The following is a 112,096-nucleotide window of genomic DNA, read 5'->3' on the forward strand; positions in this document are numbered from 1 at the left end:
ACCCCCTTAATGGAGGGTCCAGAAATCCAGTTCGCCGAGGCCGTTATCGACAACGGCCGCTTCGGCTCCCGCACCATCCGCTTCGAGACCGGCCGCCTTGCCAAGCAGGCCGCCGGCTCCGCGATGGTCTACATCGACGAAGAGACCGCGCTGCTCTCGGCAACCACTGCCGGCAAGCACCCGCGCGAGGGCTTCGACTTCTTCCCGCTGACCGTGGACGTCGAGGAGCGCATGTACGCTGCCGGCCGCATCCCGGGCAGCTTCTTCCGCCGCGAAGGCCGTCCGTCGACCGAGGCCATCCTGGCTTGCCGCCTGATGGACCGCCCGCTGCGCCCTGCCTTCGTCAAGGGCCTGCGCAACGAGGTCCAGGTGGTTGTCACCGTTCTGGCCATCGATCCGGACGAGCTGTACGACGTGGTGGCCATCAACGCCTCCTCGATGTCCACCCAGCTCTCCGGCCTGCCATTCTCCGGCCCGATCGGCGGCGTGCGCGTGGCCCTGGTGGACGACGGCAACGGAGCCCAGTGGGTTGCCTTCCCGCGCCATTCCGAGCTGAAGAACTCGGTCTTCAACATGGTTGTCGCCGGCCGCATCGCCGGTGACGACGTCGCCATCATGATGGTGGAAGCCGAGGCTACCGACAACGCTTGGGAACTGATCAAGGAACGCGGCGCCGTGGCTCCGACCGAAGAGGTCGTCGCCGAGGGCCTTGAGGCTGCCAAGCCGTTCATCAAGGTATTGTGCGAGGCCCAGGCCGACCTGGCTTCCCGCGCCGCCAAGGAAACCGTCGAGTTCCCTGTCTTCCGCGACTACGAAGAAGATGCCTACGCAGCAGTCGAGGCCGCCGCTTCGACCCGCCTGGCGGAGATCTACACCATCGCCGACAAGCAGGACCGCGACAACACCGCCAGCGAGTACAAGGACGAGATCCTTGCCGAACTGGCAGGCGAAGGCAAGGCCTTCGAAGGCCGCGAGGGCGAAATCTCCAAGGCCTTCGGCGCTGTCACCAAGCACATCGTGCGCCAGCGAATCCTGACCGAGCAGGTCCGCATCGACGGCCGCGGCCTGGCTGACATCCGCCAGCTGTCCGCCGAGGTCGAGGTCCTGCCTCGCGTGCACGGTTCGGCCATCTTCGAGCGCGGCGAAACCCAGATCATGGGCGTCACCACCTTGAACATGCTGAAGATGGAGCAGCAGATCGACTCGCTGTCCCCAGTGAAGTCCAAGCGCTACATGCACAACTACAACTTCCCGCCATACTCGACCGGTGAGACCGGCCGCGTGGGTTCGCCTAAGCGCCGCGAAATCGGCCACGGCGCACTGGCAGAGCGCGCACTGGTTCCAGTGCTGCCAAGCCGCGAGGAATTCCCGTACGCCATCCGCCAGGTCTCCGAGGCGCTGGGCTCCAACGGCTCGACCTCCATGGGCTCTGTCTGCGCCTCGACCCTGTCGCTGTTGAACGCCGGCGTGCCGCTGAAGGCAGCCGTTGCCGGCATCGCCATGGGCCTGGTTTCGGACACCGTTGACGGCGAAACCCGTTACGCTGCCCTGACCGACATCCTGGGCGCCGAAGACGCCATGGGCGACATGGACTTCAAGGTTGCAGGTACTTCCGAGTTCGTGACCGCGATCCAGCTGGACACCAAGCTGGACGGCATCCCTGCCTCGGTGCTGGCCGCCGCGCTGACCCAGGCCCGCGAAGCACGCCTGCACATCCTGAACGTGCTGAACCAGGCCATCGACGCTCCGGACGAGCTGAACGTCAACGCTCCGCGCATCATCTCGGTGAAGATCCCGGTTGACAAGATCGGCGAGGTCATCGGCCCTAAGGGCAAGATGATCAACCAGATCCAGGAAGACACCGGCGCGGACATCTCGATCGAGGACGACGGCACCGTGCTGATTGGCGCAACCAACGGCGAATCCGCCGAGGCTGCCCGTTCGGCCATCAACGCCATCGCCAACCCCCAGGTTCCTGAGGTCGGCGAGCGTTACCTGGGCACCGTCGTGAAGCTGACCACCTTCGGTGCGTTCGTTTCGCTGACCCCGGGCAAGGACGGCCTGCTGCACATCTCCGAGCTGCGCAAGATCAACGACGGCAAGCGCGTGGAGGACGTCGAAGACGTCGTCGGCGTTGGCCAGAAGATCCAGGTCGAGATCACCAAGATCGACGACCGCGGAAAGCTGTCGCTGGCACCTGTTGTCGAAGGCGAAGACGAGGCCGCAGCCGTCGAGTAATCTCGCTGGCTAGTCTCCGAAAGGCCCCGTTCCACCCAAGGGTGGGACGGGGCCTTTCCCGTCCCCGGAGGGCAGCAAACGCGACGGTGCCCCGCCGGACAAAGCCGGCGGGGCACCGTTGCAGGGTAGCCGCACTGGAGCTAGTCTGCGACGAGCTCCTCGTCCGTACGGGCCACGCGAGGCTGGGCCTCGGTGATGCGCGGCGGGATCAGTGCGACGGCACCAGCCGCAATCACGCCGACGACGGCGAAGAAGATGAAGTTGAACTCGAAGCTGACCCCGGTGGCGGCGATCCAGCCGCCGATGATCGGCCCGGAGATCGCGCCGATGCGGGCGAAGGACAGCGCCCAACCGGTTGCGGTGCCGCGCTGCGCCGCAGGGTAGTAGTCGGCGATGTAGCCGGTCAGCACCAGCGACGTGGAGATCGACCCGATCCCGGCGAATGCCACGAGGCACAGGTTCACGAACATGGAATTCGGGAACATCAGCAGCAGGATGCCGCCGGCGCCGAGCAGGTAGAACACCACCAGGATGATCTTCTGGCCGTACTTGTCGGCGAGGTAGCCGAGGATCAGTCCGCCAACTGCGGAAGCCAGCGAGAAGACCAGCAGGAAGGTCAACGACGAGCCCAGGTCGTAGCCGGCCTTGCGCATGATCTGCGGGAGCCAGGTGTTCAGGCCGTAGACCAGGACCATGCCGCAGAACAGCGAGATCCAGAAGAACACGGTTGAACGCAGGTACTTGCCGGAGAACATCGCACCCATGACTTCGCGCCAAGGCACCTTCTTGCCCGGGGCCTTGGGAGCCTGCGGCTGGTAGTCGCGGACGTTGAGTTTTGCTGCCAAGGATTTCGCTTCGGCAATCCGCCCCTTGGACACCAGGTATTCGAGGGATTCGGGCAGCATCCAGGCGATGACCGGCAGGATAAGCACTGGTAGGGAACCGACGGCGATGACCCAGCGCCAGCCGAGCACCGGCAGCAGCGCCATGGCGACAAGGGCTGCGGCCACGATGCCCAGCGAATAGCCCGAGTACATGATGCCGTAGTTCAGCGAGCGCTTCTTCGGCGCCGAGTATTCAATGGTCAGGGCCGCGGCGACCGGGATGATGCCGCCCATGCCCAGGCCGCCCAGCAGGCGGAAGAGCCCGAAAAGCTCCGGGGTGGGGGCCAGTGCCGCGCCGGCTTGGGTGATGGTGAAGATGACCATCGAGGCGAGCAACATCTTCTTGCGTCCGATGATGTCGCTGAGCGTTCCGATGAACAGTGCGCCGATGAGCATGCCGACCAGCGCGTACGCGCCCAACCCGCCGAGCTCCAGGGGAGTCAGCGACCATTCCTTGTATTCCGCGAGCGCAGGAAGCACTGCTCCGAGCACACCCACGTCGTAGCCTTCGGCCAGGATGGCCAGCCAGCAGGCGAACAGCACCAGCCCCGTGGTGCGTTTGGGAATGTTCCATTCCTCGACATTGTTGACTGTCGCCATGTTGCTCCTCGTTGACATGCAGTGCGAAATTGTCTGATTCACATATTATGGCGTTAATGTGACGGGCGTTACAATAGTTCGAGAGATTAAGTTTTTCGGGACCAGGGAGTGCGAAATGGGCGATACGGGACAGGCACAGCGAATTGAAGATGTGGTCGCAGACTGCCTCGCGGGAGCGGTGGCCGGAACTGCGAGCGAGCGCATCATCGAGTGGGTGGACACCGATGCGGCCGGCCATCAGCACAACTCGGTCATCATGAGATTCGTCGAAGCCGCGGAATCGAAACTGTTCCGCGAACTTGAGCTTCCGGAATACTTTCCCATCGCGCCACGCGTGCGCCAGGAAGTCGACTACAAGGCCAAGCTCTTTTTCGGGCAGCATGTTACTACCGTGCTGCGCATCGATCGGCTGGGGGAGAAATCCCTGAGCTTTTCGTTCAAGGTTTTCGGCCATGAGCACGAAGGGCGGCCAATCGTTGAAGCCGCTTCGGGCAAGTTCGTCACCGCATGCGTCCCGCTGGGTGCGTTGTCTTCGGCTCCCTGGCCAGACAACGTCCGCCATGCAATTCTGGGCGGCTAGGGGACGCGCTAGCTTCCTTGTCCTCGCAGGGACGCAGAAGGGGAAACACCGAATTGGTGCTTGTAGCTCTGCGCGAAGCGCCCCAAGTGGGCGAACCCGCAGTCCTGGGCAATCTGCGAAACATTCGCCGACTGCGGGTCGGCCGCAATCAATAGATCACGCGCCCGTTCCAGCCGCGCCTTGCGCAGCTGGGCGGACGGCGTCGAATTCAGCTCCCGCGCCACGGCTACCTGCAAGGTCCTCGCCGCGACGCCCAGCGCCTCCGCCATATCCGAAACCGTGAGATCCTCCGCGGAATGGGCCCGGAGCAGGGTGAGGAATTCATTGACCAATCGCGAGGAATAACCATTGGCAGTCGGGGCATTCCATTGCTCCATGCTTTGCGCGAGATTCGAGCGATTGGCCATAAGCCAGCGAGCCAGGACCAGCTCGTGCTGCAGCCTTCGTGCGTAATCGCTGTGCCTGCCGTTTTTCTCATTGAGCATGTCATGCAGTTCAAAGATTGAACGCATGAATGCCTGTCCCTCGGCACTGGACAGATCCATGGACGGTGCCAGTCGCAGCGTGCCGTCGATCTGCGCCCCGTAGAGGCTCTGCGCCGCGGATTCGAGCGCCGCGCGCGGCGCGGTCAGAATCACCTGCGGGGTATTTTTCTCCCAATTCATGGAGAACTCGGCATCAATCGGCGGCACCGAGGCGATCTGCGGCGTGGAATCCACCTGCTGGCGACCGATTTGGAGGTCAGCGCGCCCCGAGAGCGGAATCTGCACCATGTAGAAAGTCTTCAGAGCCTCGGGGCTGATTTTCACGGACGCGCCGTAATCCAGCAGGTGCAGGCCGACGCCGGCGCCAGTTGAACGCAGATTCATCTTCAGTGTGCCCTGGGAAGCGCCCTTCTGCAGCTTGTGCGGGCAGAAGAGCGTGCCAATTTTCTCCCGCGCCTCGTGCAGGTCCGCGGTGGCAAGGGTCGGCAGCTGATCCAGAACGCGGGTTGAAGCTGGGCTCGCAAGAGGCTGGCTGAGCATGACGTGCGCTCCTTCGGGTGTCCATGCGTCCTTTGGATATCTGCTGCGTGCAGCGGATAGTACGCACCCCTGAAGCGGAGTAAGTTCTATCCAGAACACCAATTATGACATGCATCACAGCATGGGAAAGCCGAGGGGTGCAATGGAAGAACTGCAGGATCGCGTCGTTCTGGTGACCGGAGGGGCCACCAAGGTAGGCGTGGGAATCGTCCAGTGCTTGGCACGCTCCGGAGCGCACGTCATCGTCGTGGACATCGACGCCGAGGGCGGAGCGCAGCTGACCGAGCAGATTCCGCAGGTCGAATTCCACACCCTGGACATCACCGACGACGGCGCCATCGGCTCGCTGATTGACTCCGTGTCGCAGCGCTTCGGCAAGCTCGACGGACTAGTCAACCTGGCCTGCAGCTACCTGGACGAAGGCGCCGACTCGCCGCGCGCCGACTGGCTGACGGCATTGAACATCAACGTGGTCTCCGCCGTGGTGCTGGCCAACGCGGCACGGCCGCTGCTGGCGGCTTCCGGGCATGGAGCCATCGTCAACTTCACCTCGATCTCCAGCTCCGTGGCGCAGACCGGCCGCTGGCTGTACCCGGCCAGCAAGGCGGCGCTGGTGCAGATCACCCGCTCCATGGCGGCCGACCTCGCCGCCGACGGCATCCGGGTAAACTCGGTCAGCCCGGGCTGGACCTGGTCCAAGATCATGGACACGCTCAGCGGCGGCAACCTGGAAAAGACCGACTCCGTGGCCGCGCCGTTCCACATCCTGGGTCGGGTTGGACGCCCCGAGGAAGTCGGCGAGGTCGTCGCCTTCCTGCTCTCGGACAAGGCATCCTTCGTCACCGGCGCCGACTGGGCCGCCGACGGGGGCTACTCCGCGCTGGGTCCGGAACGCAACGAACCTGCCATCCCGCTGCTGGCCGCCGAGTAGCACCACACCACCACGACGCTTCATCCACCAAAAACCACGAAGGATCTCCTGATCATGGATTCACGACACATCACCATCGTCGGCGCCGGACAGTCCGGCCTGCAGCTGGGTATCGGCCTGCTGGATGCCGGCTACCAGGTCACCCTGATTTCCAACCGCACCCCGGAGCAGATCCGCGACGGTTCCATCGCCTCCAGCCAGTGCATGTTCGACCAGGCGCTGGGACATGAACGCGCCCTGGGCCTGGACCTCTGGCCGGATGCACCGGTTGTGGAAGGCATTTCCTTCACCATTGCCCCCACCGAAGCACCGGGTGTGAAGGCCATCAGCTGGGACCACCGGCTTGACGCCACGGCGCAGTCCATCGACCAGCGAGTCAAGTTCCCTGCCTTCATGGCCGAATTCGAGAAGCGCGGCGGCACCTTGGTCTTCGAGGACGCCGGCATCGCCGAACTGGAACGCTACGCGGAAAACAGCGACATGGTCCTGGTTGCCGCCGGCAAGGGCGAAATCGCCCAGCTGTTCACCCGCGACGACCAGCGCAGCCACTACGCTGCCCCGCAGCGCGCGCTGGCCTTGACCTACGTGAACGGCATGACCCCGCGCGAGGAATTCTCCGCCGTGAACTTCAACGTCATCCCGGGCGTCGGCGAATACTTCGTCTTCCCGGCGCTGACCACCACCGGCCCCTGCGAGATCATGGTCTTCGAAGGCCTGCCCGGCTCGGACATGGACTCCTGGAAGGGGCTGACCCCGGCAGAGCACCTGGAGAACTCGCTGCGCATCCTGCGCACCTACCTGCCATGGGAATACGAGCGCAGCGCCAACGTCGAACTCACCGATCCCAACGGCGTGCTGCAGGGTCGCTTCCCGCCAACCGTCCGCCACCCGCTGGCCACCCTGCCCTCGGGCAAGACAGTGGTGGGCATGGCCGATGTGGTGGTGCTCAACGACCCGATCACCGGCCAGGGCTCGAACAACGCCTCCAAGTGCGCCGCCAGCTACCTGGCCTCGATCATCGGCCACGGGGACGCCGCATACGACGACTCGTTCAAGACCTCGATGTTCGAAGAGTACTGGAAGTACGCGCAGCACGTGGCCCGCTGGACCAACACCATGCTGGCCCCGCCGGCCGAGCACGCACTGGGCCTGTTCGCCGCCGCGCAGCAGAACCCCGCCATCGCCCAGCGCTTCGCCAACGGCTTCGACTACCCGCCGGACTTCGGCTCGTGGTTCCTGGACGCCCAGGGCGCCGCAGACTACCAGGCCTCGTTCAACACCGTGGCCTAGATCCGCCAAGGAGCAACATCATGCGAAAAATTGCAATCGTCGGCGCCGGCGAATCCGGCGCCCAGCTGGCCCTGGAACTGCAGCGGCTGGAACACGAAGTCACCTTGTTCTCCGACCGCTCCGCGGCCGAAATCCGCAGCGGAACGATCACCTCCAGCCAGTGCGTCTTCTCCTCCGCGCTGCGGGTCCAGCTGCCGCTGGAAATCCCCGGCGCGGACAGCGAGAGCATCGGCATCACCGGGATGACCTTCAACATCAAGCCCGATGACGGCGAAGCCATCTCTTGGCACGGATCGCTGGAAAACCCTGCAATGTCCGTGGACCAGCGCGTGAAGTGCGCGCACTGGATCGAGCAGTTCATCACCCGCGGAGGCGACTTCCGCATCGAGAAGCTCAATGTGAAGCGCCTGGAGGAATTGGCGGCGATCTACGACCTGGTGGTCGTCTGCACCGGCAAGGGCGAACTCGGGCAGATCTTCTCCACCGACAAGTCGCGCAGCCCCTACGACCGTCCGCAGCGCGCCGTCGCGGTGACCTACGTGAAGCCGGCCCAGAACAGCGGGCCGGAGAACACGAACGAAATCCGCATGAACATGCTCCCTGGCGTCGGCGAATTCTTCACCTTCCCGGGTTTGAGCACCGAAGGCGCCTGCCAGATGATGGTCTTCGAGGGCATCCCGGGCGGGCCGATGGATTGCTGGGACACCGTCTCGGATGCCGACGGGCACTGGGGGACCTCCATGTCCATCCTGCGCGAGCACTTCCCGGCTGAATACGAGCTGTTCAAGGACAGCAAGCTCAACGATCCCGGCGCCTGCCTGCGCGGGCGCATCACCCCGGTGGTGCGCCATGCGGTGGGCAGCCTGCCCGGCGGGCGCTCCGTGCTGGGCCTGGGCGACGCCATCCTGCTCAACGACCCGGTGACCGGCCAGGGATCCAACAACGCGACCCTCGCGGCCGACCACTACGCCCGGGCGATCCACATCCACGGCGACGCGCCCTTCGACGAGGCATGGATGACGCGGACCTTCGACGAATACTGGCGCGGCTGGGGCCAGTTCTCCACGGTGTGGACCAACTCGATGCTGCGCAGCAAGGACGGATGGCAGCTGGAGGTGCTGGCCAAGGCCAGCGAGCACCAGGCGCTCGCCGACTCCTTCGCCAACGGCTTCGACGACCCCCGGACGCTGTTCCCCTGGTGGTTCGACCGCCAGGAAGCCTCGGGCTTCGTCGAGCGGATCGTCGCCGAGGAAGGCGCGGCCTTCGACCTGCGCGATTTCCGCACCACCCTGGGCCAGTTCGCCACCGGAGTGACAGTGGTGACCACCCGCACCCCGCAGGGCGCGAAGGTCGGCATGACCGCCAACTCCTTCACCTCGGTGTCGATGGATCCGCCGCTGGTGCTGTGGTGCCCGAGCAAATTCGCCCCGTCGCTGCCGGACTTCGAGGCGGCAACGCACTTCGCCATCAATGTGCTTGAATCCTCGCAGCACGTGCTCTCGCGCCAGTTCGCCACCCCCGCCGATGACAAGTTCGCCGGAGTGAGCATTTCCGAGGGCGTCGCCGGGCTGCCGCTGCTCGACGGTTCGGTGGCCACGTTCGAATGCCGGACAGTGGCTCGCCACGAAGCAGGGGATCACGTAATTTACGTGGGTGAGGTGGAGAAGTACTCCCGGGCCGACGGGGACCCGCTGGTCTTCCACGCCGGGGCCTACCACAGCACTGAGCTTCATCCGGATTTCAAGTAGACCAAAGCGCCTGCGCCTTTTCGGCGCAGGCGCTTGGGCAACCAGAATTGCAACAGTAGGGGAGAAGATGCACAGCGACTACGTCATCATCGGTTCGGGAATCAATTCCCTGGTGGCCGCCGCGGAACTGGCAGGCGCTGGGGCCTCGGTCACGCTGCTGGAGCAGCACGAGAAGATCGGCGGGTTCATCGATTCCGGGGAATTGACGCTGCCCGGATTCATCCACGATACGTATTCCTCCTGGCATCCGCTGTTCGTCTCGGGACCGGGTTATGCGGCCCTGGGCGAAGACCTCCACCGCCATGGCCTGCGCTACCGCAACACCGAGGACGCCGGCACACAGTGGGTGACCGCCAGTATCGGAACCGACGCCGAAGGCAGGCGGCTCACGTCGATGGCCACCCGCGACCCGAAGGCTACCGCGGACCTGTTCGAAAATGACGGCGACCGGCTGGCCTACCTGCAGATGATGGAGGAGTTCGGCGCCCAAGCGCCTGTGGTTTTCGGAGCCTTGGGCAGCGAGATGACCTGGCCGGCCCTGGCCAAGCTCGGATTCAAGGCGCTGCGCATGGGGGTGGGCAACGCGCAGAACTTGGTGAGGCAGGCGCTGATGAGCGGGCGCAACTACACCCGGAGCCGTTTCGCGGGAACTGAAGCAGACCAGCTGTGGGCCCCGTGGCTGCTGCACGCCGGGTTGGGCCCGGAACAGGCCAGCGGCGGCATCATGCTCCCCGTGATGGCCGCCAGCATGCACCAGTTCGGGCTTCCGGTGGTTGAAGGCGGCGCCGGGAACTTCCTGAAGGCCTTCGAAGCGCTGCTGATCGAACGCGGGGTGAAGATCCATACCGGAACGAAGGCGGAGAAGATCGGATCCCTGAACGGCGGGGTTCGGACAGTGTCCACCGATCGCGGGGACTTCACCGCACAGCATGCGGTGCTGGCTTCCGCCTCGGTGCCCGGACTCTACGAGGATCTGCTGGGGGAGCAGGACAGTGCGAAGACCTTCCCCCTCGGCACGGGCAGCTACCTTCCCGGGCGGGCCGCGATGCAGATCCACCTCGCGCTAGATGCACCGGTGCCGTGGAGCGACGAGCGGCTGGCATCAACACCGCTGGTCCATTTGGGCACCGGCTCGAACTCCACGGCGATCGCCTGCGCCCAGGCCGAGGCGGGCCTGCTTCCGGCCGAGCCGACCATTGTGGTGGGCCAGCAGTGCGTGTTGGATTCGAGCCGTGCCCCGGAAGGCAAGGCAACGCTGTGGATCCAGTTGCAGGAAGTGCCCTTTGCCCCGAAGGGGGACGCCGCCGGGGAACTGGATACGTCCCAAGGCTGGAGCGATGAACTGGTGGACCGGTACGTCGACCGGGTGCTGGCGCGCATTGAGGCATACGCCCCGGGCTTCAAGGACCTGGTCCTGGCCCGCAAGGTCATCAGTCCCGCGGCGCTGGCACAGGCCAACCCGAATGCCGTGGCCGGCGACCCCTACGGCGGATCTGCGGAGCTGTTCCAGAATCTGCTGTGGCGCCCGATGCCCGCGGCGGGCCGCGGCCGGCAGCCGGTGAAGGGCGTCTGGCATATCGGCGCGGCAAGCCATCCCGGTCCGGGACTGGGCGGCGGCTCCGGCCACCTGGCGGCGCAGCAGTTGATACGCGCAGCCAAGCGCCGCAGGAAATAGTCGGTCATTGACTGCCGAACTCTTCCCAGCGCAAACTACGACTGATAGATTGTGCTCATGCAAACTTCGTGACGATCGTCACGAATATTCCATATATGATTCTTTCCCTTTTCATGGAGGCGTAATGACTCAACTAACCCACGTGCTGACGTCGCTGGCTGCCGGATCGGTGACGGTCCAGGACCTCACCGCTCCGCTGTCCAAGGACACCCCAACGCTGGTTCTGCCGGATCCCTTCTCGAACCTGATCGACTTCAGCCTCGAAGAGGTGTCGGCCTACAATGAGCCCGGCCCGTTCTGGAAGCACCACAACATCCACACCGGTGAGCACATCGGAACCCACATCGATGCCCCGGTGCACTGGATCTCGGGTCGGGAGGGCAAGGACGTATCCCAGATTGATCCGCAGCGTCTCGTTGGACCCGCGGTGGTGCTCGACTTCAGTGCGGAAGCAGCAGCCGACCCCGACTACCTGATTAGCGTCGAGGATCTGAAGTCTTGGCAGGAGGCGCACGGAGAATTTCCGGCCAATGCTTGGCTGCTCTTCCGCACCGGCTGGGACCAGTACGGCGAGGACCGTGCCGCCTTCCTGAACTTGGACGACAATGGATCGCATACACCGGGGTTCACCGCCGAATGCGCCCGGTACATCGCCGAGGAGCTCGACATCTCCGGGGTCGGCGTGGAAACCGTGGGTATCGATGCGGGCAACGCGGCCCTGCTCGACCCGCCGTTCCCAATGCACAATTTCTTGCTGGGCAATGACAAGTACGGCATCACGTCGCTGAAAAACCTGTCCAAGCTGCCCATGTTCGGCGCGATGATCGTTGTCGCGCCGCTGCCCATCGTGGGCGGCACCGGTGCGCCGACGCGAGTGCTGGCGCTGATGTAGCGGCCCAGCCCGCGCTCCAAGCAAGGATGAGCGCGGGCCGCCTCGACCATCCTGGACCAGCCCCGGCCGCTGCGGCCCGAACCCGGATCTGCCAGCTATCGGCACCCCGGCACGATAATAAGGAAACATCCATGAATGTTGCAGAACTAGTAGGAAAAACCCTCGCGGAGCTCGGCGTGGGTCATGCCTTCGGAGTTGTCGGCAGCGGAAACTTCACCATTACCAATGCCCTGATCGAACACGGCGTGCCCTACACAGCCGCCCGCCACGAGGGCGGAGCGGCGACGATGGCCGACGCCTACTCGCGCACCAGCGGCGAAGTCGGGGTGGTATCGGTGCACCAGGGCTGCGGGCTGACCAATGCCGCCACCGGCATCGGGGAAGCGGCCAAGTCTCGAACGCCGATGATCGTGCTGGCAGCCGAGGCCGCTCCCAGCGCAGTGTACTCCAACTTCGCCATGGACCAGGACTCGTTTGCGGCCTCCGTCTACGCGGTCTCCGAGCGGATCCACAGCGCGCAGAGCGCGGTGGCCGATACGGTGCGCGCCTACCGCACCGCAGTCAACGACCGCCGGACAGTGGTTCTGAATCTTCCGCTGAACGTCCAGGCCCTGCCGGCCCCGGAAACAACAGAGCAAATCGAGATCGTGCCGCGCGAACCGATCCGCCCTTCGCGCGATGCCGCGCGGGCCCTGGCGGTCCTGTTGGAAAATGCCCAGCGTCCGGTATTCGTTGCCGGCCGCGGAGGCCGCAACGCGAAGCAGGAGATCCTTGCACTGGCCAGCCATACCGGCGCACTGGTGGCTACCAGCGCCGTGGCCAAGGGACTGTTCAACGAGGATGAATTCAACCTGGGCATTTCCGGCGGCTTCTCCTCCCCGCTGGCCGCCGAGCTCATCTCCGGCGCGGACCTGATTGTCGGATTCGGTTGCGCACTGAACATGTGGACCATGCGCCACGGGCACCTGATCGGACGCGGTGCCAAGGTGGTCCAGGTGGATTTGGACGAACCGGCCTTGGGCGCGAACCGACCGGTCGACCTGGGCATCGTGGGGGACAGCGCCGAATGCGCCAAGGACGTGCTGGAGCTGCTGCTGGCCCAGAAGACCGCGCCGCACCGGGGCTACCGCACCGAGGACGTGAAGGAACGCATCGGTTCCCAGGCCCGGTGGCAGCAGGTCGGCTACGCGGACCTGTCCACCGGATCGTCCATCGACCCGCGGACGTTGACCAAGGCACTGGACGAGATCCTGCCGGCTGAACGCGTGGTGAGCGTGGATTCGGGCAACTTCATGGGATACCCGAGCCAGTTCCTGGATGTGCCGGACGAGCACGGCTTCTGCTTCACCCAGGCCTTCCAGTCCATCGGCCTTGGCCTGTACACGGCCATCGGCGCGGCGCTGGCGCAGCCAGAGCGGCTGCCGGTGCTGGGCACCGGAGACGGCGGCTTCCACATGGCCATCTCCGAACTTGATACCGCGGTGCGCCTAAAACTGCCGCTGGTATGCATTGTCTACAACGACGCGGCCTATGGTGCAGAGGTGCACCACTTCGGAGAGGCCGAAGAGGCTCCGGACATGGGCTCGGTGGTATTCCCAGAAACCGATTTCGCCGCTATCGGGCGCGGGTTCGGGGCCCAGGGGATTACGGTGCGTTCGGTGTCGGATTTGCAGGCGGTGCAGACATGGCTGGATTCAGACCCTCAGGGGCCGTTGGTCATCGACGCGAAGATCGCCTCGGACGGCGGCGCCTGGTGGCTGGCCGAAGCCTTCAAGGGGCACTAAGCCCATAGAAGTGAAACGAAGACCTGCGGAGGCACGCCTCCGCAGGTCTTCTGAGCTGGTCAAGTTTCTGAGACACGATCTTTAATCTCTTCTAAATATCCTCAAGCCGCAAGGGCCAGAGAATTCCTTTCCCAATACGAGTCCAGCGCCGCCTGAGGACTGAGCCCGGCATTAGTTGTATGCGGGCGCTTCCGGTTGTACCAGACCTCGATGTACTCCATCACCGCGGTACGCGCTGCCATCCTGCTGGTGAAGGCCTGGTGATGATACATTTCGTTCTTGATCGTCGAGAAGGTCGACTCAGCGACGGCGTTATCCCAACCCCCGGTGCGGCCCATCGACTGGTGCACGCCCTGCACGGCGCACCATGCCTGGAACGCGTACGAGGTGTACTGCGTTCCTCGATCCGAGTTAAGCCGATATCGGCTTAACTCAGATAACGGGGATGCCCTGATTCCAATCCGCCGGGGCATCACCAGCGAACTGGTCGCCTACGCCAACAGCCTGGGCGTCGCCACGATCACCGGCAAACCGTATAGGCCCACGACCCAGGGGAAGAATGAGAGGTTCCATTCGACTTTGTTCAAGTGGCTGAAGAAGCGGCCGTTCGCCAAGGACCTTGCCGAGCTGCAAGCTCAGGTCGATGTCTTTGACCAGGCCTACAATACCCAGCGTGGCCACCAGTCCCTGGAGGATCGCTGCACGCCACAGGAAGCATAGGATGCCACGCCGATTCCGCAGCCGCTGGCGCCAGGTGAATGGGTGAAGCTGAGCACCACGCCCAGCTCCACCATCGCCGAAGCAGCCCTTGCCACCCTTGCCGAGGCCCGGGCCAAGCCCCGGCTGCGGTTCCGGAGGTGGCGCCGGAACCGGTGAAGCTCAGCGCCACGCTGCGGGCTGATCAGATGGAACCTGCAGGCAGCCAGCTGATGAAAGTGAATAAGAACCGGTGCATGAAGGTGGCCGGGGTTCAGCTCTATCTGGGCAAGTTGCTGCGCTCCACCCACGTGAAGGTCATCTGGGATGCCGAGGAGCTGATGGTGGTTTCGATGGATGGCGAGCTGGTCACGAAATATGATTTCCCGTTTCCTGACGGGGTCACGTATTTGAGTTTGCGGCATGCGAAGGCGAAGTTCCAGAACATGCCTGAGGAGGGATAAGTCACCGATGTGATGAAACAGGATTGTTACCGCTGTGTCGAGACATCACACATTCTTTTAAAAAGTCGTTCTCCCGTTTCACCTCCAACAGTTCCTTGCGCAGCAACTTGTACTGGGCCCATTCCACCGGTCCGCGTTCCTCTGTTTCCGCTTCAGGATGCTCGGCGCGGTAGGCACGGACCCAATTGCCCAGGATTCCCTCGTAAATGCCCAGGGAAGCTGCGACCTCGACCAGGCTCTTCTGGGACGAGATCGCCAGTTCGACTGCTTCGGCACGGAAGCCCGGGGGTGAATTTCTGACGTTTGGACATGCGCTCATTCTCCTACGAACGCGTATCTCACAACATCATGACAGCTCATTCCTTTGCTGTTGGTAGTCGGTTCCGATAGCGTGATCCGCACCGAGGGCAGCAAACACATGTCGTAAGTCATTTGAAACTTTGCCACCTGCAGGGGCGCTTGCCGTGAATGAACACGATTCTCCGTAGCGAACTGGAGAACACTTCTCCAAGACTCAGCAGGCTCTGAGCCAACCGCAATGAGTACTGGAACAACCATTGCGGATGTTCTATTTGAACGCCCGAGTTCGTGGATGAAGTGGGCTGTGAACGAAACATCCCGACAGATTATCTCCATTGCCGTTGCCAGACCCGGGAAAGAAATAGGGCCATTCTCCCAGGGTGCTTGCATAGAAGACGAGTAGCAGTTGCGGGCTGACTTGCTCAACGGCCATCCCAGAGCACACATATATTGATCGATGCATGCACACGTGCCACCTAATGCCTGAGCGATCGTTGAAACGCAGCTCGTTGGCTTTCTGGCCAGGCTTTGGTGTCAATGGCTCGGTGGAGTCACTGCGACAATAAACCCGACACCTTCCTCCGTGTCGTTCACGAAGCGATGGGGAATTCGGGAATTGAAGTGGCAGCTGTCGCCCTCAGATAGCTCTAGGCGTTCGCGGTCAGTCTCAATCACGAGCCGGCCACGGGTCACCACGATGCATTCCTCCGCTTCGTGGCTCCATACAGTCTCGCGCGAGACGCCGCCCGGTAGCAGTTCCCCTGCAAGTACTTCGAGCTGCTTTCCGACCGTCGACTTACGACGGTACTTCAAATCCCCGGAGCTTGTTGTAAGCGTCATCTCGTCACCTGCGCGCAAGACGTGCATCTGCTCGCGGTCAACCTCTGGAACGAATAGTTCGAACAGCGGAACATCCAAGACCTGAGCAATCTGGCGCAAAGTCTCGAGGCTCGGGTCAACAAGACCCCGTTCAACCTGGCTGAGCATGGAAGCTGAGATTCCTGCCGACTCAGCGAGTTCATTTGCTTTTAGCCCTTTAGCCTGGCGGAGTCGTCGCACGCGCAACGGAAAGCTCATATTTCGTCCTCAACGATTGCAGGTTATGAAAAATGTAGTGCAATTTAAAAAAATTTACGTATACTAAAGTAACGGGCGTCACAGAAGCGAGATATTGACTCGATTGGACAAGGCCCTTTCAACCCTAGTTATCCAACAATCCTACTTCCTAGGAGTGTCTCTACGATGTTCGTGAAACCAACTGCCGAGCCACCCCACCGCGTCATGGTCCTAATGGCCTGCCGCGATTCATGGTACGAGGCGAGCGACGATGAACGTAACAACGTCGCACTACCAACCTTGCAGCATCTCCTCGAAGACTGGGAGGCGCTTGGGTTCGAATTATTGCATTCATTTGACGACGATTTCTTCCTTGTCGGTCAGCCGGGGTCTTTGCAGTTTCCAATCACGATTCTTGGCATGGTGCCGTCGCTGGACACTGTCGTTCAGATGATGAACCGTGCACGCACCACCGTAAATGGTGAGCGTGCAGATCGTTATTACCGGTTCGAAAGTCGTCTAGGACGCAAGCTATTCCTACTTCCTAGATGAGCCAGGATCCTCGCTAGGCATTCATATTCCGCTTCATCCGATCAAGAAAGGCGCCATCAACTTGAATACCAACAAACCACTTCAATTCCGAGTTGGCACTTTCGGTGCGTTTATCGCTCCAATCATCTTTATCGCAGGCGCAGTCGTATACTTCGTTGTATTCAAAGCGTTTGACACGACGGCACTTACAACCGCTGGCATCGTCGGCATTATAGTTGCCGGAGTTTTCGCCAAGGAGTACACCCGATTCTGGGACAGCGTGATCGCGGGCCTAGCGAACACTATTGCGATGACTGTAGTGATGATCTTGTTTGTCGTCGGTCCTTTGTCGTCTTTGCTTGAATCCACAGGAGTTTCAGAAGGCTTTGTCTGGCTTGCTGCCGAATTGAACGTGACAGGCGGCCTATTCATCGCCATCGTCTTTCTTGCGTGCTGCGCCATGTCGATGGCGACTGGAACCTCCCTGGGAACCTTGTTCACTGCGTTCCCGATTTTCTATCCTGCTGGTGCTAGCGTCGGTGCGGATGCACTGTTGCTCGCGGGTGCGATCTTTTCCGGTGCTATGTTCGGCGACAGCCTTGCTCCGATATCTGATACCACAATTGTTTCGGCATCCACGCAACGCTATCGTCGACGTAAAGGTAGTGCTGAAGTAGCCGGGGTGGTTGGCACGCGTGCTAAATACGCGCTGACTGCCGCTGGGATCAGCGCGATCTTGTTCCTGGTACTGGGTAATATTGCCGCACCACCAGCCGCGGGTGGCTCGGTCGACGCCAGCGGATACTCACCGCTCGGACTTGTCATGTTGCTTCCGGTCGTCGCACTCATCGTGGTCGCGTTTTGGAAGCGAAATCTTTACCTTGCCATCACAGTCGGCGTCGTCAGCGGTACCGTCGTCGCTCTCATCGCAGGACTGATCACGCCGAAGGACATCATGTTCGTTGCGGACGGCGCTCCGACAGGCTTCCTTTTTGACGGTGTCAATGGAATGCTGCCTCTGATCGGCCTGTCGATAGCGGTCTTCGGGATGATCGGGATCGTACGTGAAGCGGGCATATTCGAAATTATCATCAATGCGCTATCGCGCCGACCTTGGACGCAGAGTCCTCGTGGTGCGGAAACCGCCATTGCAGTCGGCCAAACGATCACAACCACCATGTTTGCCGGGGTTGTGGGCCCTTCGATCGTTCCGTTCTCCGCTATCGCCGATGAAATCGGCGCTCGTGCGAAGCTTCATCCGTATCGGCGGGCGAATGTAATGGAGGCGTTTGCCGCGGGTATTGCCTGCATCGTCCCCTCTTTCAGCGCGTTCCTTTTCATCATCAACCAGCTGACAACGGGTGTCGAGGGTATGCCAGTGATATCTCCCATCACCGTGGCGTTTGTATCCTTCTATCCCATCTTGTTTAGTGCAGTAATGATCTTCTCGATTATTACCGGTTGGGGCCGACGTTTCGAATCGGCCGACGGGGCCCCGGTAAAGCGATTCGAAGACATAGTTCCTGAGGCCCCGAACGAACTTGCAGATTCCACCGAAACAGAGCTAGCTCCCGCACCGCGCGGTTAGAAGACCCACCATCGACCACAGAATTGAGGAAATCATGACACTAAACGTCACTTCACGAGTTTCACTTACGCCCGAGCAGTTCCGTCGGAATTTTGCGCAGCTCGATAAAGCCCCGCATTTCGCGAGTTGTAGCCAAGGAGCACTTTCCGACCACTTGACGCAAACGATGCAGCGCATGACTGGATCACTCGTCGATTCCCAGGCACCTTGGGACGTGTGGGTAGGCGTTGTGGAGCAATACAGGGCTAAGAGCGCAGCGTTCCTCGGTTGTTCGAGCGATCAGATTGCAGTGATTTCATGTGCGAGCGAAGGTGCTTTCCAGACAGTCTCCTCGTTTGACTGGTCCGGTGAAAGGAATCGCCTTGTCACCTCCGATCTTGAGTTTCCATCGGTCGGCAACGTCTGGCGTGCTCAGCGTGAAGGCATTGAAGTTGTCAATGTGCCGGGTATCGAGGGAGCACTCCTAGCTGAAAACTGGATCCCGCACATCGATGAGCGCACAAAGCTGGTCTCGGTTCCGCTCGTGAGCTACATAAATGGCACGAGGCCGGAGATTGACCGCATCATCGAACATGCTCACTCGGTCGGTGCATTGGTTTTCGTCGATGCATACCAAGGTGCGGGCGTAGTTCCGTTCTCGGTTGACGAGCTCGAATGCGACTTCCTGGTCACGGGCAATCTGAAGTACTTGTTGGGATTGCCGGGTATCGCATCGCTGTATGTACGCGAACCCGAGAAGGCCGAACAAGACGCGATTCTGACCGGTTGGTTCGGGCGTGTTAATCCGTTTGCGTTCGATCCGGAGCTCGTTGACTACCCGAACAATGCGCGTCGTTACGAGACCGGTACCTACGCAATCCCCTCAGCGTATGCCGGAGTGGCAGGCTACGAAGTTCTCGAACAAATTGATATTGCCAGCTGCTGGCCGCATGTCGAAGCACTGCGGGAATCGCTAGCGGGGGAACTGCTTGCGCTCGGCTACGAGCTCGATTATCCCGAGAACCCAGCCCACCGCGGACCAGAAGTAGCAATCGTATGCGAGGACCCAGACGCACTTGCAGCTAAGCTCGCCGAGTTCCGTATCGGAACCTCACCCCGTGGTTCACGCTTGAGATTGTCTCTGCATGCGTATTCAGCTCAGAGCGACGTTGATGCACTTGTCAGGGCCCTGAAAACACTTTAGGTCCAACGCCATATACACAACGCGTCTCAGATACTCTTGCTTATTCATGACACATCGTGGAAAAGCACGGCCTGAAGCAGCGACAACAACCAGTCAAGGCAACTTGCCTCGGTGATGTAGCCGCGGAAATTGCAAAAATTGCCAAGGGGAGCGCAGTGTTGGGAACACACACGCTTGTAGCTCCTGCTAGTCTCGGCTTCCCAGTGCATGCACGGCCGTGACCTGTGGTTGTATTGCTTTAGATGCCAGGAACCCCGATTCACCGGGGTTCCTGGCAACTTTCGTTATTCGGGTGCGGGGTGCTTCTCGCTTTTAGACTTCCAGCGTCAAGCGGTACCCGTATGAAGGCGTCTTTGCTGTCCCCGCCTCCGGCGGGGTAGTTCATTGCAGTCTGGATTTCCAAGGACTGGGGGGACCCGACAACATGGCCAAAATGGCCTTAGGATCAAGGTGGGCCGGCGGTGGGTAGTTGTATCGGCGGGGAGGCCACCGTATTCGGCCGCCGGAGGGGTGGATCTTTCAATTCCCGGTGTTCAGCCGGCGGTAGACAGCGCCGAGAACGGCGCCAGCGGCAGGATGTCCGTGGCCTGGGTGGCAAGCTGCTGGTCCAGGGCTACCAGCGCGTCTGCCTGCAGCACACCGATGGCCAGGTATTCGGCCCTGCCCAGTGATGCCCATCCGTGCTTGCGGGCGAGCTTCCAGGCGGTGCCCCGCGAACCCCTGTCGCCCAGGGTGCGGATCTTCACCGCCGTCATTGCATCGTGCAGCTCCAGGGCGGCGGCTTCTGGCATTGTTCCTGCCGCAACCTCGGTTAGCAGCAGTTCCATGGCCTCGACGCGGACGGCGTGCGGGGCTACGAGTTGGTGGTCGGAGTGGATCGAAACGCCTTCCTGCGCAATCGCCAGGAGCACAGGCGGGTCAATAAGGAAACGGGTCATGCGCCCCATGCTACGCCCGCACGAATCGTCTGTCAGCGGACTTCGGGTTGAGCGCCACCCGGAATTGCAACGAAGCGATCGGGCAACCTGGCCCGGAGTGCTCCGCTTCTCCCGCCCCGGCGGAGGTGCTGCGGGCATGCCCCAGGCACGACGAAGACAGGGAGCGCTGCGGGCGGTTTCCCGCTGATCGCAACACTCCCTGTCGAGCCTGGCCGTGCCAGGCGAGTCTAGGCGTTCGAGGCGATGGCCTCTGGCTCCTGGTCCCTGGCCGGGGTCCAGCGCAGGTGGACCTGCTCGTCGACCTCGGCCTCCTGCAGCAGCGACAGGCGCGGGCGGACCGCGTCGGTGCGTGCGCTTGGCGGCTTGCGGCGTCCGGCCTTGAACGGCAGCGGCCAGGTGGCCCCGGCGCCCACGTACTCCTGTTCGGCGGCGGCCTGCAGGGTCCACTGCGGGTTGTACAGGTGGGTACGGCCCAGCGCTACCAGGTCGGCACGTCCCGCCAGCAGGATCGAGTTCACATCGTCGTAGGAGCTGATGGCGCCCACGGCAATGACCGTCACCCCGGCGGCCGCGGCGACCTGGTTGCGGATCTTGTCCGCAAACGGGGTCTGGTAGCTGCGGCCGAAGGCAGGGCGCTCATTGCGCACGATCTGGCCCGAGGACACGTCGATCGAGTCGATGCCGTGGGCGATGAACGCCTTGGCGATCTCCAGCGCGTCGTCCTCGGTGTTGCCGCCCTCCGCCCAGTCGGTGGCGGAGATGCGGGCGCCCAGCGGCTTGTGCGCCGGCCAGGCGGCACGCACCGCGTCTAGGACCTCCAGCGGGTAGCGCAGGCGGTTCTCCAGCGAGCCGCCGTATTCGTCGGTGCGCTGGTTGGACAGCGGGGAGAGGAACGACGAGAGCAGGTAGCCGTGCGCGGCGTGCACCTCAAGCAGGTCGAAACCGGCCTCGTCGGCGCGCTTGGCGGCGGCCACGAACTGCTCGCGGACCTCATCCATCTGGGCACGGGTGATTTCCACCGGAACGTGGCAGCCTTCGCCGTACGGCAGCGCCGAAGGGGCCAGGACTTCCCAGTTGCCCTCTTCCAGCGGCTCGTCGAGGCCTTCCCACATGAGCTTGGTGGAACCCTTGCGGCCGGAGTGGCCGATCTGGGCGCCGATCTTCGCCTGCGAGTTGCCGTGCACGTACTGCGTGATGCGCTTCCACGCGGCGCCCTGCTCATCGGTGTACAAGCCGGTGCAGCCCGGGGTGATGCGGCCGATGTCGGAGACGCAGACCATTTCGGTCATGACCAGTCCGGCGCCGCCCATGGCCTTGGAGCCCAGATGGACCAGGTGGAAGTCGCCGGGCACGCCGTCGACCGCCGAGTACATGTCCATGGGGGAGACCACCACGCGGTTGACGAGCTCCAGCTCGCCGATCTTGTGCGGCTGGAACATCGCCGGGGCCACCACATCGGATCCGTTCAGGCGTGCGAAGTCCTCATCCACCTTGGTGGCGAACTCGGTGTCGCGCAGCTTGAGGTTGTCGTAGGTGATGCGGCGCGAACGGGTGAGCAGGTTGAAGCAGAACTGGACCGGATCCTGGTCCTTGTACTGGCCGATGTTCTCGAACCATTCCAGCGATGCCTGGGCGGCACGCTGGGTGGATTCGACCACCGGGCGGCGCTCGGTCTCGTAGGCTTCAAGCGCCGCCTCAACCGAGTTGTGCTCGTGCAGGCAGGCGGCCAGGGCCAGGGAGTCTTCCATGGCCAGTTTGGTGCCGGAGCCGATGGAGAAGTGCGCAGTGTGCGCGGCATCGCCCAGCAACACGATGTTCTCGTGGCGCCAGTGCTGGTTGCGCACCGTGGTGAAGTTGATCCACTTGGAGTTGTTGGTCAGCACGTCGAAGCCGGCCAGTTCGTCCGCGAAGATCTCCTTGACCTTGGCCACGGATTTCATGTCGCTCACGCCTGGAGGGAAGACCTCGTTTTCGCTCTCGTCGAAGCCGGCGGCCCGCCACACGTCCTCGTGCATTTCGACGATGAAGGTGGAGCCCTCGTCGGAGTACGGGTAGCCGTGGATCTGCATGGTGCCCGCGTCGGTTTCCTTGACGAAGAACTTGAAGGCCTCGAACACCTGGTCGGTGCCCAGCCACATGTACTTGGAAGCTCGCGGATCCAGCGAGGGCTTGAAGGACTCGGGGAACTTGGCGCGGACGGAGGAGTTCAAGCCGTCGGCCGCCAGCACCAGGTCGTACTGCGCCATCAGCTCTTCCACCGGCGGGGCGACGGTGGAGAAGCGCACGTCAACGCCCAGCTCGATGCTGCGGCGCTGCAGCAGCTCCAGCAGCTCCTTGCGGCTCATGGCCGCGAAACCCTGGCCGCCGACAGTGTGCATGGCGCCGCGGAAGTGGATGTCGATGTCGCTCCAGCGGGCGAAACGGCGGGACATGTACTCGGCGATCACCGGGTCGGCGTTGCCGATGCCGCCCAGGGTCTCGTCGGAGAACACCACGCCGAAGCCGAAGGTGTCGCTGGCGGCGTTGCGCTCCCAGACCGTCACCTCGTGCGCCGCGTCCAGCTGCTTCATCAGGGCGCCGAAGTACAGTCCGCCCGGGCCTCCGCCAATCACTGCGATTTTCATGGTCTTAGTCCTTTCACCAGTCCCCGTGGGCACTGCGGTCAAAAATTTGCTGGGGTGGGCTGCCGGTTAGGACAGCGAATCGGCGTTCAGCGCCTCGCGCAGCTTGAAGTGCTGCAGCTTGCCGCTGGGATTGTGCGGCAGCTCGTCCACGAAGTGGATTTCACGCGGGTACTTGTAGGGGGCGATGGTTGCCTTCACGAAGTCCTGCAGTTCCTTAGCCTTGGCCTCGGACTGCTCGGCCCCGTCGACCAGCACCACGAACGCGCACACGATGGATCCGCGGTTCGGGTCCGGGCGGGCGATGACCGCGGTCTCCAGCACCTCGTCGTGCTGGTTCAACGCGTTCTCCACTTCCGGAGCCCCGATGTTGTAGCCGGAGGAGACGATCATGTTGTCGCTGCGGGCCTGGTAGATGAAGTAGCCCTCCTCATCCTTCATGAACACGTCCCCGGTGACGTTCCAGCCGCCGCTGATGTAGTTCAGCTGGCGTTCGTCGTCCAGATAGCGGCACCCGGTCGGGCCGATGACCGCGAGTCGGCCGATCTCGTTCGGGCCCAGCTCCTTGCCATGCTCATCCAGGATGGTGGCGCGGAAACCGGGGATCGCGGTGCCGGTGCGGCCGGGACGGATGTCCTTGCCGGCGGCCGAGATGAACACGTGCAGCATCTCGGTGGAGCCGATGCCGTTGACCAGTTCCAGTCCGGTGGCCTCGTTCACCTGGTGCCAGGTTTCAGCCGGCAGGTGCTCGCCGGCCGAGACGCCGACGCGCAGCGAGCGCAGCAGGTCGGCCTTGCCGTTCTTGAGGATCGCCCGGTAGGCGGTGGGCGCGGTGAACAGCACCGTCGCCCCGGCCTGGTGCGAGAGCTCTGCCAGTTCCACCGGGGTGGCCCGCTCGGTCAGCAGCGAGCTGGCCCCGAAACGCAGCGGGAAGACAACCAGGCCGCCGAGCCCGAAGGTGAAGGCCAGCGGGGGAGACCCGGCGAACACGTCGTCCTTGGTGGGCTTGAGGATATGGCGCGCGAAGGTGTCCGCGTTGGCCAGGATGTCGCGGTGGAAGTGCATGGTGATCTTCGGCGTTCCGGTGGTGCCGGAAGTCGGGCCCAGCAGCGCCACGTCGTCGGCGGCGGTGTCCACGTTGGTGAACTGCCCCGACTTCGCCGCGGCCAGCTGCACCAGGTCGGATTCCCCGTCGCCGCCGAACGCCACCACCGGGTAGGCGTCGTCGGCGGCGAGCACCATGTCCTCGACGAAGCGGTGGTCGCACAGGGCCACGGAAGGCTTGGTCAGCTCCGCGATGGTTGTGATCTCCTGGGCGCGCAGCGCCGCCATGGTGGTCACCGCGACGGCGCCGGCCTTGAGCACACCCAGCCAGCAGGCGACCAGCCAAGCGTTGTTCGGTCCGCGCAGCATGACCCGGTTGCCCGGGACGATGCCGAAGTCCTCCACCAGCACCTGCGCCACCTGGTTGGAGCGGGCCAGCAGCTGGCCGTAGCTGAGGGTGGTTCCGTCGGGCGCCAGCAGGGCCGGACGGTCCGCGCCGAAGGCGGCGACGGCGTCGTCGATCAGCACGGTGGCCGCGTTCATCCGGTCCGGGTACTGCAGTTCCGGCAGGGTGAATTCCATCGTCGGCCACTGTTCCTGCGGCGGCAGATGGTCGCGGGTGAACGTGTCAACGTGGGACGAGGGTGATAGAGGCATGTCGTATCTCCAGTGGTCGTTTCGCCGTATACGGTGTGGTGAAGGATTTCGGGCGGTGCACTAGCCGCGTGGGCCGCGGATCATGCCCTCTTGGGCAACGGTGGCCAGCAGCTTGCCGTCCCGGGTGTAGAACCGGCCCAGGGCCAGTCCGCGGTTGTTCTGGCTGGAGACTGCCTCCTGGACGTAGAGTACCCAGTCGTCCACCCGGCCCTCGCGGTGGAACCACATGGAGTGGTCCAGGCTGGCAGTGGTCAGGCCCTCGGTGCGCCATGGCAGGTTCAGGCTGCGCAGGATCGGTTCCAGGATGGTGTAGTCGCAGACGTAGGTCAGCGCCGCCCGCTGGATCACCTTGTCGTCCGGCAGCGGGGAGAAGGCCTTAACCCAGACCGCCTGGTGCGGCTCGGTAGACCCTTCCACGCTCAGGTACACCGGCGATGGCACATGGCGCATTTCGAAGCTGCGCCCGGTGGACCAGTACTCGGCATCCGCGCCTTCGGCGCCTTCCAGCGCCTGGGCGGCGCTGTCCAGCGACTCCGGATTCAGGTCGAAGGAGCCTTCCGGAGCATCCTTGAACAGGTCCGGGCCCTGCTCGGGCACGTGGAAGGAACCCAGGGCGGAGAAGACCGGCTTGCCGTTCTGGAATCCACGCACCTGGCGGGTGGAGTATCCGCGGCCGTCGCGCAGGTGCTCCACCTCGTAGCGCACCGGCTCGTGCATGTCGACGGGGCGCAGGAAGTAGGAGTGCATTGAATGCAGCTCGCGGTCATCGCCCACCGAACGCATCATGGCCATGGCCCCCTGGGCCACCATGTCGCCGCCGTAGGCCTTGGGCCACGGAGCGTACTGCGGGGTGGCGTTGAACGCCTGGTCGAAAACCTCCGGCGCGGTCTCCATCAGATCGATGGCCTTCAGGAAGATCTGGGAGTCGAGGGTCTGGGCGCTCATGCTCGGCGGTATCCTTCCAGCGATGCGTCGTCGACGTCTTCGAGGTTCACCACGATGTTTTCCGGGGTGCGGGCGGTGAGCCAGACGAGCTCCTCGGTGACCGACATGTTGGCTTCGACGTGAGGCATGAACGGCGGAACGAAGACCCAGTCGCCTGCGGTCATGTCCAGGTACTGCTCGTAGTTCTCGCCGAAGTAGATGCGGCCGTGGCCGCGCAGCACGTAGCCGCCGGTTTCGGCTTCGCCGTGGTGGTGCGGCAGCGAGCGGTAGCCCGGGGTATTGGAGACCTGGCCGAACCAGATCTTGGTGGCTGGGGTGTGCTGGATGCTGACGCCCGAGACGCGTACGCAGTCGCCGGACTGCGCGGTGTTGGTGTCTTCCTGACCGGCACGGGTGACTACGGGGACCACAAAACCGTCGGCGCCGGCGTACATCGAGTTGTCGCCTTCGGTGCGGTAGACCATTGGTGTTTCAGTCATGGTTTTTCTCCTTTGGAAGTGTGAACTGGAGTTCTTGTTGAGGTGAAGTTTGCTGGCGGATTAAGCGTCGGCCGGGATCCGCAGGGTGAACTTGTTGGACAGTTCGCCGATGCCGGGAACCTCCGTGGACAGCACGTCGCCCGATTGCAGGAAGCGCGGAGGGGTCATGCCCACGCCCACGCCTCCCGGGGTTCCGGTGAGCACCACGTCGCCGGCCCGGAGCGTGGTGAAGCTGGAAATGTAGGACAGCAGGGCGGCCGCCGAGAAGACCAGGGTCCGGGTATTTCCGCGCTGGACCTCTTCGCCGTTGACCTTGCAGATGACCTCGACGCCGGCGACCGGGTCGATCTCGTCAGGGGTCACCAGGTACGGGCCCAGCGGGGTGGTGCCGTCGAAGGCCTTGCCTTGGAACCACTGGAGGGTGCGGCGCTGCCAGTCGCGCATCGAGACGTCGTTGGCCACCGTGTATCCGGCGATCGCCGCGAGCGCTTCGTCTTCGCTGGCATGGCGCAGGGTGGAGCCGACAACCACTGCCAGTTCGGCTTCCCAGTCGACGGACTCGGAATTTTCGCTGGTGATCTCGGCATTCGGATCGGTCAGGGTATCGGCGAACTTGGCGAAAAGCGTCGGGTATTCGGGCAGTTCGCGGCCCATTTCCAGGATGTGCTCGGAGTAGTTCAGCCCGCAGCAGATGACCTTGTTCGGGGCGGGGACGGGGTTCAGGATGGTTGCATCGGCGGTGGCGATGAATTCGGCGGATCCGGAGGCAAGAGCTTTCCGGGCCAAGTCCTGCCACTGCTCGTTGTCGAGGAGCTCACTGAGATTCTGGGCATTCAGCGGAGCAAAGCCGCCGTCTACCGCCACGGCTGCCATGCGCTGTGTTTTGTACTGAATCGAAGCGAGTTTCATGGTGTGCTTTCTCCCGGAGAACTATGTGTCGACTTTTTTACCGCCGTCACGTATGCTCAATGTAGCACGCATCACAATTTGTGCGCTAGACCTAATTTTTGGATATCGCATCGAATCTCTGAAAGGGATCACCATGGCCGAAACCGCAGTCTTCGAAAACCTCACTGTCAACCCGGAATCCCTGCCCAAGCCATCCGGCTATGCGCATGGAATGCGTGCTGGAGACACCGTTTACCTCGGCGGCCAGACCGCCCTGGACAAAAACATGCAGATCGTTCCCGGCGGCATCGTGGAACAGTTCAAGCAGGCTTTCGGCAACGTCTTGACCACCCTTGAGGAAGCCGGCGGCAAGCCGGAGGACCTGGTGACCGTGACCATCTACCTCACCGACGTTGACGACTACATGGCCAACGGCCGTGAGATCGGCAAGCTGTGGCGCGAGATGGCGGGCAGCAAGTACCCGGCCATGGCCGGCATCGGCGTCACCCGCCTGTGGCAGAAGGAAGCGCTTATCGAGATCCAGGGCGTCGCCGTTATCCAGAGCCGCTAGGGATTTACCGGGCAGCAAAACAACAATAAGCCGCAGGCCAGTTCGCATGAACTGGCCTGCGGCTTATTGTTGGCCGGGCAGGCAGGCAGAAGCCTCGGAGCTAGATGCGGGCGTCGCTTTCCTGGGCGCTGATGGCGCGTTCCGCGTGCCGGGACGCCCTGAACCCGATGATTTCGTGGAGTTGCTGGAACAGGTCGGAGGCCGCGATGGCGTTCCACCCTTCTGGCAGGAGCTCGGCAGGGAGACCCGGGTCGGAATACGGCAGCCGGCGCCACTGGGTAATCAACACGAGGTAGTCGGCAAACGCCTCGGCGTCGAGGTCCTCCGACTCTTGCGCGGTTGGAATTCCCGTCCATTTCTCCAGCAGCGGCCGATTGGTTTCCAGGAACTCGGAATAGAGGGAATCCAACGATTCGAGGTCCCACCAAATGCCCATGTTCTTGGCCAGGTCATGGCTGCCCACATGCTCCGCCAGGAAGAACTCGAAGTAATCCGCCATCCCGTGTCGGTCGAAGTAGGACAGGGCCTCGTCCTTGAGGTGCTCCGGGGCAATCCACAGCCCGGGTGCGACGGCGCCGAATCCCATGCGGACCAGGGTCGAGCGGATCTTGTGCCGGATGCTGCGCTGCGATTCGGGCACCGTGAACGTGGCCAGCAGCCAGCGGCTGTCGGCGGTCGCCCGGCGGGGAGTGAAGATGCGTTCATCGCCTTCCGCGAACGCGGACAAGGCCGAGGGCGACAGCGCGTAACCGTTCCGGTTGTTGACCTTGACGCTGTCGATGACGCCGCGCTTCTTGAGCCGCGAGATCGAAGAACGCACGCCGGCCGACTCGACGCCGAGGTCGTGCATCAGCGAAATGATCGTGGACACCTGCAGCTCGCCCCCGTGCGCCCTGGCGTAGAGGCCGAAGAGGGAAATGATCAGCTGATGGTGGCGCAGCGTCGAATTTTCGCTGCCACCTGATGGTTGCTCGGTCCGTGGCGTCATGCGCTCACTGTATCGAATCCCAGGTCGATTAGACCAAGCGGCAGTTTGGACGCCGACCGTGTCGATCCCGTCCGGCCTGATCCCGGCGGGTTGGCAATGGCCAAGAACAAAGGGCAAGGGCAGCGTCCGGGTATCGACCCGCGGCGCTGTCCCTGCCCTCGGTGCGGTTGACGCTAGGCCAGGTTCTTTTCGTAGAACTCGCGCAGCTGCACGCTCTTGGCCTTGGCGATGTCGTCCCATTCATCGATCGACGCCGAGTCGTCCGCGTAGTCCGAAGGGATCTTGAAGATCTGCAGCGGCACGTTGAAGCGCTGACAGATGCTGGCGTACGCGTAGCCTTCCATGTCCACCAAGGAGGCGCCCAAGCCGGAGATGTGCACGCGCTGCTGGTCGTCGGAGACGAAGACGTCGCCGGTGGCCATGGTGGCCTGGAAGCCGGGGAGCAGGATTTCGCCGGTTGGCTCGACGTCTGCCGAAGGCAGCGGGAAGTCGTGCTGGATCAGCTTGGTCACTTGGTAGATGGTGTCGAGGCTCGGGCGGTCCTCGCCTGCATGGCCGACCACGCCGGCGGTGCCCAGCACGACGACGCGTTCGATATTGCCTCCGGCCAGTTCGCCGGCCAGCGCCACGGCCGCATTGACCTTGCCCACACCGGAAATCAGGTGCTCGACATCGGCGAATGCCACGGCCTCGTCGCTATGAGCGAATACGAGCAAGGTCTTCTTGTCCGACATGAAGTTCCCTTCTAGGAAGTAAGTTCAGGGTCCGCTGCTGCGCCCCGAAGTCTCACAAAATTCTATCGGTTACGCCTCATTAACCATCATCGCGTCGAGGCCAAGTGAGCGGATAGACTCTTGGCATGAGTGATATTGAACTTGCAGAAGTCGAGAGCTTCGCGCTGGACCACACCAAGGTCAAGGCGCCCTACGTGCGCAAGATCGGCGTCGAGCACGGCCCCAAGGGCGACGCCATTTCCAACTACGATATCCGCTTCGTCCAGCCGAACCACGGCGAGATCCCGACCGCCGGGCTGCACACCATCGAGCACACCTTGGCCGGGCTGATCCGCACCCGCTTCGAGGGCCTGATCGACTTTTCGCCGTTCGGCTGCCGCACCGGATTCCACCTGATCGCCTGGGGCGAGCCGACCCCCGAGCAGGTGGCCGCGGCCATCAAGACCTCGCTGGAGGACCTGGTCCAGAAGGTGACCTGGGATGACGTGCCGGGCACCGAGGCGGTCAGCTGCGGCAATTACCGCGACCACAGCCTGCACTCGGCCAAGGAATGGGCCAAGGTGATCCTGGAACAGGGCATCAGCCTGGACGCCTTCGACCGTTCCCGCATCGCCTAGCCGCAGCACCCTGCGGCAGAGGATCCCGGCCCCGCCCGTGTGCGTGGCCGGGATTTTTCGCGCTCCGGGCACGGCCGGCGCGTGCTTGAAGCAACCCAGCCAATACCTATGTTGCATGGGTAGCATGGCAGGTATGCGAAAAGTTCTGTCCTCGGCCGCTGTACTGTCGATCATCACGCTGGCGGCGGCCGGCTGTACGAACTTCGACGCCGCGGCGACCTCCCCGGTCAGCGACACCTGCAGCGCGGCCATCCAAACGCAGAACGAGGCATGGTCCAACCCCGAGTCCTCGAACGAGCAGCTGCAGGAAGCCGAGCTGCGCGGACTGCAGGACTGCAAGAACATCGACGAGTGGAGCACCGCGGTGTCCTACAACCCCGGGTCCATGGGCTACGACGTGCTGAGCACCGAAGAAGCCGCCAACCTGGTCTACATGGCCTGCGAAAGCGGGGACGCGGAGAACCTGACCCCGGTCTGCGCGGACGCCGCAGGCCGCGGCTACCTGAACTAAGCCGCCGGGCGGAGCGGAATTCCGCACCCCAGACGGCACGCGGGACTGGCATGCTTCGCCACGCGGCGCCCCGAGACCCAGTTTTTCGGTAGTCTTGCATGAAACGCCAAGCCACCGAGCAAAAACTCCTGGGAAGTCCGCCCCGTGCTACTGACAATCACCCTAGAATCCGCCCCCGGGTCGGGGATCGACGCCACCGCCCTGTCGCATCTGCTGCGCAAGCATCCAGGCAAGGTACAGTCCTTCGACCTGGCGGTGGGCCAAGCCCACGTGTTCTATCCCGAATATTCCAAGCAACGCGCCACCGCGGCCCTGCTCTTAGAAGTCGACCCCGTGGGGCTGGTGCGCAGCAAGCGCTTCCGCGGCGACGCCGGGGCCCTGGACTACTACGTCAACGACCGCCCGTACGCCGCGTCGAGCCTGATGTCAGTGGCCCTGGGCAAGGTGCTGCGCAGCGCCATGACCGGAACCAGCGAAAGCTACCCGGAGCTGGCCGCCGCGCCGCTGCCGCTGCGCCTCGAGCTGCCCGTGCTCTCCACCCGCGGGCACGCGGGCCGGGACCTGGCCAAGCGGCTGTTCGCGCCGCTGGGCTGGAACGTCGAGCAGACGCCCATCGCCCTGGACGAGCAGCATCCGCACTGGGGCGATTCGCAGTACAGCGCGCTGGCGCTCAGCGGAGAGGTCCGCTTGGACCTTGCGCTGCGCCAGCTCTACGTCCTGCTGCCGGTGCTGGATGACTCGAAGCACTACTGGGTCAACGACGACGAAGCGGAAAAGCTTGCCCGGCAGGGCGAAGGCTGGCTGGAGGACCACCCCGACCGGGAGCTGATCGCCCGTCGCTATCTGGCCCACCAGAAGGACCTGGTGGCGCTGGCCGAGGCCTGGATGGATTCGCCAGCCGTCCCGGAAGCCACGGCAGGCCCGGGCATTTCGGAGCAGGCGGGCGGCGAAGCAGCCGTCCCGCTGCGGGTGCAGCGTGCCATGGATGTCATCGCCGCGCTTAAGGAATACGGAGCCCACCGGGTGGTGGACCTGGGCTGCGGGCCCGGTGCGCTGCTGCGCCGACTGCAGGCGGACCCGTTTTTCACCCGTATCGTCGGCACCGACGTCTCCGCGCGATCCCTCGAACAGGCGGCCGCCGCGCTGCGCCTGGAGGAGCGCACGGACGAGCAGCAAGAACGCATCAGCCTGCTGCACAGCTCCGCGGTCTACCGCGACGACCGGCTGGCCGGCTACGACGCGCTGGTGCTCATGGAGGTCATCGAGCATGTGGACGCCTCGCGGCTGCCGGCACTGCAGGACGCGGTGTTCGCCGGCGCCGCCCCTCGCATGGTCGTGATGACCACTCCGAACGTCGAATACAACAGCAAGTACCCGGACCTGGAACACGGCTCCCTGCGCCACGACGACCACCGTTTCGAATGGACGCGTGCGGAATTCCAGGCCTGGGCCGGGGCCGCCGCCACGGACTACGGCTACGCCGTGGAGTTCCGCGGCATCGGGCCGGTGGACGGCTCAGCGGGCACGCCCACCCAGATGGCTATCTTCCGAAAGGACGCGGCATGAACGAATTCTCCATTCCCGAGTCAGGGCTGGTGGTGCTCATCGGCGTCTCCGGATCCGGCAAGTCGACTTTCGCCGCCAAGCACTTCGGCCGCTTCGAGACGCTGTCCAGCGACTACTTCCGCGGCCTGGTGGGCAATGACGAGACCGACCAGTCCGTCACCGCCGCGGCCTTCGACGCGCTGCACTACGTGGCAGGCAAGCGGCTGGAAGCCGGCCTGCTGACCGTGGTGGATGCCACCAGCGTCCAGCCCGCCGCCCGGCAGAGCTTGATCGAGCTGGCGCGCAGCCACGACGTGCTGGCCACCGCCATCGTGCTGGACGTCCCAGTCGAGGTGTGCCTTGAACGCAACGAGACCCGCGGCGAGCGCCGGGTGCCCAAGTCGGCGATCGACCGCCAGCACCAGCAGCTGCGCCGGTCGCTCAAGATGCTGCGCCGCGAGGGCTTCGCCCGGGTCCACGTGCTCTCGTCCTTGGCGGAGATCGAGGATGCGGTCATCACCCGGCACAAGCTGCTCAATGACTTCAGGGACCAGCACGGCCCGTTCGACGTCATCGGGGACGTGCACGGCTGCCTGGACGAGCTGGTGCTGCTGCTGGAGAAGCTGGGCTACGAACTGGTCCGCGACCGGCAGGGGCGCGCCGTCGACGCCTTCCACCCCGAGCGGCGGGCAGTCTTCGTGGGCGACCTGGTGGACCGCGGCCCTGATTCGCCCGGCGTGCTGCGCTTGGTGATGGGCATGGCCGCCGCCGGGCACGCGCTGGCGGTGCCAGGCAACCACGAGGACAAGCTGGTGCGCGCCCTGCGCGGGGCCAAGGTCACCCTGGGCCACGGCCTGGACAAGACCCTGGAACAGCTGGAGGCCGAAGGCCCGGAATTCACGCGCGAGGTGCAGGACTTCGCCCGTTCCCTGGTCTCCCACCTGGTGTTGGATGACGGCAAGCTGGTGGTGGCGCACGCGGGGCTGATCGAGAAGTACCACGGGCGGGCCTCCAAGCGGGTGCGGGCCTTCGCCCTCTACGGGCAGGTCAGCGGCGAGAAGGACGAGTACGGCCTGCCGGTGCGCTATCCCTGGGCCCGGGACTACCGCGGTGCGGCCGCCGTCCTCTACGGGCATACCCCGGTCACCGAGGTCGCCTGGATCAACAACACCGCCTGCCTGGACACCGGATGCGCCTTCGGCGGCCAGCTCAGCGCGCTGCGCTACCCGGAACGGGACGTCGTGGCCGTGGACGCGCTGGCGCAGTACGCCGAACCGCTGCGGCCGCTGGAATCCCCGCACGGGCCGCAGCGCGAACCGGGCGTGCTGTCCATGGCGGACGTCACCGGCCCGCTGCACCTGAAGGCCGGCGAGCGCGGCACCGTGAAGCTCAGCGCCGCGCAGGCCGCCGGCGCCCTGGAAACCATGAGCCGCTTCGCCACCGACCCGCGCTGGCTGCGCTACCTGCCGCCGACCATGTCCCCGGCGGAGTCCTCGGCGCGTCCGGGGTACCTGGAGCACCCGGACGAGGCCTTCGCCTACTTCCGCAAGCACGGGATCACCGAGGTCGTCTGCGAAGAGAAGCACATGGGCTCGCGCGCGGTGCTGCTGCTGGCCCGCAATCCCGGGCGCTTCGACGCGCCCGAGGGCTGGCTCGGCGCCCTGCATACGCGCACCGGGCGCGATTTCCTGGCTCCGGAGGTGGAGCGCGCCCTGTTGCTCCGCGCTCATGAGGCCGTGGAAGCGGCGGGCTTGTGGGAGGAACTGGGCTCGGACTGGGTCATCCTGGACGGCGAGCTGCTGCCCTGGTCGCTGAAGGCCGAATCACTGATCAAGGACAACTATGCTTCGGTCGGCGCCGCCGCGGTGGCAGCCACCTCGGCAGCCGTCGACCTGCTGGAGAAGGCTGCTGGGACCGGGCTGGAGTTGACCGCGCTGCTTGAACGCACCCGTGAACGCAGCGGGAATGCGCTGGCGTTCCGCGAGTCCTACCGGCGGTACGTGGGAAACAAGGACGAGATCCGCTTCGCCGCATTCCAGGTGTTGGCCTCCGAGGGCAAGACCCATGAAACCCGCGACCACGGATGGCACCTGGGCATTGCGCGGCAGCTGGCGGTGCAGGCGCCGGACCTGTTCAAGGACACCGCCTGGATGCGGGTGTCACTTGACTCCGGGGAGTCGACGGACCAGGCGGTGCGCTGGTGGGAGGAGCTGACCATGGCGGGCGGCGAAGGCATGGTGGTCAAGCCGTGGCAGAACCTCACCCGCGGTCCCAAGGGCTGGGTGCAGCCGGGCATCAAGGTGCGCGGGCGGGAATACCTGCGCATCATCTACGGCGCCGACTACCTTCAGGAAGAAAACCTGCGGCGCTTGAAGCAGCGGGCCACCGACCGGAAGCGTTCGCGGGCCATGCAGGAGTACCTGCTGGGACTGGAAGCGCTGCGGCTGACCGCGGTGGGGGAGCCGCTGTGGAAAGTTCACCAGATGGTGTTCGGTGTGCTCGCGCTGGAATCCGAGCCGCTGGACCCGAGGCTTTAGGCCGCCGGCCGCGGGTTCCTAACCCGCGGCCACGAATCCGCCACTCCAAATTGAGTAGTTTTGATACATAATAAATGATCAAAAACATCGTGGACAGTACATTGTACTGCGTCACATAATGAACACCAGACCAACTGATGTCATGCGACGAGTACTGAGGAGCAAGCGATGGCGCGCCAGAAAAGTGAATGGGATCTCGAATACGATGTGGTGGTTCTGGGGACTGGGGCCGGCGGCCTTGCCGCCACGCTGACCGCCGCGGCGCACGGCGCCAAGGTGCTGACGCTGGAAAAGACCGAGTACCTCGGCGGCACGACCGCCTACTCCGCCGGCACCTGCTGGGTGCCGGACAACAAGTTCCAGCGCGAGCAGGGAATACTGGACGACTACGAGAAAGCAGTGCGCTACCTGGACCTGGTGGTGGGGGACAAGGCGCCGCGCGAGGCCCGGCTGGGATACCTCGACGCCGCGCCCAAGATGCTTGATGAACTCGAAGAACTGGGTGTGCGCTTCCTGCATTCGCCGGCCGTTGTCGACTACCACTCCGAGCTTCCCGAAACCGGGAAGACCGGCCGCGCGCTGGAACCCGAGCCCTTCGATGGACGCAAGCTCTCAACCACCGAATTCCGCCGCATCCGCCGCCCTGTTCCCGAATTCGCGCTGATGGGCGGCACCCTGATGCTGCGCCGCCCGGACGTTGCCGCGCTGCTGAAGCTGTTCACGGGCAGCGCCGCCGAGCGTGCGAAGGCCGTGGGCCTTGCCGGCAAGCTGGGGCTGCAGTGGGCGCGCGACCGGGTCACCCGCCCGCGCGGTACCCGGCTGGTGATGGGCAATGGCTTGGTTGCCTCCATCTACCACCAGTCGCTCCAGCGCGGAGTGGACTTCCGCTTCAGCGCCCACACCACGGAGCTGATCCGCGGCAGCGAACGCATCGAGGGGCTCGTGGTGGTCCACGAGGGCAAAACCCTGAAGATCCGCGCCCGCCAGGGTGTGGTGCTGGCTGGCGGCGGCTTCTCGCAGAGCCCCGCGCTGCGCGAGCAATACATGCCCAAGCCCACCCCTCAGTTCTCCCGCGCCGGCGAAGGAGCCACCGGCGATACCTTGGCGCTGGCCGCCGGGGTCGGTGCGGCGCTGGGGCAGGACAACGGCGAAAACGCGCTGTGGTTCCCCAGCTCCATCGGGCGCCGTGCCGACGGTTCCCAGGTCGTGTTCCCGCATATCTGGGACCGCGCCAAGCCCGGTGTGATCGCGGTGGGCAGCGACGGCAAGCGCTTCGTCGACGAGTCCTGCTCCTACCACCGCTTCGTGCGCGCGATGTACGCCACCGACGGCCGTGCCATCCCGGCTTGGCTGATCGTCGACTCGCGCACGCTGGCCAAGTACGGGCTGGGCATGATCACCATGCCGCACCTGCCGCGGGCCGCGCTGCAACGCTACGTGAAGGATGGCTACCTCTACGAATCCGAGACGCTGGCCGGCCTGGCCGCGCAGATCGGGGTGGACTCCGCGGGCCTCGAAGCCACCGTGCGGCGCTACAACGGCTTCGCCGAAACAGGCAAGGACGAGGACTTCGGGAAGGGCGACCTGCTCTTCGGCCAAGTGGCCGGAGACCCCGAGCATGGGCCCAACCCGAACGTCGGGCCGGTGGCCCGTGCGCCGTTCTACGCCATGGCTTTGGTGCCTACCCCGTTGGCCACCGCCTTCGGGGTGCTCACCAACCCGCAGGCCCAGGCGCTGGACGAGCGCGGCGAGGCCATCGCTGGCCTGTACGCGGTGGGAAACGACGCCGCCTCCGTGATGGGCTCGGAATACCCGGGAGCCGGCGTGCAGGTCGGCTCCGGCCTGGCCTTCGGTTGGGCCGCCGCCCGCCACGCCACCGGGAGCCTGCCGCGCCCCGGTACGCTGGAGGAGTTGACGACCGACTAGGGAAAAGCGGGTAGGCATGGAAATCAGGTGGCTTGAGGCATTCATCGCGGTGGCGGAGGAGCTGCACTTCGGCAATGCGGCCTTGCGGTTGCGCATGGCGCAGTCGCCGCTGAGCCAGACCATCCGCAAGCTGGAGCGCTCGCTGGGCACCGAGCTGTTCGTGCGCAGCACCCGCTCGGTGGAGCTGACCGCCGCCGGCCATGCGCTGCTGCCGCACGCGCGGCAGGTTATGGAGGAGCTGACCATCGCCGCCCAGGCGGTGAAGGTGCCGCAGGGGAAGGTCTACGGAAAACTCTCGCTGGGCTTCACCGGCGTGCTCAACCAGCTGGCCCTGCCGCCCATGACCCGCGCGCTGCGCAGCACCCACCCCGACATCGAGCTGACGCTGGTGGGCCGCGTGATGACCCACGACGCGGTGCACCAGCTGGAAGCGGGCTCCCTGGACCTGGCGTTCGTCGGCCTGCCGGTGGATTCCGCACGCATCAATTCGCGCCTGCTGGCCCAGGAAGCCTTCGGCATGGTGCTGCCGCAGGAGCACCCGCTGGCCGACCGTGAGGGTGTCGAGCTCGCCGCCTTCGCCGACGACTCATTCATCACCCCGCCGATCTCCGCGGGGTCCGCGCTCTACCAGTCGACCATTTACGCCTGCACCGACGCGGGGTTCTATCCGACGGTGTCGCAGGAAATCACCGACCCCTACATGACCATGATGCTCGTGGTGGCAGGGGTCGGTGTCGCGTTCATGCCCGAGGGCATCGCCCATGTGGTGCCTCCGGGCGCCGTCTTCGTCCCGCTGCACGGCAAGCAGTACTACATGAACCACGGCCTGGCCTGGTCGGTGCGCCCCGGCTCGCTGGCCCGCGACGCATTCCTCGAATTGAGCGAAGAAGTGCTTCCGTCGCCCACGAGAATTATGTAGTTAATACACATAGATAATGTGCAATTAGGTCGTGGACATAATAAGTTAGGCGGGTCACACTAGATGATGTTCCTCTCGAAGAGGAGAAAGGACTCATCATGCGATCTGCAACTTCTTCCCCGGATGCCCTCCAGGCTCCCGCCCGTCCACAGGCCCGCCGCGCGGCCGTGTCCGGCTTCCTCGGCAGCGCCCTGGAATACTACGACTTCTTCATCTACGGCTCCGCCGCCGCCCTGGTTTTCTCCCACGTCTTCTTCCCTGAAGGCGGTGCCAACTCGGTGCTCCTGTCGATCTCCACCCTGGGCGTGGCCTACGTGGCCCGCCCGCTGGGCGCGGTGCTCTGGGGGCACCTGGGAGACCGTTTCGGACGCCGCAACACCCTCATGGCCTGCCTGCTGCTGATGGGCATTTCGACCTTGGCGATCGGCCTGCTGCCGACCTATGAGCAGATCGGCATCTTCGCACCGATCCTGCTGGTGGTCCTGCGCCTGTTCCAGGGTCTGTCCGCCGGCGGCGAATCGCCGGGCGCCGCTTCGCTGTCCATGGAGCACGCCCCGGAACGCCGCCGCTCCTTCTTCGCCTCCTTCACCATGAGCGGCGTGATGTTCGGCATCGTGCTGGCCACCGTGGTCTTCATCCCGATCGCCAGCATGCCCGACGAGCAGATGCTCAGCTGGGGCTGGCGCATCCCGTTCCTGGCCAGCGTGGTGCTGACCGTCCTGGCCTTCTTCATCCGCCGCCACCTGGACGAGCCTGAGGCCTTCACCGAAGCCAAGGAAAACAACGAGGTCGTCAAGGTCCCGATCCTGGAGCTCTTCGCCCGCCACTGGACCTCGGTGGTGCGCGTGATGCTCTCCTCCACCTTTGCCATGATCAACACCATCGTGAACGTCTTCGCCCTGGCCTATGCGGTGGAGCACAACGGCATCGAACGCACCACCATGCTCGCGGCCATCGCCGCGGCAAACCTGGCCGCGGTCTTCACCCAGCCGATCTATGGGATGCTGGCCGACAAGATCGGCCGCAAGCCGGTATTCATCGGCGGCGCCCTGGGCGCCGGAGCCATGGTCTTCATGTTCTTCAATGCCATCAGCACCGGCAATGTCGCGGTCATCTTCGTCTCAGCGATCATCCTGATCGGTGTCTTCTATGCGGCCCCGAACTCGACCTACATGGCAGGCTTCCCGGAGCAGTTCCCGGCCAGTGTGCGCTACTCGGGCATGGCCATCGGCCTGATGCTGGGCCTGCTTGTCTCCGGCTTCACCCCGGCCATCGGCACCCTGATGACCTCCGGCGACACCGCCAACTGGATGCCGGTCGCCTGGATGTGCATGGGCTTCGCCACCCTGTCCGCCATCGCCTTCGCCACCGGCCCGGAGACCTACCGCACCCCGACCGCCGAACTGGGGCTGACCAAGCTGCAGGTCCAGGCGCTGCGCGAGATGCAGGAGAAGAAGTAACATGCGCCGCACCGCACACCGCATCGGCCTGATCGGCAACGACCTGGGCGGCTCGCTCTCCCCGGCCCTGCACCAGGCCGAGGCCCACGCGCTGGGCCTGCCCGACTACAGCTACGAGCGCATCGACCTGGAGGGGCGGACGGACGTCGACCTGGGACAGGTGCTGCGCGAGTCGCTGGCGCAGGGCTTCACCGGGTTCAACGTCACCCACCCGCACAAGCAGGCCATCATGCCGCATTTGGACGAGATCGCCCCGGACGCCGCCGCCATCGGCGCGGTGAACACCGTGGTGCTCCAGGACGGACGGCTGATCGGGCACAACACCGACCGCACCGGCTTCCTGGCCGGGCTGCGCCGGGGCTTGGCCCGCGACGCGAAGCGCGCCACCGTCACCCTCTTCGGGGCAGGCGGCGCCGGCTCCGCGGTGGGCGCGGCGCTGCTGGACTTCGGCGTGGCGGACCTGCGGATCATCGACACCGACGCCGGGCGCCTGGCCCAGCTCAAGGACCTGCTCACCGCCTCCCTGGGCGCTGGGCAGCAGGTGTCCACCGGCACCCCGGAACAGGCCCGCGGCTGGATCGCCGCCTCGCAGGGCGTGGTCAACGCGACCCCGCTGGGCATGGAAGGCATCGGCGGCACGCCCTTCGACACCTCCTGGCTGGCCGCAGACCACTGGGTGGCTGACGTGGTCTACCGCCCGGTGGACACCGAGCTGCTGCGTGACGCCGCGGCGCACGGCTGCACCACCGTGAAAGGCACCGAGATGCTCGTCGAGCAGGCGGCGGACACCTTCGCCCTGCTGGTCTGCACCGCCCCGGACCGCCGGCGCATGCGCAGCTCGCTGCAGCACCTGCTCGCCGCCGTTTAACCGCCGCGGCCCGGCCTGGCCCGGGCGCACAGCTATCGAAGCACATCGAATCCAAGGACCCACAACATGCCAACACCGCCACGCACCGCCACCACCGACGCACCCCGCTCCCTGCGGGTGGGCATCGTGGGCTGCGGCAACATCAGCGCCAACCACCTCGAAGCGTTCCAAGCCCTGGACTCGGTCACCGTGGCCGCGCTCTGCGACGTGGACGGGGCCCAGGCCGCAGCGATGGCCGCCGAATACTCGGTGGAGCACGCCGTCGATTCGGTAGAGCGATTGCTGGAACTGGGTCTGGACATCGTCTCGGTGTGCACCCCGCACCCCACCCACCAGCAGGTGGTGCTGGCCGCCGCGGCGGCCGGGGTGCATGTGTTGTGCGAGAAACCCATCGCGGTGGACGTGCCGGCGGCCGAGCAAATGGTGCAGGCCTGCGCCGAGGCCGGAGTGAAGCTCGGGGTGCTGTTCCAGCGCCGCTTCTGGCCGGCGGCCGCCGAACTGCGGGCGCAGATCGATTCGGGCGCACTGGGCACCCCGGTGCTCGGCCAGGTCTCGGTGCTGCTGCACCGCGAGCACGAATACTATTCGGCCGCCGGCTGGCGCGGCACCTGGGCTGCGGACGGCGGCGGGGTGCTGATGACGCAGGCGATCCACTACCTGGACTTGCTGCAGTGGTACCTCGGCGATGTGGCCCGCGTGCAGGGCGAAGTCAATACCTACAAGCACGGCGAGCACATCGAGGTGGAGGACTCGGCCACCGCGCTGATCACCTTCACCAGCGGAGCCATGGCCACGGTGCTCGCCAGCACCAGCGCCGACCCCGCGCTGGGCGTGCAGATCCGCATCACCGGCTCCAACGGGGCCAGCGCTGAACTGAGCGAATTCCCCGAAGGCAGCGACGGCCGGCTGACCCTGCAGGCATCCGAGCACAAGATCGCCGCGCGGCCGGTGCACCCGGCTGGCGTTGACGCGAACGTCGAGCTGTCCCGGATCAACGGGGCGCTGAAGGACCACCACCGGGCGCAGATCACCCAGTTCGTGGCCGCGGTCCGCGAGGACCTGGAACCTGCGGTCACCGGCCGCGAAGCGCTGAAGTCCCTGCGCATCTTGCTTGCAGTCTACGAATCCGCCCGGACCGGACGCCCGGTCGACTTCGCTCCGGCTTCCAACCAGCGCACCATCGTCCCGCCGTCCGTCGCCGACCGGCTCTACACCACCGCCCGCGCCTAGAATCTTTCGACCACCAAGGACCCAGCATGAACACCACCACCCAGGAACTCGGACTGGCCCAGCTTTCGCTGCTGGGCAGCTCCCCGGCAGAACTTGTCTACCTGGCCGCCGACACCGGCTTCGACTTCGTCGGGGCCCGCGTACGCCAGGTGACCGAGGAGGAAAAACCCTACAACCTGCAGCCCGGCTCGCCGCTGCTGGCCAAGACCCTCAAAGCGGTCAAGGACACCGGCGTACGGGTGCACGACATCGAATTCATCCTGTTGGACGGCGCCAACCAGCGCGAGGCATGGCTGCAGATGCTCGACGCCGGGCAGGCGCTGGAGGCCAGGACGCTGACCGTCGCCGCCTCGGACGGCAACCTGCAGCGGCTCACCGAGAACCTGGGACTGATGACCGAGGACGCCCAGGGCTTCGGCATCGTGCCGACCTTGGAAGTCATCTCCTACCAGAGCGTGAACACCCTTGAACTGGCCGGCGAGCTGGCTCAGGCCAGCGGATGCCGGATCGTCGCCGACACCCTGCACCTGAGCCGCATCCAGGCCAGCCCCGCCCAGCTCGCGGCCCAGGCCCGGCACGTGGCCATGCTGCAGCTGTGCGACGCGCCGGCCCAGCGCCCGGACACCCGCGAAGGGCTGGTGCTCGAATCGCGCAGCGAACGCATGGTTCCCGGACAGGGGGCCGTGCAGCTGGCAGAGTTCGTGGCCGCCCTGCCGGCCGGAACGCCGCTGAGCGTTGAAACCCCCTCCGACTCGACCGTCGCCCGCATCGGCGCCCGCCGCTGGGCCGAAGAACTCAAGGCCGGGGCGGAACAGGTCCTGGCGCGGGCCCGCACCCTGCGCACCGCCGCGGTCTAAGCCGCAGCACCCACCGAACCGCCAAACACGAACCACCAAGCAAGAACACCCAAGAAACGGATGATTTCCATGAGCACCGCAACCCTACGAAGCGCAACCGCCGACACCGCCGCCGATGTCGTGGTCGTCGGCTCCGGCGCCGGCGGGCTGTCGGCGGCAGTGGCCGCCGCCTACCACGGCCTGAAGGTCATCGTGGTGGAAAAGGCCAAGGTCTGCGGAGGGGCGACCTCCTACTCCGGCGGCTGGGCCTGGGCCCCGGGCAACCCGCTGGCCAAAGCCGATGGCGTGGACGAGGACCGGGAAGAATTCCGCACCTACCTGCAGCACCGGCTGGGGGAGTACTACAACGCCGACCGCGTGGACGCCTTCCTCGAAGGAGCCCCGCAGATGGTGGACTTCTTCCACAACCACACCAGCTTGCAGTTCACCCCCGGCGCGCAGATCAAGGACATCTACGGCAACACCCCGGGCGCCGGCACCGGCCACCGCTCGGTGGGCCCGGCGCCCTACGACGCCCGCAAGATCCCGCGCGAACTGCGCGCCAAGATGCGCCACCAGCTCTACGCCACCAGCTTCCTGGGTATGGGCATCATGGCAGGCCCGGACCTTTCCAAGTTCCTCTCAGCCTCAACCGGCAGCATCCCGGGTCTCATCCACGCCGCCAAGCGCGTGAGCACCCATATGCTGTCCATGGCCGTCTACCGCCGCAATATGCAGCTGGTCAACGGCACCGCGCTGACCGGGCGCCTGATGAAGTCCGCCGACGACCTAAGAGTCGACATCCGCGTGTCAACGTCCGCGGACGAACTGCTCACCGATTCCACCGGTCGCATCACCGGGGTCAGGGTCAGCAGCGGCGCCACGAGCTACACCATCACCGCAGCGCGCGGCGTGGTGCTGGCCACCGGAGGCTTTCCGCAGAACGCCCAGCTGCGCCGGGAACTGTTCCCCAAGACCCCGACGGGCAAGGAACACTGGACGCTGACCCCGCCGGAAGCCGACGGTGCCGGCCTGCGCCTGGCCCAGGCGGTGGGCGCCCGCTTCAACACCGACGTCGCCTCCCCGGCGGCCTGGTGCCCGGTCTCGCTGATCCGCTACCCCAACGGCAGCACCGGGACCTTTCCGCACATCATGGACCGCGCCAAGCCCGGCAGCATCGGCGTGCTGCCCAACGGCAAGCGCTTCGTCAACGAGGCCAACGGCTACTACGACTACGTCACCGGCATGCTGGAAGCCACCCCGGAGGGCCAGCCGGTGGTCTCCTGGCAGATCGCCGATTCGCGCTACGTGCGCCGCTTCCCGCTGGGCATGGCCAAGCCGCTGCCGGTGCCGCTGACCCCGTACCTGCGCAGCGGCTACCTGGTCAAGGGCGACACCCTGGCGGAGCTCGCCGCCAAATGCGGCATCGACCCGGTGCAGCTTGAAAAGACCGTCGAGGACTTCAACGCCAACGCCGCCAAGGGCATCGACCCTCAGTTCGGCCGCGGCGAAACCCCGTTCAACCGCTACGGCGGCGATGCCAAGAACACCCCCAACCCGACCCTCGGCCCGATCCAGAAGGGCCCGTTCTACGCGGTCAAGGTGGTTCCGGGCAGCTTCGGCACTTTCGCCGGGCTGGATGTGGACGCCAAGGCCCGGGTGCTTGACGAGCAGGGCGAGGCCCTGCCGGGGCTGTTCGCCGTCGGCAACGACCAGGCCAGCGTCATGGGCGGCCACTACCCGGCCGGCGGCATCAACCTCGGCCCGGCACTGACCTTCGGCTACCTGGTGGGCCGCGACCTGGCCACGGACCCCTCTGCCGAAAACCCTTCCAGCGAGCCGACTTCGCGTTCCGCCGCCCGCAGCTAACCCGACCATCGAACAAGGAGCATCAAGCATGAACTTCTACGCCATCACCTACACCTACTCGCCGGCCACCAGCAACGCACGGGACCGTGTCCGCCCGACCCACGTCGAATTCCTGCAGCAGCGCTTCGAGAACGGCGAGCTGCGCGTGAGCGGACCGGTGGACTCCGGCGCCGGCGCGCTGCTGGTCATCGGCGCCGAATCCGAGCAGGCGGCGCTGGCGCTGATGGACCAGGACCCGTTCGCCCGCGAAGGCCTGATCGAGCAGCGCGAGATCCGCCGCTGGGACGTCTTCTTCGGCAAGGACAAACTCTAGGAACCCCGGCGGCGGCCCCGAGCCGCCGCCACGGAAGGACAGCACCATGCTCACCGCCACCACGACGGCCAAGCGATGCATTGAATACCGCGAAGTCCCCGCTCCGGCCCCGGCGCCCGGCCGCGCTCTGGTCCGGGTCCGGCACGTGGCCCTGTGCGGCACCGACGCGCACATCTGGGACGACGACTACCCGGCCGAGTTGCCGGTCATCCAGGGCCACGAATTCGCCGGAATCATCGAGCAGATCGATCCCGGCGCCGTTGACCCGCGCAGCGGGTTGCCGCTGGTCCCCGGGCTGGAAGTGGCGGTGAGCCCCATGGTCTACTGCTCCCACTGCCCGCCGTGCCTGGACGGGCGGTACAACGTCTGCGAATCGATCTCCTGCCTGGGCTGCTACGAGGACGGGGCGCTGGCAGAAGTCGTCAGCGTCCCGGTGGACAAGCTGCATCCGCTGCCCCAGGGGCTGCCGCTGCATCTGGGCGCGCTGGGGGAGCCCGGATCCATCGCCATGCAAGCGGTCAACCGGGGCACCCCGGTACCCGGAGAAACCGCGCTGGTGCTCGGTTGCGGCCCCATCGGCCTGCTGGCCACGCTGTTCCTGGCCGAACGCGGGGTCCGGGTCATCGCCTCGGACCTGTCCCGGGCACGCATGGATTTGGCCCGCGACTTCGGCGCTGTGGCAGCCTTCGCACCCGGTGGCGGGATCCCGCGGGAGGCCTGGGGAGCCGCCGCGGGACCGACCCTGGTCATCGAGGCCACCGGCGTCCCCGCGTCCTTCGAAACCGCTGTCCGCCTGGCCGCGCCGACCGCACGCCTGGTGCAGGTGGGCATCTCCACCCGCCACGCCTCGCTGTCCCTGCGCGATATTCCCTTCAAGGAGCTGGACATCCGCGGCAGCCGCAACAGCCTGAACCTGATCCCCGACGCGCTCGACGTGCTCGCCCGCCATCAGCAGCAGGCAACGCGGCTGGTTACCCACCGCTTCGCCTTCGACTCGCTGGGCCAGGCCTTTGAAACCATGCTCGACTCCAGCCAAGCCGTCGGCAAGATCGTCATCGACCTGCCTGTCACTGGAGCAGGCATCCCACCGCAGGCCGGCACTGCCCGCCTGGAAAGGAGCACCGCCAGATGAGTACGACCCCCGAATCGACTCGCAACCCGCTGACCGCCATTCAGGAGCTGGATTCAGGCTACGACCTGGTGGTTCTCGGTTCCGGAGCCGCGGGACTGACCGCGGCGGTCCGGGCCGCCGCGTCAGGAGCCAGCGTGCTGGTGCTGGAGAAGGCCGGCAAGCTCGGCGGCACCAGCTCGGCCGGTGGCGGCGTCATCTGGGCGCCGAACAACCACCTGGCCAAGCAGGCCGGCTACCGGGACAGCGCCGCGGCCGGCGCCGCCTACCTGAAGGCCGCGGCCGGCCAGGTGATGAGCTCGGAGGAGATCGACTGGTTCGTGGACACCAGCGCGCAGGCGGTGGAATTCCTGGACACTCATACCCGGGTACGGCTGGTGCCGCTGGGGCGCCCGGACTACCACATGGAATGGCAGGGCGCGGCGTCCGGCGGGCGCAGCCTGGACAACGTGCCGTTCACCACCGAGGACTATCCGGGTCTGGCCGATGCGCTGCGCCAACCCACCTATTTCCCGCTGCTGAGCATGATCGAACGCGACGAGCTCAACGGCCGCGCCCCGGATCCGGAACTGCTGGCCCGGCGCAAGGCGTCGGGGGTGCGCACCATGGGCGGCGCGCTGGTCGGCTCGCTCGCGGCGAGCGCGCTGGACCGCGGCGTGCAGCTGGCGCTGGATGCAGAAGTCACCGGCCTGCGGCGGGAACAGGACGGCTGGATCCTCGAAGTAGCCGGCAAGCGGCAGGTCAGCGCCGTCAGCGTGGTCATCGCCTCGGGCGGATTCGAATGGAACCCGAGGCTGCGCGAGACCTACCTGTCATTCGATGTGACCCCGATCAGCGCGCCGTCCAACGAGGGCAGCGGCCTGGAGCTGGCGTTGGCCGCCGGCGCCGCGGTCAAGGACATGACCGCGATCTGGGGTGTGCCGGTGATCGCCGCTCCGGACGCCGAGTACGACGGCAAACCCTCCGGACGCATGGCGAATGTCGAGATGACCCTTCCGGGATCCATCACCGTCAACGCCTCCGGCCGGCGGTTCGTGAACGAGGCACTGAACTACCACGATCTGTGCCGGGTCTTCGGCAACATCGACCCGGTCAGCTCGGCCCTGCAGAACAGCCCAGCCTGGCTTGTCTTCGACGCTGACTATTTCGCAAAGTACCCGGTGGCCGGTTCCACGCCCGGGGTACGGCCCGACTGGATGCACAGCGCGCCGACGCTGCGGGAGCTGGCCGGGGAAGTGGGCATCGACGCGGCGGCACTGCAGGAGAGCGTCGAACGCTTCAACATCGGCGCCCGGGCGGGTGCGGACCCCGAGTTCGGCCGTGGCGCCACCGAGCAGGACCGGCATCTGGGGGATGCCTCGAATGCGCCCAACCCGTGCCTCGCCCCGTTGCAGCGGGGGCCGTTCTACGCGGTGCCGATCCATCCCGGCGTGCTGGGAACCTCGGGCGGGCTGTCTACCAACGAGCATTCCCAGGTGCTGGATCGCCACGGCGAACCGATCACCGGGCTGTATGCGGCGGGCAATGCCTCGGCAGGGGTGTTCCGCAACAACTACCCGGGCGGGGGCGCGACCCTGGGCTCGGCCGTCACCCGCGGCTACGCGGCCGGCGCCCACATTGCCGGCGCCCATGCGGCCCGGGAGCAGGCCGCAGCGGCACTGGTGGAGGCTGGCAAATGACGGATCAGGCATTAGCTGGCGTCCCCGGGCAGTTCGTTCCCTGGGAGGGGCGCTTTTCCGGGCGGGTGGTGCTGGTCACCGGGGCGGCCGGAGGACTGGGCGCCGACGCGGTGCGACGGCTGGCAAAGGAGGGAGCCACCGTGGTGGCCACCGACCTCGTCAAGCCACGGACCCCGCAGGCGGCGCTGTCCCTGGATTTGGACGTCGCGGACCCGCAGGCTTGGCAAGCGGCCGCACACAGCATTCGCGAGGCCTACGGCCGGCTGGACGGGGCACTGTTCTGCCACGGCATCCAGGGCCCGGAATATGCGGTGCAGGATGTGCCGGCGGCCGGGTGGAAGAAGACCCTTGAAATCAACCTGGACGGCTGCTTCTACGGTTTGCAGGTGGTTCTCCCGCTGATGAAGCAGGCGAACTACGGGCGCATCGTGATGCTCTCCTCCATTGCCGGGCGCGAAGGCAACGAGAACATGAGCGCCTACGCGGTGTCCAAGGCAGGGATGATCACCCTGGCCAAGGCAGTGGCCAAGGAAACCGCTCGCTTCGGGATCACCATCAACTGCATCGCTCCTTCGATGTTCAATACCCGGCTGCTCGAAGACCTCAGCCCCGAACGCAATGCGGCGCTGCTCGCGCGGGTTCCGATGAAACGCGTGGGGGAGCCGCAGGAATTCTCGGCGCTGGCCCTGTGGCTGCTCTCGCCCGAAGCCAGCTACATGACCGGGCAGGTGCTGGACCTCAGCGGGGGCCGCAACACCGCGTAAACACCAGGAGACAGGGACGCAAAGTTGATGCCCGGAGCCGCAGCCAGCATCGTGGCCGCGGCTCCGGGCATCCGCGTGTTTTCCGGACCGGCTAGAAGTCCACGGCCTCGCGCGAGAGCGGATTGGTCATGCAGTGCCCGCCGCCGCGGCCGCGTCCAAGTTCTGCTCCGACAATCGTGATGACTTCCACGCCTTCCTTGCGCAGCAGCGCATTCACATGCGTGTTGCGGTCGTAGGCGAACACCACGCCGGGCTCCACCACTACCAGGTTGTTGCCCGAGTCCCACTGCTGGCGCTCGCCGGCATACCATCCGCCGCCCGGCTTGATGGCGCGCAGCTTCTTCAGGCCCAGCGAATCGGCCACCACGTCCACAAACGGATTTTTCTCCTCGAAGACCGCCACCGATCCGTTGTCGGCAGGGCGCAGCGAGAAGGTGTGGATGCCGTCAACGATGTCCGGGACGTAGGGCACCACATCGCGGTCGGCGAAGGTGAACACGGTATCCAGATGCATGGCGGCGCGCAGCTTCGGCATCCCGGCAACTACCACGCGTTGCGCGGCGCCGGCGGCGAAGAGGTTCTGTGCCACCTGGGTGATGGCCTGCCGGCTGGTGCGCTCACCTATGCCACCATCCGCCAGCGGGGACAAGCCACAGGACGAAGATTTGGCTCAGACCGGTATCGCTGCAGCGGCACTGATGGGACTTGCAGGCGTGCTGATCCTGCTGGGAACCATTGCGGTCCTGGCGAGAAAGCGCCGGGCTCACTAATCAAGTTGAATTGATGCACCGATGGTGCCAGTCGGAACCGACTGGCACCATCGGTGTTTTTGACCGAACACACTTTCCTGCCGCCGGTCGGCCGGTGCCAGTTGCCAACACTTTTCGCCCGCTGTGCGAGAATTAATGAACGATTGCCAGCATGGTGCTGGCTGACTTCGAGCGATCTAAGGACGTACCCAGTGGTCATGATTCCGTTGCCGTTGCATTCGGTGGAGGATCAGCAGTTTTCGCCTCTCGACCCCGCGGACCTCACGCTGGTTCACCGCGGCGAGGGCGGTTCGGAAGTTCGCCGCAGCATCCTGCCCGGCGGCGTCCGCGTCTTGACCGAAGCCATGCCGGGGCAGCGCTCGACCACCGTGGGGTTCTGGGTTCCGGTTGGTTCGCGTGACGAGGAAGCCGGGCACTACGGCTCGACCCACTTCCTGGAACACCTGCTGTTCAAGGGCACCACCAAACGCAGCGCGCTGGAAATCGCCCAGTCCTTCGACGCCGTCGGCGGCGAATCCAATGCGGCCACCGCCAAGGAATCGACCTGCTACTACGCGCGGGTCCTGGACACCGACCTGCCGATGGCCATGGAAGTCATTGCGGACATGGTCACCTCGGCCGTCATCGACCCGCATGAGCTGGAGCAGGAACGCGGTGTCATTATCGAGGAACTGGCCATGGACGCCGATGACGCCACGGATGTCGCGCACGAGCACTTTGTCGCCCGCGTCATGGGCAACCACCCGCTGGGCCGCCCCATCGGCGGCAGCCCTGAAGAGATCATGGCGATTTCCCGCGAGGCGGTGATGGAGCACTACCGCGCCCACTACCGTCCGAGCGAACTGATCGTCACCGCGGCAGGCTCGCTGGACCACGAGGAACTGTGCTCCATGCTGATGACCGCGCTGAGCGACGCCGGATGGGAACTGGACCCGCTGGCCGTGCCCGAGCCGCGCCGCAACCCGGAGCCGGCAAAAATCACCAGCATCCCCGGACTCGAAGTCATCAACCGCCCGGTGGAACAGGCAAACATCATCATCGGGTGCACCAGCATCACCGGGCACGACGACCGCCGCCAGGTGCTGGCGGTGCTCAACGCCGTGCTCGGAGGCGGCATGAGTTCGCGGCTGTTCCAAGAAATCCGCGAAAAGCGCGGCCTGGCCTACTCCACCTATTCCTTCTCCGCGGCGTACACCGACGCCGGCTACTTCGGCATGTACGCCGGCTGCGCTCCCGGCAAGGCCGCCGAGGTCATCGGGCTGCTCGGCGCTGAACTTGACCGGCTGGCCCAGCAGGGCATCTCTGCCGAGGAACTGTCCCAGGCCAAGGGCCAGCTGGCCGGTGGCACCGTGCTGGCGCTGGAAGATCCGGGAAGCCGCATGTCCCGACTGGGGCGCGCGGAAATGATCACCGGAGAATTCCAGGACATTGATGAAGCCCTGTCCCGCGTGCATGCCGTGACTGCCGAGCAGGTCCAGGCGCTGGCACAGGAACTGGCCGCCCGGGAACGGGTCATCACCGTTGTGGGGCCGTTCGAAAACGAGGCGGCGCTGGGCCTGTAGGAGGATGTGGCCCTGCGGTCAGGCAGCTTCGGCCGGAACCGCGGGGACCCCAGCTGCATGGCCGGCTGCTCCGGCCCGCCGGATGATTCCTGCCAGCTCCGGCGCATGGGAGAAATTGAACCCATGCGCGGCCTGGCGCAGGATCGTCAGCTGGGACCCCGGGGCCTTGGCGGTGAGCCGCAGCCCGAATTCCGGCGGGGAGAGCGGGTCTCTGGTGCCGCACACGACATCCACCGGGCAGCGGACCGTGCCCAGCAGGTCGATGGTCGGATAATCCAGCATCTCCCGGCAGCTCTTGGCCCACCACGGGATGCCGCAGCGCAGGTAGTCCACCGCAAGGATTGCCTTGACCGAATTCAACTCGTTCGGGAAGTCCTCCAGCAGGCGCCGGGTCTGCCGGAACAGGGTGTCCTCCCGGTCGTTAACTGCCGGTGCGGCGACAACCAGGTGCTTGACCAGACCAGGCCAGGAGCGCGCGATTTCGATGGCCACCTGGGCTCCCATTGAGTGCCCTACCAGCACCACGTTCTCGGCCTTGAGCTGGCGCAGCGCCAGGGCTACCTCGTGGGCAAACCTGGCCACCGTGACCGGTCTGCCGTCGTCCATGTTCTTTCCATGCCCCGGCAGTTCAGGAACGATCACGCGGTGGTCGGCGGCGAGCAGGTTGGCCAGCGGGGTGAAATACCGGCTGGACGCGCCGAGCCCGTGGATCAGTACCACATCGGGTCCCTGTCCCGCCATGCGCACCGACAGCCGGGTTTTCAGGGACTCGGGCAGTACTCCGAAGTATTCGTGCCTCACGGTGGCCTTTCGTGGTGTCAGAAATGACGGGGCTGGGTTGTGCGGCACTCAGGCTCCGCGGTGGCGCTGTTCGAGCGCGGACCACAGGTCCTCGGGAAACATCTCGTGCACGTCTTTGAGGTACCGGTCGCCGTCTTCGGGTTTCTGAACCGTGTCCTCGGTGATCTTGAACGGGAAAGAGGCGGCTTGGGTGGCGGGCGCGGGGCCCGGGCCCTGCGTCTCTGTGCAGGTTGCCCAGCCGAAGGTGGCGGGATCCCCGATGCGGAAGACCTCGACCTGGCACGACGGCGCGGTGAAGTCAGTGCCGTGATCCTGGACCAGGTCGACGATGGCCTGCTGCTGGTCATCGGCCAGGGCGTCAGGTTCGCTGGCAGCCCCGCAGGCGGTAGTTCCACATGCCAATACCAGCACCGAAAGCGCGCTGAATCCGATTCGCTTGATTGTTTGCCCCACTGAGTCCATGCCTGTCGATCGTGATGTGCCTGCACTCATCTTGGCCTAGCCTGCGCGGGAAAACCAAGCAACCCCACCGCACGGGCCCGCAGTGTCCGCAGAAACACAGCGGCAGCGCCCTGCGGTGCATCCAGTTGAGCTGCGCGTCACGCAAATCCATCGCACACCTTTGTTGGCGATAGGGTTAAAGGCATGAGTGCACAGATCAAGGTGGCCGTGCTCGGCGCGGCCGGACGTATGGGCTCGGAAGCGGTCAAGGCCGTCACCGACGCAGCAGATATGGAACTGGTAGCGAGCCTGGGGCGAGGGGACGACCTCCAGCAGATCATCGATGCCGGAGCCACCCACATCGTTGATCTGTCTGTCCCCGCCTCCACCGAGCAGAACGTGCGTTTCGCCATCGAACACGGGCTGCATGCGGTGGTCGGCACCACCGGGTGGAGCGACGAGCGCCGCGCTGCGCTCGAAGCGCTCCTGGCCGAGCACCCCGAGAACGGCGTGCTGATCGCCCCGAACTTCGCCTTGGGATCCGTGCTGGCCAGCGCGTTCGCGGCCACCGCCGCCAAGTACTTCGAATCGGTGGAAATCATTGAATTGCACCACCCGAACAAGGTCGACGCACCCAGCGGCACCGCCGTGCGCACCGCCGAGCTGATTGCCAAGTCCCGCGAGGCCGCAGGCGTCGCTCCGAGCCCGGATGCCACCGAAACCCAGCTGGACGGCGCTCGCGGAGCCGAGGTGGATGGCATCCACGTGCATTCGGTGCGCCTGCGCGGCCTGGTCGCCCACCAGGAAGTCCTGCTCGGCGGTCCGGGCGAGCAGCTCACCTTGCGCCATGATTCCTACGACCGCGCCTCGTTCATGCCAGGCGTGCTGCTGGGCTTGCGCACCGTGGCCTCGCGCCCGGGACTGACCTATGGGCTGGACGGTTACCTGGAGCTGGGCCAGTGAAAACAAAACTTTGGGTCGGCGGAATCCTCATTCTCTTCGCCCTGTATATCGGCATGGCATTCACCCAGGCGTTCCGCTTCATGGGTACCGATTCGCTGACGGCAAAGATCATGGGTGTCGCCATTCTGGTGGTTCCCGCGTTCGGCGTCTGGATCCTGATCCGCGAAGTCCTGTTCGGACTGCGCACCGAAGCCATGGGCAAGACCCTGGCCACGCTGGGCGAACTGCCCGAGGACCTGCCGCGCATGCCGTCGGGACGGTTCGTGCGTGAAGCCGCGGATGCCGACTTCCCCAACCACCAACGCGATGTGGAGGAAAACCCGGAGTCCTGGAAGTCCTGGTACCGTCTGGCCCTGGCCTACGAGGCCTGCGGCGACAAGCGCCGGGCGCGCAACTCGATGCGCACGTCCATCGGCTTCTGGCGCCAGGAGCAGAAGACCGGAGCGGTCTAATCCTGCGGCGCATTGCCTACGACAGCACAGGTCCCCGTCCTCCTCGACCAAGGAAGGCGGGGATCTTTTGGGTGTTCGTCGGGAGCCGGCGCCACCGGCTCAGCGGGACGGCGGGGCCGAAGCGCCCCTGCCGGGTGGCTCGGAGTCGGCGCCGCTCAGGACCCGCACCACGTATTCCAGAGGGCCGGTGGACTTGGTGAATCCGAGCCAGAGCCCCAGCGCCGCGGTAGCCGCGCACAGGATCCACCAGATCGCCATCGGCGGCAGGTAGTCCTGCATCAGGGGCAGGACCAGAATATGCCCCGCGTACAGCGTCAACGGGGCCCGTCCCGCCCCGGCAAGGAACCAGCCCACCAGGCCCAGCAACGGAACGACCAGCTGCATCAGGCCGATCGCCGTGACGGCGCAGGCGGCCGCATGGAGGGTGAAGACCAGTGAGGTGCTGTGCGCGGTGGGCAGCCAGATGTAGGAGGGGTCCGCCAACAACGGATCCAGGCTGACTCGCGGCAGACGGCCGGCGGCCACCAGTGCGCCCACGTCGTCCAGGGGGATCCGTACGGCGGCTGCGATCTGCTCGGTAAACCGGCTCGTAGCCGCCCAGCCGAGCGCGAGCGTCGTAAGGGCCGCCGCCGCCCCGCCTGCGGCGAGCTTTGCGGCGGTCGCCGGCGAAGCCAGGCACGTGCGCCCCAGCGCGATGCCCAGCAGCCCGAATCCGACCCAGACCATCAGCGGGTAGTAGCCGGTGACCAAGATGTCCTTGAGCAGCAGCTCTGGGGTGAGCAGGTCGAGAAAGGTCGGGTTGTGCCCGAGCGTCTGGCCCTCCCAGGCGTGCGCCAAGGGCCGCCACAGTATAGGCATGATCAGCAGCCATAGGGCTGAGACTACCCAAATTGTTGTTCTTGAGAGCCTCAGGGCCAGAGGAAGCAACAGGAAAAGTAGGCCATAGTGAACCAAAATGACCGCAATGCCTTCATTTGACGGTCCAATCAGCATTCCGAGCACGGCAATAATTGATGCTCTCAGGGCAAGGACTGAGTAAACCTTGGGGTTGGAAAAGCCCCTGCGCGCTAGCGAACGCGTCAGCAGCGTCAGCGAAACTCCGGCCAAAACCATGAACAAAACCGAAGCCCGCCCCGCGGCTACAGCCCCGGTAAACGTAGGGGAGTAGGCCCCTTCGGGCCCCCTTTCGTACAGGCTGAAAATGTGGGCCGCGAACATGCCTAGGATGGCGGCAAGACGTGCCGCATCCACCCCCAGCAGCCGTGACGGTTTGCTCGATTGGTCCATGGAGTTATCGCATCACGGAATTGTCGGAAGATGCCATCGCAACATGCGCGAGTGTAGATTTAATCCCATGGCTACAAGTGCAATTGATAATCAGGCGTTCCCCTTTGGCACGGTGCTGACCGCGATGGTCACGCCCTTCACCGACGCTGGTGAGGTCGATTATGAAATGGCCGCCAAGCTGGCCGCCAAGCTCGTGGACGATGGCTGCGACGGCCTGGTCGTCACCGGCACCACCGGCGAGACCTCGACCCTGACCGACGAGGAAAACGTGGGCCTGTTCCGCGCAGTAGTCGCGGCCGTCGGAGACCGCGCCGCGGTGCTCGCCGGATCCACCACGAACGACACCCGCCACTCCATCGCACTGTCGCTGGCCGCCAAGGAAACCGGCGTTGACGGCATCCTGGTCACCACCCCGTACTACAACAAGCCGAGCCAGGCAGGTGTCATCGCCCACGTGAAGGCGATCGCCGAAGCCGTGGAACTGCCCATCATGCTCTACGACATCCCCGGCCGGGCCGGCATCTCGCTGGCCCCGCAGACGATCATCGAACTGGCGAAGATCCCGCAGGTGATCGCGTTGAAGGACGCCAAGGCCGATTACCAGTCCACCACCACCGTGCTGGCCAAGACCAACCTGCATGTGTACTCGGGCGACGACGGGCTGACCCTGCCGCTCATGGCCGCGGGCGCCGTCGGCGTGGTTTCGGTCTCCGCTCACGTCGCGGCCGCCAAATACCGTACGCTGGTTAATGCAATGCATGCCGGGGATCTGGCCACTGCACGCGCTACACACTTCGAGCTGGACCCGATCCAGCGCGGCATCATGAGCCACATCCAGGGCGCGGTCGCCGCAAAATATGGACTTCACTGGCAGGGTGTCCTGCCGAACACCGTCGTCCGACTGCCGCTGCTGGCACCGTCGGACGCAGAACTCGATGCCATCCGCGCGGACCTACGTGAAGGCGGATGGGATCTGTAACGAAAGGGTATAACCGCATATGACTGAGAGTTCAGTAGGAAAGGCCGATTCTGCGCGCATGCAGACCCCGGCCAAGGTGAAGAAGGGGACCATGCGCATCGTCCCCCTCGGAGGCTTGGGCGAAGTCGGCCGAAACATGACAGTGTTCGAGCTCGACGGCAAGCTGTTGATCGTGGACTGCGGCGTGCTCTTCCCCGAGGAGCACCAGCCTGGCGTGGATCTGATCCTGCCGGACTTCTCATACATCAAGGACCGCCTGGACGACGTGGTGGGCCTCGTGCTCACCCACGGCCATGAGGACCACATCGGTGCGGTGCCGTACCTGCTGCGCCTTCGCGAAGACATCCCGCTGTACGGGTCCAAGCTGACCCTGGCCTTCGTCGAAGCCAAGCTGGCCGAGCACCGCATCAAGGCCAACAGCAACATCGTGGTGGAGGGCGAGATCGCCCAGGTCGGCAACTTCGAATGCGAATTCGTCGCGGTCAACCACTCCATCCCGGACGCCCTGGCGGTCTTCCTGCGCACCGAGGCCGGCACCGTGCTGCACACCGGCGACTTCAAGATGGATCAGCTGCCGCTGGACGGCCGCATCACCGATCTGCGCCACTTCGCCCGCCTCGGGGAGGAAGGCGTGGACCTGTTCCTGCCGGACTCCACCAACGCGGAGGTGCCGGGCTTCACCGTCGCCGAACGCGAAATCGGCCCGGTGCTCGAAGCCAAGTTCGCCCGCGCCCGCCGCCGCATCATTGTCGCTTCCTTCTCCTCGCACGTGCACCGCGTGCAGCAGGTGCTGGACGCCGCGGCCATGCACGGACGCAAGGTGGCCTTCATCGGCCGCTCGATGGTGCGCAACATGGGCATCGCCGAACGCCTGGGCTACCTGGACATCCCGCCGGGCGTACTGGTCGACCTGAAGCAGATCGACCAGCTGCCGGACCACAAGGTCGTGCTGATGTCCACCGGCTCGCAGGGTGAGCCGATGGCCGCGCTCTCGCGCATGGCCAACGGCGAGCACAAGGTGCAGATCAACCCGGGCGACACCGTGATCCTGGCTTCCAGCCTGATCCCGGGCAACGAGAACTCGGTCTTCCGCGTGATCAACGGCCTGATGCGCTTGGGCGCCGAGGTCATCCACAAGGGCATGGCCAAGGTCCACGTCTCCGGGCACGCCTCGGCCGGCGAGCTGCTGTACTGCTACAACATCCTGCGCCCGAAGAACGTGCTGCCGGTGCACGGCGAAACCCGCCACCTGATCGCCAACGGCCGCCTGGCCGCGCAGTCGGGTGTGCCGGAGGAGAACGTGCTGCTGGCCGAGGACGGCTCGGTCATCGACCTCAAGGACGGCGTGGCCAAGCTCGTCGGCCAGGTCGAATGCGGCTACGTCTACGTTGACGGCTCCAAGGTCGGCACCATCACCGACGACGACCTGAAGGACCGCGTCACCCTGGGCGAGGAGGGCTTCATCTCGGTCATCACCGTGATCAACCGCCAGAACGGCACCATCATCTCCGGCCCGGACATCCACGCCCGCGGCGTGGCCGAAGAGGACTCGGTCTTCAACGAGATCAAGCCGAAGATCGCCGCCGCGATCGTGGAGGCGGTTGCGAACAACCCGAACCACACCACGCACCAGCTGCAGCAGATCACGCGCCGCGTGATCGGCTCGTGGGTTTCGCGCAAGCTGCGCCGCCGCCCGATGATCGTACCTGTGGTGCTCGAAGCCTAGGCTTCTGGAACACCGAACCGCGGAACCCTGCCCCCGGGCGGGGTTCCGCTGTTTAACCCTGCGTTGTGCGATCCGCGGGTCGCCCGGTCCGTCGCGCGGCAAGGGCCGCACCCCAACGATTTATTCGTGATGTCGAGCCAGGGCGAAATATTCCGGCGAAAACCAGTAAAAATGTCCGATGCCTCCCATATGCTTTGTTGAGCTCGATGTCGCAACGGCATCGCACTCACACGCATTCTGGGGGACCTCATGAGGAAAACTGCACTATCACGCGCCATGGGCGCGCTGGCAACGATGGGCCTGGTCGGGGCCCTCACCGTGGCCGCGGCTCCGGCGCAGGCCAGCGAACGCCCGATCGACATCACCGGCTATTCGGTGTCGTCGATCACCGTCGGGGACTCGAACTGCCGCAATATTCCGGTGTCTGCCAGCACCAAGATCAAAGGCGACTACGTCGATTCCTATGGGATTATCGACGTCACGCGAAACGGCGGTGTGGTTGATGCCTTGTGGATGGAGGGACGTCGCGTATCGGACAGGGCCTCTGTCTGCCCGAGCCTTTACGGCTTGGGTGCCTACAAGGTTGGACCGGCTGACATCTTCGCCGAGTACGACTACTGGGATTCGTACTTCGGCGAATACTTCTCCGACTACAGCGATTACACCGACTACAGCAGCAAGACGTTCTATGTGCGGGGCAAGACCAAGAGCACGCTGAAAGCGACCCGCTCGGGTAGCAAGGTCACCTTGACGGCCACGGCACAGGTTTATTCGCCGGAGAAGTACCGCTACGCCCAGTACAACGGCAAGAAGGCCAAGTTCCAGGTGAAGTCGGGCAACACCTGGAAGACCTTGAAGACCGTTGACCTCAAGAAGGGCACGGCGAAGATTACCGTGAAGCAGCCGAAGAAGAAGAGCTACAGGCTGACGATCCCGACAGCAACATGGGCCGCGCCCACCACAACCAAGACCGTGACCAAGTAGTCTTATCCGCGATGCCGTAGCGGACCGGTTGCTCAGAAGCCTGCATCGTCCCGCCAGCCAGGGGAAGATGCAGGCTTTGCGCCGTCCGCAGGCCTCGTCGAGTCGAATCTGAGCAGGTTTGCGGAACAAGGCGTCATCTCCGGATTCCTCGGCGTCGACCGCGAAGCCCCCGGGCTAGGATTGGCCTATGATCCGTCAACGAGCACGCGACCTCGGCACCATGGGCAAACGGCTGTTCTGGACAGCCGCGGGCCTCGGGGTGCTGTCCGGAACGATTTCCGTCGCCGCTTGGTGGGGACCCCAATTCATCGGGACAGCAGCGGAGGAGATGCTTGATGGCGGCTACCTCCTGGATCTGGCATTGGTGGTGCTTCCGGCCGCGATGCTCAGCGGCTTGGCGCTGGGAATACTCTCGTGGTCTGCGACCTATGCGGCCTTGGGAATCCTCGAAGCCCGACGCCCGAAAGCGACGGCACTTCAGCAAGCAGCCGCCGGTGGCATGGGCTCAATGACCGGCGGGCTGATTCCCGCAGTGCTGATCTTCTCAACCGTTCTCAGCGAGGAACCAAATCTAGGATTCGTCTACGCCACCACCTTCGGCCTGCTGGCGTGGTGCTTCATCTTGGCTTTCGGAACCCTGCTGGTGTTGAACCGCGCGGATGCCAGCCAAGGGCCCGCGACATGACAGCCCGTACCAGCAAATTATTTGCCCAACGAAAGGTTCTGCCCACGTGTCACACGCTCCCGCACCGGAAGTTCAACGGATTTCACTTCGCTTAGTGGCTGGAACGGTGCTTGTCGGCGCAGTGCTCGGCGCTTTGCTGGGAATACTGAACCACTGGGGTCTACTGGTCGAAACGTTGACAACCTCGGGACGACTGACGGATTCGTTCGCCATAGCTTTCGGCGCACTGGCCAACGGAGCCATGCTCGGCGCCGGCGCCGGGCTGATTCCCGGGTTGGGCGCCCTCGCTGGAATGGCGCTCCAGGCTCGTCGCCGGAATCCGGGCAGTGCGGCAACCCCGCGGGGTGCAGCGGCCACCGGGGCCGCCGTGGCGACCCTGCTTGTTTCCGGCGCCGGATTGCTGCTTCTCTTGCCGGGCGCACCTGCAGGCTTCTGGATCTGGAGTGCGGCAGGGTACCTCGCACTGTCCGTGTCAAGCGTTTGGATGATCACGCCAAGGTTGTCCGGACGCAATGCCGAATCGGCGGCCTGAGAGGCCAACCCGTTGTGAATCCATGCGTAGTTGGTAGGAGATGCCGCTATTCACTAGTGTGGATCCCGAGGAATCTCTAGATCAGTTGTGCTTAAACATTGGTCTCCCATCCTCATTGAGGCCCGCGCCTCACCACCATCAACCGCATCGCGAGGATTCCTCATGTCAGTTCCGCCAAACCCGCCGAATTACTACGCCAACTCCACCAGCTCGTATCCGTCCAACCCTTACGAGCAGCACAACAACGGTGAAGGCCACAAGAGCTTCATTGCAACGTGGCTGCTCTCGTGGTTCCTCGGAGGTCTGGGCATCGATCGCTTCTACCTCGGGAAGATCGGCACCGGAATCCTCAAGCTGATCACCCTCGGCGGTTTCGGCATCTGGCTCATCGTGGACATCATCTTGATCCTTGCCGGCGGCATGCGCGACAAGTACGGCTACCGTCTGGCCGGGTACGAAGAGCACAAGAAGACCGCATGGATCATTTCGATCATTCTGCTGGTCCTCGGAATTGGTTTCGGCAGCGTGAACGCCCCGGACTACCTCGATCAGTGGCAGTCCTTCTAAAGAGCTGTCGATGACCCCGTGAAATCTCGCAGAGAATTTCGCGGGGTCATTCTTTTGCGATCACTTATACGTTCCTGATCTGGGATGACAAACTGAACTAATGCTGAAGATTTGCGAGCGGGACTGTGCAGGAAGCCTCGGATTAGGCAGAATGGGGCAAATGAACGCCTTGACGAATCCCCTGAGGCCAGCGTCGCACCGTGCGCTGCAGATCCAGGATGCGGACGGTGTCCGCCCATGATCGAATTCGACGCAGTCAGCAAGAGCTACCCGGGCGGCACCACGGCGGTCAGCGATTTCTCCCTCGAAGTGCCAGCGCACCGCACCACGGTGTTCGTCGGATCCTCCGGGTGCGGCAAGACGACGCTGCTGCGCATGGTCAACCGCATGGTCGAACCCTCCGCCGGGAGCATCAGGATCGATGGGCAGGACATCGGCTCCGGGTCCCCGGTCCAGCTGCGCCGCAGCATCGGCTATGTCATGCAGAACGCCGGGTTGCTCCCGCACTTCACCGTCGCGGAGAACATCGCCACGGTACCCAGGCTCAAGGGAACTTCCCGCGGCAAGGCCCGCAACCGGGCACTTGAACTGATGGCGACGGTGGGACTGGATTCCGGCTTGGCCGACAGGTATCCGCACCAGCTCTCCGGCGGCCAGCAGCAGCGCGTCGGCGTCGCCCGGGCGTTGGCCCCGGAACCGAACATCCTGCTCATGGACGAGCCCTTCGGCGCGGTGGACCCGATCGTGCGCACCGAACTGCAGCAGGAGCTGCTGCGGCTGCAGCGGGAGCTGGGCAAAACGATCATCTTCGTCACCCACGACATCGACGAGGCGTTCCTGCTGGGGGACCAGGTGGTCATCCTCTCCGAGCAGGCCCGGAAGCTGCAGGTGGGAACCCCCAGCCAGATCATCGAATCGCCGGCCAACGATTTTGTCGCCTCGTTCATCGGGGCCGAACGCGGGCAGCGCGCCCTGCGCCTGAAGCAGACGCCTACCGGCACGGTGCTGGTGGACCCCCAGGGCAGGACCCAGGGACGCCTGATCGACGAGAACGACCTGGACCGGGCATGAACTGGATCCTGGAGAACCTCGACCTGATCGGGACGCTGGCCATGGAGCACCTGCGCCAAAGCCTGTGGGCGATCGCCGCCGGCTTCCTGGTCTCGCTGCCCCTGGGCTGGGCCGCCTGGCGCTACAAGGCGCTACGCGGACTGGTGGTGACCGGCACCGGCCTGCTCTACACCATCCCCTCGCTGGCGCTGCTCATGATCCTGCCGGTCGTCACCGGAATGAGCGCCATCAGCGAAGCGAACCTCATCGTGGCGCTGACCATCTACGCGCTGGCCATCATGGTCCGCTGCGTGGTGGACGGCTTGGACTCGGTTGATCCGCAGACCCGCTCGGCCGCCACGGCCATGGGCTACGGCCCCGGCCGGCGCTTCGCCGCGGTGGAGCTTCCGCTGGCCGGCCCGGTGATCCTCGCCGGGCTGCGCGTCACCTCGGTCAGCACCATCTCGCTGGCCACCGTGGGCATCCTGGTCGGCGTGACCAACCTGGGTTACTTGTTCACCAACGGCCTGCAGCGGCGCATCATCCCCGAGGTGCTCGCCGGCGTCCTCGCGGTGGCGCTGATCGCGCTGATCATCGACTTGCTGCTGGTGCTGGCCGGGCGCTGGCTTATGCCATGGACCGCCGCGCAGCCGCGGCGCGCACGGCGCGCACGCCGCGCACGGAACCGCGCCCCGCAGGCGGTGGGCACCCGATGAACCTGCTGCGCGAAGCCTTCACCTGGCTCACCGACCCCGCCCAGTGGAGCGGGCCGAACTCGCTGCTGCTCCTGCTCGGACAGCACCTGATGTACACGGCGCTCGCCGTCGCGATCGCCGCGGTCATCGCCATCCCCGCCGGCTGGGCCATCGGCCATACCGGACGCGGACGCGAAATCGCGGTGGCTGTCTCCGGGCTGGCCCGAGCCGTTCCCTCCTTCGGACTGCTGATCCTGCTGGTGCTGCTGGCCGGGGTGCTGCACAAGCCGGAAGCCGCGCTCATCACCTTCGTGCTGCTCGCCATCCCGTCCATCCTGGCCGGCGCCTATACCGGGCTTGAATCCATCGACCGCAAAACCATCGACGCCGCCCGCGCCATGGGCATGACCGAACGCGAGATCCTGGCCAAGGTCGAGATTCCCTTGGGCCTGCCGCTGCTGGTGGGCGGCCTGCGTTCGGCCATCTTGCAGGTGGCAGCCACCGTCACCATCGCCGCCTACGTCAACCTCGGGGGACTGGGCCTGCCGATCATCACCGGCCTGAACCTCAGGCGCTACGACATGGTGCTCGGCGGCGCGCTCTTGGTCGCGGCGCTCGCGCTCATCCTGGAGCTGCTGATGGCCCTGGCCCAGAAGATGTCGGTTCCCCGCGGGCTGCGCAGCACCCGTGCCGGGGACCGCGACGCACCCGGCGGGCACGGCGCGGGTGACGGAAACACCCTTGAGTTACAGATAGATCGCCCCGTTGAAAGGACGCGAACATGAAGTTCCCAATGCATAAGGCCCGGGCGGCCTCGGTCCTGGCGCTGGCCGGAATGCTGGCGCTGGCCGGATGCGGTTCCAGCGATCCGCTGGCCAACGAGCCAAGCGCCGGAGCCTCCGGGGAATCGGACAAGAGCGTGGTCGTGGGCTCGCAGGCGTACTACTCGAATGAGATCATCGCGGAGATCTACGCCCAGGCGCTGGAAAAGGCAGGCTTCACCGTGGAACGGAAGTTCAACATCGGGCAGCGCGATGCGTACATGCCGCAGCTGGAGAACGGCAGCATCGACATCATGCCCGAATACACCGGCAACCTGTTGCAGTATTTCGAGCCGAAAACCTCAGCCCGCGCGTCGGAAGACGTGTATGACGAGCTCGGCAAGGCGCTGCCCGACTCCCTGGCGGTGCTGGACCAGGCCCAGGCCTCGGACCAGGATTCGTACACGGTCACCGAGAAGTTCGCCAAGGACAACAGCGTCTCGTCGATCGAGGATCTGGCCAAGGTGTCGCAGAAGCTCACCCTCGGAGGTCCGCCGGAGCTGGCCGAGCGGCCTTACGGCCCGAAGGGCCTGAGCAAGACGTACGGAGTCGACGTGGCATTCTCGGCCACGGGAGACACCACCGTGGAAGACCTGAACGCCGGAACGGTGAACGTGGCCAACGTGTTCACCGCCGACCCGCGGATCAAGACGGACAAGCTGGTGGTCCTGGACGACCCGAAGGCGCTGTTCCTCGCCTCCAACGTGGTCCCGGTGGTCGAAGCCGACAAGTCCGAAGAGCTCGCGGCAGTGATCAACCCGATCAGCGCCAAGCTCTCCGCCGAGGAACTGGTCAACCTGAATGTCCAGAGCACCGTGGATCAGAAGTCCGCGCAGGACATTGCCAGCGCGTGGTTGGGTAGCAACGGCTGAGCCTGCCCGACGGGGCGTGATTATTCTCTAGCGCCGAGGGAGCACCGGGTTCACGTGTAAATTCGGTGCGTTCCCAGCGGAGGGCGATACCCTAGAATCATGGCCCCACGTACCCAGTCTCAGGGGGCGAAGAAGCCAACGACGCGTAAACCCAAGGCGTCCGGCACCTCGTCCTCCAAGAAACCCACCGAAAATCCGGAACAGGAACTGCCCCTGCCGCTGCGCATGATCCGCAGCGTGTGGATGGGCATCGCCCGGATCTTCGGTGGCGCCTTCCGACGCATCGGCGGCACCGTCAAGCCCGAGTACGAGCTGCGGCGCGACGGCACGGGACTCTTCCTCGCCCTGATCGCCATCGTCGTGGCGATCATCGAATGGTGGGGGCTACGCGACGCGGGCTGGTTCGGAACCGGAGTGCACGCGGTGGTCGGCGGAACGCTCGGCTTCATGGCCGTGCTGCTGCCGATCATCCTCTTCGTGGGCGCCTTCCGCCTGTTCCGCTACCCGGAGGCGGTGACCGAGAACAACCGCATCGGCATCGGCCTGCTGATCATGACGCTGTCCGGGTCCTCCATCGCTTCGCTGGCCAATGGCTCGCCGGCGGTGTCCGAGGACTTCGACGTGCTCTGGAATGCCGGCGGCATGGCCGGTTCCATCCTGGGCACCCCGTTGGGTCTGCTGATTTCGGTCCCCGGAGCCATGGCCGTCTTCATCTTCCTAGTGTTCATGTCGCTGCTGATCGTCACGGCCACTCCGATCACCCAGATACCGACGCGCATCCGCGCGGGCTACAACCGGCTGCTGGGCCAGGACCCCGATGCCGAACGCCCGGCCCGCGCTTCCTCGCACGCCGGCGCTCGCGGCGGCGGCGAGCTGAACGCCGAGACCGAGGACCACGACCAGTCCTACCTCTACCCGCAGGAAGAGGAAACTCCGGCGCCGAAGAAAAAGAAGCCCGGCTTCTTCGAGCGCCGCGCCGCGGCCCGCAAGGTCACCGAGGTCTACGACGTGGACGGCCACGAGGACTCCGAGCGCAGCGGCGACGTCGCCTACGACAAGGCGGTCATCGACGAGGACTCGGCCGAGCCGGCCGAAGCCGCCACCACCTCGCTGCCAGCGGTCCACCGCAACCGCTCCTCGGAGGTCTTCGACGCCGACGAGGCGGCCACCCAGGCCTTCTCGCGGGAGCAGCTGGCCTCCGAGCACCCGACCGTCGCGCACCGCGCGGTGGACATCGAACCGGACCAGGACGCCCAGCCGGATCCGCAGACCCCGCCTCCGGGCGTGAAGCGCCCGACAAAGGCCGAGGCCGAGATGGCCCAGATCATGGAGAGCATCGGGCTGAAGGCCGAGCCTGAAGCCGCCACCAGCGCCATGGACCAGGTCTCCTCGCGCGCTGCCGGGCTCTCCGGCACCCCGCAGCCGCCCATCCCTGCGCGCACCGAGCAGCTGCAGCTTTCCGGGGACATCACCTACACCCTGCCCTCGGCAGACTTCCTGCCGCCGGGCCCTCCGGCCAAGGAAGCCTCCGAAGCCAACCAGGTCGTGGTCGACGCGCTGACCAACACCCTGCAGCAGTTCAAGGTCGACGCCCAGGTCACCGGGTTCTCCCGCGGGCCGACGGTGACCCGCTACGAGATCGAGCTGTCCCCGGGCACCAAGGTGGAGAAGGTCACCGCGCTGTCCAAGAACATCTCCTACGCGGTGGCCTCCTCCGACGTGCGTATCCTGTCCCCGATCCCGGGCAAGTCCGCCATCGGCATCGAGATCCCGAATACCGACAAGGAAGTTGTGGCCCTGGGCGACGTGCTGCGCAGCCAGAATGCGCGCAAGACCGAGCACCCGATGGTCATGGGCGTGGGCAAGGACGTCGAAGGCGGGTTCGTCGTGGCGAACCTGGCCAAGATGCCGCACCTTCTGGTGGCAGGCGCCACCGGTGCGGGCAAGTCCTCGTTCGTGAACTCCATGATCACCTCGATCCTGATGCGCTCCACCCCTGACCAGGTCCGCATGGTCATGGTGGACCCCAAGCGCGTGGAGCTGACCGCCTACGAGGGCGTGCCGCACCTGATCACCCCGATCATCACCAACCCGAAGAAGGCTGCCGAGGCGCTGGGCTGGGTCGTGCGCGAGATGGACACCCGCTACGACGACCTGGCCAACTTCGGCTTCAAGCACATCGACGACTTCAACAAGGCGGTCAAGGCCGGCAAGGTGCACCCGCCCGAGGGTTCCAAGCGCGTGCTCAAGCCCTACCCGTACCTGCTGGTGATCGTCGACGAGCTCGCCGACTTGATGATGGTCGCCCCGCGCGACGTCGAGGACTCGATCGTCCGCATCACCCAGCTGGCCCGCGCCGCCGGCATCCACCTGGTGCTGGCCACCCAGCGCCCGTCCGTGGACGTGGTCACCGGCCTGATCAAGGCCAACGTGCCATCGCGCATGGCGTTCGCGACCTCCTCGGTCACCGACTCCCGCGTGGTGCTCGACCAGCCGGGCGCGGAGAAGCTGCTGGGCCAGGGCGACGCCCTGTTCCTGCCCATGGGCACCTCCAAGCCGATGCGCGTGCAGGGCGCCTGGGTCACCGAGTCGGAGATCCACCGCGTGGTGGAGCACGTCAAGGCCCAGCTGCAGCCCGAATACCGCGACGACGTCATGCCGGTCGCGGAAAAGAAGAAGATCGACGAGGACATCGGAGACGATCTGGAGCTGCTGCTGCAGGCCACCGAATTGGTGGTCACCAGCCAGTTCGGTTCCACCTCGATGCTGCAGCGCAAGCTGCGTGTGGGCTTCGCCAAGGCCGGCCGCCTGATGGACCTGATGGAGTCGCGCGGCGTAGTGGGCCCGTCGGAGGGCTCTAAGGCCCGCGACGTGCTCATCAAGCCGGACGACCTGCCGATGGTGCTGGCCGCCATGCGTGGCGACGATCCGTCCAGCACGCAGGCCACCGCCGCCGAGCAGGCGCTGGTGGACGAGGCGAATGTGAACCACGCGGATCCGGTGGCAGAATATGCTGAGGACCTGGTTGCCAAGGACCTGGATGACCGGCCGCAGGCCGTCGACTACTTCGACGGCTCCGACGACGAGGGCTCCGGCGAGGACGCCTGGGACCTGACAGGGAGAAACTGACCCGAATGAGTGAGCAAGCTTCGCACGAGCCGCCGAATCCGGTGCCGACGTTGAACATCGCCAACGTGCTGACCACGATCCGCATCATCATGGTTCCGTTCTTCATCTGGGCGCTGTTTGCGGACGACAGCACCCAGGGCACCTGGCGCTGGGTGGCGCTGGCCATCTTCGTGGTGGCCATGTACACCGACAAGCTGGATGGCGACCTGGCCCGCAGCCGCGGGCTGATCACCAATTTCGGCAAGATCGCCGACCCGATTGCGGACAAGCTGCTCACCGGCTCGGCGCTGGTCTGCCTGTCCATCCTGGCCGAGCTCCCATGGTGGGTCACCGTGACCATCCTGGTGCGCGAATGGGGCATCACCCTGCTGCGCGTGGTGGTCATCCGCTACGGCGTGATCGCCGCGAACATGGGTGGAAAGATCAAGACCGTGCTGCAGGCTGTGGTCATCGGGCTGTACCTGCTGCCGCTGACCCATACCGTCGGCTGGCTGCACGCGGTGGCCTGGGCCCTGATGCTGCTGACCGTGGCGGTAACCGTGGTGACTGGTGTCGAGTACATCTTCAAGGCCATCGCCCTGCGCAGCGCGTACAAGAAGAACGCACAGAACTAGCGCATTCCGGCAACCGACGAGCATCGGTGCGCATCGGAGACATTCCCGTGCGCACCATCCATATCCAGGGGAGTGACACATGAGGCACCAGGCACCAGCGGTGATTTCCATGGCCAGCGAGCACAAGCTCCAGCTTGCCACCGCCGAATCACTGACCGCCGGGCTGATCGCTGCCACCTTGGCCGAGGTGCCGGGCGCCTCTGCGGTGCTGCGCGGCGGGGTGGTCAGCTACTCCAGCGACGTCAAGGCCTCGGTGCTGGGCGTGGACCAGAAGCTGCTGGCGGAAAAGGGATCCGTTGATCCCGAGGTAGCACGCCAGATGGCAGTGGGAGCCCAGCGAGCATGCGGGGCGGATCTTGCCGTTTCGGCCACTGGTGTCGCCGGCCCCGAACCGCATGACGGCAAATCCGTGGGCACCGTGTACATCGGCTGGGCGTCCGGAAGCGAGTCCGGAGCCAGGGAGCACCATTTTGTGGGGGACCGCGCGCAGATCCGCGAGCAGAGCACCAACGCAGCCATCAACCAGCTGGCTGCCATATTGGGTAAAGCTTCTTCACAGTAAAGAGCGGAATACTACTTTTCCCGGGAATTTCCGCAATGAATCATCGATTTGTGGCGTACGTCGCAAATTTATGATTAGGGTGATAGCACGGGAACAAATTCGAATGACATGCCGTTGTACGAATTGTAGGGCTGCAAGGACGGCCCCCGTTATGAACAGATCTTCGAGATGGACCTAGGAGCAAAGGCTAAATTTATGGTCAAGCAACCCGTCACAGTCAATGGTGTTGTCCGTTGGCGCGATATGGGAGAAGCCCATATGGTCCAGCCCGTGAAGGAGGAGCACAAAATGGTAGTACTCCGTCATGAAATCGGTGACGTCCTGCGAGACGTCCGCCAGCGCCAGGGCCGAACCCTCCGCGAGGTTTCCCATAGCGCCCGTGTCTCATTGGGCTACCTGTCGGAAGTCGAGCGTGGACAGAAGGAAGCTTCCTCCGAGCTGCTCTCCTCCATCTGCTCCGCACTGGAGATTCCGCTCTCGCTCATGCTGCGCGAAGTATCCGAGCGCGTCGCACTGGCCGAAGGCATCGCGATCCCGGACACCGTTCCAACCGATATGGCCAACGAGTTCGCTGCAACCCGCAACGACAAGCCGCTGGCTTCGGTCTAAGCTTCACCACTACTTACCAGGCCTCGGTAGGTGGGTGGTCCGACGGGCGAGGGCCCACGCAAATGCGTGGGCCCTCGCCTCATTCGTGGGAGGATATTCCAGTGAGACTTAGCGACTTCTGGCGGAACATGGAGAATGAATTCGGCCAGCGATATTCCCATGTTCTGGCCGATACCATGGCCCTGTCCGAATTGGACAGCCTGACAGCGAGCGATGCCCTGAAGAAAGGCATCAAGCCGAAGCAGGTGTGGGAAGCGTTGTGCCGTGCGCAGGATGTGCCGGTGGACCGCTGGCTTGGTGTAGATATCGAGCCCAAGCAGTCCTAGACAACGGCGGGCAGTTTCGAGTATTCGAAACATCCACATTGATTTTCGAACATCTATTCGGATAGAATCGTTTGTGAACGAGGCGGAACACCGCCCGCGAAAACTTAAACTCTGAGTTTGTCCACACTTACCGGATCCACGGGTCCAAAGTGTCGGTAGGCGCTCATACTGTCTAATGCAGGACAAGAAATCGTGAGCAGGTCGATTGATGGCTTGCATGAGCAAAGGTGAACCATGGCAGCAAATAATGATCGGGAAAAGGCACTTGAGTCTGTCCTGGGCCAGATCGACAAGGCCTTCGGCAAGGGCTCGGTCATGCGCCTGGGTGATGAAACCCGCGCTCCCATTGAAGTAATTCCTACCGGTTCGGTTGCGCTGGACGTGGCTCTGGGCATTGGCGGACTTCCGCGCGGTCGTGTCGTGGAGATCTACGGTCCTGAATCCTCCGGTAAGACCACCGTTGCACTGCACGCCGTGGCAAGCGCCCAGCGCAACGGCGGCATTGCAGCATTCATCGATGCTGAACACGCTTTGGATCCCGAATACGCCAAGAAGCTTGGCGTGGACACCGACGCCCTGTTGGTTTCCCAGCCGGACACCGGTGAGCAGGCTCTGGAAATCATGGATATGCTTGTCGGCTCCGGCGCGCTGGACATCATCGTCATCGACTCCGTGGCCGCTCTGGTGCCGCGTGCGGAAATTGAAGGCGAAATGGGTGACAGCCACGTGGGTCTGCAGGCCCGACTGATGTCCCAGGCGCTGCGCAAGATCACCGGCCGCCTCTCGGCTTCGAAGACCACCGCGATCTTCATCAACCAGCTTCGCGAGAAGATCGGTGTCTTCTTCGGCAGCCCGGAAACCACCACCGGTGGCAAAGCCCTGAAATTCTACGCTTCGGTTCGCATCGATATCCGCCGTATTGAAACCCTCAAGGAGGGAACCAACCCGGTCGGCAACCGCACCCGTGCCAAGATCGTGAAGAACAAGATGGCGCCTCCATTCAAGCAGGCCGAATTCGACATCCTGTACGGTCACGGCATTTCCCGCGAGGGCTCGCTCATCGACATGGGTGTTGAGCACAACCTGGTCAAGAAGTCCGGCGCTTGGTTCACCTACGACGGCGACCAGCTGGGCCAGGGCAAGGAAAACGCCCGCCGCTTCCTGCGCGACAACCCGGATCTGGCTACCGAACTGGAGCGCCAGATCCTGCAGAAGCTCGGCGTCTTGCCAGCAGAAGAAGTGGAAGAAGACGAGACAGAACTGCGAGTCGTCGAGGGCGATCAGTAGTGAGCTCAGGCTTCAAACGACGTAGCGTTCGATCCGGATTCAATTCCGGGTCGGACGCTATGTCCGTTTCCAATGAATTTCAGGGAGACCTGGAAGACATGCCCGAGTGGGCCCGGCCAGACCCGGCCGAGCCAGAAGCGTCCCAACCGGCGAAGCCGGGCACCGGCGAAGCCGGCGCAAGGAAGGCTTCCTCCGACACGTTGGCACCAACCAACCGCCGGATCATCGCCAGCCTCCCGGCACAGGAAAAGAAGAAGCCGGAAAGCGTCGATGAACTGCGTGCGGCGATGTACGAAATCCTTTCGGCTCCGGCTCCGGCGGCGCCCACCAAGAAAGAGCGCAAGGATGCCCGCGAGGCCAGGCGCGCGGCGCGTGAGTCAGGGGAAACCGGCGAACTCAGCGACGACCAATGGCGTGAAAAAGCCCGCGGGATCCTGCTGCGGCAACTGACGGCCAGCGACAAAACCGCGAAACAGCTCAAGGACAAGCTCCTTGACAAGGACTGTCCCGAAGAGATCGCCGATGAGGTGATCGAGCGCTACGCAGAAATCAACCTCGTTGACGACGAACGTTTTGCCAAGACGTGGGTCGCCGCAAGGGCTCGTTCCCGCGGACTGGCGCGCGGCGCGATCAAACGTGAGCTGCGCACCAAGGGCGTCGACGACGAAACCGCAGCCGAAGCGCTGGAACAGATCGACGACGAAACCGAAGAGCAGCGCGCACGGGAACTGGTCCGCGCCAAACTGCGGCCAGAATCAATGGGAGCGGACCGGGACAGGGCGCTGCGGCGCCTGGTCGGCATGCTGGGGCGCAAGGGCTATAACGGCGGCATGGCTTTCAAGGTGGCCCGCGAAGAATGGGATGAACGCTTCGGACGGCACGAGGGGCAATACTGAGGATCGTCGCGCGCCGAGGATTGCCTTCGTTTCAGGGTCCCGGCGGATTCGGTAACCTTATAAGGTGAGCGAGCAACAACCGATTTCCAGCCCCCAGTCCGAAGGCCTTCCGCGCACCTACGAAGTGCGCACCTTCGGCTGCCAGATGAACGTCCACGACTCCGAGCGGCTCTCCGGCCTGCTTGAAGATGCCGGGCTTGCGCGGAAGCCGGAAGATTTGACTGAAGAGGTCGCAGACGTCGTGGTGTTCAACACCTGCGCCGTGCGTGAAAACGCTGACAACAAGCTGTATGGCAACCTCGGCATCCTGAAGGGGGTCAAGGAATCCCGGCCAGGAATGCAGATCGCTGTCGGCGGCTGCCTGGCGCAGAAAGACCGCGACACCATTCTCAAGAAGGCTCCTTGGGTTGATGTGGTTTTCGGAACCCATAACATCGGCTCGCTGCCGGCACTCCTGAACCGGTCCCAGCACAACAAGAAGGCCGAACTGGAGATCCTCGAATCCCTCGAAGTCTTTCCATCGACGCTGCCCACCCGCCGGGAGTCCGTCTACGCAGGCTGGGTGTCGATCTCGGTTGGCTGCAACAACACCTGTACGTTCTGCATTGTTCCTTCCCTGCGCGGCAAGGAACGCGACCGTCGGCCGGGGGAGATCCTTGCCGAAATCCAGGCACTTGTCGACGACGGCGCCATCGAAGTGACGCTGCTGGGCCAGAACGTGAACTCCTACGGCGTCGAATTCGGCGACCGTCTGGCCTTTGGCAAGCTGCTGCGCGCCTGCGGTGAAATCGAAGGCCTTGAACGCGTGCGTTTCACCAGCCCGCACCCGGCGGCATTCACCGACGACGTCATCGAAGCCATGGCCGAAACTTCGAATGTCATGCCGCAGCTGCACATGCCGCTGCAGTCCGGATCGGACCGCGTGCTCAAGCAGATGCGCCGTTCCTACCGTTCAAAGAAATTCCTCGGAATCCTGGACAAGGTGCGCGAGCGCATCCCGCATGCGGCGATCACCACCGACATCATCGTCGGGTTCCCCGGAGAGACCGAAGAAGACTTCCAAGCCACCTTGGACGTCGTGGAAGCTTCACGTTTTGCCTCGGCATTCACCTTCCAGTACTCCCAGCGCCCGGGCACGCCGGCGGCGACCATGGACGAGCAACTGCCCAAGGCCGTTGTCCAGGAACGCTACGAGCGACTGACTGCACTGCAGGACCGGATTGCCAAGGAGGAAAACGCCAAGCAGTTGGGACGCACCGTCGAGGTCATGGTCACCGAGCATGCCGGTCGCAAGGCTGAAACGACCCATCGGCTCTCCGGCCGTTCGCAGGATCAGCGCCTCGTGCACTTCTCGGTTCCCGAGGGCGCCCAGACGCCGCGCCCCGGCGACCTGGTCACCTTGCCGATCACCGAAGTAGCCGCCTTCCACCTGGTTTCTGACCCGACCGCGGAGCAATACCAGTTGCGCCGTTCACGGGCAGGGGATGCCTGGGACCGCTCGCAGGCCGACAGCTGCGGCGTGCCGGCTCCCGGCGCCAGCAGCGAGCCGGGACGCACCAACTTGGGGATGCCGACCCTGAAGGTGCGCAGCTAGCTTGATGGAAGCCACGCACCTTCCGGTCATTGCCGTGGTCGGTCCGACCGGAACCGGCAAATCGGATCTGGCCATCGCCCTGGCCCAGAACTTGAATGGCGAGATCGTCAATTCCGACGCGCTGCAGTTCTACCGGGGCATGGACATCGGTACCGCCAAACTCGCCGTCGACGAGCGAGGCGGAATCGAACACCACCTCATGGACATCATGTCCGTACGGGAAGAGGCATCCGTCGCAACCTTCCAGGCTCAGGCCCGCGAACGCTTCGAGGCGATCCGGGCCAAGGGCAAGGTGCCCGTCATGGTCGGCGGATCCGGACTGTACGTTCGTGCCGCGCTGGACGTCATCGACTTCCCGCCAACCGATCCACAGGTGCGGGCACGGCTCGAAGCCGAGGTCAAAGCCCATGGAGACGGAGAGGTGCGGCGCCGTCTGGCGGAGGTGGATCCGGTCTCCGCGGCGAGGAACCTCGACCAGCGGCGCGCCATCCGCGCCCTGGAGGTCTACGAAATCTCCGGCCGGGCGTTCAGCTCCTATATGCCCCAGCGCCAGTACTTCCAGCCTGCAGTCCAGATCGGACTAAATTACGAGCGCTCTGCGTTGCATGAAGCATTGGAAGCCCGGGTCCATAAAATGGATTCCAAGGGGCTGGCCCAGGAAGTCGCAGGACTGCTGGATTCGGGACTGCGCGAAGGCAAGACCGCTTCGCGGGCCATCGGCTATCAGCAGTACATCGATTTCCTGGACGGGAAGATCGAACGTGCCGAGGCCATAGAGCAGACCGTGGTCGCCACCCGGAAGTTCGCCCGCCGCCAGATCACCTGGTTCAATGCGGACGAACGCGTCTCCTGGCTCGACCCGACCAAGCCCGGTCTGCTCGACCAGGCGCTGGAGCTGGTGGCCCGGACCCAGCGGAACTGACGCAACTAGCGAACGAAGCACGAAACACGAGGAGCACGGATGTACCGCAGCGAACTTCAGCAGCTTGCAGGCCAGGCATTTGCCAAGGGCCATGCAACCGGAAACGACTTCGTCTTGCTCGCGGATCCCACGGGAGCACTTCAAATCACCGCCGAACAGGTGGCGGCCCTGTGCCACCGGCATTTCGGCATCGGTGGCGACGGGCTGATCCGTGCGGTGCCGACCTCCCAGGTGTCCGGTTATGAGCAGCAGTTCATCGAGCATCCCAAGGCCTACTGGTTCATGGACTACCGCAACAACGACGGCTCCATCGCCGAGATGTGCGGCAATGGAGTGCGCGCGTTCGTGCATTTCCTCATCGCCGAAGGCCTGGTCAATCTAGCGGTCGGCCAGAGCCTGCAGATCGGCAGCCGTGCCGGCGTCAAGGAAGTCACCCGGCTGACGGACGGGTACGCAGCCAATCTGGGGCCATGGGGCCTGATCCATGAGGACCAGGCCGCCGCCGACTCGGTGGATTCGATGGTCCGCCCCAGCGGCTGGGAACAGGCGTTGCCGGCGCTGAGCATCACGATGGGCAATCCGCACACCGTGGTAGCGCTTCCGGACCAAGGCATGCTGGAAGATCTGGAGCTCTTTGTCGCCCCGGAAGTCTCGCCGGCCCCGCCCCACGGAACCAACGTGGAATTCGTGGTTCCCGCCGAGCCGCTGATCGAAGACGGCCGGGCCAGAGTGAAGATGCGCGTCCACGAACGCGGGGTAGGGGAGACGCTGTCCTGCGGCACCGGAGCTTGCGCGGCCGCCGCTGCGATGCGCTACTGGGCGCGCGGCACCGCCTTGATCAATGATTGGTCGGTTGAAGTTCCCGGAGGCACGGTCGGGGTTGCATTCCTTGCCAACGGCGATCGGGAAGATACCATCCTGAGCGGGCCGGCGGAACTGGTCGCGCGCGGGATCATCAGCCGGGACTAGCAGGCGGGCCACACAGCCAACTGGCACGGCGAACCTACTGGGCCGGGCGTGAAACCTTCAAAACGCGGAAGGCCTTTGCCGTGGCTTCACGGGTGACGCGCCAGTCGTTTGGCAACTGCTCGACCAACCATTTCTGGAGGGAATCGCTGCCCAAGTTCTTCTGCACTACCATCCAGGCCTCGCCACCCGGCGCCAGCCGCGGCAGCCAAAGCAGCAGAAGTTCATGCAGGGCTTCCTTGCCGATGCGGATCGGCGGATTCGACCAGATCGTGTCGAATTCAAGCTCCGGGTCCACAGTTTCCGGCCGGCCGACCACCACGTTGTCCAGGCCCAAGCTCTGCGCATTCAGGCGGGCCAGCTCGATGGAACGCTCGTTGACGTCGACGCCGTAGACTTCCGAACCGGGGCTTTGCTCGGCCGCGGTAATCGTGATGGGTCCCCAGCCGCAGCCGATGTCCAAGATGCGGCCACGCGGCGCCGGAACGTTCTTCAACAGCACCTCGGTGCCCTTGTCCAAACCGGAAGGCGAGAAGATGCCGGCTGCGGTCTGGATCTTGCGAACGGTGCCGTTCAACTCGACTGAAATCGTGCGGCGTTCATCGGCCGAGGCGGGGCTGGCGCTGAAGTAGTGATCCGAGCTCATACTGCAAAGTTTATCGTTGCGTGCGCACGGGCCAAATATGGGCGGAGGCAACGTGACAAAGCCAATATGTACCAGGCCGCACAAGACTGATAGAGTTTTGTCTATGACTTTGTTCTTCGTCTAATACGTAGCCCACACGGTTACCCGTGATTCCCGAATCCCCGGCGCTGGTCTTGCGCGCCCGGACGGCGGAATCCGCAGGCGGCAAAGTCTTTTCTACTTTCCAGACTCCCAGGTGTGTTGGGGTCTTCACCTTGCCTTTGCGTTTGCGTAACCGCATCACCATCAGCACCGAATGCTGCTACCGATTTCTGCAAAGGATACTCAATGACCAACGAACACCTTGAAACCGACCGCGCCACGTCGCGAAGTGGGGGTGCCCCGCACTATTCTGGAAAGCGAAGTACTTCAAAGGAGACCATGACTAACTCCGAGTCACACGAACACGATTCATCGTCGATGGACGACGCCCAGATTCAGGCCGCCATCGACCGCATCCTTGCGGCAGACGAGGCCCAGGGGCCTCAGGTGCAGCATTTCGCATCCGATGATGAATCCATTTTCTCTGGTCAGGCGACCGCCCTGAACCGTTTTTCCTCCGGCTATTCCACCTATGACGGTGAGCAGGACGACCTGGCCGAGCGTCGCGCCCTGCGACGCGTTGCAGGCCTCTCTACGGAGCTCGAAGACGTCACCGAGGTGGAATACCGCCAGCTGCGCCTTGAGCGTGTGGTGCTGGCCGGAGTCTGGACCGATGGAAGCGTCACCGAAGCGGAGAATTCGCTGCGCGAATTGGCAGCGCTAGCGGAAACCGCAGGCTCGGAAGTACTCGACGGTGTTGTGCAGCGCCGCAGCAAGCCAGACCCGTCGACGTATCTGGGCTCGGGCAAGGCCATGGAGTTGCGCGAGATCGTAGCCTCCACTGGCGCCGATACCGTGATTGTCGATGCCGAACTGGCCCCGTCGCAGCGCCGTGCGCTGGAAGACGTTGTCAAGGTCAAGGTCATCGACCGCACCAGTTTGATCCTGGACATCTTCGCGCAGCATGCGAAGTCCCGTGAAGGCAAGGCCCAGGTCGAACTGGCCCAGCTGGAATACCTGCTTCCGCGTCTGCGTGGCTGGGGCGAATCCATGTCCCGCCAGGCCGGCGGCCGGGTGGGCGCCGCGGGCGGCGGCATTGGTTCGCGTGGCCCGGGTGAAACCAAGATTGAAATGGATCGCCGCCGCATTCGCGACCGCATGGCAAAATTGCGCCGTGAGATCAAGGCGATGAAGCCGGCCCGAGAAGCCAAGCGCGCAAACCGCCGCCGCAACGACGTTCCCGCGGTCGCCATTGCCGGCTATACCAATGCCGGGAAGTCCTCCCTGCTGAACCGACTGACCAATGCCGGGGTCTTGGTGGAGAACGCGCTGTTCGCCACCCTGGATCCCACGGTGCGGCAGGCGGCCACCGAGGACGGGCTGACCTACACGCTGGCGGATACGGTGGGTTTCGTGTCCAACCTGCCAACGCAGCTGGTGGAGGCTTTCCGCTCGACGCTGGAGGAAATTGCGGATTCCGACCTGATTCTTCACGTTGTTGATGCCTCGCATCCGGATCCGGAAGGCCAGATCCAGGCAGTGCGTACGGTGCTGGGCGAAGTCGATGCGCTGAACATTCCCGAGATCATCGTGCTGAACAAGGCTGATGTGGCTGACCCATTTGTTATTGAAAGGGTCCGAAACCGCGAATCCAACACCGTGGTTGTCTCGGCACACACCGGTGAGGGAATCAAGGAGCTTCTGGCGAAGGTCAGCTCTTCAATTCCGCGCCCGGGAGTGCAGATGGAAGTGCTGATCCCATATAACCGCGGGGATCTGATCGCGAAACTTCATCAGAGTGAGTCTGAAATCCTTGAAAGCGAGCATCTGGAGAACGGAACCAGATTAATCGTCAAGGTACGAGAATCGTTGGCAGCAGAGTTGGAGACTTTCAACCTTCATGGATAAGCAAGAGCAGGCCCTTGACCTGCTGGAAGCCGCAGTAACTTCCATGGGCGGCGCCATGCGCGCCGGCCAGCAGGAAATGGTCAAGCACGTTGTATCGGCGCTGGAAGACGAAGAGCATCTGCTGGTGCAAGCAGGAACCGGTACGGGCAAGTCCATGGGCTACCTGATCCCGGCACTGGCACACGCCCAGACCAGCGCCAAACCGGTAATCGTATCGACTGCAACCTTGGCGTTGCAGTCGCAGATCGTCGGACGTGACGTACCTCGGCTCCTGGAGTCTCTCAAAGGCAAGCTTTCGCGACCCATGGACGTGGCCCTGCTCAAGGGCCGCTCCAACTACCTCTGCCAGTACAAGCTCGGCGGCGGATACCCGGAAGACGACGAAGGCACGTTGTTCTCCATGGATGAGCCCGCCGCGCCCAGGGGACAGACATTTTCCCCGCTGGCCAGCGAAGTCATGAAGCTTCGCGAATGGGCCGAGCGCACCGACACAGGGGACCGGGACGAACTGGTCCCCGGAGTCAGCGACAAGGCATGGAAACAGGTTTCGGTGTCCGCCATGGAGTGCCTTGGCTCCCAGAAATGCCCTATGGCCGATGAATGCTTCTCAGAGATGGCCCGCGCCCGGGCCGCCGAATCCGACGTGGTGATTACCAACCACGCCCTGCTGGCGGTCTCCGCCTTCGAAGGGCTGTCGGTGCTCCCGGACTTCGACGTCGCCATCATCGATGAGGCCCACGAGCTCCAGGACCGCGTCACCAGCTCGGTCTCAGGGGCACTGTCGGCTCGTATGGTGCTCACCGCAGCGGGCGGGGCCAAGCGCCATTGCGCCGTCAACGTTGACGAATTGGTCAAAGCCACCAACAGACTTGAAAAGGCCTTGACCGGCGTACCGACCGGGTTGTTGCAGACCGGCCTGCGCGAGGACATGGGAATCGCCCTGAACGACATCGTGGAACAGGCCCGGCTCATTCTCGCATTGACGAAGCCTGAAGCCAACGCGCCGGCCGATGGTGGTCGCCAGACCGCCAGGTCGCAAATGCAGGCCGTCATGGACGACGCCATCCGCATGCTCGAAGCCGAAGACCGCCGGGAGGTGCTCTACACGACCCGTCCGCGAGAATTTGTCGAAGGCCGCGGCTATGTCGAGGCGGATGACAACCAGCCGGCGACACTTAACGTGGCACCGCTGTCCGTGGCCGGAAAACTGCGCGAAGGACTCTTTGACGGTCGTACCGTCATCTTGACCAGCGCCACCTTGGCCATCGGCGCGCAATTCGACTCGGTGGCCGGTTCACTGGGGCTCCTGGGTGCCGGTGCACCGTCATGGACAGGCATCGACGTCGGCAGCCCATTCGATTATCCGAAGCAGGGCATCTTGTATGTCGCCAAGCACCTGCCCAAACCCGGCAGGCAGCTTGCCGCCGAGACCCTGGACGAAATCGAGGATCTGATCAAGGCTTCGGGCGGCGGCGCGTTGGCGCTGTTCACCTCGAAGCGTTCTGCCGAAGAAGCGGCGGCGATCTTGCGCGAGCGCCTCGACGTCGAGATCCTCTGCCAGGGTGATGCGAGCATGAAGTCTCTGGTAGCGCAGTTTGCCGAGGAACGGGACACTTGTCTCTTCGGCACCATGACTCTCTGGCAGGGCGTAGACGTGCCTGGCGACTCCTGCCGTTTGGTTATTATCGACAAGATCCCGTTCCCGCGTCCGGACGATCCGATCTCCAAGGCCCGCACCGAAGACGTGCAGAAGCACGGCGGTAACGGTTTCATGCAGGTTTCGGCCACCCACGCCGCGATCCGTCTGGCCCAGGGCGCTGGCCGGTTGATTCGTTCCGTGTCGGACAAGGGCGTCGTGGCAATCCTCGACTCACGCATGGCTACCGCACGCTACGGCAGTTTCCTCAAGGCCTCGTTGCCGCCGATGTGGCCCACCGTGGACAAGAAGACCATCACCGGTGTCCTCAAGCGGATGGACCCGAACCGCTAGATCGGTATTGGTTCATTCCGCGGAAGCCGGCACGGCTGAGCCCGTGTCGAAGCAAAGAGCGCTGGGACGCAGTCATATTGAACTGCACCCCAGCGCTCTTCGATTTGTCGGATTAGAGCGAACGCATGACCGATACAACGCGTCCCATGACGGTCGCTGCATCACCGAGGATCGGCTCGTACCGAGAATTCTGCGGCAACAACCAGGTATGACCGTCGCGCTGCCGGAACGTCTTCACGGTAGCTTCTTCATCGAGCAATGCAGCCACGATGTCGCCGTTGTTCGCAGTTTGCTGGCGACGCACAACAACCCAGTCGCCGTCGCAGATCGCAGCATCAACCATCGAGTCTCCTGAGACTCGAAGCATGAACAGCTCTCCGTGGCCCACCAGCTGGCGCGGAAGCGCGAACACGTCCTCTACCGTCTGATCTGCAAGGATCGGTCCACCAGCGGCGATACGGCCAACCAGCGGCACCATAGTGGTGTCCGCGGAGGTGCTCAGCTCAATGATCTTCGCATCTTCCTTGCCGGCCTCTTCCGCTGGCTTGGGCGCCTCGGCCGCTGCGGCATCCTCGCTGAGCTGCAGCGGCAGCAGGATCTCCATGGCACGAGGTCGGCGTGGATCACGACGAAGGTAGCCGAGCTTTTCAAGCTGGCTCAACTGGTGCGTGACACTCGACAGGCTCTTGAGGCCCACGGTGTCGCCGATCTCGCGCATCGACGGCGGATAGCCGTTCTTTCCGATCGAGCGCTGGATGGTCTCGAGAATTTTCTTCTGGCGGATCGTCAGCGAACGTGCATTCGATCGGGGAGTGCGCTCTGAAGCTGACATGACCTTTAGCCTTCCCTAATCACCGGTCGTGAGCTGGGCGGATGCCTAACTGTCGGAAGCCAGTGATGTTATGTATTCGTTCCTCTTCTACTTCGAAATCTTAGTCGATGTGAGGGAGTCTTTCAAAGATTTGTTCGAAAGTGTCTGGACAATTTCCGCGAAGTTCTGTTAGAAAAGATATACGAGAATCGAACACATCTTCGAAAACAGTATTCGAAGACAGGTTCGCATCATGCCACTGTTGAGGAGAATAGTCATGGCAACCGCCGCACTTGACTCGAAACGCACCAAAGAACACATGAAGATCCGCATCAATCGTCGCGGCTGGGCCGTGCTGGTTGGGGTCCCGGTGTTCATTCTGACCATCGCCGCCGCATTCCTGATCACCATGTTCACTTCAAGTGCCCAGGCGGCGTCCAACTCGCCGCAAGGTGTTGAAACCGTGGCCGTGACCGTCATCCCGGGCGACTCGTTGTGGGATCTCGCCCGTGAATACGCCGTAGGCTACGACGTGAATGCGGCCATGGAGCATATCACGGAGATCAACGCACTGGACTCCAGCGAGATCCGCGTTGGCGACACCTTGGAGATCCCGGTGTTGGCCAACTAGCCGGTCAAACCCTCAAAATGGCGACAGGTATTGTTACCAAGGTTTGTCGCCAATTCTTGAACCGACGACTGCGCCATTAGACTTAATGACGTGAATGTCCGCAGTGAACTATTGAGTCAGCTGCCCTTGCGTGAGAATCTCCGCGGGCTGTCCCCTTACGGTGCGCCACAAATTGACGTACCAATTCAGCTGAATGTCAATGAGAACACCCATCCGCTTCCGCAGACCGTGATTGATGCAATCGCTCAAGAAGTCTCCAAGGCAGCGGCCACGCTGAATCGCTACCCGGATCGTGAATTCGTGGAATTGCGTGAACTCCTAGCCAAGTACCTGGGCCACGATCTGGATCGCGAGAACATTTGGGCCGCGAACGGTTCCAATGAGATCCTGCAGCAGATCCTGCAAGCCTTCGGTGGCCCCGGTCGAAGCGTCATGAGTTTCGGCCCCACTTATTCCATGTACCCGCTGCTGGCCAGCGGAACCGATACCGAATACATCGCCGGCCAACGCGCCGATGATTTCACTCTCTCGGCCGACTCTGCTGCCGCGCAGGTACGCGAGCACACACCGAATATCGTTTTCCTCTGCTCTCCGAACAACCCAACCGGCACGGCATTGGGACTGGATGTCATCGAGGCTGTCTACGAGGCAGCCTCCGAGACCAACGCTATGGTCATCGTCGACGAGGCCTACGCTGAATTTTCACTGGCCAAGACCAAGTCGGCACTGAGCCTCCTCGGAGGTCGCCAGCGCTTGATTGTCAGCCGCACGATGTCCAAGGCCTTCGGCCTGGCTGGCGCCCGAGTGGGCTACTTGGCTGCGGCACCGGAAGTCACCGATGCGATTCGGCTTGTCCGCCTGCCCTACCACCTCTCTGCAGTGACCCAGGCGACCGCCATTGCCGCGCTGAAGAACGTTGACCTTCTGCTGGCACAGGTCGAAGAAATCAAGACCCAGCGCGACCGCATCGTGAGCACCTTGACCGAGCTGGGTTTGAAGCCTTCGGTTTCAGACTCGAACTTCGTCTTTTTCGGCGGCCTGGACGACCCCCACGCCATTTGGCAGGGGCTTCTCGACGCCGGAATCATCATCCGTGACAACGGAATCGCCGGCACCCTGCGAGTCACCGCGGGAACTGAGGCCGAAACCACCGCCTTCTTGGAGCGGCTGACCGAACTGCTCAGCGCACAGAAGTAGAAAAGACAAGCGAAGGAAGACATGTCTGCCGAATTGATTGGCGCACGTCGCGCCCGTATGGAACGAGTCACCAGCGAATCCTCGGTATTCGTTGAACTGGATCTCGATGGCTCAGGCGTCTCGGAGATCAGCACCACCGTGCCGTTCTTCGACCATATGCTCACTGCCCTGTCCAAGCACTCGCTGATCGACCTCACCGTGCGTGCAACCGGCGACACCCATATCGACGTACACCACACAGTGGAAGACACCGCGATCACCATCGGCGAGGTGCTGCGTGTTGCCCTGGGCAACAAGGCGGGTATCCGCCGCTTCGGCACTTCCTACGCACCGCTGGACGAAGCACTAGCCCGCTCCGTTGTAGATGTCTCCGGGCGCCCCTACCTGGTGCACGGCGGCGAGCCGGCCGGCCAGGAATACCATCTGATCGGTGGACACTTCACCGGTTCGATGACCCGTCACGTTTTCGAGGCGATCACGTTCCACGCGCAGATTTGTGCCCACATCGAGGTGCTCTCGGGCCGCGACCCGCACCACATCGTCGAAGCGCAGTTCAAGTCCTTCGCCCGTGCCTTGCGCGAAGCCGTCGAGCACGACGAACGCATGGGCGACAAGATTCCATCCACGAAGGGTGCCCTTTAAGTGGCAAAAAAGAAAGTTGTTGTCCTGGACTACGGTTCGGGCAACGTTCGCTCGGCAGTGCGTGCGCTTGAAGCCGCCGGAGCCGAGGTAGAGCTGACCGCAGACGCGGACAAGGTCCAAGCGGCTGACGGTCTGGTCGTTCCCGGCGTCGGCGCCTACGCATCGGTCATGGACCAGCTGACCAAGCTCGGTGCACTGCGCTGGATCGGTCGCCGTATCGCCGGCGGCAAGCCCGTGCTCGGAATCTGCGTTGGACATCAGGTCTTCTTCGACGAAGGCGTGGAACACGGCGTCAAGACGGCGGGTATTGGCGAGTGGCCAGGCACCGTAGAGCGGCTGCAGGCTGATGTCATCCCGCATATGGGCTGGAACACCGTTCGTCCGCCGGAAAACACCAAGCTCTTTGCAGGTATCGAAAACGAGCGCTTCTACTTCGTGCATTCATATGGAGTGCAGAAGTGGGAATTCGACGTCACCCAGCCGGCAATGACTCCGCCGCAGGTTACCTGGTCCACCCACGGAACCCCATTCATCGCAGCCGTTGAAAACGGTGCCTTGTCGGCAGTGCAATTCCACCCGGAGAAGTCTGGCGAAGCTGGCAAGAAGCTGCTGAGCAACTGGCTGGAGACTCTCTAGAATGTGGTCGATCGTACTCCTCGGGGTCGGCGCATTTCTTGCCGGCGGAGCAATCTCCTTGAAGAACCAGAAAGCGCACCTGTCGTGGATCATTGCCGCGTGGGGCCTGGCAGCTGGTTGTGTCATCGCAGCATGGGTCTTGACCCTCTAGTTTCAAACTTTCGAAGAAGGACAACATGAGTGAGCAACCAATTCTCGAACTGCTTCCCGCAGTAGATATCGCCGGCGGACAGGCGGTTCGCCTGGTGCAGGGTGAAGCCGGATCCGAAACTGGATACGGCGACCCTCTGGAAGCGGCGCTGGCCTGGCAGAACGACGGTGCAGAATGGCTGCACCTGGTCGACCTCGACGCCGCCTTCGGTCGCGGCAGCAACATCGAGATCGTCCAGCGAATCGCCCAGGAGCTGTCCATCAAGGTTGAGCTCTCCGGCGGAATCCGTGATGACGCGTCACTAGATCGCGCACTGGAATTCGGCGCCACCCGCGTGAACCTCGGGACGGCCGCACTGGAGAACCCGGAGTGGACCCGCAATGCCATTGCCCGCCACGGCGACAAGATCGCCGTGGGCATGGATGTGCGTGGCACTACGCTCTCCGGCCATGGCTGGACCAAGGACGGGGGAGACCTCTGGGAGGTGCTTGCCCGCTTGGAGGATGCCGGCTGTGCGCGCTACGTCGTCACTGACGTCACGAAGGACGGAACCCTGCGTGGACCCAACGTTGAATTGCTGCGCGAGATCGCCTCGAAAACCAACAAGCCGGTTGTCGCATCGGGCGGTATCTCTTCCCTCGAAGACCTGCGTGTTCTGCGTGCGTTGGTGCCGGAAGGCATCGAAGGCGCCATCATGGGCAAGGCCCTGTACTCGGGGCAGTTCACGCTGCCCGAGGCGCTTGAAGTGGCAGGCCGTCGCTAAATAGGTCTGAGCCAGACCTTTGAAGTCGTGGATCGGTTGGAAAAATCCAGCCGGTCCACGATTTTTTATGAAGCCGAATATGAACCTCCTGCGGCGTCTGTGGCCAACGGCGGGGGACGGATGAGCCCCCGCCCAGGCCGCGAACTGCGCCCTGCGGGACATAGCCCGGCATTGCCGTGGCAAACAGGCTCTCGGATTCCGTGTCCTTGCGCATTATCATTTCAAGATGCCACATCCGCCGCGTTGTGGCCAGGCTCGAATATCTGAAGTGTGCCCAAGGTCTCGTGGGCAAGCTCATGCCCGAGTCCCTGAAACTTGTTCTTCCACCGGGGTTCTCACAGATAGCATGGATCTATGAGCACCGCGCAACCTGAATCCGCACCCAAGCGCCACCTGCCCGGACATATCGCCGCGGCACTGGCGCGGGCAGGTTCCCCGACTGATTCCGCAGGTCAAAGCTGGGAAGGCCGGGACCTGGCCGGTGATGAAAACCCGCTGCACAAGTTCGACAAGGACGACGGACTGGCAGATGAGGCGGTGATGCAGGCGCTGGCTGATCTGCGAGCCGGCAACGGCAGCGAGTCCGGCGTCCACCAGTCGCTGGCCAACGCCCGGGTTTTCGTTGCAGTAGTAGCCCAGCTTGGCGAAGAAGCGATGACCGAGCACGGCTTCGCCTCCGACAAGGAAGCCGACATGGCCCTGGTCAAGATCAAGGGGCCGGACGGACGCATGGCCTTGCCGGTGTTCACCACCGTGGAGCGGCTCCAGGCCTGGCACAACGAAGCGAGACCAGTCGCGGTCTACGCCCCGCGCGCCGCGTTGTCTGCGGTCAGCGAAGAATGCCAATTACTGGTGCTGGATCCGGGCGGCGACTACACGTTTGTCCTTCGACGACCGGGCATGTGGAACCTTGCCAAGCAGATCGAATGGACACCGAGCTATCTGAACCAGGGCATTGCTGAAATCGTCCAGGACGCGACGAGTGGCTACGCCCAGCTTCGCAAAGTGCAGATAGCACCAGGCCGAGGTGTTGGTTCACGAGATGCGCAGGGCAACGCAGTGCCCGGAGGCGGCTCCGGACCGGAATTGAACCTGCAGTTCGTTTTCGCGGCAGGAACCAGCGAAAACGATGCGCGAGAGATCGCGACAAATATTCACGGGCTATTGGCTCGAAAACCCGAGTTCGCCGAGGCGGTGGACTCGATAGAAATCAGCTTGCTCAGCTCATCCAGCTAGGGATGGGCCTACACGAAGAGGAATACTCCGCGTCATGAAGAACTACTGGCAGATCCTGCGTCAGCCTCAGATCGCTTCGCTGCTGGTTATCGGCATGGTCGCTCGGCTTCCTCATTCGGCGTTGGGCATGCTGCTTTTGCTCCATCTGGTCACGAACCTGGACCAGAGCTGGGTTTCCGCCGGCTTGGTGACAGCCTTGATGACCATTGGCATCGCGATCGGCGCACCTTGGCGCGGTGCCCGCGTAGACATGTGGGGTCTGCGCAGGGCGCTGATTCCCTCGGTCATCGTCGAAACAGCGGTCTGGTGCACAGTCCCGCACGTCACGCTGGTATGGATCTATCCGCTGGCTTTCATCGGCGGGCTCTTCGCCCTGCCGGTCTTCTCCGTGGTCCGAACCGCCTTGGGCGTGATGACCACCGGCGAGCAACGGCGCACCGCGTTCGCCCTGGATGCCACCGCCACCGAACTGGTGTTCATCGTCGGCCCGGCAGCCGCAGGTATCGTGGCAACGCAGATTTCAAGCACCATCGGGCTGAGCGTCATCGGCGTGACGGCCTCGGCGGCCGGATTGGCCATGATGCTCTTGAACCCTCCGACCAGCAGCGCCGACCCCAAGGCGTCGGCAAACAAGTCCAACGCCCACGAAGAACGGCTCGGCGCCGAGGCGAGCTTCATCGCCGCGGCTCCGGTAGGCGTGCCGGAAGTTGAAGGCGAATTGATTCTGGCCGGCATGAAATCTGCGCGTGCCAGGATCAAGAAGCGCGGCAAGAACTTCAAAAACCGCTTCAACTGGGTCAGCGCCTCGGTGCTCGCGGTCTTCATCGCGGCCTCCGGAGCAGGAATGCTGCTGACCGGCACCGAGGTATCCATCGTGGCTGAACTTGAAGCTGGCGGGAACAGCGAACAGCTTGGCCTCGTGTTCCTGTTTTGGTGCGGCGCATCCTTGATTGGCGGCCTGCTGTACGGCGCCATGCGCCGCAATATTTCGCCCCTTGTCCTGCTGCTGCTCATGGCGATCTTGACGATCCCGATGTTCTTCGCCTGGGATCCGCTGTCTCTGGCGATCTTCTCCGCGCTGCCTGGCTTCATGTGCGCACCGACCTTGTCCGCCGCCTCGGAGTGGCTGACCGACCTGGTGGCTGAAAAGCGCCGTGGCGAGGCCATGGGCTGGTACGGGTCGGCCATGACCGGCGGCACGGCGTTGGGGTCCCCGATGACCGGCGTGATGGTCGACAATTTCGGCCCCCCGCTGGCATTCGTCGGCATCGGTTCGCTGGCCATCATCGTTGTTGTCCTGGCATTGCTTGCCCAGCAGATTCGCCGCCGGGTCCGCCGGCAGCGCACCCGTACCCGCATCGCGGCGTAGATGGCGTAGATACCGTTTACGCGGATCTTCGGTTACAAGAACAAAAACATCATCCTCGGTTCGGCACAATGTGCCGGACCGAGGATGATCTTAATCTCTAATATTTTTTCGGATCGAAGCCTAGTTGACCGGTCCGGTGAACTTTTCGCCCGGGCCCTTGCCTGGTGCGTCGGGGATCAGCGAGGCTTCGCGGAAGGCCAGCTGCAGGCTACGCAGGCCGTCGCGCAGCGGCGCTGCATGCTGCGAACCAATCTCAGGTGCACCAGCGGTGACTAGGCCGGCGAGGGCGGTGATCAGCTTGCGGGCTTCGTCCAAATCCTTCAGTTCATTTGCGTCATCGCCTTCGGCCAGGCCGCATTTGACGGCGGCGGCGCTCATCAGGTGAACGGCAGCGGTCGTGATGATCTCTACTGCAGCGACCTCAGCGATGTCACGCACCTGCTGGTCGACGGAGTGCTGATGCGAGTTGGTGTCTTCGGTACTCATACTGCTAAGCTTGTCACAGACCGACTCGATACATGCAGTCAGGGTCCACCGGTTCGCGCCGGGCGGACGGATCGTATTAGTATTGAGCCAAGCAAGTGGAGGCCAACTCCCACCCGCTGTCGCCGTTTTGAGGCTTCCGGGTAATTCGGCAGGATATGCCTGAGCATATCCAAGATGGAACTCGGAAATTTCCGCAGATCCATTGTGTCGTCACTGTGGCCTTCGCCTGCAATCGCAGCCGGAGGCCTTCTTCGTTTGCGGGTATGGAACTTAGGATTTCAGGAGTGACACATCAGCGATCCACGCATTAATGAGCGCATTCGCGTGCCAGAGGTACGTCTCGTCGGCCCCAATGGTGAGCAGGTAGGCATCGTCCGCATCGAGGACGCGCTTCGACTGGCTCACGAGTCCGATCTGGACTTGGTCGAGGTGGCACCCAACGCCAAGCCTCCAGTGTGCAAACTGATGGACTTCGGCAAGTACAAGTACGAAGCCGCTGTCAAGGCTCGCGAAGCTCGCAAGAACCAGACCAATACGGTCCTGAAGGAAGTTCGCTTCCGCCTGAAGATTGACACCCACGACTACCAGACCAAGGTCGGCCACGCACTGCGCTTCCTGGGCGCCGGTGACAAGGTCAAGGCCATGATCCAGTTCCGTGGTCGTGAACAGCAGCGTCCCGAGATGGGTATCCGCCTGCTGGAGAAGTTTGCAGCGGATGTCGCCGAGGTTGGCGTCATTGAATCCAGCCCGCGCATCGATGGCCGAAACATGGTCATGGTTGTAGGTCCGCTGAAGAACAAGGCCGAGGCTCGCCGCGAACAGCAGCAGAAGTCGGGTGGCCGTGATTCGGCCAAGCGCAAGATCCGCACCGACGCTCCAGCCGAGACCGAAGGCCAGAATGTCGCAGCAGCGATGGACGAGGAATCTCGCGCCAAGCTGGAGCAGGCACGCCAAGCAGCTGAAGGCGACGCCTAGCCAAGCCTGTTGGGCTTTCGAGCCCGTCACCGCTAGACGGTGAAGGAACTTCCTTGGAAGATCCAACTACAAGAGAACAGCAGCGGTCACCTTTCGCAAGGGGCCCGCTTCGGATGATCCCTACACGTCATTCAATTGCCGTGTGGAGCACGTAAGGAGAACGGCAGCTATGCCGAAGTTCAAGACTCACAGTGGCGCCAAGAAGCGCTTCAAGGTTACCGGCAGCGGTAAGCTCGTCCGCCAGCAGGCTAACCGCCGTCACTACCTGGAGCACAAGTCCTCGCGACTGACCCGTCGCCTGGCTTCTGACCAGCTGGTCGCAAAGGCCGATGTGAAGACCATCAAGCGGATGCTGGGCCTCTAAGCCTCCCTTTCGCAATTCGGGGAAGCATCACCCCACCACCCATAGACTTCTCCCATTCCGCCACCGCGGCCTGGGGAACCAACTTGAAGGAGAACACACGTGGCACGTGTGAAGCGGGCAGTAAACGCCCACAAGAAGCGTCGCGTCGTAATGGAACGCGCCAAGGGCTACCGCGGTCAGCGTTCGCGCCTGTACCGCAAGGCCAAGGAGCAGCTGCTCCACTCGTTCGTTTACAGCTTCAACGACCGTCGCAAGCGCAAGGGTGACTTCCGCCGCCTGTGGATCCAGCGCATCAACGCTGCATCCCGCGCCAACGGTCTGACCTACAACCGTCTGATCCAGGGCCTGAAGGCCGCTGAGATCGAGGTTGACCGCCGCATGCTTGCCGAGCTGGCTGTCTCGGACTCCAACGCATTCGCCACTCTGGTTCAGGTAGCAAAGGGTGCCCTGCCGGCTGACGTCAACGCCCCAAAAGCGCCTAAGGTAGTAGCCGCTGCAGCCCCAAAGGCTGCTGCTAAGGCTGCTGCCGCTGCTCCAGAGGCCGCAAAGGCCCCAGCCGCAGAGGCTACGCAAGCAAACGGCGTCTTCAAGGTAGTTGAAGGTGCTGAGGTCCCAGAGGGCTTCATCATCAAGGGCAATGCAGGCTCCAACAAGTACCACGTACCGGGCTCGACTTGGTACGAGCAGACTGACGCTGAAGTTTGGTTCAACTCCATCGAGGCTGCCAAGGCCGCAGGCTTCGAGCCTGCCGGCGGCGAAGCCCGCCAGAAGATGAAGTAAATCTACTTCCTCTTTATTAGAGAGATCACACCAAAGGGTGGGATCCGCACTAGGTGCGGATCCCGCCCTTTGGTGTTTCTACCGGTATTCTCGAATCATGACCTATTCGCCCGAGCTCATGTCCAATCCACGCGCCGACAGGGTCAAGGCCGTCGCGCGGCTTGCCAGCCGCAAGGGACGTGAAGCCACCGGTCAGTTCCTCGCCGAAGGCCCGCAGGCCGTGCGGGAAGCGCTGCTGGCGCACCGGCACAACGACAACCTCATCCAGGACATCTATGCGGTTCCCGGATTCCTTGAAAGCCACCCCGAGTTCAACGCGCTGCTGGCCGACAGCAAGCTGACACCTCGCCTCGTCACCGGGGAAGTGCTGCTCGCCATGGCGGATACGCAGAGCCCGCAGGGGATCCTGGGGGTGGTGGCCATGAGCCAGCCGCAACTCAGCGAGGTGCTGGAAGCCAAGCCGAAACTGATTGCTGTGCTCTGCCGCGTCCAGGACCCGGGCAACGCCGGAACCATCCTGCGCGCAGCCGACGCCGCCGGCGCGGACGCGGTGGTGCTGACCAAGGGCAGCGTGGATATCTACAATCCGAAAGCCGTGCGCTCCACGGTGGGCTCGCTGTTCCACCTCCCGGTGCTCAGCAACATCGAATTCGACCACCTCGCGGCGGCTGCCAAGGCTACCGGCGTCCAGGTGCTGGCAGCCGACGGCTATGCAGCCCACAACCTCGACACCCTGCAGGACCAGGCGGTGCTGCGCGCCCACGCTGGAAGCGCCACCCCTTCCGAGGGAACCGAACCCGTGCTTGAATCTGCCACCATGTGGCTGTTCGGCAACGAAGGCCAAGGACTGGACGACCACGAAAAAGCCTCGGCCGACTTCCGCGTCGCAGTTCCGCTGTACGGTGTCGCCGAGTCTCTCAATGTCGGAACCGCGGCCACGGTCTGCCTCTACGGCTCGGCCCGCGCGCAGCGCTGACCGACCGCAATCGACCCCGAGGGAAGCAAACCTGAATGAATACCCCACTGAAGCAGATCGTCGCGGTGGCGATCGTCGACGACCTCACCTCGCCGACCCGGATGCTCGCCGCGCGCCGCAACCGTCCCGAAGCCTTGGCCGGCCTGTGGGAATTCCCCGGCGGCAAGGTCGAACCGGGGGAGTCCGACACCTCAGCGGTGCACCGCGAACTGCGCGAGGAACTGGGTGTCGAGCTGAGCCTCGGGGCCGAAATTACCGGTCCGCTGGCGCAGGGCTGGCAACTGAACGACAAGGCAGCGATGCGCGTCTGGTTCGCCGTCATCACGCAAGGGGAACCACAGCCTTTGGACGGCCACGACCAACTGGCGTGGCTCGACCTGGACGATTCGCTGGGCGAAGCGGTTAAGTGGATTCCCGCCGATGCGCCGATCGTCCGGGCCTGTCTAAATCTGAGCCGAATCGGCCATCTGGCCGGACACCCGTAGACTGGTATATAGCGTCAACAGTGGCTAGCTAGCCACGTCCCCAAGAATTCAAGGAGCGTCTCCGTGAAGAGACTCATTAGCGTCATTGCGCTGGCATTCGCTGCCGTGCTGGCCCTGTCCGGCTGCGTCAGCATGAACGCCGGCGTCAGCATCCAGGGCGACGACAAGGCCACCGGTACCGTCGAGGTCACCATGAAAAAGGACGCGCTCCAGGGCCTGGACTTCCAGGATCTGCTGGCCACCCAGGTCAACATGGACCAGCTGAACTCCCAGCTGGCCGGCGTCTGGACCACCACCGACATCGATGACGGCACAAACGTCGGACTGGCCTTCACCACCGCCAAGACCATGACCTTCACGGAGCTTGCCGACGCCTTCACCGTCTTCGGTTTCCCGGTCGCCATCTCCGGCAACGGCCAGGAGTTCAGCTTCTCGATGCCGGGCACCGGCCAGACCGCCGTGGACTCCAGCTTCACCGAGGCGAACTTCGCGGTGACCTTCCCGGGCGCGATCGTTTCCACCACCGCCGGCGAGGTCGACCACCACACCGTGACCTTCGACTTGATCCAGGGCGCCGAGACCTACCAGGCGACCGGCAAGGCAGATTTCTCGCTGTTCTACTCGACGATCTTCGGCGGCGCGCTGCTCGTGCTGACCCTGGTCTTCGTGCTCGCCTTCAGCCCCAAGGCCGCCAAGGAATCCCACTAACGCGGATTTCACCGCAGCTGCGTAAGCAGTGCCACGCTCAGGGCCCGTCATCGTTGAAACGAAGACGGGCCCTTGGCAATAGAATAGAAGCAAAGTGCTTGAACGAGTAATTACAAGATAAGAGTAAGGATCGATCGATCCCATGTCTGATCAGACACCATCAACGGCTCCGGACGCGGAGCCGAACATTCCGCACCCCACCGATGAAGCCGCGATTTCCCAGGCAGTAGAAGCCGCCCTGGCGGCCATCGAAGCCGCCGGGGACTTGAACGAGCTGAAGGAAGCGCGCCTGGCGCACACCGGCGAGAAGTCGCCGCTGTCGCTGGCCAACCGCCAGATCGGCAAGCTGGACAAGTCGGAAAAGGCCGTCGCCGGCAAGCTCGTGGGCGGCGCCCGCGGACGGGTCAACAAGGCCTTGGCCGCCCGCACCGTGGTGCTGGAAGAAGCCGAAGCCGCACGCATCCTCGTCGAGGAAACCGTCGACGTCACCGCCGCCCCGCGCCGCCGCCGCGCCGGAGCCCGCCACCCGCTGTCGGTCTTGCAGGACCGCGTCTCGGACATCTTCGTGGGCATGGGCTGGGAGATCGCCGAAGGCCCCGAGGTGGAATCCGAGTGGTTCAACTTCGACGCGCTGAACTTCAAGCCGGACCACCCGGCCCGCGAAATGCAGGACACCTTCTTCATCGAGCCTGCAGACGCCCATCTGGTGCTGCGCACCCACACCTCCCCGGTGCAGGTCCGCTCCATGCTTGAACGCGAAGTCCCGGTCTACGTGCTATGCCCGGGCCGCACCTTCCGCACCGACGAGCTGGACGCAACCCACACCCCGGTCTTCCACCAGTTCGAAGGCCTGGCCGTGGACAAGGGCCTGACCATGGCCGACCTGCGCGGAACCCTGGAGCACTTCGCACGGCAGATGTTCGGCGCCGAAGCGCAGATCCGACTGCGCCCTGCCTACTTCCCGTTCACCGAACCGAGCGCCGAACTCGACATCTGGCACCCGGGCGCCAAGGGCGGCCCGCGCTGGATCGAGTGGGGCGGCTGCGGAATGATCAACCCGAACGTGCTGCGCGCCGCAGGCATCGATCCGGAGGAATACTCCGGCTTCGCCTTCGGCATGGGCATCGAGCGCACGCTCATGTTCCGCAACGACGTCCCGGACATGCACGACATGATCGAGGGCGACGTACGTTTCAGCCAGCACTTCGGGATGGAGATCTAAGTTATGCGTATTCCACTGTCATGGCTGCGCGAGTACACGCAGCTTCCTGCCGATGCCTCGGCCGAAGACCTCATGGCGGACCTGGTCAAGGTCGGCTTGGAGGAAGAAGACGTCCACCGCCCCTCCGACGAGCTTTCCGGGCCGATCGTGGTCGGCCAGGTGCTCTCGCTGGTCAAGGAGGAAGCCTCCAACGGCAAGACCATCAACTGGTGCCAGGTCCGCGTGGTGCCTGAGGGCGCCGAGCAGACCCTGACCGGCAAGGGCATCGACCCCTCCGGCGTGCAGGGCATCGTGTGCGGCGCGCACAACTTCGTGGAGGGCGACAAGGTGGTCGTCACCCTTCCGGGCGCCGTGCTGCCCGGCGACTTCAAGATCTCCCCGCGCAAGACCTACGGCCACACCTCGGCCGGCATGATCGCCTCCAGCCGCGAGCTGGGCATCGGCGACGACCACGACGGCATCATCGTGCTCTCCCGCCTGGGCCTGGACCCGGAGCTGGGCACCGACGTGCTCGAGCTCTTCGGCCTGGACGACCAGGCCGCGGAGATCAACGTGACCCCTGACCGCGGCTACTGCTTCTCGATCCGCGGCGTGGCCCGCGAATACGGGCTGGCCACCGGCACCGCGTTCACCGATCCGGCCTCCAAGGTCCAGGTCACGGACGCCGCCGAAGCCGGGCACCCGGTGGTGCTCGCCGATGACGCGCCGATCTACGGCGTGGCGGGCTGCACCCGCTTCGTGACCCGCGAGGTGACCGGCATCGACCCGACCCGTCCGACCCCGCGCTGGATGGCTTCGCGCCTGCAGCTGGCCGGGATGCGCTCGATCTCCCTGCCAGTGGACATCTCCAACTACGTGATGCTGGAGCTGGGTTCCCCGCTGCACTTCTACGACGCGGACAAGCTCTCCGGCGCCATCACCGTGCGCCGCGCGGCAGCCGGCGAGAAGCTCACCACCCTGGATGAGAAGGAACGCGAGCTGTCGGTCGAGGACCTGCTGATCACCGACGAGTCCGGCGCCATCGGCATCGCCGGCGTCATGGGCGGGGCCAGCACCGAGGTGTCGGATGCGACTTCCCGCGTGCTGATCGAGGCCGCGCACTTCGACGCGGTGTCCATCGCCCGCTCGCGGCGCCGCCACAAGCTGCCCTCCGAAGCCTCCAAGCGCTTCGAACGCGGCGTGGACCCGCGCATCATGCAGATCGCCGCGCAGCGCGCCGTGGACCTGCTGGTCGAGCTGGCCGGCGGCACCGAGACCGCCAAGATCACCGACGCCGGAGCCGTGCCGCAGGCCGCGCAGATCGTGCTGCCCGCAGGCTTCGCCTCGGCGCTGATCGGCGTGGACTACACCGATGCGCAGATCATCTCCGCGCTGGAAGGCATCGGCGCCGAGGTGTCGCAGGACGCCGCCGGCTTCACCGTGACCGCCCCGAGCTGGCGCCCGGACCTGGCCATCAAGGAAGACCTGGTCGAAGAGGTCGCCCGCGTGATCGGCTACGACCAGATCCCTGCCACCCTGCCGGTAGCCCCTCCGGGCCGCGGCCTGAGCCGTTCCCAGTCCCAGCGCCGCCGCGTGCTGCAGGGCCTGGCCGACTTCGGCATGACCGAGGTGCTCTGCTACCCGTTCGTCTCCGAGGCGCAGAACAACACCTTCGGCGCGGCGCAGGCCGGGGACCAGGTCAAGGCCATCACCCTGGCCAACCCGATCTCCAAGGAATTCCGCTTCCTGCGCACCTCGCTGCTGCCGGGCCTGCTGGACACCGCCCGCCGCAACAACGGCCGCGGCTTCCGCGACCTGGCCCTGTACGAAGGCGGCTTAGTCTTCCTTCCGGGCGAGCAGCTGGGTTCCAGCGTGCTTCCCCCGCTGGGCGCCAAGCCGAGCGACGAGGTGCTGGCCGAGCTCTTCGCCGGCGTGCCGAACCAGCCATGGCAGATCGCCGGCGTGTTCACCGGCCATGAGGCTCCGGCCGCCGCCGGGTTCGCCCCGCGCGCATGGGACTGGGCCGACGCACTGGATGCCGCGCGCACCGTCGCCGACATCCTGGGCACCGAGCTGGAGATCGCCCAGGGCAGCCACCAGGCGTTCCACCCGGGCCGTGCCGCGGCGCTGAAGCTGAACGGCGAGATCGTCGGCTACGCCGGCGAGCTGCACCCGGCCCTGCTGAAGGATGCCGATCTTCCGGCGCGCACCGTGGCCTTCGAACTGAATGCCGCAGCCGTGATGGACGCCGCCCCCGCAGTAGTGGTCGCCGAGCACCTGTCCACCCAGCCGCTGGCCACCCAGGACGTGGCCTTGGTGGTCGACCGCGAGGTCGTGGCCGGCGACGTGCTGGCTGCCCTGCGCGAAGGCGCCGGCGAGCTGCTGGAAGACGTCGCGCTGTTCGACGTCTACGAGGGCAAGGGCATCGAGGACGGCAAGAAGTCGCTGGCCTTCGGCCTGCGTTTCCGCGCCACCGACCGCACCCTGACCGCTGACGAGGCTTCCGAGGCGCGTGCCGCCGCGGTGGCCGTGGCCGCCGAGAAGTTCGGCGCCGTCCAGCGCTAGGACGCAACAGCGCAGCACGCCCCGACTCCCCGGACCCCCGGAGAGTCGGGGCGTTTCCCTTGCCCGCTAGCGGTACAGGAATCGGTACCAGTGCGGCCGGGATTGCTTCTGGAACCAGCCCAGCTCGCGGGTTTCGGCTGGGTAGTCGTCGATCAGCGCCCACTGGGGAAGGACGTCCTGCAGCTCTTCGCGGGAGATCCCTCCGATGAACGAGTTGAATCGGGAGTTGCCGAATTGCAAGGCCAGGAACGTCGCGCCTGGCGCGGCCAGCCGGCCGACCGCATGCCCGTAGCGGCTGCGGGCTTCGCCTACCAGACCTTGCAGGCACCCGGAATCCAGGAAGAAATTGAACCCAGGCGTCAGCTCGGACAGGTCTGTCACGTCGGCCTGTACGTAGGTCTCGTGCGGCCCGGCCTGGTCACGGGCACGGACCAGGGCCCGCTGCTGCGCATCCACGCCGACTACCTCGAAACCTGCCGCGGCCATGCGGCGGCAGTGGATCCCGCTGCCGTAGCCGAGATCAATGGCCCGGGGGAGAACACCAGGGGATGCACCTGCATGCTGCTCGATTTCGACCTGCAGCTGATGCTCGAAGTTGGCGAGGTGGAGCTTGGCGTAGTGTTCCCAGGGGTGCAAGCCCAAGCGGTAATACAAGCCGTAGTTGATTTCCATGGTGATCCCCTCCGCCGTAATTGAGGTATGCAGAGCATTATCATCCCAGGAAGCCCGTCCTAGCTAGGATGCGAACGCGTGAACGGCCGGCCTTGTCCACGGGCTAGACTTGTGGCTTGGGTTGATTCGGTGCGAAAGGGGAACCCATGTCTGCTGCGCGGAAAACGGGGGCTTGCCTGCTCGTTGTGGTTTTGGGAGCGATGGCTGTCGTGGCGGCTATCGCCATTGCGTGGGGCGCGGTGCTGCTGATCCAGCGCGGTGCGGGAACGCATCTGGACGAACCAGCGCAGGACCAGCAGCGCGAACAAGAATTCAGGGACGGCTACAAGCCGTCTTCCGAAACTTCGGAGTCTGCCGAGCGGTAGGTATTCGGGGCGATCCGCAGGGCCAGGGTGACCAGGTCCTCGGCATCGGTGCCCTGCGTGGTGAATCCGTTGCGCTCCAGCAACTTGAGCGAACCGGTATTGCTCCTTAATGCCCTGGCGATAAACGCCGTGGCGCCCTGGTCGGCCAGCAATGACACGCCTTGGGGGATCATGTGGCCGGCGATGCCCCGTCCCCAGAACTGCGGGTCAACCCAATAGCCGATTTCACTTGCTTCAGGCTTGCGCGTGGCGGTGAAGAATCCCACCCGAGTCCTTTCCCTGCCAAGCGATAAACCATTGGACGCCCGGATCCTGCAGCGCCTGCTCCATTCGTCGCGAAAGATAGGGGCCCGTCCACGGCCTGCCGTCGCCAATAAAGGCCGTGACACGCGGATCACTGGCGAGCTTGGCCAGGAAATCATGATCCGCTGTGTAAAAGGGCATCAAACGCACGGGTTCTGTCATGGGACAAGTTTAAAAGTGAATGCCGAGGAATGGAACGAAGGGTTCGCATTCCTCGGCATGTCAGCAGAGTGCTTTGCCGGTTCTAGCTGCCGGATACGGTCTTCTCGACAGGTGGCAAATCCGACCATGGGAAGGTGATCCACTTGTCGGTGCGGCGCCATTCGTAGTCGGGAACCATGATGGTGCGCGGCTTGGTGTAGAGGCAAACGGTCTTGACGTTTGCGCCCCATTCGGAGATGAGGTCGACGACCTTGGCAAGGGTGCGGCCGGAATCCGAGACGTCGTCAACGAGCAGCACGTTCTTGCCGTGCAGCGCGCCCTCGTCCAGCATCGGAGGAAGCACCACTGGCTCCTCAAGAACCGTGCCAATGCCGGTGTAGAACTCCACGTTCAGGGCACCGCAGGCCTTGGCGCCCAAGGCGTAGGCGATGGAACCGGCCAACAGCAGTCCGCCGCGGGCGATGGCCACGACTACGTCGGTCTCGAAACCGCTGTCGACAACGGTCTGTGCCAGTTCGCGGGATGCCACACCGAAGGTGTCCCAGGTGAGAACTTCGCGTTCGGCTTCAGGAAGTACGGCTGCGCCGGAATCGTCAATGCTAGTCATCCTCCGATTTTACAACCACTTGTAACACGCATTGACATGAAAGGGTTTCATCCTTTCGGATTTCTTGGTTCTTCTCCCATCATTATTGCTGGTCTGATATGCGACGAAGCGTTGAATTCGAAAGTCTGCAAGGCCATCGGTTCCGGACGAAGTGTTACCCGCATCTCTGATATACCGTCGATCTGCGCTCCCGCGTGCGAGTCCGAGCTGCCGGCGGGGCACGGGGAGTCTTGCGCCGAGTGGCGCAGGGCAGTGGGGAGCTGATCATCCCTGAGAGCTATATTCAGCGAATTGGGTTGTAAGGCTACCTGGCTAGTGAGGATATCTAAGGATGGAAGATTTTGAAGACTATCCGGAACTGACGCGGGCCGCGCTGCCGCAGGCGGTGCTTGCGGTGCTGAGCCATGGGGGGAACCACGGGTACGCCATTGCCGAGAAGCTTCGCCAGCACGGTTTTGCGCGGATCAAGGGTGGGACGCTGTACCCGCTGCTGAAGCGGTTGGACGAGCAGAAGCTTACGCAGCACCTGTGGACGCACGAGCACGCGGGACCTCCGCGCAAGCTCTTCAAGCTCACGCCGCAGGGCGAGGCGGAACTTCTGCGTGCTGAAGCCGCGTGGACAGGCATGACCCGGGCCTTGACCAGCATCCGAACGACCAGCCAGGAGAAATCATGAACTACGAACGGAAGCTGGCCTTCAACCTGCGGATGCAGGGCATGACTGAAGCGGAGATCGCTGAGACGCTCAAAGAGGTTCGGTCCTATGAGAACACAGCGGGAACCTCCGTCGAGACGGAATTCGGCCCTGCCGAGGAGTACGCCAAGCAGTTCCCGAAACGAAAGCGGCGCACGCAGGGCCGGGCCATTGCCAGCGTCGGCATGGTGCTGGCGATCGTGTACCTGCTTTTCGCCTTCTTCGGCAAACCGCTCGCGGGGATCGATATCCGGGATTATGTCGGCCCTCTGGTGATCCTGCCAGCGCTCGCCGTCATCGCCGCGGGTTTGCTCCTTGGATTCCTGGTGGACTACTTCCGGCCTGCCCGAGTCTCGTAGTGCGATGGCCGTTCGCGAGACGAGCGATCCGGGACAATGGCTTCGCGCCGCTTGGGTCCGGCCGCTTCATCCTCAGCGTGGCCCGCGGCGGCCATCCGAACTGCGTGGTCAGTTGGGAATGCAATTGAGGTTCAAGACTTCGTTTGAAATAGCCGATACGATGGCTTAAAGCCATTGTTGCGATGATCGACCTGCTATTGGACCGGAGTTCTGCACATGCAATTTCGCCACTCTTTGACTCGATGCTCTGCCGCGGCGGCCGTGGTCCTGTTGGGGCTAGCCCCGGGACTGCCGGCAGCTGCTGCCAGCAGTTCAACGATCGGCGTCGCCGCCGGAGCGAATCTGGAGGGCATCAGCGTCTACGACACGGCCGATGTCCTCAATGATGAGAAGATCAAGGACGCCCTCTCAAGCATCGATTTCAACGAGCCTACAAAGGTTGCGGTCTTCTCCCGTCAAGGCGAATACTCCGACGACATCAACAGCGAAACACTCGCGTTCGCAAGGGAGGAGCATCCTGAATGGATCTCGCAAGATGCCGAGGACTACGGCGACTATTGGGCCGACGGATACTTCATCATCACACTCTCGGTTGAGGGACACGGCGACGGCCAGATCGGAACCTACTTCGGCGAAGACCGCAAGGTTTCAACGAGCCAGATGGAATCCATCCACGAGGCAGGATATGAGGACTTCAACCTCTCGCGCTGGACCGACGGCGTGATCGCCGTTGGCGCCAAGGGCGCGAAGATCATGAACCGACCATGGTACAAGAACCCCGCCCTGTGGATCACCACCGGTGTCGCCGGCGGCGCCGCGGGAGCGACGGGTTTGGTGGTTCTCGGTGTCAGGGCTTCACGGCGCAAGGAGTTCGAAGCGAACCTCAGCACCGGACGGGAGCATCTAAGCAATGTGACCATGGATTTAGATACCACCGAGCTGTCCGCCCGTACCTTGCCGACCGGCTCGCGCCATGCGGCGGATCTGGAACGTCGTTTCGCCGATTTCATGGCCAAGTACCGCACGTTGTTCGCCCGGCAACAGGAGCTTGAAGCCGCGACGAAGAAAACCCGCTCCTCCGGCTCCGGTGTCGCCCTGTCCAAGGACTTCATCGATACCGCCCAGCAGCTGGACGCGACCGATGACGCGATCATCGCCGCCGCAGCGCTCTACACCAGGTCTGCCACGTGGCAAGAGGCCTGGCGGGCGCAGACGGCTCCGATCCTTGAAGACCTGGCGGAACTCCCCGAGTTGCTCGGCGGCCCGGACAAGAAGCTGGGCCCGGCCGGGAGCGCGCTGCGCTCATTCGCCGACACAGCGCAGCAGGAAGTGCAGGCCGTCGGCACGGACTTGGCCGCGCAGGTGATCGATGTCGATACCGCCCTGGACCGGCTCAGCGAACGGCGCAAGCAATTAACCGAACGCCTCGACGCCTACGCGGCCGCGCGGATCGGCGCCTACGCCAAGTCCGAGGCCGAAGAAAAGCAAATGCGCGCGAAGCTGCGCAAGCAACGCTACGCCTCCACCGGAACCCGCAGCGGCGGGTCGATCCTGGACGTCACCAGCCCGGCAGAATTCTTCTGGCGGGTCAGTGCTTTCAACATCGGCTATCAATCCGCGGTCAAGGCAGTGGACAGTTCCCGCCAGGCGGCCAGCTCGTCCTCCGGAGTCTCCACCGGTTACTCCGGAGGCGGCAGTTTCTCCGGCGCCGGCGGTTCCTCCCGTTTCTAGGGCGCTGCACCCGAAGTTGTCGAGCAGGTGGCCGCACCGGCTCGATCTGCGCCGGTCGCCCGAGCTGGCTAGACCGCCGCGCGCACCTGGGCCAGCAGGCGCTGCGGCGTTTCCCAGAGGACCTCGCGCATCCACTGCTCGCCCAGGCCCAGGGCGTCGAGGGCCTGGAGCTGGTGGCTGTAGGGGTAGGGGATATTGGGGAAGTCGGTGCCGAGCACGACCTTGCCTGCCAGCTGCGCCAGCAGTGCGCGGTAGCCTTCGGGCATCGGCGCGAACTGCTCCGTGAAATCGGTGGCCAGCATGGTGGTGTCGAGATAGACGTTCGGGTGCTCCAGCGCCAGCTCGGCGAACTCGCTGTAGTCAGGCAACCCCGCATGGGCGATCACCAGCACCAAGTCCTCATGGCGCGCCAGCAGCCGGCGGATGGGCTCGATGCCGGTGTGCTGCCCCTTGTGCGGGCCGTTGCCGCAGTGGATGATGACCGGGGTGCGGGCTTCGGCCACCAGCTGCCAGGCCCGATCCAGCTGCGGATCGTTGGGATCGAAGTTTCCGACCTGGACGTGGATCTTGAAGACCTCGACGCCCGATTCGAGGCAGTCCCTGACCTGCTGTTCGGTGCCCTCCTCGGGATAGAAGGTCCCGGAGGCGATGGCCTGCGGATGGAGCGCCGCGAAGTTCTTCGAGTACTCGTTCAGCCAGTCGGCCATGCCCGGGCGGTGCGCATAGTTCAGGGTGCTGAACCGGGCGACGCCCAGCTGCTCCAGGGTCGCGACGCGTTGCGCCTCGTCCGTGCGGTAGCTGATCGGCCACGGCAGGTCGCCATCCGCTTCGCGGCCATCGAAGAACGCCCAGACCTTGTCCAGCACGTTTTGCGGCATGAAATGCACATGCAGGTCGATCAGCCCCGGAAGGCCCAGTCCGTGCAGGTAGTCCTTGATCTCGGCATCATTGGCGGGGCTTCGTTGCTCCCGGGGAAGATGTTCCACTGGTGAACTCCGTGGGTTGTCGGTACGGGGAAATGAGGGCCGGCCGCGGGCCGGAGGCCGGATCAGTCCAGCAGCGCCGCGGTCCGGGCGACGGCGAAAGCCAGGAAGCACAGCGCTCCGGCAAAAAGTGCCCAGTCGACGACGCCGAAGGAGGAAAAGTCATTGGCGAAGCGCTGGCGCATGCTGGTGCGCTGGATGGCCTTGGCCCGCGCCGAGTTTTGCCGGTTCCGATGCACGTGGCGGCCGTGGCCGCCATCCGAATTCTCGGACTTGGCACTGAACACTGCGTAGAACAACAGCAGGAACAGGCCCGCACCCAGGAGCCAGGACATCGCCAGTGAAGCCAACAGCTCATTCAAGGTAGTCGATTATGGCGGGAGGCCGCCTGCCGCGGGGCACAGGCCCCGCAGCCGCGGCGCCGAGGCTAGGGAACGAGCAGCACCTTGCCCGTGGTGCTGCGGGACTCCAATGCGGTGTGGGCCGCCGCGGCCTCGGACAGCGGGAAGCTCGCGCCGATGCGCACATCCAGCTTGCCTTCGGAGGCCCAGCGGAAGATGTCGCCGAAACGCCAGTGCATTTCGTATTCGGTGGCAATGAAGTCGTCGAGCTTCGGTCGGGTGACGGTCAGCGAGCCGCCGGCGTTCAACCGCTGGAGGTTGAAGTCCGGCACCTGGCCGCTGGCTCCGCCGAACAGCACCAGGGTGCCGCGGCGGCGCAGCGCGGTCAGCGAGGTCTCGAAGGTGTCCTTGCCGATGCCGTCGTAGACCGCATGCACCCCCTGGCCGTCGGTGACCTTTTCGACGGTCTGAGCCACCTGGCCGTAGTCCACCACGTAGTCCGCACCGGCCGCCTTGGCCAAGTCCTTCTTCTCCTGGGTGCTGGCGGTGGTGATCACCGTAGCGCCTTTGAGCTTGAGCAGCTGGGTCAACAGCAGTCCCACGCCGCCGGCGCCGGCGTAGGTCAGGATGACATCTCCCTCGCGCACGATGTAGCTCGAATTCACCAGGTAGTGGGCGGTCATGCCCTGCAGCGGCAGCGCGGCGGCCACCTGCAGGTCTACGCCGGCGGGAACGTGGCCCGCCCGTGCGGCATCGACTACCGCGTACTGGGCGTAGCCGGCGGTGCCGGAGGCGGTCGCGACCCGGTCGCCGACGGCGAAGTTCTGCACGCCCTGCCCGACTTCGGTGACGACTCCTGAGAACTCCGAGCCCGGGGTGAACGGGTAGTCGACCTTGTAGACGCCGCTGCGCTGGTAGGTTTCGATGAAGTTGACTCCGGCGGCGGCGACCTTCACTTGCACTTGCCCCGGCCCCGCGGACGGAACGGGCGCCTGTCCCAGAACCAGCCCCTTGGCATCCGAGGGTTCGGCAACGAGTATGGCTTGCTGCTGCATGGGGGAGCGCTCCTGTGGAAGATTGACGTCGGCCCGCATCGCCCGGGCCACTGCTAGGCCCAGTCTATGACTCGAGCCTGCATGGTGGCTGGTCGAAAGCGCCCATGTCGGACTTCATGACAAACTAAGTTATGAATATTTATTAGCCTCTATGCATATTTTGCGGTAAGCTCTGGTCATGACGATTTCAGTTGCTGTCTCCGGTGCCAGCGGGTACGCCGGCGGCGAGGTTCTGCGCATCCTGGCCGCCCACCCCGACGTAGAAATTGGCGCCATCACTGCGCATTCCCAGGCCGGGCAGCGCCTGGGCGGCATCGCCCCGCACCTGCATGCGCTCGCCGACCGCGTCCTGGTGGACACCACCGTGGAAAACCTCGCCGGGCACGACGTCGTCTTCCTGGCCCTGCCGCACGGCGCCAGCGCCGCCGTGGCCGAGCAGCTGCCCGAATCCACCCTGGTCATCGACGCCGGAGCCGACTTCCGCCTGGAATCCGCCGAGGCCTGGGAGAAGTTCTACGGCACCAAGCACGCCGGTTCCTGGCCCTACGGCCTGCCCGAGCTGCCCGGACAGCGCGAAAAGCTGGTCGGCGCCAAGCGCATCGCGGTGCCCGGCTGCTACCCGACCGGCGGCCAGCTCTCGCTGGCTCCCGGCTTCGCGGCCAATCTGCTGGAACCGGACGACGTGGTGATCGTGTCCGCCTCGGGTACCTCCGGTGCCGGCAAGAGCGCCAAGACCCACCTGCTGGGCGCCGAGGTCATGGGCTCCATGAGCACCTACGGCGTGGGCGGCGTGCACCGCCACATCCCGGAGATGGAACAGGGCTTCTCCAAGCTGGCCGGCGAACCGGTGACCGTCTCCTTCACCCCGACGCTCGCCCCGATGCCGCGCGGCATCCTGACCACCGCCACCGCCAAGGTGAAGCCCGGGGTCTCCGAAGCGCAGCTGCGCGAGGCCTGGGCCGCGGCCTACGACAACGAGCTGTTCGTCCACCTGCTGCCCGAGGGCCAGTGGCCGACCACCGGCGCGGTGCAGGCAAGCAACCACGTCCAGCTGCAGCTGGCCTTCGACACCCACGCCAACCGCGTGATCGTCTCGGTGGCGCTGGACAACCTGACCAAGGGCACCGCAGGTGCCGCAGTCCAGTCGATGAACATCGCGCTGGGACTGGAAGAAAACACCGGATTGCTCATGCAAGGAGTCGCCCCGTGAGCCTCGCCCACACCAATACCCACCCATCCGCCAACGCCCTGGGCGTCACCGCCCCGGCGGGCTTCACCGCCGCCGGCGTCCCGGCGGGCCTGAAGTCCACCGGCAAGAACGACGTGGTCCTGGTGCGCAACCTCGGACCCGACTTCGCCGCAGCCGGCGTCTTCACCTCCAACCGCGTGGCAGCCGCCCCGGTCAAGTGGTCCCGCCAGGTGCTGGCCGACGGCCGCATCGACGCGGTGCTGCTGAACTCCGGCGGCGCCAACGCCTGCACCGGCGCCGAGGGCTTCGGCAACACCCACCGCAGCGCCGAATACGTGGCGGACCTGCTGAAGGTTTCCGCCGGCGACGTCGCAGTGGCCTCCACCGGCCTGATCGGACAGCAGCTGCCGATGGACAAGCTGCTGCCGGGCATCGCCGCGGCCGCCGCCGCGCTGGCCGGTACCCAGGACGCCTCCGACCAGGCCGCCGCCGGCATCATGACCACGGACTCGGTCTCCAAGCAGGTCAGCCGCGTGGTGGGGGATTCCACCACCGGCCAGGTCATCATCGGTGGCATGGCCAAGGGCGCGGGCATGCTCGCCCCGGCGCTGGCCACCATGCTGGTCGTGCTGACCACCGACGCGGCGCTCACCAGCGAGCAGCTGGACGCCGCGCTGCGCAGCGCCACCGCGATGAGCTTCGACCGCGCCGACTCCGACGGCTGCATGTCCACCAACGACACCGTGCTGCTGCTGGCTTCCGGCGCCTCGGGCATCACCCCGGACGCCGCCGAATTCACCGCCGCGCTGACCGACGCCTGTCAGGAGCTGGCAGCCCGCCTGATCGACGACGCCGAGGGCGCGGAGCACACCATCGCGATCCGCACCTTCAACGCCGCCACCGAGGCCGACGCCCTGGAGGTCTCCAAGGCCGTCTCGCGCTCGAACCTGGTCAAGACCGCGGTCTTCGGCAAGGACCCGAACTGGGGACGCGTGCTCTCCGAGGTCGGCACCACCCAGGCCGCCTTCGAACCGGACGAGCTGAACGTCGCCATCAACGGCGTCTGGGTCTGCAAGAACGGCGGCGTGGGCGAGGACCGCTCGCTGGTTTCGCTGGAAGATCGCAACGTCACCATCGACATCGACCTGAACGCGGGCACCGCGCAGGCCACGGTGCTGACCAACGACCTGACCCACGACTACGTCCACGAGAACTCCGCCTACTCCAGCTAGGCCCGTCCCTCGACGAGGACAAAGGAAGAGCACATGCCTGAGAACACCCGCACCGACGTCGGATTGGCCCAGCGCAAGGCCGAGGCGCTGATCGAGGCCCTGCCCTGGATCCAGCGCTTCGCCGGCACCACCATGGTCATCAAGTACGGCGGCAACGCCATGGTCAACGAGCAGCTGCGCCGCGCCTTCGCGGAGGACATCGTGTTCCTGCGCCACGCCGGGATCAACCCGGTGGTGGTGCACGGCGGCGGCCCGCAGATCAACAAGATGCTCGACACCCTGGGCATCGAGTCGGAATTCCGCGGCGGGCTGCGGGTGACCACCCCCGAAGCCATGGACGTGGTGCGCATGGTGCTCACCGGCCAGGTCCAGCGCGACCTGGTCGGCCTGATCAACTCGCACGGCCCCTACTCGGTGGGCATGTCAGGGGAGGACGGCGCCACCTTGCAGGCCATCCGCACCGGCACCATCATCGACGGTCTGCCCGTGGACCTGGGCCTGGTCGGCGAGGTGACCCGCGTGCGCACCGACCAGGTGGACTCGCTCATCGACGCAGGGATGATCCCGGTGATCTCCACCGTGGCTCCGGAATTCGACGCCGAGGGCGAACCGACCGGAGCGGTGCTCAACGTCAACGCCGACACCGCCGCCGGCGCCCTGGCCACCGCGCTGGGCGCCTCCAAGCTGGTGATCCTCACCGACGTGGAGGGCCTGTACAGCGCCTGGCCCGACAAGTCCTCGCTGATCACCTCGCTGAGCACCGACGAGCTGCGCGAGATGCTGCCGTCCCTGGAATCGGGCATGATCCCCAAGATGGGCGCCTGCCTGGACGCCGTGGACTCCGGCGTGGGCCAGGCCCACATCGTGGATGGCCGCGAACCGCATTCAATGCTGCTAGAAATCTTCACCACCGCCGGCGTGGGTACCCAGGTGGTCCCCGCCGCACCAACAAATCAGAAGGACCAGAAGTGAGCGAGAGCGCCGCCGCAACCGAAGCAACACCGAGCGGGAACTCCCAGGCCGCCGACCTGGCCGGATTGGGCAACCAGTCATCGGCCGCGCTGGCCGAGCGCTACTCCAACAGCCTGCTGGGCGTGTTCGGCGCGCCGCAGCGCGTGCTGGTGCGCGGGGCCGGCTGCCACGTGTGGGACGCCGACGGCAACCAGTACCTGGATTTGCTCGGCGGCATCGCGGTGAACACCCTGGGCCACAGCAACCCGCTGCTGACTTCCGTGATCACCTCGCAGCTTGCCACGTTGGGGCATGTCTCCAATTTCTTCACCTCGCCCACGCAGATCGCGCTGGCCGAGAAGCTGCTGCAGATCTCCGCCGCCCCGGCCGGCTCCAAGGTGTTCTTCGCGAACTCCGGCACTGAGGCCAACGAGGCGGCGCTGAAGCTCACCCGCCGCAACGCGGGCACCGAGCAGGCGCCGCGCACCAAGGTGATCGCACTGGAGCATGCCTTTCACGGCCGTACCCTGGGTGCGCTGTCGCTGACCTACAAGGAGAAGTACCGCGCCCCGTTCGCGCCGCTGCCCGAGAACGTCACCTGGATCCCCGCCGGGGACATCCAGGCATTGCGCGAGGCGGTGGACCACACCGTTTCGGCAGTGTTCATCGAGCCGATCCAGGGCGAGGCGGGTGTACTGGAGCTGTCCGCCGAGTACCTGCAGGCGGCCCGCGAGATCACCACCGAGGCCGGCGCGCTGCTGGTCTTCGACGAGGTGCAGACCGGCATGGGCCGCACCGGCGAGTTCTTCGCTTCCGCGCCGGTGATTCCGGACGTGATGACTCTGGCCAAGGGCCTGGGCGGCGGCTTCCCGATCGGCGCGATGATCGTCTTTGGCGAGGCCAACACCTCCTGGCTGACCCCGGGCGACCACGGCACCACCTTCGGCGGCAACCCGGTGGCCTGCGCCGCCGGCCTGGCGGTCATCCACACCATCGAAAAGGACAACCTGCTGGCCCACGTGCGCGAGACCGGCGCCTGGCTGCGCGAGCAGCTGGCAGGCGTTCACGGCGTGGGCGCGGTGCGCGGCGCCGGCCTGCTCAACGCCTTCGAGCTGCTGAACGGCTCGGCGCCGAAGATGGTCGCCGCCGCGCTGGACGCCGGCTTCATCATCAACGCCACCGACGAGCGCACCATCCGCCTGGCCCCGCCGCTGGTCATCACCCGCGAGCAGCTGGCCACCTTCATCGCGGCGCTGCCCGGCCTGCTGGCCGCTGCCGCAGCCTAAGAATCACCTCAGACTTTAAGGAACACACCATGAGCGCAACCCGCCACTTCCTGACCGACCTGGACTTCACCCAGGCCGAGCAGACCAAGGTGCTGGACCTGGCACTGGCCATGAAGGCCGACAAGTACGGCTTCACCCCGTACGCCGGCCCGCAGACCGTCGCGGTCTTCTTCGACAAGACCTCCACCCGCACCCGGGTCTCCTTCCACGCCGGCATCGCCGAATTGGGCGGCTCCCCGCTGATCATCAACTCCGCCGAGTCCCAGCTGGGCCACAAGGAGTCCATCTCCGACTCGGCCAAGGTGCTCGAGCGTATGGTCTCCACCATCGTGTGGCGCACCTACGCCCAGTCGGGCCTGGAGGAAATGGCGGCGAACTCCTCGGTGCCGGTGATCAACGCGCTCTCCGACGACTACCACCCCTGCCAGCTGATCGCCGACCTGCTCACCGTGCGCGAGCACAAGGGCGCGCTGGCAGGCCTGAAGATGGCCTACCTGGGCGACGCTGCCAACAACATGGCCAACTCCTACCTGCTGGCCGGGGTCACCGCGGGCATGCACGTGGCCATCGCCGGACCGGAAGGCTACTTGCCGGCGGCCTCCATCGTCGCCGCGGCGCAGGAGCGCGCCGCGCTGACCGGCGGCTCGGTCACCATCACCACCGACGCCGCCGCCGCGCTGGCGGACGCCGACGTGGTCGCCACCGACACCTGGGTCTCCATGGGCCAGGAAGAGGAGAAGGAAGCGCGCCTGAAGCTGTTCACCGACTACTCGGTCACCTCCGCGGCGATGAAGCACGCCAAGGACGACGCCATTGTGCTGCACTGCCTGCCGGCCTACCGCGGCTACGAGATCGAGGCAGAGGTCATCGACGGCCCGCAGTCGGTCGTCTTCGACGAGGCCGAGAACCGCGTGCACGCGCAGAAGGCGGTCATGACCTGGCTCATGGTCGCCTCCGGCCTGGCCGAAGACCCCAGGGTGGAGCTGTAAACATGGCTTCGCAGCCCAGTACGAAAACCGCCCGCCAGGCGCGCATCCGCGCATTCCTGGGCAACAACTCGGTCAAGTCCCAGGCCGAGCTGCTTGGCTTGCTCAAGGACGACGGGCTGGAAGTCACCCAGGCCACGCTCTCGCGCGACCTGGTGGAAATCGGCGCGGTGCGCATCCGCGACAACCTGGGCCAGCTGATCTACGCGGTGCGGCAGGAAGGCGGGGACCGCTCTCCGCAGACCGCCATCACCCAGGAGGTGCTGGACGCCCGGCTGGCCAAGATCTGCGCCGAGCAGCTGGTCACCGCCGAGGCCTCCGGGAACATCGTGGTGCTGCGCACCCCTCCGGGCGCCGCGAACCTTTTGGCCCTGGCCATCGACCACTCGCAGATGCCTTCCATCCTCGGCTGCATCGCCGGGGACGACACCATCATGGTCACCACCCGCCAGGTGGACGGCGGCGCCGAGGTGGCCGCCCGCTTCCTGCAGCTGGCCGAGCCGAGCTAGAACACGGCGGATCCTCCGCAGCCCAATGACGATGCCGGGCGCAGAATGTTATCCACATTCTGCGCCCGGCATCGTTGCGCCCGCGCTCGGTGCGCCATCATCGGTGCAAGGGCGGCCTCGGCCCTGCCCGCGGTGCCGCGGGCGCCTTGCCCGGCAATCGCGCTGCCAAGACAGCGAAGCCGCCGCGCACCTTGCGGTCCGCGGCGGCTATTGTGCATCATGAGCGGCTTTGGGAGCCGCGCGCTGCTAGGCTGCCAGCTCCTCGACGGCGTTCAGCGTGAAGGCTTCCTCGAAGGCCGCCTGCACTTCGTCGTTGTAGGCGACCAGGACGATCCGGTGGATCGGGGAGATGTGCTTGTTGGTCTGGACCCACTCGTTGATGGCCGTGAAGGCGATCTGCGCAACCTGCTTGGGATCCCAGCGGAATGCCCCGGCGCCCAGCGCGGGGAAGGCGATCGAATGCGCCTCGTGGCGGGCTGCCACATACAAGGAGTTCTTGAAGCAATCGGCCAGGATCTTGGGGTTCGGCTTGATCAGGGCCAGGTTCGGGGCTGCCGTGTGGATGACCCACTTGGCCTTGAGGTTTCCCGCCTTGGTTGCCACGGCGACACCCGAGGGAATGCCGTCAGGATAGCGATTGGCGCGGACTTCGCGGCATGCGGCCAGCAAGGCCGGACCCGCGGCTGCATGGATGGCACCGTCCACGCCTCCGCCGCCGAGCAGGGACGGGTTGGCTGCGTTGACGATGGCGTCCACGCTCAGGGTGGTGATGTCACCGCGGAACAACTGGATATCCATTTGATTTCCTCCAACGACGTATCCGTATACGACTATGGCTTCACCTTACGCCGGGGTCATGCTTCGTGGAAGAGGGAAGCCGCCAACTGTTGGCGAGCGCGACGGGACTTCTTCCACTTTCCACAGGAGTGGTTTCGCAAGGCCTGGGGGAACTCACCTGCGGTTGATGCATATTTATGAGCAACATTGCATAAACCTTTGCTAGAGTAGGATTCAGCGAAATAAACTCCACCGCGCCCGCCGGCGAAACCGGTTGGGCGCGCGGCGGAATCCGGGCAGCAGAAAGGAACGAGCCATGGCCTCGTCAACAAATGAAGGATCGCTCTGGGGCGGCCGTTTCTCCGACGGTCCCGCGGACGCAATGGCCGCGCTGAGTAAATCCACCCACTTCGACTGGCGCCTGGCCAGCTACGACATCGCCGGCTCCCGCGCCCACGCCAAGGTGCTGCAGCGTGCCGGCCTGCTCACCGAGCAGGAACTGGCCGACATGATTTCCGCGCTGGACAAGCTCGAGGCCGACGTGCTGGACGGCACCTACACCGCCGCGCACTCCGACGAGGACGTGCACGGTTCGCTGGAACGCGGGCTGCTTGAGCGCGCCGGCACCCAGCTGGGCGGCAAGCTGCGCGCCGGACGCTCGCGCAACGACCAGATCGCCACCCTAGGCCGCATGTTCCTGCGCGACCACGCCCGTATCATCGCCGGCGGCGTCATTGACACCCTCGACGCGCTGCTGGGCCAGGCCAAGGCCCATCCGTACGCGCCGATGCCGGGCCGCACCCACCTGCAGCACGCCCAGCCGATCCTGCTCTCGCACCTGCTGCTGGCCTACGCCTGGCCGCTGCTGCGCGATGTGCAGCGCTTCGTGGACTGGGACAAGCGCGCTGCAGTCTCCCCGTACGGCTCCGGCGCGCTGGCCGGCCAGACCCTGGGCCTGGACCCGAACTTCGTGGCCGACGAGCTGGGCTTCGACTCAGCCGTGTTCAACTCGATCGACGGCACCGCCGCCCGCGACGTGTTCGCCGAGTTCTCCTGGATCGCCGCGATGATCGGCGTGGACCTGTCCCGCGTGAGCGAAGAGGTCATCCTCTGGGCCACCAAGGAATTCAGCTTCGTGAAGCTGCACGACGCCTTCTCCACCGGCTCCTCGATCATGCCGCAGAAGAAGAACCCGGACATCGCCGAGCTCGCCCGCGGCAAGGCAGGACGCCTGATCGGCGACCTGACCGGCCTGCTGGCCACCCTGAAGGCGCTGCCGCTGGCCTACAACCGCGACCTGCAGGAAGACAAGGAGCCGGTGTTCGACGCAGCGGACACCCTTGAAATCCTGCTGCCCGCCGTGGCCGGCATGATCGAAACCCTGACCTTCAACACCGAGCGCATGGCCGGCCTGGCCCCGCAGGGCTTCGCGCTGGCCACCGACATCGCCGAGTGGCTGGTACGCCAGGGCGTGCCGTTCCGCGACGCCCACGAGCTCTCCGGCGCCGCCGTGCAGCTGGCCGAATCGCGCGGCGTGGAGCTGTGGGACCTGAGCGACGAGGACTATGCAGGCATCTCCGAGCACCTGACCCCGGCGGTGCGCGAAGTGCTCTCCACCGAGGGCTCGCTCAACGCCCGCAACGGCCAGGGCGGCACCGCCCCGAGCGCTGTCGCGCAGCAGATCACCGAGTTCGAGCGCCAGCTTGACGAGGTCCGCGGCTGGATCGCCAAGTAGCCTGGACCGGCCGGTGGCCGGAGCCGCACCGCAGGAATCATGCGGCGCGGATCCGGCCGCCTACGCATTTAAGCCCTACTCGCGATACAGTGTGGGTCATGACACAGATACTGGCGCCGGACGCACTCATTTCTCAGGTCACCACCGCATTGGATGAGCTGCGCGAACAGGTGCGCGGCGTCGACTTCCAGAACTACCCCAAGGCCAGTTCGCTGCCGGGCTGGAGCACCGCCCAGCTCATTGCGCACCTGGCCTCCTTCGCGAAGGCAGCCCGCCGCCAGTTCGAGCGCGCCGGGCAGGAACCGCCGCTGGAAATGTACGACGGGGGAGCGGCCGGCCGCATCGAGGCCATCAACATGACAGCGCTGATGCGCCCCGAGGCGCTGCTGGAGCTGACCAACACCGCGCTGGCCGAGCTGCGCGAGGTGTTGCCTTCCGCCGCCGGCAAGTGGGAGGAATCGGTGGGCTACCGCCCCGGCGCGAAGGTTGCGGACATGATGTACGCCACCTGGCGAGAGATGCTGATCCACGCCACCGACCTTGACGAGTTCGTGCGCCCTGCTTCCAGCTGGCCGGCCGAATTCTCTGAGCATCTCTTCCGCGCGCTGGCCGCCCGGGTGCCTTCCGAGGACCGCCTGGTGCTGCAGCCCCACGGCAAGTCCCCGGTGGTGCTGGGCGCCGGGGAGAACTCCTGGGTGCTCTCCGGAACCGAGTTTGATCTGGCAGCATGGCTTGCCGGCCGTCCGGCCGCCGGTCCGGTGCAGGCCACCGCGGCCGCGGACGCCGCCGACTACCCCGAGCTGCTGCCCTGGCCGAGCGACCGGCTGATGAACCGCTAGCGCCGGGCCGCCGAAACCGAGGCCGCAGTTCCCTTCCGGGAACTGCGGCCGAGGCAGTTAAGTCGCGTGGTTCGAAGAGCCCCGAGTACGGCTAAAATTGTGAGGCGTGAATACTACTGAGAGCATTACCGACCTGCTGGACCGTTTATGCGCGATTGTCCCCGACTACCCGCAGCCCGGAATTTCATTCAAGGACTTGACTCCGGTCTTCGCGGACCCAACAGGCCTGCGCCGCATGGTCGACGAGCTGATCGCCCCGTTCGAGGGCCAGTTCGACATCGTGGCAGGGCTGGAGGCCCGCGGTTTCGTGCTCGCCGCGGCGGCCGCCTACGCCTCCGGCAAGGGAATGCTGACCATCCGCAAGGCAGGCAAGCTGCCGCGCGAGGTCTACCGCGACGAATACACCCTGGAATACGGCTCCGGCTGCCTGGAAATGCACCGCGACGAGATCGCCCCGGGCACCCGGGTGCTGATTCTGGACGATGTGCTGGCCACCGGCGGCACCGTGGGCTCGGCGGTGCGCCTGGTCGAGCTGACCGGCGCCGTGGTCGCGGGCATCGGCGTGGTGCTGGAACTCGACGGCTTGGAAGGCCGCGCCAAGCTGGACGGGCACGAGGTCGTCTCGCTGCAGCTGGTGCACTCCTGAAGTAACACGTCGGCTGGTTACGCCGCCCGCGAAGCGGATTACCGGCCGCCGCCGCGGCACGCGTAGAATTGTCTGTCCTGTGAATTTAGCGCAAGGGGAAACTGGGTTGTCCGAAACGATCGAACAGGATCTGTCCGTCGAGACCGAGTACGTGGGGAAACTGTACGCAAGGCTTGATGAATTGCGCGCCGAAAAGGTGGAGCAGCTCGGACGCACCCGGGCGCAGGGCGCCGTGGGCAGCTTCCAGAACATGTCCGAGCGCGACTCCTTCGCGACCCTGTACGAGGACCGCATCGCGCAGCTGGATGCAGTGCAGGACCGGCTGGTCTTCGGCCGACTGGACATGGCCGCGGCCAACGGCTCCAACGGGGATCCCCAGGCGGAGGAGAACCGCATCCGCTACATCGGGCGTATCGGCCTGAGCGACGAGGACCTCAACCGGCTGATG

At 64.6% G+C, this 112,096-nt stretch carries 109 protein-coding genes and 3 pseudogenes (1 of these 112 running past the window's edge); 84 read left to right on the top strand and 28 right to left on the bottom strand.

The features are described 5' to 3' along the window. Positions 1-9: 9 nt before the first annotated feature. Entirely contained in the window at positions 10-2,238 is a 2,229-nt protein-coding gene (locus ACTX90_RS05445; RefSeq protein ID WP_113606635.1) for a polyribonucleotide nucleotidyltransferase, read from the top strand. A gap of 140 nt (positions 2,239-2,378) precedes the next feature. Here ACTX90_RS05445 and ACTX90_RS05450 read toward each other — a convergent pair whose 3' ends face one another. Beyond that, a complete protein-coding gene (locus ACTX90_RS05450; RefSeq protein WP_113606634.1) occupies positions 2,379-3,722 on the bottom strand; it encodes an MFS transporter in 1,344 nt (447 codons plus the stop codon). A 115-nt stretch (positions 3,723-3,837) separates the two neighbouring features. Here ACTX90_RS05450 and ACTX90_RS05455 point away from each other — a divergent pair, with 115 nt between their 5' ends. After that, positions 3,838-4,302 carry an acyl-CoA thioesterase gene (locus ACTX90_RS05455; protein ID WP_113606633.1) on the top strand — a complete coding sequence of 155 codons (465 nt, stop codon included), beginning with the start codon at positions 3,838-3,840 and terminating at the stop codon, positions 4,300-4,302. 8 nt (positions 4,303-4,310) lie between these two features. On the opposite strand, the gene ACTX90_RS05460 is transcribed toward ACTX90_RS05455, so the two are convergent. After that, the gene (locus ACTX90_RS05460) at positions 4,311-5,327 is read right to left on the bottom strand and encodes an AraC family transcriptional regulator (protein WP_113606632.1); all 1,017 of its coding nucleotides are present in this window, start codon (positions 5,325-5,327) and stop codon (positions 4,311-4,313) included. Between the two features lie 142 nt (positions 5,328-5,469). Between ACTX90_RS05460 and ACTX90_RS05465 the strand changes: the two genes are divergently transcribed. The 6 genes from ACTX90_RS05465 to ACTX90_RS05490 all read left to right on the top strand — a co-directional run bounded on the left by ACTX90_RS05465 (position 5,470) and on the right by ACTX90_RS05490 (position 13,647). Further along, positions 5,470-6,258, top strand: a complete 789-nt coding sequence (locus tag ACTX90_RS05465) for an SDR family oxidoreductase (protein WP_113606631.1) — start codon at positions 5,470-5,472, stop codon at positions 6,256-6,258. A 54-nt stretch (positions 6,259-6,312) separates the two neighbouring features. Then, positions 6,313-7,548 (top strand): styrene monooxygenase/indole monooxygenase family protein, encoded by a 1,236-nt coding sequence (locus tag ACTX90_RS05470; RefSeq protein ID WP_113606630.1) that lies wholly within the window; start codon positions 6,313-6,315, stop codon positions 7,546-7,548. A 20-nt stretch (positions 7,549-7,568) separates the two neighbouring features. Continuing rightward, positions 7,569-9,296 carry a flavin reductase gene (locus tag ACTX90_RS05475; RefSeq protein WP_113606629.1) on the top strand — a complete coding sequence of 576 codons (1,728 nt, stop codon included), beginning with the start codon at positions 7,569-7,571 and terminating at the stop codon, positions 9,294-9,296. A 67-nt stretch (positions 9,297-9,363) separates the two neighbouring features. Continuing rightward, a complete protein-coding gene (locus ACTX90_RS05480) occupies positions 9,364-10,971 on the top strand; it encodes a phytoene desaturase family protein (RefSeq protein ID WP_443443411.1) in 1,608 nt (535 codons plus the stop codon). 124 nt (positions 10,972-11,095) lie between these two features. Beyond that, entirely contained in the window at positions 11,096-11,863 is a 768-nt protein-coding gene (locus ACTX90_RS05485; RefSeq protein ID WP_113606627.1) for a cyclase family protein, read from the top strand. Positions 11,864-11,994: 131 nt separating this feature from the next. Then, positions 11,995-13,647, top strand: coding sequence for a thiamine pyrophosphate-binding protein (locus ACTX90_RS05490; protein ID WP_113606626.1), 1,653 nt, complete (start codon positions 11,995-11,997; stop codon positions 13,645-13,647). 101 nt (positions 13,648-13,748) lie between these two features. On the opposite strand, the pseudogene ACTX90_RS05495 reads toward ACTX90_RS05490, so the two are convergent. After that, a pseudogene (locus tag ACTX90_RS05495) lies at positions 13,749-14,060 on the bottom strand (IS3 family transposase); the annotation flags it as partial. 10 nt (positions 14,061-14,070) lie between these two features. Between ACTX90_RS05495 and ACTX90_RS05500 the strand changes: the two are divergent. After that, a pseudogene (locus ACTX90_RS05500) lies at positions 14,071-14,807 on the top strand (integrase core domain-containing protein); the annotation flags it as partial. Positions 14,808-14,856: 49 nt separating this feature from the next. Here ACTX90_RS05500 and ACTX90_RS05505 read toward each other — a convergent pair. Both ACTX90_RS05505 and ACTX90_RS05510 read right to left on the bottom strand, forming a co-directional pair. Continuing rightward, positions 14,857-15,118: pseudogene (locus tag ACTX90_RS05505) on the bottom strand (transposase); the annotation flags it as partial. Between the two features lie 523 nt (positions 15,119-15,641). Further along, positions 15,642-16,184, bottom strand: a complete 543-nt coding sequence (locus ACTX90_RS05510; RefSeq protein WP_113606623.1) for a helix-turn-helix domain-containing protein — start codon at positions 16,182-16,184, stop codon at positions 15,642-15,644. Between the two features lie 165 nt (positions 16,185-16,349). On the opposite strand from ACTX90_RS05510, the gene ACTX90_RS05515 reads away from it, so the two are divergent. From ACTX90_RS05515 to ACTX90_RS05525, 3 genes are all read left to right on the top strand, one after another. After that, on the top strand, positions 16,350-16,715 hold the full coding sequence (locus ACTX90_RS05515) for a hypothetical protein (RefSeq protein ID WP_113606622.1): 366 nt from the start codon (positions 16,350-16,352) through the stop codon (positions 16,713-16,715). Positions 16,716-16,776: 61 nt separating this feature from the next. Then, entirely contained in the window at positions 16,777-18,282 is a 1,506-nt protein-coding gene (locus ACTX90_RS05520; RefSeq protein ID WP_113606621.1) for a Na+/H+ antiporter NhaC family protein, read from the top strand. A gap of 34 nt (positions 18,283-18,316) precedes the next feature. Next, on the top strand, positions 18,317-19,465 hold the full coding sequence (locus ACTX90_RS05525) for an aminotransferase class V-fold PLP-dependent enzyme (protein WP_113606620.1): 1,149 nt from the start codon (positions 18,317-18,319) through the stop codon (positions 19,463-19,465). A gap of 533 nt (positions 19,466-19,998) precedes the next feature. On the opposite strand, the gene ACTX90_RS05530 is transcribed toward ACTX90_RS05525, so the two are convergent. The 6 genes from ACTX90_RS05530 to ACTX90_RS05555 form a co-directional block, all read right to left on the bottom strand. Further along, entirely contained in the window at positions 19,999-20,403 is a 405-nt protein-coding gene (locus ACTX90_RS05530) for a hypothetical protein (RefSeq protein WP_113606619.1), read from the bottom strand. A 227-nt stretch (positions 20,404-20,630) separates the two neighbouring features. Then, complete coding sequence (locus ACTX90_RS05535) at positions 20,631-23,027, bottom strand: bifunctional salicylyl-CoA 5-hydroxylase/oxidoreductase (RefSeq protein ID WP_113606618.1); 2,397 nt, start codon at positions 23,025-23,027, stop codon at positions 20,631-20,633. A gap of 66 nt (positions 23,028-23,093) precedes the next feature. Next, positions 23,094-24,725 (bottom strand): AMP-binding protein, encoded by a 1,632-nt coding sequence (locus tag ACTX90_RS05540; RefSeq protein WP_443443413.1) that lies wholly within the window; start codon positions 24,723-24,725, stop codon positions 23,094-23,096. Between the two features lie 60 nt (positions 24,726-24,785). Beyond that, complete coding sequence (locus ACTX90_RS05545) at positions 24,786-25,670, bottom strand: acyl-CoA thioesterase (RefSeq protein ID WP_443443415.1); 885 nt, start codon at positions 25,668-25,670, stop codon at positions 24,786-24,788. Further along, the gene (locus tag ACTX90_RS05550) at positions 25,667-26,149 is read right to left on the bottom strand and encodes a cupin domain-containing protein (RefSeq protein ID WP_053797681.1); all 483 of its coding nucleotides are present in this window, start codon (positions 26,147-26,149) and stop codon (positions 25,667-25,669) included. Before ACTX90_RS05550 ends, ACTX90_RS05545 begins: the two co-directional genes overlap by 4 nt. 60 nt (positions 26,150-26,209) lie before the next feature. Then, positions 26,210-27,058: a fumarylacetoacetate hydrolase family protein gene (locus ACTX90_RS05555; protein ID WP_443443417.1), complete on the bottom strand. Its 849-nt coding sequence runs from the start codon at positions 27,056-27,058 to the stop codon at positions 26,210-26,212. Between the two features lie 133 nt (positions 27,059-27,191). Between ACTX90_RS05555 and ACTX90_RS05560 the strand changes: the two genes are divergently transcribed. After that, entirely contained in the window at positions 27,192-27,608 is a 417-nt protein-coding gene (locus ACTX90_RS05560; RefSeq protein WP_053797683.1) for a RidA family protein, read from the top strand. A 100-nt stretch (positions 27,609-27,708) separates the two neighbouring features. On the opposite strand, the gene ACTX90_RS05565 is transcribed toward ACTX90_RS05560, so the two are convergent. Both ACTX90_RS05565 and ACTX90_RS05570 read right to left on the bottom strand, forming a co-directional pair. Beyond that, entirely contained in the window at positions 27,709-28,596 is an 888-nt protein-coding gene (locus ACTX90_RS05565) for a PaaX family transcriptional regulator (protein ID WP_443443419.1), read from the bottom strand. 173 nt (positions 28,597-28,769) lie between these two features. Further along, the gene (locus tag ACTX90_RS05570) at positions 28,770-29,330 is read right to left on the bottom strand and encodes a phosphorylase family protein (protein ID WP_443443421.1); all 561 of its coding nucleotides are present in this window, start codon (positions 29,328-29,330) and stop codon (positions 28,770-28,772) included. A 125-nt stretch (positions 29,331-29,455) separates the two neighbouring features. Here ACTX90_RS05570 and ACTX90_RS05575 point away from each other — a divergent pair, with 125 nt between their 5' ends. The 15 genes from ACTX90_RS05575 to ACTX90_RS05645 all read left to right on the top strand — a co-directional run bounded on the left by ACTX90_RS05575 (position 29,456) and on the right by ACTX90_RS05645 (position 47,533). Next, positions 29,456-29,947: an S-ribosylhomocysteine lyase gene (locus tag ACTX90_RS05575; protein ID WP_053797686.1), complete on the top strand. Its 492-nt coding sequence runs from the start codon at positions 29,456-29,458 to the stop codon at positions 29,945-29,947. A 133-nt stretch (positions 29,948-30,080) separates the two neighbouring features. Next, positions 30,081-30,458, top strand: a complete 378-nt coding sequence (locus tag ACTX90_RS05580; RefSeq protein WP_443443423.1) for a hypothetical protein — start codon at positions 30,081-30,083, stop codon at positions 30,456-30,458. A 144-nt stretch (positions 30,459-30,602) separates the two neighbouring features. Beyond that, entirely contained in the window at positions 30,603-32,024 is a 1,422-nt protein-coding gene (locus tag ACTX90_RS05585; protein WP_443443425.1) for a 3' terminal RNA ribose 2'-O-methyltransferase Hen1, read from the top strand. Further along, the gene (locus ACTX90_RS05590) at positions 32,021-34,540 is read left to right on the top strand and encodes a polynucleotide kinase-phosphatase (RefSeq protein WP_443443426.1); all 2,520 of its coding nucleotides are present in this window, start codon (positions 32,021-32,023) and stop codon (positions 34,538-34,540) included. The genes ACTX90_RS05585 and ACTX90_RS05590 overlap by 4 nt, the downstream gene beginning before the upstream one ends. Positions 34,541-34,708: 168 nt before the next feature. Continuing rightward, positions 34,709-36,466, top strand: a complete 1,758-nt coding sequence (locus ACTX90_RS05595) for an FAD-dependent oxidoreductase (protein WP_443443427.1) — start codon at positions 34,709-34,711, stop codon at positions 36,464-36,466. 16 nt (positions 36,467-36,482) lie between these two features. Then, the gene (locus ACTX90_RS05600) at positions 36,483-37,385 is read left to right on the top strand and encodes a LysR family transcriptional regulator (protein WP_443443429.1); all 903 of its coding nucleotides are present in this window, start codon (positions 36,483-36,485) and stop codon (positions 37,383-37,385) included. A gap of 98 nt (positions 37,386-37,483) precedes the next feature. Beyond that, positions 37,484-38,845 carry an MFS transporter gene (locus ACTX90_RS05605; RefSeq protein WP_047121127.1) on the top strand — a complete coding sequence of 454 codons (1,362 nt, stop codon included), beginning with the start codon at positions 37,484-37,486 and terminating at the stop codon, positions 38,843-38,845. Position 38,846: 1 nt separating this feature from the next. Then, positions 38,847-39,713, top strand: a complete 867-nt coding sequence (locus ACTX90_RS05610) for a shikimate dehydrogenase (protein ID WP_443443431.1) — start codon at positions 38,847-38,849, stop codon at positions 39,711-39,713. Positions 39,714-39,779: 66 nt separating this feature from the next. Next, complete coding sequence (locus ACTX90_RS05615; RefSeq protein ID WP_443443432.1) at positions 39,780-40,943, top strand: Gfo/Idh/MocA family protein; 1,164 nt, start codon at positions 39,780-39,782, stop codon at positions 40,941-40,943. A gap of 26 nt (positions 40,944-40,969) precedes the next feature. After that, the gene (locus ACTX90_RS05620; RefSeq protein WP_443443434.1) at positions 40,970-41,800 is read left to right on the top strand and encodes a sugar phosphate isomerase/epimerase family protein; all 831 of its coding nucleotides are present in this window, start codon (positions 40,970-40,972) and stop codon (positions 41,798-41,800) included. A gap of 69 nt (positions 41,801-41,869) precedes the next feature. Further along, complete coding sequence (locus tag ACTX90_RS05625; protein ID WP_443443436.1) at positions 41,870-43,648, top strand: FAD-dependent oxidoreductase; 1,779 nt, start codon at positions 41,870-41,872, stop codon at positions 43,646-43,648. Positions 43,649-43,676: 28 nt separating this feature from the next. Then, a complete protein-coding gene (locus ACTX90_RS05630) occupies positions 43,677-43,961 on the top strand; it encodes a YciI family protein (RefSeq protein ID WP_443443437.1) in 285 nt (94 codons plus the stop codon). A gap of 46 nt (positions 43,962-44,007) precedes the next feature. Continuing rightward, a complete protein-coding gene (locus tag ACTX90_RS05635) occupies positions 44,008-45,093 on the top strand; it encodes an alcohol dehydrogenase catalytic domain-containing protein (protein ID WP_424572452.1) in 1,086 nt (361 codons plus the stop codon). Further along, positions 45,090-46,769, top strand: coding sequence for an FAD-dependent oxidoreductase (locus ACTX90_RS05640; protein WP_443443439.1), 1,680 nt, complete (start codon positions 45,090-45,092; stop codon positions 46,767-46,769). The genes ACTX90_RS05635 and ACTX90_RS05640 overlap by 4 nt, the downstream gene beginning before the upstream one ends. Beyond that, positions 46,766-47,533, top strand: coding sequence for an SDR family NAD(P)-dependent oxidoreductase (locus tag ACTX90_RS05645; RefSeq protein ID WP_443443441.1), 768 nt, complete (start codon positions 46,766-46,768; stop codon positions 47,531-47,533). The genes ACTX90_RS05640 and ACTX90_RS05645 overlap by 4 nt, the downstream gene beginning before the upstream one ends. A gap of 91 nt (positions 47,534-47,624) precedes the next feature. Here ACTX90_RS05645 and ACTX90_RS05650 read toward each other — a convergent pair whose 3' ends face one another. Beyond that, complete coding sequence (locus ACTX90_RS05650; protein ID WP_443443443.1) at positions 47,625-48,182, bottom strand: arginine deiminase family protein; 558 nt, start codon at positions 48,180-48,182, stop codon at positions 47,625-47,627. A 16-nt stretch (positions 48,183-48,198) separates the two neighbouring features. On the opposite strand from ACTX90_RS05650, the gene ACTX90_RS05655 reads away from it, so the two are divergent. Then, positions 48,199-48,303, top strand: coding sequence for an LPXTG cell wall anchor domain-containing protein (locus ACTX90_RS05655; RefSeq protein ID WP_160309117.1), 105 nt, complete (start codon positions 48,199-48,201; stop codon positions 48,301-48,303). A 191-nt stretch (positions 48,304-48,494) separates the two neighbouring features. Further along, a complete protein-coding gene (locus ACTX90_RS05660; RefSeq protein ID WP_047121136.1) occupies positions 48,495-49,865 on the top strand; it encodes a M16 family metallopeptidase in 1,371 nt (456 codons plus the stop codon). Between the two features lie 18 nt (positions 49,866-49,883). On the opposite strand, the gene ACTX90_RS05665 is transcribed toward ACTX90_RS05660, so the two are convergent. Further along, a complete protein-coding gene (locus ACTX90_RS05665) occupies positions 49,884-50,666 on the bottom strand; it encodes an alpha/beta fold hydrolase (RefSeq protein WP_052772612.1) in 783 nt (260 codons plus the stop codon). A gap of 48 nt (positions 50,667-50,714) precedes the next feature. Further along, the gene (locus tag ACTX90_RS05670; RefSeq protein WP_443443444.1) at positions 50,715-51,119 is read right to left on the bottom strand and encodes a hypothetical protein; all 405 of its coding nucleotides are present in this window, start codon (positions 51,117-51,119) and stop codon (positions 50,715-50,717) included. Positions 51,120-51,311: 192 nt separating this feature from the next. Here ACTX90_RS05670 and dapB point away from each other — a divergent pair, with 192 nt between their 5' ends. Both dapB and ACTX90_RS05680 read left to right on the top strand, forming a co-directional pair. Beyond that, positions 51,312-52,070 (top strand): 4-hydroxy-tetrahydrodipicolinate reductase, encoded by a 759-nt coding sequence (gene dapB / locus ACTX90_RS05675; RefSeq protein WP_047121138.1) that lies wholly within the window; start codon positions 51,312-51,314, stop codon positions 52,068-52,070. After that, entirely contained in the window at positions 52,067-52,522 is a 456-nt protein-coding gene (locus ACTX90_RS05680; protein WP_047121139.1) for a tetratricopeptide repeat protein, read from the top strand. The genes dapB and ACTX90_RS05680 overlap by 4 nt, the downstream gene beginning before the upstream one ends. 99 nt (positions 52,523-52,621) lie before the next feature. On the opposite strand, the gene ACTX90_RS05685 is transcribed toward ACTX90_RS05680, so the two are convergent. After that, positions 52,622-53,809, bottom strand: a complete 1,188-nt coding sequence (locus ACTX90_RS05685) for a heparan-alpha-glucosaminide N-acetyltransferase domain-containing protein (protein WP_443443446.1) — start codon at positions 53,807-53,809, stop codon at positions 52,622-52,624. Positions 53,810-53,876: 67 nt separating this feature from the next. Here ACTX90_RS05685 and dapA point away from each other — a divergent pair, with 67 nt between their 5' ends. The 20 genes from dapA (at position 53,877) to dapF (ending at position 73,628) form a co-directional block, all read left to right on the top strand. After that, complete coding sequence (dapA, locus tag ACTX90_RS05690; RefSeq protein ID WP_047121140.1) at positions 53,877-54,788, top strand: 4-hydroxy-tetrahydrodipicolinate synthase; 912 nt, start codon at positions 53,877-53,879, stop codon at positions 54,786-54,788. Between the two features lie 58 nt (positions 54,789-54,846). Then, positions 54,847-56,514, top strand: coding sequence for a ribonuclease J (locus tag ACTX90_RS05695; protein WP_424572653.1), 1,668 nt, complete (start codon positions 54,847-54,849; stop codon positions 56,512-56,514). A 249-nt stretch (positions 56,515-56,763) separates the two neighbouring features. Continuing rightward, complete coding sequence (locus ACTX90_RS05700; protein ID WP_443443448.1) at positions 56,764-57,498, top strand: hypothetical protein; 735 nt, start codon at positions 56,764-56,766, stop codon at positions 57,496-57,498. A gap of 187 nt (positions 57,499-57,685) precedes the next feature. After that, the gene (locus ACTX90_RS05705; RefSeq protein ID WP_424572445.1) at positions 57,686-58,183 is read left to right on the top strand and encodes a hypothetical protein; all 498 of its coding nucleotides are present in this window, start codon (positions 57,686-57,688) and stop codon (positions 58,181-58,183) included. A 94-nt stretch (positions 58,184-58,277) separates the two neighbouring features. Next, positions 58,278-58,715 carry a hypothetical protein gene (locus tag ACTX90_RS05710; protein WP_424572444.1) on the top strand — a complete coding sequence of 146 codons (438 nt, stop codon included), beginning with the start codon at positions 58,278-58,280 and terminating at the stop codon, positions 58,713-58,715. A gap of 162 nt (positions 58,716-58,877) precedes the next feature. Further along, positions 58,878-59,282: a TM2 domain-containing protein gene (locus tag ACTX90_RS05715; RefSeq protein ID WP_082124108.1), complete on the top strand. Its 405-nt coding sequence runs from the start codon at positions 58,878-58,880 to the stop codon at positions 59,280-59,282. Positions 59,283-59,519: 237 nt separating this feature from the next. Next, entirely contained in the window at positions 59,520-60,353 is an 834-nt protein-coding gene (locus tag ACTX90_RS05720) for an ABC transporter ATP-binding protein (RefSeq protein ID WP_424572443.1), read from the top strand. Then, a complete protein-coding gene (locus ACTX90_RS05725) occupies positions 60,350-61,048 on the top strand; it encodes an ABC transporter permease (protein WP_443443451.1) in 699 nt (232 codons plus the stop codon). Before ACTX90_RS05720 ends, ACTX90_RS05725 begins: the two co-directional genes overlap by 4 nt. After that, positions 61,045-61,812, top strand: a complete 768-nt coding sequence (locus ACTX90_RS05730; RefSeq protein ID WP_443443992.1) for an ABC transporter permease — start codon at positions 61,045-61,047, stop codon at positions 61,810-61,812. Before ACTX90_RS05725 ends, ACTX90_RS05730 begins: the two co-directional genes overlap by 4 nt. Beyond that, positions 61,809-62,720, top strand: coding sequence for an ABC transporter substrate-binding protein (locus tag ACTX90_RS05735; RefSeq protein ID WP_113606594.1), 912 nt, complete (start codon positions 61,809-61,811; stop codon positions 62,718-62,720). The genes ACTX90_RS05730 and ACTX90_RS05735 overlap by 4 nt, the downstream gene beginning before the upstream one ends. Positions 62,721-62,819: 99 nt before the next feature. Next, the gene (locus tag ACTX90_RS05740) at positions 62,820-65,849 is read left to right on the top strand and encodes an FtsK/SpoIIIE family DNA translocase (RefSeq protein ID WP_443443453.1); all 3,030 of its coding nucleotides are present in this window, start codon (positions 62,820-62,822) and stop codon (positions 65,847-65,849) included. Positions 65,850-65,854: 5 nt separating this feature from the next. After that, positions 65,855-66,463: a CDP-diacylglycerol--glycerol-3-phosphate 3-phosphatidyltransferase gene (gene pgsA / locus ACTX90_RS05745; protein ID WP_053797708.1), complete on the top strand. Its 609-nt coding sequence runs from the start codon at positions 65,855-65,857 to the stop codon at positions 66,461-66,463. 79 nt (positions 66,464-66,542) lie between these two features. Further along, positions 66,543-67,025, top strand: coding sequence for a CinA family protein (locus tag ACTX90_RS05750; RefSeq protein ID WP_053797709.1), 483 nt, complete (start codon positions 66,543-66,545; stop codon positions 67,023-67,025). 195 nt (positions 67,026-67,220) lie between these two features. Then, positions 67,221-67,634: a helix-turn-helix domain-containing protein gene (locus ACTX90_RS05755; RefSeq protein WP_047121151.1), complete on the top strand. Its 414-nt coding sequence runs from the start codon at positions 67,221-67,223 to the stop codon at positions 67,632-67,634. Between the two features lie 128 nt (positions 67,635-67,762). Continuing rightward, positions 67,763-67,960 (top strand): DUF3046 domain-containing protein, encoded by a 198-nt coding sequence (locus ACTX90_RS05760; protein ID WP_237562399.1) that lies wholly within the window; start codon positions 67,763-67,765, stop codon positions 67,958-67,960. 234 nt (positions 67,961-68,194) lie between these two features. Beyond that, positions 68,195-69,247, top strand: coding sequence for a recombinase RecA (recA, locus tag ACTX90_RS05765; protein WP_047121153.1), 1,053 nt, complete (start codon positions 68,195-68,197; stop codon positions 69,245-69,247). Between the two features lie 59 nt (positions 69,248-69,306). Then, complete coding sequence (locus tag ACTX90_RS05770) at positions 69,307-70,143, top strand: regulatory protein RecX (RefSeq protein ID WP_424679038.1); 837 nt, start codon at positions 69,307-69,309, stop codon at positions 70,141-70,143. Between the two features lie 145 nt (positions 70,144-70,288). After that, positions 70,289-71,737: a tRNA (N6-isopentenyl adenosine(37)-C2)-methylthiotransferase MiaB gene (miaB, locus tag ACTX90_RS05775; RefSeq protein ID WP_244910829.1), complete on the top strand. Its 1,449-nt coding sequence runs from the start codon at positions 70,289-70,291 to the stop codon at positions 71,735-71,737. Positions 71,738-71,741: 4 nt separating this feature from the next. Further along, complete coding sequence (miaA, locus tag ACTX90_RS05780) at positions 71,742-72,659, top strand: tRNA (adenosine(37)-N6)-dimethylallyltransferase MiaA (RefSeq protein ID WP_047121218.1); 918 nt, start codon at positions 71,742-71,744, stop codon at positions 72,657-72,659. A gap of 39 nt (positions 72,660-72,698) precedes the next feature. Next, positions 72,699-73,628, top strand: a complete 930-nt coding sequence (dapF, locus tag ACTX90_RS05785) for a diaminopimelate epimerase (RefSeq protein ID WP_424679039.1) — start codon at positions 72,699-72,701, stop codon at positions 73,626-73,628. A 34-nt stretch (positions 73,629-73,662) separates the two neighbouring features. On the opposite strand, the gene ACTX90_RS05790 is transcribed toward dapF, so the two are convergent. Continuing rightward, the gene (locus ACTX90_RS05790) at positions 73,663-74,271 is read right to left on the bottom strand and encodes a class I SAM-dependent methyltransferase (RefSeq protein ID WP_113606589.1); all 609 of its coding nucleotides are present in this window, start codon (positions 74,269-74,271) and stop codon (positions 73,663-73,665) included. A gap of 420 nt (positions 74,272-74,691) precedes the next feature. Between ACTX90_RS05790 and hflX the strand changes: the two genes are divergently transcribed. Both hflX and ACTX90_RS05800 read left to right on the top strand, forming a co-directional pair. Further along, complete coding sequence (gene hflX, locus ACTX90_RS05795) at positions 74,692-76,260, top strand: GTPase HflX (protein WP_504434245.1); 1,569 nt, start codon at positions 74,692-74,694, stop codon at positions 76,258-76,260. After that, positions 76,253-78,250, top strand: coding sequence for an ATP-dependent DNA helicase (locus tag ACTX90_RS05800; protein ID WP_424679040.1), 1,998 nt, complete (start codon positions 76,253-76,255; stop codon positions 78,248-78,250). The genes hflX and ACTX90_RS05800 overlap by 8 nt, the downstream gene beginning before the upstream one ends. A 112-nt stretch (positions 78,251-78,362) precedes the next feature. Here the strand turns inward: ACTX90_RS05800 and lexA are convergent, their stop codons facing one another. Beyond that, positions 78,363-79,082: a transcriptional repressor LexA gene (gene lexA / locus ACTX90_RS05805; protein WP_047121159.1), complete on the bottom strand. Its 720-nt coding sequence runs from the start codon at positions 79,080-79,082 to the stop codon at positions 78,363-78,365. Positions 79,083-79,338: 256 nt separating this feature from the next. Here lexA and ACTX90_RS05810 point away from each other — a divergent pair, with 256 nt between their 5' ends. The 8 genes from ACTX90_RS05810 (at position 79,339) to ACTX90_RS05845 (ending at position 85,686) form a co-directional block, all read left to right on the top strand. Then, entirely contained in the window at positions 79,339-79,692 is a 354-nt protein-coding gene (locus ACTX90_RS05810; RefSeq protein WP_047121160.1) for a LysM peptidoglycan-binding domain-containing protein, read from the top strand. Between the two features lie 90 nt (positions 79,693-79,782). After that, positions 79,783-80,889: a histidinol-phosphate transaminase gene (locus ACTX90_RS05815; RefSeq protein ID WP_443443457.1), complete on the top strand. Its 1,107-nt coding sequence runs from the start codon at positions 79,783-79,785 to the stop codon at positions 80,887-80,889. Between the two features lie 21 nt (positions 80,890-80,910). Further along, positions 80,911-81,531, top strand: coding sequence for an imidazoleglycerol-phosphate dehydratase HisB (gene hisB, locus ACTX90_RS05820; RefSeq protein ID WP_047121162.1), 621 nt, complete (start codon positions 80,911-80,913; stop codon positions 81,529-81,531). Beyond that, on the top strand, positions 81,532-82,167 hold the full coding sequence (hisH, locus tag ACTX90_RS05825; RefSeq protein WP_047121163.1) for an imidazole glycerol phosphate synthase subunit HisH: 636 nt from the start codon (positions 81,532-81,534) through the stop codon (positions 82,165-82,167). It abuts the gene before it with no gap. A 1-nt stretch (position 82,168) separates the two neighbouring features. Next, a complete protein-coding gene (locus tag ACTX90_RS05830) occupies positions 82,169-82,318 on the top strand; it encodes a CG2302 family histidine operon protein (RefSeq protein WP_183043112.1) in 150 nt (49 codons plus the stop codon). Positions 82,319-82,343: 25 nt separating this feature from the next. Beyond that, positions 82,344-83,081, top strand: a complete 738-nt coding sequence (gene priA, locus ACTX90_RS05835) for a bifunctional 1-(5-phosphoribosyl)-5-((5-phosphoribosylamino)methylideneamino)imidazole-4-carboxamide isomerase/phosphoribosylanthranilate isomerase PriA (RefSeq protein ID WP_443443459.1) — start codon at positions 82,344-82,346, stop codon at positions 83,079-83,081. A gap of 354 nt (positions 83,082-83,435) precedes the next feature. Then, the gene (locus ACTX90_RS05840; protein ID WP_424679042.1) at positions 83,436-84,317 is read left to right on the top strand and encodes an SseB family protein; all 882 of its coding nucleotides are present in this window, start codon (positions 83,436-83,438) and stop codon (positions 84,315-84,317) included. 34 nt (positions 84,318-84,351) lie between these two features. After that, positions 84,352-85,686: an MFS transporter gene (locus tag ACTX90_RS05845; RefSeq protein ID WP_424572432.1), complete on the top strand. Its 1,335-nt coding sequence runs from the start codon at positions 84,352-84,354 to the stop codon at positions 85,684-85,686. A gap of 120 nt (positions 85,687-85,806) precedes the next feature. Here ACTX90_RS05845 and ACTX90_RS05850 read toward each other — a convergent pair whose 3' ends face one another. Next, positions 85,807-86,172: a DUF1844 domain-containing protein gene (locus ACTX90_RS05850; protein ID WP_053797718.1), complete on the bottom strand. Its 366-nt coding sequence runs from the start codon at positions 86,170-86,172 to the stop codon at positions 85,807-85,809. A 324-nt stretch (positions 86,173-86,496) separates the two neighbouring features. Between ACTX90_RS05850 and infC the strand changes: the two genes are divergently transcribed. From infC to pheT, 8 genes are all read left to right on the top strand, one after another. After that, positions 86,497-87,147 carry a translation initiation factor IF-3 gene (gene infC / locus ACTX90_RS05855; protein ID WP_053797719.1) on the top strand — a complete coding sequence of 217 codons (651 nt, stop codon included), beginning with the start codon at positions 86,497-86,499 and terminating at the stop codon, positions 87,145-87,147. 169 nt (positions 87,148-87,316) lie between these two features. Continuing rightward, a complete protein-coding gene (rpmI, locus tag ACTX90_RS05860) occupies positions 87,317-87,511 on the top strand; it encodes a 50S ribosomal protein L35 (RefSeq protein ID WP_047121169.1) in 195 nt (64 codons plus the stop codon). A gap of 99 nt (positions 87,512-87,610) precedes the next feature. After that, positions 87,611-88,291: a 50S ribosomal protein L20, sunset domain variant gene (gene rplT / locus ACTX90_RS05865; protein ID WP_047121170.1), complete on the top strand. Its 681-nt coding sequence runs from the start codon at positions 87,611-87,613 to the stop codon at positions 88,289-88,291. A 97-nt stretch (positions 88,292-88,388) separates the two neighbouring features. Next, positions 88,389-89,267 (top strand): TrmH family RNA methyltransferase, encoded by an 879-nt coding sequence (locus tag ACTX90_RS05870; RefSeq protein ID WP_047121171.1) that lies wholly within the window; start codon positions 88,389-88,391, stop codon positions 89,265-89,267. A gap of 35 nt (positions 89,268-89,302) precedes the next feature. Further along, the gene (locus tag ACTX90_RS05875; RefSeq protein ID WP_443443462.1) at positions 89,303-89,752 is read left to right on the top strand and encodes a (deoxy)nucleoside triphosphate pyrophosphohydrolase; all 450 of its coding nucleotides are present in this window, start codon (positions 89,303-89,305) and stop codon (positions 89,750-89,752) included. Positions 89,753-89,815: 63 nt separating this feature from the next. Beyond that, positions 89,816-90,460 (top strand): LppM family (lipo)protein, encoded by a 645-nt coding sequence (locus ACTX90_RS05880; protein WP_113606581.1) that lies wholly within the window; start codon positions 89,816-89,818, stop codon positions 90,458-90,460. A 142-nt stretch (positions 90,461-90,602) separates the two neighbouring features. Further along, positions 90,603-91,682 (top strand): phenylalanine--tRNA ligase subunit alpha, encoded by a 1,080-nt coding sequence (gene pheS / locus ACTX90_RS05885; RefSeq protein ID WP_047121174.1) that lies wholly within the window; start codon positions 90,603-90,605, stop codon positions 91,680-91,682. Between the two features lie 3 nt (positions 91,683-91,685). Next, a complete protein-coding gene (gene pheT / locus ACTX90_RS05890; RefSeq protein ID WP_443443464.1) occupies positions 91,686-94,226 on the top strand; it encodes a phenylalanine--tRNA ligase subunit beta in 2,541 nt (846 codons plus the stop codon). A 66-nt stretch (positions 94,227-94,292) separates the two neighbouring features. Here the strand turns inward: pheT and ACTX90_RS05895 are convergent, their stop codons facing one another. Continuing rightward, the gene (locus tag ACTX90_RS05895) at positions 94,293-94,898 is read right to left on the bottom strand and encodes a class I SAM-dependent methyltransferase (protein ID WP_113606579.1); all 606 of its coding nucleotides are present in this window, start codon (positions 94,896-94,898) and stop codon (positions 94,293-94,295) included. Positions 94,899-95,098: 200 nt separating this feature from the next. Here ACTX90_RS05895 and ACTX90_RS05900 point away from each other — a divergent pair, with 200 nt between their 5' ends. Beyond that, positions 95,099-95,263: a hypothetical protein gene (locus tag ACTX90_RS05900; protein ID WP_160309118.1), complete on the top strand. Its 165-nt coding sequence runs from the start codon at positions 95,099-95,101 to the stop codon at positions 95,261-95,263. Here ACTX90_RS05900 and ACTX90_RS05905 read toward each other — a convergent pair. The 3 genes from ACTX90_RS05905 to ACTX90_RS05915 all read right to left on the bottom strand — a co-directional run bounded on the left by ACTX90_RS05905 (position 95,221) and on the right by ACTX90_RS05915 (position 96,335). Next, on the bottom strand, positions 95,221-95,529 hold the full coding sequence (locus tag ACTX90_RS05905) for a GNAT family N-acetyltransferase (protein WP_443443467.1): 309 nt from the start codon (positions 95,527-95,529) through the stop codon (positions 95,221-95,223). The genes ACTX90_RS05900 and ACTX90_RS05905 overlap by 43 nt on opposite strands. Beyond that, positions 95,498-95,728 carry a hypothetical protein gene (locus ACTX90_RS05910; protein WP_443443469.1) on the bottom strand — a complete coding sequence of 77 codons (231 nt, stop codon included), beginning with the start codon at positions 95,726-95,728 and terminating at the stop codon, positions 95,498-95,500. Before ACTX90_RS05910 ends, ACTX90_RS05905 begins: the two co-directional genes overlap by 32 nt. 82 nt (positions 95,729-95,810) lie before the next feature. Beyond that, a complete protein-coding gene (locus ACTX90_RS05915; protein ID WP_047121177.1) occupies positions 95,811-96,335 on the bottom strand; it encodes a phosphoribosyltransferase in 525 nt (174 codons plus the stop codon). A gap of 331 nt (positions 96,336-96,666) precedes the next feature. Here ACTX90_RS05915 and ACTX90_RS05920 point away from each other — a divergent pair, with 331 nt between their 5' ends. The 3 genes from ACTX90_RS05920 (at position 96,667) to ACTX90_RS05930 (ending at position 99,119) form a co-directional block, all read left to right on the top strand. Further along, positions 96,667-97,011, top strand: a complete 345-nt coding sequence (locus ACTX90_RS05920) for a PadR family transcriptional regulator (RefSeq protein WP_443443470.1) — start codon at positions 96,667-96,669, stop codon at positions 97,009-97,011. Further along, complete coding sequence (locus ACTX90_RS05925; protein WP_053797728.1) at positions 97,008-97,388, top strand: hypothetical protein; 381 nt, start codon at positions 97,008-97,010, stop codon at positions 97,386-97,388. Before ACTX90_RS05920 ends, ACTX90_RS05925 begins: the two co-directional genes overlap by 4 nt. Before the next feature lie 216 nt (positions 97,389-97,604). Continuing rightward, positions 97,605-99,119: a DUF5129 domain-containing protein gene (locus tag ACTX90_RS05930; RefSeq protein ID WP_443443472.1), complete on the top strand. Its 1,515-nt coding sequence runs from the start codon at positions 97,605-97,607 to the stop codon at positions 99,117-99,119. Between the two features lie 68 nt (positions 99,120-99,187). Here ACTX90_RS05930 and ACTX90_RS05935 read toward each other — a convergent pair whose 3' ends face one another. From ACTX90_RS05935 to ACTX90_RS05945, 3 genes are all read right to left on the bottom strand, one after another. Beyond that, positions 99,188-100,105, bottom strand: coding sequence for an amidohydrolase family protein (locus ACTX90_RS05935; RefSeq protein ID WP_443443473.1), 918 nt, complete (start codon positions 100,103-100,105; stop codon positions 99,188-99,190). Between the two features lie 62 nt (positions 100,106-100,167). Further along, the gene (locus ACTX90_RS05940) at positions 100,168-100,452 is read right to left on the bottom strand and encodes a hypothetical protein (protein ID WP_146955848.1); all 285 of its coding nucleotides are present in this window, start codon (positions 100,450-100,452) and stop codon (positions 100,168-100,170) included. 77 nt (positions 100,453-100,529) lie between these two features. Then, a complete protein-coding gene (locus tag ACTX90_RS05945) occupies positions 100,530-101,498 on the bottom strand; it encodes a quinone oxidoreductase family protein (protein ID WP_443443474.1) in 969 nt (322 codons plus the stop codon). A 178-nt stretch (positions 101,499-101,676) separates the two neighbouring features. On the opposite strand from ACTX90_RS05945, the gene argC reads away from it, so the two are divergent. Genes argC through ACTX90_RS05975 form a run of 6 tightly spaced genes read left to right on the top strand, consistent with a single transcriptional unit; the run spans position 101,677 to position 107,651 of the window. Continuing rightward, complete coding sequence (gene argC / locus ACTX90_RS05950; RefSeq protein ID WP_443443476.1) at positions 101,677-102,708, top strand: N-acetyl-gamma-glutamyl-phosphate reductase; 1,032 nt, start codon at positions 101,677-101,679, stop codon at positions 102,706-102,708. A gap of 38 nt (positions 102,709-102,746) precedes the next feature. Beyond that, complete coding sequence (gene argJ, locus ACTX90_RS05955; RefSeq protein ID WP_047121221.1) at positions 102,747-103,919, top strand: bifunctional glutamate N-acetyltransferase/amino-acid acetyltransferase ArgJ; 1,173 nt, start codon at positions 102,747-102,749, stop codon at positions 103,917-103,919. A 33-nt stretch (positions 103,920-103,952) separates the two neighbouring features. After that, positions 103,953-104,891 carry an acetylglutamate kinase gene (argB, locus tag ACTX90_RS05960; RefSeq protein WP_053797733.1) on the top strand — a complete coding sequence of 313 codons (939 nt, stop codon included), beginning with the start codon at positions 103,953-103,955 and terminating at the stop codon, positions 104,889-104,891. After that, positions 104,888-106,156: an acetylornithine transaminase gene (locus tag ACTX90_RS05965; protein ID WP_181728029.1), complete on the top strand. Its 1,269-nt coding sequence runs from the start codon at positions 104,888-104,890 to the stop codon at positions 106,154-106,156. Before argB ends, ACTX90_RS05965 begins: the two co-directional genes overlap by 4 nt. A gap of 29 nt (positions 106,157-106,185) precedes the next feature. Further along, a complete protein-coding gene (gene argF, locus ACTX90_RS05970) occupies positions 106,186-107,145 on the top strand; it encodes an ornithine carbamoyltransferase (RefSeq protein ID WP_053797735.1) in 960 nt (319 codons plus the stop codon). Between the two features lie 2 nt (positions 107,146-107,147). Continuing rightward, positions 107,148-107,651 carry an arginine repressor gene (locus tag ACTX90_RS05975; RefSeq protein ID WP_047121186.1) on the top strand — a complete coding sequence of 168 codons (504 nt, stop codon included), beginning with the start codon at positions 107,148-107,150 and terminating at the stop codon, positions 107,649-107,651. Between the two features lie 246 nt (positions 107,652-107,897). On the opposite strand, the gene ACTX90_RS05980 is transcribed toward ACTX90_RS05975, so the two are convergent. Beyond that, entirely contained in the window at positions 107,898-108,449 is a 552-nt protein-coding gene (locus tag ACTX90_RS05980) for a macro domain-containing protein (protein WP_113606574.1), read from the bottom strand. Between the two features lie 295 nt (positions 108,450-108,744). Between ACTX90_RS05980 and argH the strand changes: the two genes are divergently transcribed. The 4 genes from argH to ACTX90_RS06000 form a co-directional block, all read left to right on the top strand. After that, positions 108,745-110,163: an argininosuccinate lyase gene (gene argH / locus ACTX90_RS05985; RefSeq protein WP_053797737.1), complete on the top strand. Its 1,419-nt coding sequence runs from the start codon at positions 108,745-108,747 to the stop codon at positions 110,161-110,163. A gap of 98 nt (positions 110,164-110,261) precedes the next feature. Further along, positions 110,262-111,002, top strand: coding sequence for a maleylpyruvate isomerase family mycothiol-dependent enzyme (locus ACTX90_RS05990; protein WP_047121189.1), 741 nt, complete (start codon positions 110,262-110,264; stop codon positions 111,000-111,002). A 106-nt stretch (positions 111,003-111,108) separates the two neighbouring features. Further along, a complete protein-coding gene (locus ACTX90_RS05995) occupies positions 111,109-111,648 on the top strand; it encodes an adenine phosphoribosyltransferase (RefSeq protein WP_368733731.1) in 540 nt (179 codons plus the stop codon). Between the two features lie 106 nt (positions 111,649-111,754). Beyond that, a protein-coding gene (locus tag ACTX90_RS06000; RefSeq protein WP_443443477.1) for a HelD family protein crosses the window boundary here: on the top strand, positions 111,755-112,096 show its 5' portion. The gene runs 1,938 nt beyond the window's last position; 342 of the gene's 2,280 nt are visible here — the first part of the coding sequence; the start codon lies at positions 111,755-111,757; its stop codon lies beyond the right edge, outside the window.

Origin of the sequence: Glutamicibacter soli, assembly GCF_052322135.1 — a bacterium.
GTDB lineage: Bacteria > Actinomycetota > Actinomycetes > Actinomycetales > Micrococcaceae > Glutamicibacter > Glutamicibacter soli.

Excerpts from the sequence above, each read along its gene's own strand:
- ACTX90_RS05445 (WP_113606635.1), top strand. The coding sequence starts at position 10 with ATGGAGGGTCCAGAAATCCAGTTCGCCGAGGCCGTTATCGACAACGGC.
- ACTX90_RS05450 (WP_113606634.1), bottom strand. The coding sequence starts at position 3,722 with ATGGCGACAGTCAACAATGTCGAGGAATGGAACATTCCCAAACGCACC.
- ACTX90_RS05455 (WP_113606633.1), top strand. The coding sequence starts at position 3,838 with ATGGGCGATACGGGACAGGCACAGCGAATTGAAGATGTGGTCGCAGAC.
- ACTX90_RS05460 (WP_113606632.1), bottom strand. The coding sequence starts at position 5,327 with ATGCTCAGCCAGCCTCTTGCGAGCCCAGCTTCAACCCGCGTTCTGGAT.
- ACTX90_RS05465 (WP_113606631.1), top strand. The coding sequence starts at position 5,470 with ATGGAAGAACTGCAGGATCGCGTCGTTCTGGTGACCGGAGGGGCCACC.
- ACTX90_RS05470 (WP_113606630.1), top strand. The coding sequence starts at position 6,313 with ATGGATTCACGACACATCACCATCGTCGGCGCCGGACAGTCCGGCCTG.
- ACTX90_RS05475 (WP_113606629.1), top strand. The coding sequence starts at position 7,569 with ATGCGAAAAATTGCAATCGTCGGCGCCGGCGAATCCGGCGCCCAGCTG.
- ACTX90_RS05480 (WP_443443411.1), top strand. The coding sequence starts at position 9,364 with ATGCACAGCGACTACGTCATCATCGGTTCGGGAATCAATTCCCTGGTG.
- ACTX90_RS05485 (WP_113606627.1), top strand. The coding sequence starts at position 11,096 with ATGACTCAACTAACCCACGTGCTGACGTCGCTGGCTGCCGGATCGGTG.
- ACTX90_RS05490 (WP_113606626.1), top strand. The coding sequence starts at position 11,995 with ATGAATGTTGCAGAACTAGTAGGAAAAACCCTCGCGGAGCTCGGCGTG.
- ACTX90_RS05510 (WP_113606623.1), bottom strand. The coding sequence starts at position 16,184 with ATGAGCTTTCCGTTGCGCGTGCGACGACTCCGCCAGGCTAAAGGGCTA.
- ACTX90_RS05515 (WP_113606622.1), top strand. The coding sequence starts at position 16,350 with ATGTTCGTGAAACCAACTGCCGAGCCACCCCACCGCGTCATGGTCCTA.
- ACTX90_RS05525 (WP_113606620.1), top strand. The coding sequence starts at position 18,317 with ATGACACTAAACGTCACTTCACGAGTTTCACTTACGCCCGAGCAGTTC.
- ACTX90_RS05530 (WP_113606619.1), bottom strand. The coding sequence starts at position 20,403 with ATGACCCGTTTCCTTATTGACCCGCCTGTGCTCCTGGCGATTGCGCAG.
- ACTX90_RS05535 (WP_113606618.1), bottom strand. The coding sequence starts at position 23,027 with ATGAAAATCGCAGTGATTGGCGGAGGCCCGGGCGGACTGTACTTCGGC.
- ACTX90_RS05540 (WP_443443413.1), bottom strand. The coding sequence starts at position 24,725 with ATGCCTCTATCACCCTCGTCCCACGTTGACACGTTCACCCGCGACCAT.
- ACTX90_RS05545 (WP_443443415.1), bottom strand. The coding sequence starts at position 25,670 with ATGAGCGCCCAGACCCTCGACTCCCAGATCTTCCTGAAGGCCATCGAT.
- ACTX90_RS05550 (WP_053797681.1), bottom strand. The coding sequence starts at position 26,149 with ATGACTGAAACACCAATGGTCTACCGCACCGAAGGCGACAACTCGATG.
- ACTX90_RS05555 (WP_443443417.1), bottom strand. The coding sequence starts at position 27,058 with ATGAAACTCGCTTCGATTCAGTACAAAACACAGCGCATGGCAGCCGTG.
- ACTX90_RS05560 (WP_053797683.1), top strand. The coding sequence starts at position 27,192 with ATGGCCGAAACCGCAGTCTTCGAAAACCTCACTGTCAACCCGGAATCC.
- ACTX90_RS05565 (WP_443443419.1), bottom strand. The coding sequence starts at position 28,596 with ATGACGCCACGGACCGAGCAACCATCAGGTGGCAGCGAAAATTCGACG.
- ACTX90_RS05570 (WP_443443421.1), bottom strand. The coding sequence starts at position 29,330 with ATGTCGGACAAGAAGACCTTGCTCGTATTCGCTCATAGCGACGAGGCC.
- ACTX90_RS05575 (WP_053797686.1), top strand. The coding sequence starts at position 29,456 with ATGAGTGATATTGAACTTGCAGAAGTCGAGAGCTTCGCGCTGGACCAC.
- ACTX90_RS05580 (WP_443443423.1), top strand. The coding sequence starts at position 30,081 with ATGCGAAAAGTTCTGTCCTCGGCCGCTGTACTGTCGATCATCACGCTG.
- ACTX90_RS05590 (WP_443443426.1), top strand. The coding sequence starts at position 32,021 with ATGAACGAATTCTCCATTCCCGAGTCAGGGCTGGTGGTGCTCATCGGC.
- ACTX90_RS05595 (WP_443443427.1), top strand. The coding sequence starts at position 34,709 with ATGGCGCGCCAGAAAAGTGAATGGGATCTCGAATACGATGTGGTGGTT.
- ACTX90_RS05600 (WP_443443429.1), top strand. The coding sequence starts at position 36,483 with ATGGAAATCAGGTGGCTTGAGGCATTCATCGCGGTGGCGGAGGAGCTG.
- ACTX90_RS05605 (WP_047121127.1), top strand. The coding sequence starts at position 37,484 with ATGCGATCTGCAACTTCTTCCCCGGATGCCCTCCAGGCTCCCGCCCGT.
- ACTX90_RS05610 (WP_443443431.1), top strand. The coding sequence starts at position 38,847 with ATGCGCCGCACCGCACACCGCATCGGCCTGATCGGCAACGACCTGGGC.
- ACTX90_RS05615 (WP_443443432.1), top strand. The coding sequence starts at position 39,780 with ATGCCAACACCGCCACGCACCGCCACCACCGACGCACCCCGCTCCCTG.
- ACTX90_RS05620 (WP_443443434.1), top strand. The coding sequence starts at position 40,970 with ATGAACACCACCACCCAGGAACTCGGACTGGCCCAGCTTTCGCTGCTG.
- ACTX90_RS05625 (WP_443443436.1), top strand. The coding sequence starts at position 41,870 with ATGAGCACCGCAACCCTACGAAGCGCAACCGCCGACACCGCCGCCGAT.
- ACTX90_RS05630 (WP_443443437.1), top strand. The coding sequence starts at position 43,677 with ATGAACTTCTACGCCATCACCTACACCTACTCGCCGGCCACCAGCAAC.
- ACTX90_RS05635 (WP_424572452.1), top strand. The coding sequence starts at position 44,008 with ATGCTCACCGCCACCACGACGGCCAAGCGATGCATTGAATACCGCGAA.
- ACTX90_RS05640 (WP_443443439.1), top strand. The coding sequence starts at position 45,090 with ATGAGTACGACCCCCGAATCGACTCGCAACCCGCTGACCGCCATTCAG.
- ACTX90_RS05645 (WP_443443441.1), top strand. The coding sequence starts at position 46,766 with ATGACGGATCAGGCATTAGCTGGCGTCCCCGGGCAGTTCGTTCCCTGG.
- dapB (WP_047121138.1), top strand. The coding sequence starts at position 51,312 with ATGAGTGCACAGATCAAGGTGGCCGTGCTCGGCGCGGCCGGACGTATG.
- ACTX90_RS05685 (WP_443443446.1), bottom strand. The coding sequence starts at position 53,809 with ATGGACCAATCGAGCAAACCGTCACGGCTGCTGGGGGTGGATGCGGCA.
- dapA (WP_047121140.1), top strand. The coding sequence starts at position 53,877 with ATGGCTACAAGTGCAATTGATAATCAGGCGTTCCCCTTTGGCACGGTG.
- ACTX90_RS05695 (WP_424572653.1), top strand. The coding sequence starts at position 54,847 with ATGCAGACCCCGGCCAAGGTGAAGAAGGGGACCATGCGCATCGTCCCC.
- ACTX90_RS05700 (WP_443443448.1), top strand. The coding sequence starts at position 56,764 with ATGAGGAAAACTGCACTATCACGCGCCATGGGCGCGCTGGCAACGATG.
- ACTX90_RS05705 (WP_424572445.1), top strand. The coding sequence starts at position 57,686 with ATGATCCGTCAACGAGCACGCGACCTCGGCACCATGGGCAAACGGCTG.
- ACTX90_RS05715 (WP_082124108.1), top strand. The coding sequence starts at position 58,878 with ATGTCAGTTCCGCCAAACCCGCCGAATTACTACGCCAACTCCACCAGC.
- ACTX90_RS05720 (WP_424572443.1), top strand. The coding sequence starts at position 59,520 with ATGATCGAATTCGACGCAGTCAGCAAGAGCTACCCGGGCGGCACCACG.
- ACTX90_RS05725 (WP_443443451.1), top strand. The coding sequence starts at position 60,350 with ATGAACTGGATCCTGGAGAACCTCGACCTGATCGGGACGCTGGCCATG.
- ACTX90_RS05730 (WP_443443992.1), top strand. The coding sequence starts at position 61,045 with ATGAACCTGCTGCGCGAAGCCTTCACCTGGCTCACCGACCCCGCCCAG.
- ACTX90_RS05735 (WP_113606594.1), top strand. The coding sequence starts at position 61,809 with ATGAAGTTCCCAATGCATAAGGCCCGGGCGGCCTCGGTCCTGGCGCTG.
- ACTX90_RS05740 (WP_443443453.1), top strand. The coding sequence starts at position 62,820 with ATGGCCCCACGTACCCAGTCTCAGGGGGCGAAGAAGCCAACGACGCGT.
- pgsA (WP_053797708.1), top strand. The coding sequence starts at position 65,855 with ATGAGTGAGCAAGCTTCGCACGAGCCGCCGAATCCGGTGCCGACGTTG.
- ACTX90_RS05750 (WP_053797709.1), top strand. The coding sequence starts at position 66,543 with ATGAGGCACCAGGCACCAGCGGTGATTTCCATGGCCAGCGAGCACAAG.
- ACTX90_RS05755 (WP_047121151.1), top strand. The coding sequence starts at position 67,221 with ATGGTCAAGCAACCCGTCACAGTCAATGGTGTTGTCCGTTGGCGCGAT.
- ACTX90_RS05760 (WP_237562399.1), top strand. The coding sequence starts at position 67,763 with ATGGAGAATGAATTCGGCCAGCGATATTCCCATGTTCTGGCCGATACC.
- recA (WP_047121153.1), top strand. The coding sequence starts at position 68,195 with ATGGCAGCAAATAATGATCGGGAAAAGGCACTTGAGTCTGTCCTGGGC.
- ACTX90_RS05770 (WP_424679038.1), top strand. The coding sequence starts at position 69,307 with ATGTCCGTTTCCAATGAATTTCAGGGAGACCTGGAAGACATGCCCGAG.
- miaB (WP_244910829.1), top strand. The coding sequence starts at position 70,289 with ATGAACGTCCACGACTCCGAGCGGCTCTCCGGCCTGCTTGAAGATGCC.
- miaA (WP_047121218.1), top strand. The coding sequence starts at position 71,742 with ATGGAAGCCACGCACCTTCCGGTCATTGCCGTGGTCGGTCCGACCGGA.
- dapF (WP_424679039.1), top strand. The coding sequence starts at position 72,699 with ATGTACCGCAGCGAACTTCAGCAGCTTGCAGGCCAGGCATTTGCCAAG.
- ACTX90_RS05790 (WP_113606589.1), bottom strand. The coding sequence starts at position 74,271 with ATGAGCTCGGATCACTACTTCAGCGCCAGCCCCGCCTCGGCCGATGAA.
- hflX (WP_504434245.1), top strand. The coding sequence starts at position 74,692 with ATGACTAACTCCGAGTCACACGAACACGATTCATCGTCGATGGACGAC.
- ACTX90_RS05800 (WP_424679040.1), top strand. The coding sequence starts at position 76,253 with ATGGATAAGCAAGAGCAGGCCCTTGACCTGCTGGAAGCCGCAGTAACT.
- lexA (WP_047121159.1), bottom strand. The coding sequence starts at position 79,082 with ATGTCAGCTTCAGAGCGCACTCCCCGATCGAATGCACGTTCGCTGACG.
- ACTX90_RS05810 (WP_047121160.1), top strand. The coding sequence starts at position 79,339 with ATGGCAACCGCCGCACTTGACTCGAAACGCACCAAAGAACACATGAAG.
- hisB (WP_047121162.1), top strand. The coding sequence starts at position 80,911 with ATGTCTGCCGAATTGATTGGCGCACGTCGCGCCCGTATGGAACGAGTC.
- ACTX90_RS05830 (WP_183043112.1), top strand. The coding sequence starts at position 82,169 with ATGTGGTCGATCGTACTCCTCGGGGTCGGCGCATTTCTTGCCGGCGGA.
- priA (WP_443443459.1), top strand. The coding sequence starts at position 82,344 with ATGAGTGAGCAACCAATTCTCGAACTGCTTCCCGCAGTAGATATCGCC.
- ACTX90_RS05840 (WP_424679042.1), top strand. The coding sequence starts at position 83,436 with ATGAGCACCGCGCAACCTGAATCCGCACCCAAGCGCCACCTGCCCGGA.
- ACTX90_RS05845 (WP_424572432.1), top strand. The coding sequence starts at position 84,352 with ATGAAGAACTACTGGCAGATCCTGCGTCAGCCTCAGATCGCTTCGCTG.
- ACTX90_RS05850 (WP_053797718.1), bottom strand. The coding sequence starts at position 86,172 with ATGAGTACCGAAGACACCAACTCGCATCAGCACTCCGTCGACCAGCAG.
- rpmI (WP_047121169.1), top strand. The coding sequence starts at position 87,317 with ATGCCGAAGTTCAAGACTCACAGTGGCGCCAAGAAGCGCTTCAAGGTT.
- ACTX90_RS05870 (WP_047121171.1), top strand. The coding sequence starts at position 88,389 with ATGACCTATTCGCCCGAGCTCATGTCCAATCCACGCGCCGACAGGGTC.
- ACTX90_RS05875 (WP_443443462.1), top strand. The coding sequence starts at position 89,303 with ATGAATACCCCACTGAAGCAGATCGTCGCGGTGGCGATCGTCGACGAC.
- pheS (WP_047121174.1), top strand. The coding sequence starts at position 90,603 with ATGTCTGATCAGACACCATCAACGGCTCCGGACGCGGAGCCGAACATT.
- pheT (WP_443443464.1), top strand. The coding sequence starts at position 91,686 with ATGCGTATTCCACTGTCATGGCTGCGCGAGTACACGCAGCTTCCTGCC.
- ACTX90_RS05895 (WP_113606579.1), bottom strand. The coding sequence starts at position 94,898 with ATGGAAATCAACTACGGCTTGTATTACCGCTTGGGCTTGCACCCCTGG.
- ACTX90_RS05900 (WP_160309118.1), top strand. The coding sequence starts at position 95,099 with ATGGCTGTCGTGGCGGCTATCGCCATTGCGTGGGGCGCGGTGCTGCTG.
- ACTX90_RS05910 (WP_443443469.1), bottom strand. The coding sequence starts at position 95,728 with ATGACAGAACCCGTGCGTTTGATGCCCTTTTACACAGCGGATCATGAT.
- ACTX90_RS05915 (WP_047121177.1), bottom strand. The coding sequence starts at position 96,335 with ATGACTAGCATTGACGATTCCGGCGCAGCCGTACTTCCTGAAGCCGAA.
- ACTX90_RS05920 (WP_443443470.1), top strand. The coding sequence starts at position 96,667 with ATGGAAGATTTTGAAGACTATCCGGAACTGACGCGGGCCGCGCTGCCG.
- ACTX90_RS05925 (WP_053797728.1), top strand. The coding sequence starts at position 97,008 with ATGAACTACGAACGGAAGCTGGCCTTCAACCTGCGGATGCAGGGCATG.
- ACTX90_RS05930 (WP_443443472.1), top strand. The coding sequence starts at position 97,605 with ATGCAATTTCGCCACTCTTTGACTCGATGCTCTGCCGCGGCGGCCGTG.
- ACTX90_RS05945 (WP_443443474.1), bottom strand. The coding sequence starts at position 101,498 with ATGCAGCAGCAAGCCATACTCGTTGCCGAACCCTCGGATGCCAAGGGG.
- argC (WP_443443476.1), top strand. The coding sequence starts at position 101,677 with ATGACGATTTCAGTTGCTGTCTCCGGTGCCAGCGGGTACGCCGGCGGC.
- argB (WP_053797733.1), top strand. The coding sequence starts at position 103,953 with ATGCCTGAGAACACCCGCACCGACGTCGGATTGGCCCAGCGCAAGGCC.
- argF (WP_053797735.1), top strand. The coding sequence starts at position 106,186 with ATGAGCGCAACCCGCCACTTCCTGACCGACCTGGACTTCACCCAGGCC.
- ACTX90_RS05975 (WP_047121186.1), top strand. The coding sequence starts at position 107,148 with ATGGCTTCGCAGCCCAGTACGAAAACCGCCCGCCAGGCGCGCATCCGC.
- ACTX90_RS05980 (WP_113606574.1), bottom strand. The coding sequence starts at position 108,449 with ATGGATATCCAGTTGTTCCGCGGTGACATCACCACCCTGAGCGTGGAC.
- argH (WP_053797737.1), top strand. The coding sequence starts at position 108,745 with ATGGCCTCGTCAACAAATGAAGGATCGCTCTGGGGCGGCCGTTTCTCC.
- ACTX90_RS05990 (WP_047121189.1), top strand. The coding sequence starts at position 110,262 with ATGACACAGATACTGGCGCCGGACGCACTCATTTCTCAGGTCACCACC.